At 64.2% G+C, this 113,984-nt stretch carries 100 protein-coding genes, 1 tRNA gene and 1 pseudogene (2 of these 102 running past the window's edge); 63 read left to right on the plus strand and 39 right to left on the minus strand.

The genetic code is table 11. From position 1 onward, the window contains the following. On the minus strand, positions 1-698 hold the start of the coding sequence (locus BM171_RS08870) for a valine--tRNA ligase (RefSeq protein WP_093010747.1). Its footprint begins 2,383 nt before the window's first position; only the first 698 of its 3,081 coding nucleotides appear in the window; its start codon is at positions 696-698; its stop codon lies beyond the left edge, outside the window. Positions 699-1,328: 630 nt separating this feature from the next. After that, positions 1,329-1,538 (minus strand): DUF1127 domain-containing protein, encoded by a 210-nt coding sequence (locus BM171_RS08875; protein ID WP_093010749.1) that lies wholly within the window; start codon positions 1,536-1,538, stop codon positions 1,329-1,331. Positions 1,539-2,528: 990 nt separating this feature from the next. On the opposite strand from BM171_RS08875, the gene mraZ reads away from it, so the two are divergent. The 7 genes from mraZ (at position 2,529) to mraY (ending at position 10,316) form a co-directional block, all read left to right on the plus strand. Further along, on the plus strand, positions 2,529-3,050 hold the full coding sequence (gene mraZ / locus BM171_RS08880) for a division/cell wall cluster transcriptional repressor MraZ (RefSeq protein WP_093010751.1): 522 nt from the start codon (positions 2,529-2,531) through the stop codon (positions 3,048-3,050). Positions 3,051-3,053: 3 nt separating this feature from the next. Further along, a complete protein-coding gene (rsmH, locus tag BM171_RS08885) occupies positions 3,054-4,049 on the plus strand; it encodes a 16S rRNA (cytosine(1402)-N(4))-methyltransferase RsmH (RefSeq protein ID WP_093010753.1) in 996 nt (331 codons plus the stop codon). After that, the gene (gene ftsL, locus BM171_RS08890) at positions 4,049-4,396 is read left to right on the plus strand and encodes a cell division protein FtsL (protein WP_093010755.1); all 348 of its coding nucleotides are present in this window, start codon (positions 4,049-4,051) and stop codon (positions 4,394-4,396) included. The genes rsmH and ftsL overlap by 1 nt, the downstream gene beginning before the upstream one ends. Continuing rightward, complete coding sequence (locus BM171_RS08895; RefSeq protein WP_093010757.1) at positions 4,393-6,174, plus strand: peptidoglycan D,D-transpeptidase FtsI family protein; 1,782 nt, start codon at positions 4,393-4,395, stop codon at positions 6,172-6,174. Before ftsL ends, BM171_RS08895 begins: the two co-directional genes overlap by 4 nt. 103 nt (positions 6,175-6,277) lie before the next feature. Beyond that, positions 6,278-7,762 (plus strand): UDP-N-acetylmuramoyl-L-alanyl-D-glutamate--2,6-diaminopimelate ligase, encoded by a 1,485-nt coding sequence (locus BM171_RS08900; protein ID WP_093011090.1) that lies wholly within the window; start codon positions 6,278-6,280, stop codon positions 7,760-7,762. Further along, positions 7,759-9,189 (plus strand): UDP-N-acetylmuramoyl-tripeptide--D-alanyl-D-alanine ligase, encoded by a 1,431-nt coding sequence (locus BM171_RS08905; protein WP_093010759.1) that lies wholly within the window; start codon positions 7,759-7,761, stop codon positions 9,187-9,189. The genes BM171_RS08900 and BM171_RS08905 overlap by 4 nt, the downstream gene beginning before the upstream one ends. 44 nt (positions 9,190-9,233) lie before the next feature. Next, positions 9,234-10,316 carry a phospho-N-acetylmuramoyl-pentapeptide-transferase gene (gene mraY, locus BM171_RS08910; protein ID WP_093010761.1) on the plus strand — a complete coding sequence of 361 codons (1,083 nt, stop codon included), beginning with the start codon at positions 9,234-9,236 and terminating at the stop codon, positions 10,314-10,316. 13 nt (positions 10,317-10,329) lie between these two features. Here mraY and mnmA read toward each other — a convergent pair whose 3' ends face one another. Beyond that, positions 10,330-11,472, minus strand: coding sequence for a tRNA 2-thiouridine(34) synthase MnmA (mnmA, locus tag BM171_RS08915; RefSeq protein WP_093010763.1), 1,143 nt, complete (start codon positions 11,470-11,472; stop codon positions 10,330-10,332). Between the two features lie 132 nt (positions 11,473-11,604). Between mnmA and sciP the strand changes: the two genes are divergently transcribed. The 4 genes from sciP (at position 11,605) to recG (ending at position 17,006) form a co-directional block, all read left to right on the plus strand. After that, a complete protein-coding gene (gene sciP, locus BM171_RS08920) occupies positions 11,605-11,883 on the plus strand; it encodes a CtrA inhibitor SciP (RefSeq protein WP_093010765.1) in 279 nt (92 codons plus the stop codon). A 94-nt stretch (positions 11,884-11,977) separates the two neighbouring features. After that, the gene (gene ctrA, locus BM171_RS08925) at positions 11,978-12,691 is read left to right on the plus strand and encodes a response regulator transcription factor CtrA (protein ID WP_093010767.1); all 714 of its coding nucleotides are present in this window, start codon (positions 11,978-11,980) and stop codon (positions 12,689-12,691) included. Positions 12,692-12,783: 92 nt separating this feature from the next. Next, positions 12,784-14,919, plus strand: coding sequence for an NAD-dependent DNA ligase LigA (gene ligA / locus BM171_RS08930; RefSeq protein ID WP_245760218.1), 2,136 nt, complete (start codon positions 12,784-12,786; stop codon positions 14,917-14,919). Continuing rightward, positions 14,916-17,006: an ATP-dependent DNA helicase RecG gene (recG, locus tag BM171_RS08935; protein ID WP_093010771.1), complete on the plus strand. Its 2,091-nt coding sequence runs from the start codon at positions 14,916-14,918 to the stop codon at positions 17,004-17,006. Before ligA ends, recG begins: the two co-directional genes overlap by 4 nt. A 513-nt stretch (positions 17,007-17,519) precedes the next feature. On the opposite strand, the gene BM171_RS08940 is transcribed toward recG, so the two are convergent. After that, complete coding sequence (locus BM171_RS08940; RefSeq protein ID WP_093010773.1) at positions 17,520-17,972, minus strand: iron-sulfur cluster assembly scaffold protein; 453 nt, start codon at positions 17,970-17,972, stop codon at positions 17,520-17,522. 68 nt (positions 17,973-18,040) lie between these two features. On the opposite strand from BM171_RS08940, the gene hisI reads away from it, so the two are divergent. Beyond that, complete coding sequence (gene hisI / locus BM171_RS08945; protein WP_093010775.1) at positions 18,041-18,403, plus strand: phosphoribosyl-AMP cyclohydrolase; 363 nt, start codon at positions 18,041-18,043, stop codon at positions 18,401-18,403. Between the two features lie 10 nt (positions 18,404-18,413). Here hisI and gluQRS read toward each other — a convergent pair whose 3' ends face one another. The 4 genes from gluQRS to BM171_RS08965 are packed head-to-tail and all read right to left on the minus strand — an operon-like array spanning position 18,414 to position 21,680. After that, positions 18,414-19,301, minus strand: a complete 888-nt coding sequence (gluQRS, locus tag BM171_RS08950) for a tRNA glutamyl-Q(34) synthetase GluQRS (RefSeq protein WP_093010777.1) — start codon at positions 19,299-19,301, stop codon at positions 18,414-18,416. Continuing rightward, a complete protein-coding gene (locus BM171_RS08955; protein ID WP_093010779.1) occupies positions 19,285-19,494 on the minus strand; it encodes a hypothetical protein in 210 nt (69 codons plus the stop codon). Before BM171_RS08955 ends, gluQRS begins: the two co-directional genes overlap by 17 nt. 4 nt (positions 19,495-19,498) lie before the next feature. Next, the gene (gene trmFO / locus BM171_RS08960) at positions 19,499-20,860 is read right to left on the minus strand and encodes a methylenetetrahydrofolate--tRNA-(uracil(54)-C(5))-methyltransferase (FADH(2)-oxidizing) TrmFO (RefSeq protein ID WP_093010781.1); all 1,362 of its coding nucleotides are present in this window, start codon (positions 20,858-20,860) and stop codon (positions 19,499-19,501) included. A 31-nt stretch (positions 20,861-20,891) separates the two neighbouring features. Continuing rightward, positions 20,892-21,680 (minus strand): enoyl-CoA hydratase, encoded by a 789-nt coding sequence (locus BM171_RS08965; protein WP_093010783.1) that lies wholly within the window; start codon positions 21,678-21,680, stop codon positions 20,892-20,894. 74 nt (positions 21,681-21,754) lie between these two features. Between BM171_RS08965 and BM171_RS08970 the strand changes: the two genes are divergently transcribed. Beyond that, positions 21,755-22,177, plus strand: a complete 423-nt coding sequence (locus BM171_RS08970) for a PaaI family thioesterase (protein WP_093010785.1) — start codon at positions 21,755-21,757, stop codon at positions 22,175-22,177. 179 nt (positions 22,178-22,356) lie between these two features. Here the strand turns inward: BM171_RS08970 and BM171_RS08975 are convergent, their stop codons facing one another. After that, the gene (locus tag BM171_RS08975) at positions 22,357-23,262 is read right to left on the minus strand and encodes a LysR family transcriptional regulator (protein ID WP_093010787.1); all 906 of its coding nucleotides are present in this window, start codon (positions 23,260-23,262) and stop codon (positions 22,357-22,359) included. A 165-nt stretch (positions 23,263-23,427) separates the two neighbouring features. On the opposite strand from BM171_RS08975, the gene BM171_RS08980 reads away from it, so the two are divergent. The 4 genes from BM171_RS08980 (at position 23,428) to argC (ending at position 29,793) form a co-directional block, all read left to right on the plus strand. Continuing rightward, positions 23,428-26,850, plus strand: a complete 3,423-nt coding sequence (locus BM171_RS08980; RefSeq protein ID WP_093010789.1) for an indolepyruvate ferredoxin oxidoreductase family protein — start codon at positions 23,428-23,430, stop codon at positions 26,848-26,850. Positions 26,851-26,969: 119 nt separating this feature from the next. Further along, positions 26,970-27,878 carry a lysophospholipid acyltransferase family protein gene (locus tag BM171_RS08985; protein ID WP_425438941.1) on the plus strand — a complete coding sequence of 303 codons (909 nt, stop codon included), beginning with the start codon at positions 26,970-26,972 and terminating at the stop codon, positions 27,876-27,878. Between the two features lie 36 nt (positions 27,879-27,914). Continuing rightward, positions 27,915-28,727, plus strand: a complete 813-nt coding sequence (locus BM171_RS08990; RefSeq protein ID WP_093010791.1) for a glutamate racemase — start codon at positions 27,915-27,917, stop codon at positions 28,725-28,727. A 37-nt stretch (positions 28,728-28,764) separates the two neighbouring features. Further along, positions 28,765-29,793 (plus strand): N-acetyl-gamma-glutamyl-phosphate reductase, encoded by a 1,029-nt coding sequence (argC, locus tag BM171_RS08995; RefSeq protein WP_093010793.1) that lies wholly within the window; start codon positions 28,765-28,767, stop codon positions 29,791-29,793. A 96-nt stretch (positions 29,794-29,889) separates the two neighbouring features. Here argC and BM171_RS09000 read toward each other — a convergent pair whose 3' ends face one another. Then, positions 29,890-30,513 (minus strand): thiamine phosphate synthase, encoded by a 624-nt coding sequence (locus BM171_RS09000; protein WP_093010795.1) that lies wholly within the window; start codon positions 30,511-30,513, stop codon positions 29,890-29,892. 110 nt (positions 30,514-30,623) lie between these two features. Between BM171_RS09000 and BM171_RS09005 the strand changes: the two genes are divergently transcribed. The 3 genes from BM171_RS09005 to BM171_RS09015 are packed head-to-tail and all read left to right on the plus strand — an operon-like array spanning position 30,624 to position 34,059. After that, on the plus strand, positions 30,624-31,370 hold the full coding sequence (locus BM171_RS09005; protein WP_093010797.1) for an RNA methyltransferase: 747 nt from the start codon (positions 30,624-30,626) through the stop codon (positions 31,368-31,370). A gap of 59 nt (positions 31,371-31,429) precedes the next feature. Then, positions 31,430-32,575 carry a heme A synthase gene (gene ctaA / locus BM171_RS09010; RefSeq protein ID WP_093010799.1) on the plus strand — a complete coding sequence of 382 codons (1,146 nt, stop codon included), beginning with the start codon at positions 31,430-31,432 and terminating at the stop codon, positions 32,573-32,575. Further along, a complete protein-coding gene (locus BM171_RS09015; RefSeq protein ID WP_093010801.1) occupies positions 32,572-34,059 on the plus strand; it encodes a carboxypeptidase M32 in 1,488 nt (495 codons plus the stop codon). Before ctaA ends, BM171_RS09015 begins: the two co-directional genes overlap by 4 nt. 237 nt (positions 34,060-34,296) lie before the next feature. Here the strand turns inward: BM171_RS09015 and BM171_RS09020 are convergent, their stop codons facing one another. Continuing rightward, positions 34,297-35,160 (minus strand): LysR family transcriptional regulator, encoded by an 864-nt coding sequence (locus BM171_RS09020; RefSeq protein WP_093010804.1) that lies wholly within the window; start codon positions 35,158-35,160, stop codon positions 34,297-34,299. A gap of 154 nt (positions 35,161-35,314) precedes the next feature. Next, positions 35,315-38,077 carry a DNA gyrase subunit A gene (gene gyrA / locus BM171_RS09025; protein ID WP_093010806.1) on the minus strand — a complete coding sequence of 921 codons (2,763 nt, stop codon included), beginning with the start codon at positions 38,075-38,077 and terminating at the stop codon, positions 35,315-35,317. A gap of 195 nt (positions 38,078-38,272) precedes the next feature. Here gyrA and BM171_RS09030 point away from each other — a divergent pair, with 195 nt between their 5' ends. Next, a complete protein-coding gene (locus BM171_RS09030; RefSeq protein ID WP_093010808.1) occupies positions 38,273-38,542 on the plus strand; it encodes an usg protein in 270 nt (89 codons plus the stop codon). Between the two features lie 3 nt (positions 38,543-38,545). Here BM171_RS09030 and BM171_RS09035 read toward each other — a convergent pair whose 3' ends face one another. Together BM171_RS09035 and BM171_RS09040 are read right to left on the minus strand one after the other, a co-directional pair. Further along, on the minus strand, positions 38,546-39,733 hold the full coding sequence (locus tag BM171_RS09035; RefSeq protein ID WP_093010810.1) for a UbiH/UbiF family hydroxylase: 1,188 nt from the start codon (positions 39,731-39,733) through the stop codon (positions 38,546-38,548). A gap of 70 nt (positions 39,734-39,803) precedes the next feature. Further along, positions 39,804-40,445 (minus strand): pyrimidine 5'-nucleotidase, encoded by a 642-nt coding sequence (locus BM171_RS09040; protein WP_093010812.1) that lies wholly within the window; start codon positions 40,443-40,445, stop codon positions 39,804-39,806. Between the two features lie 114 nt (positions 40,446-40,559). Between BM171_RS09040 and BM171_RS09045 the strand changes: the two genes are divergently transcribed. Further along, positions 40,560-41,204, plus strand: a complete 645-nt coding sequence (locus BM171_RS09045) for a GntR family transcriptional regulator (RefSeq protein ID WP_093010814.1) — start codon at positions 40,560-40,562, stop codon at positions 41,202-41,204. On the opposite strand, the gene BM171_RS09050 is transcribed toward BM171_RS09045, so the two are convergent. Beyond that, positions 41,176-43,074, minus strand: a complete 1,899-nt coding sequence (locus BM171_RS09050) for a glycosyltransferase (RefSeq protein ID WP_093010816.1) — start codon at positions 43,072-43,074, stop codon at positions 41,176-41,178. The genes BM171_RS09045 and BM171_RS09050 overlap by 29 nt on opposite strands. Positions 43,075-43,160: 86 nt before the next feature. Then, complete coding sequence (gene carA / locus BM171_RS09055) at positions 43,161-44,321, minus strand: glutamine-hydrolyzing carbamoyl-phosphate synthase small subunit (protein ID WP_093010817.1); 1,161 nt, start codon at positions 44,319-44,321, stop codon at positions 43,161-43,163. 178 nt (positions 44,322-44,499) lie between these two features. Here carA and BM171_RS09060 point away from each other — a divergent pair, with 178 nt between their 5' ends. Further along, positions 44,500-44,961 carry a GatB/YqeY domain-containing protein gene (locus BM171_RS09060; RefSeq protein ID WP_093010819.1) on the plus strand — a complete coding sequence of 154 codons (462 nt, stop codon included), beginning with the start codon at positions 44,500-44,502 and terminating at the stop codon, positions 44,959-44,961. On the opposite strand, the gene BM171_RS09065 is transcribed toward BM171_RS09060, so the two are convergent. The 6 genes and pseudogenes from BM171_RS09065 to lipB all read right to left on the minus strand — a co-directional run. Then, positions 44,958-45,866 (minus strand): hypothetical protein, encoded by a 909-nt coding sequence (locus tag BM171_RS09065; protein WP_093010821.1) that lies wholly within the window; start codon positions 45,864-45,866, stop codon positions 44,958-44,960. The genes BM171_RS09060 and BM171_RS09065 overlap by 4 nt on opposite strands. Further along, entirely contained in the window at positions 45,866-46,366 is a 501-nt protein-coding gene (locus BM171_RS09070; protein WP_093010823.1) for a DUF2244 domain-containing protein, read from the minus strand. Before BM171_RS09070 ends, BM171_RS09065 begins: the two co-directional genes overlap by 1 nt. A 109-nt stretch (positions 46,367-46,475) precedes the next feature. Next, on the minus strand, positions 46,476-48,149 hold the full coding sequence (ctaD, locus tag BM171_RS09075; RefSeq protein WP_093010825.1) for a cytochrome c oxidase subunit I: 1,674 nt from the start codon (positions 48,147-48,149) through the stop codon (positions 46,476-46,478). A gap of 188 nt (positions 48,150-48,337) precedes the next feature. Further along, entirely contained in the window at positions 48,338-49,897 is a 1,560-nt protein-coding gene (locus BM171_RS09080; protein ID WP_093010827.1) for an alpha-amylase family glycosyl hydrolase, read from the minus strand. Positions 49,898-50,021: 124 nt separating this feature from the next. Next, on the minus strand, positions 50,022-51,077 hold the full coding sequence (locus BM171_RS09085; RefSeq protein ID WP_093010829.1) for an endonuclease/exonuclease/phosphatase family protein: 1,056 nt from the start codon (positions 51,075-51,077) through the stop codon (positions 50,022-50,024). An 84-nt stretch (positions 51,078-51,161) separates the two neighbouring features. Then, positions 51,162-51,824, minus strand: a pseudogene (gene lipB, locus BM171_RS09090) (lipoyl(octanoyl) transferase LipB); the annotation flags it as partial. Between the two features lie 102 nt (positions 51,825-51,926). On the opposite strand from lipB, the gene BM171_RS09095 reads away from it, so the two are divergent. From BM171_RS09095 to ptsP, 10 genes are all read left to right on the plus strand, one after another. After that, entirely contained in the window at positions 51,927-52,886 is a 960-nt protein-coding gene (locus BM171_RS09095) for a diacylglycerol/lipid kinase family protein (protein ID WP_093010833.1), read from the plus strand. After that, the gene (locus BM171_RS09100; protein ID WP_093010835.1) at positions 52,883-53,677 is read left to right on the plus strand and encodes a metallophosphoesterase family protein; all 795 of its coding nucleotides are present in this window, start codon (positions 52,883-52,885) and stop codon (positions 53,675-53,677) included. The genes BM171_RS09095 and BM171_RS09100 overlap by 4 nt, the downstream gene beginning before the upstream one ends. Before the next feature lie 95 nt (positions 53,678-53,772). Then, positions 53,773-53,859: transfer RNA gene (locus tag BM171_RS09105), tRNA-Leu, on the plus strand. Positions 53,860-53,963: 104 nt separating this feature from the next. Continuing rightward, positions 53,964-55,100 carry a glycosyltransferase gene (locus tag BM171_RS09110; protein WP_093010837.1) on the plus strand — a complete coding sequence of 379 codons (1,137 nt, stop codon included), beginning with the start codon at positions 53,964-53,966 and terminating at the stop codon, positions 55,098-55,100. Between the two features lie 42 nt (positions 55,101-55,142). Then, positions 55,143-56,351, plus strand: a complete 1,209-nt coding sequence (locus BM171_RS09115; RefSeq protein WP_093010839.1) for a 3-deoxy-D-manno-octulosonic acid transferase — start codon at positions 55,143-55,145, stop codon at positions 56,349-56,351. A 116-nt stretch (positions 56,352-56,467) separates the two neighbouring features. Next, a complete protein-coding gene (locus BM171_RS09120; RefSeq protein ID WP_093010841.1) occupies positions 56,468-56,890 on the plus strand; it encodes a DUF1178 family protein in 423 nt (140 codons plus the stop codon). Positions 56,891-56,897: 7 nt separating this feature from the next. Next, positions 56,898-57,545: an SDR family oxidoreductase gene (locus BM171_RS09125; RefSeq protein WP_093010843.1), complete on the plus strand. Its 648-nt coding sequence runs from the start codon at positions 56,898-56,900 to the stop codon at positions 57,543-57,545. Next, positions 57,542-57,997: an SgcJ/EcaC family oxidoreductase gene (locus BM171_RS09130; RefSeq protein ID WP_093010845.1), complete on the plus strand. Its 456-nt coding sequence runs from the start codon at positions 57,542-57,544 to the stop codon at positions 57,995-57,997. The genes BM171_RS09125 and BM171_RS09130 overlap by 4 nt, the downstream gene beginning before the upstream one ends. A gap of 97 nt (positions 57,998-58,094) precedes the next feature. Continuing rightward, a complete protein-coding gene (locus BM171_RS09135) occupies positions 58,095-59,354 on the plus strand; it encodes an aspartate kinase (protein WP_093010847.1) in 1,260 nt (419 codons plus the stop codon). Between the two features lie 282 nt (positions 59,355-59,636). Further along, a complete protein-coding gene (gene ptsP / locus BM171_RS09140) occupies positions 59,637-61,874 on the plus strand; it encodes a phosphoenolpyruvate--protein phosphotransferase (protein WP_093010849.1) in 2,238 nt (745 codons plus the stop codon). Between the two features lie 148 nt (positions 61,875-62,022). On the opposite strand, the gene BM171_RS09145 is transcribed toward ptsP, so the two are convergent. Together BM171_RS09145 and BM171_RS09150 are read right to left on the minus strand one after the other, a co-directional pair. Then, positions 62,023-62,670 (minus strand): CatB-related O-acetyltransferase, encoded by a 648-nt coding sequence (locus BM171_RS09145; protein WP_093010851.1) that lies wholly within the window; start codon positions 62,668-62,670, stop codon positions 62,023-62,025. A gap of 160 nt (positions 62,671-62,830) precedes the next feature. Continuing rightward, on the minus strand, positions 62,831-63,436 hold the full coding sequence (locus BM171_RS09150) for a flavin reductase family protein (protein WP_172975005.1): 606 nt from the start codon (positions 63,434-63,436) through the stop codon (positions 62,831-62,833). Positions 63,437-63,581: 145 nt separating this feature from the next. Here BM171_RS09150 and BM171_RS09155 point away from each other — a divergent pair, with 145 nt between their 5' ends. The 7 genes from BM171_RS09155 (at position 63,582) to BM171_RS09185 (ending at position 70,223) form a co-directional block, all read left to right on the plus strand. Further along, a complete protein-coding gene (locus tag BM171_RS09155) occupies positions 63,582-64,067 on the plus strand; it encodes a GNAT family N-acetyltransferase (protein ID WP_093010855.1) in 486 nt (161 codons plus the stop codon). Positions 64,068-64,098: 31 nt separating this feature from the next. Further along, positions 64,099-64,851, plus strand: a complete 753-nt coding sequence (locus BM171_RS09160; protein WP_093010858.1) for an EcsC family protein — start codon at positions 64,099-64,101, stop codon at positions 64,849-64,851. A gap of 253 nt (positions 64,852-65,104) precedes the next feature. Then, complete coding sequence (locus BM171_RS09165; protein ID WP_093010861.1) at positions 65,105-65,974, plus strand: S-methyl-5'-thioadenosine phosphorylase; 870 nt, start codon at positions 65,105-65,107, stop codon at positions 65,972-65,974. Between the two features lie 28 nt (positions 65,975-66,002). Then, the gene (locus tag BM171_RS09170) at positions 66,003-66,533 is read left to right on the plus strand and encodes an adenine phosphoribosyltransferase (protein WP_093010864.1); all 531 of its coding nucleotides are present in this window, start codon (positions 66,003-66,005) and stop codon (positions 66,531-66,533) included. A gap of 133 nt (positions 66,534-66,666) precedes the next feature. After that, a complete protein-coding gene (locus BM171_RS09175) occupies positions 66,667-68,808 on the plus strand; it encodes a malate synthase G (RefSeq protein WP_093010866.1) in 2,142 nt (713 codons plus the stop codon). Positions 68,809-68,944: 136 nt separating this feature from the next. Then, the gene (locus tag BM171_RS09180) at positions 68,945-69,373 is read left to right on the plus strand and encodes a GlcG/HbpS family heme-binding protein (RefSeq protein ID WP_093010868.1); all 429 of its coding nucleotides are present in this window, start codon (positions 68,945-68,947) and stop codon (positions 69,371-69,373) included. 67 nt (positions 69,374-69,440) lie between these two features. Then, entirely contained in the window at positions 69,441-70,223 is a 783-nt protein-coding gene (locus BM171_RS09185) for a gamma-glutamyl-gamma-aminobutyrate hydrolase family protein (protein ID WP_093010871.1), read from the plus strand. 3 nt (positions 70,224-70,226) lie between these two features. Here BM171_RS09185 and BM171_RS19340 read toward each other — a convergent pair whose 3' ends face one another. Both BM171_RS19340 and BM171_RS09195 read right to left on the minus strand, forming a co-directional pair. Continuing rightward, positions 70,227-72,878, minus strand: a complete 2,652-nt coding sequence (locus BM171_RS19340) for a Hint domain-containing protein (RefSeq protein ID WP_093010873.1) — start codon at positions 72,876-72,878, stop codon at positions 70,227-70,229. A 278-nt stretch (positions 72,879-73,156) separates the two neighbouring features. Beyond that, a complete protein-coding gene (locus tag BM171_RS09195) occupies positions 73,157-73,909 on the minus strand; it encodes an SDR family NAD(P)-dependent oxidoreductase (RefSeq protein ID WP_093010876.1) in 753 nt (250 codons plus the stop codon). A 123-nt stretch (positions 73,910-74,032) separates the two neighbouring features. Between BM171_RS09195 and BM171_RS09200 the strand changes: the two genes are divergently transcribed. The 4 genes from BM171_RS09200 to BM171_RS09215 all read left to right on the plus strand — a co-directional run bounded on the left by BM171_RS09200 (position 74,033) and on the right by BM171_RS09215 (position 79,128). Next, the gene (locus BM171_RS09200) at positions 74,033-74,464 is read left to right on the plus strand and encodes a methyltransferase family protein (protein ID WP_093010879.1); all 432 of its coding nucleotides are present in this window, start codon (positions 74,033-74,035) and stop codon (positions 74,462-74,464) included. Positions 74,465-74,589: 125 nt separating this feature from the next. Further along, positions 74,590-76,164, plus strand: coding sequence for a Re/Si-specific NAD(P)(+) transhydrogenase subunit alpha (locus tag BM171_RS09205; RefSeq protein ID WP_093010882.1), 1,575 nt, complete (start codon positions 74,590-74,592; stop codon positions 76,162-76,164). Positions 76,165-76,179: 15 nt separating this feature from the next. Then, complete coding sequence (locus BM171_RS09210; RefSeq protein WP_093010885.1) at positions 76,180-77,616, plus strand: NAD(P)(+) transhydrogenase (Re/Si-specific) subunit beta; 1,437 nt, start codon at positions 76,180-76,182, stop codon at positions 77,614-77,616. Positions 77,617-77,829: 213 nt separating this feature from the next. Continuing rightward, complete coding sequence (locus BM171_RS09215) at positions 77,830-79,128, plus strand: DUF3422 family protein (RefSeq protein ID WP_093010888.1); 1,299 nt, start codon at positions 77,830-77,832, stop codon at positions 79,126-79,128. A gap of 89 nt (positions 79,129-79,217) precedes the next feature. On the opposite strand, the gene BM171_RS09220 is transcribed toward BM171_RS09215, so the two are convergent. The 3 genes from BM171_RS09220 to BM171_RS09230 all read right to left on the minus strand — a co-directional run bounded on the left by BM171_RS09220 (position 79,218) and on the right by BM171_RS09230 (position 83,034). Further along, positions 79,218-80,198, minus strand: a complete 981-nt coding sequence (locus BM171_RS09220; protein WP_093010891.1) for an ABC transporter permease — start codon at positions 80,196-80,198, stop codon at positions 79,218-79,220. Further along, positions 80,191-81,228: an ABC transporter permease gene (locus BM171_RS09225; protein WP_093010894.1), complete on the minus strand. Its 1,038-nt coding sequence runs from the start codon at positions 81,226-81,228 to the stop codon at positions 80,191-80,193. Before BM171_RS09225 ends, BM171_RS09220 begins: the two co-directional genes overlap by 8 nt. Before the next feature lie 99 nt (positions 81,229-81,327). After that, the gene (locus tag BM171_RS09230) at positions 81,328-83,034 is read right to left on the minus strand and encodes a peptide ABC transporter substrate-binding protein (protein WP_093010897.1); all 1,707 of its coding nucleotides are present in this window, start codon (positions 83,032-83,034) and stop codon (positions 81,328-81,330) included. Positions 83,035-83,249: 215 nt separating this feature from the next. Between BM171_RS09230 and BM171_RS09235 the strand changes: the two genes are divergently transcribed. The 6 genes from BM171_RS09235 (at position 83,250) to BM171_RS09260 (ending at position 91,456) form a co-directional block, all read left to right on the plus strand. Next, positions 83,250-85,076 carry an ABC transporter ATP-binding protein gene (locus BM171_RS09235; RefSeq protein WP_093010900.1) on the plus strand — a complete coding sequence of 609 codons (1,827 nt, stop codon included), beginning with the start codon at positions 83,250-83,252 and terminating at the stop codon, positions 85,074-85,076. A 188-nt stretch (positions 85,077-85,264) separates the two neighbouring features. Then, positions 85,265-86,740 carry a TIR domain-containing anti-phage reverse transcriptase gene (locus BM171_RS09240; protein ID WP_175497521.1) on the plus strand — a complete coding sequence of 492 codons (1,476 nt, stop codon included), beginning with the start codon at positions 85,265-85,267 and terminating at the stop codon, positions 86,738-86,740. Between the two features lie 79 nt (positions 86,741-86,819). Next, a complete protein-coding gene (locus BM171_RS09245) occupies positions 86,820-87,617 on the plus strand; it encodes a glycosyl transferase (RefSeq protein WP_093010906.1) in 798 nt (265 codons plus the stop codon). A 72-nt stretch (positions 87,618-87,689) separates the two neighbouring features. After that, on the plus strand, positions 87,690-88,949 hold the full coding sequence (gene fabF, locus BM171_RS09250) for a beta-ketoacyl-ACP synthase II (RefSeq protein ID WP_093010909.1): 1,260 nt from the start codon (positions 87,690-87,692) through the stop codon (positions 88,947-88,949). A 113-nt stretch (positions 88,950-89,062) separates the two neighbouring features. Beyond that, on the plus strand, positions 89,063-90,220 hold the full coding sequence (mltG, locus tag BM171_RS09255) for an endolytic transglycosylase MltG (RefSeq protein WP_093010912.1): 1,158 nt from the start codon (positions 89,063-89,065) through the stop codon (positions 90,218-90,220). A 123-nt stretch (positions 90,221-90,343) separates the two neighbouring features. Further along, positions 90,344-91,456: a PAS domain-containing protein gene (locus tag BM171_RS09260; RefSeq protein ID WP_093010915.1), complete on the plus strand. Its 1,113-nt coding sequence runs from the start codon at positions 90,344-90,346 to the stop codon at positions 91,454-91,456. 12 nt (positions 91,457-91,468) lie between these two features. Here BM171_RS09260 and BM171_RS09265 read toward each other — a convergent pair whose 3' ends face one another. Continuing rightward, positions 91,469-92,209 carry a YebC/PmpR family DNA-binding transcriptional regulator gene (locus BM171_RS09265; RefSeq protein ID WP_093010918.1) on the minus strand — a complete coding sequence of 247 codons (741 nt, stop codon included), beginning with the start codon at positions 92,207-92,209 and terminating at the stop codon, positions 91,469-91,471. A 116-nt stretch (positions 92,210-92,325) separates the two neighbouring features. On the opposite strand from BM171_RS09265, the gene BM171_RS09270 reads away from it, so the two are divergent. From BM171_RS09270 to BM171_RS09300, 7 genes are all read left to right on the plus strand, one after another. Next, complete coding sequence (locus tag BM171_RS09270) at positions 92,326-92,916, plus strand: LysE/ArgO family amino acid transporter (RefSeq protein WP_093010921.1); 591 nt, start codon at positions 92,326-92,328, stop codon at positions 92,914-92,916. A gap of 48 nt (positions 92,917-92,964) precedes the next feature. After that, on the plus strand, positions 92,965-93,867 hold the full coding sequence (locus BM171_RS09275; protein WP_245760219.1) for a DMT family transporter: 903 nt from the start codon (positions 92,965-92,967) through the stop codon (positions 93,865-93,867). A gap of 129 nt (positions 93,868-93,996) precedes the next feature. Further along, positions 93,997-94,194 carry a hypothetical protein gene (locus tag BM171_RS09280; protein WP_093010927.1) on the plus strand — a complete coding sequence of 66 codons (198 nt, stop codon included), beginning with the start codon at positions 93,997-93,999 and terminating at the stop codon, positions 94,192-94,194. A 152-nt stretch (positions 94,195-94,346) separates the two neighbouring features. After that, positions 94,347-95,855 (plus strand): choline-sulfatase, encoded by a 1,509-nt coding sequence (gene betC, locus BM171_RS09285; protein ID WP_093010930.1) that lies wholly within the window; start codon positions 94,347-94,349, stop codon positions 95,853-95,855. 3 nt (positions 95,856-95,858) lie between these two features. Beyond that, the gene (gene betB, locus BM171_RS09290) at positions 95,859-97,325 is read left to right on the plus strand and encodes a betaine-aldehyde dehydrogenase (RefSeq protein WP_425438942.1); all 1,467 of its coding nucleotides are present in this window, start codon (positions 95,859-95,861) and stop codon (positions 97,323-97,325) included. A gap of 72 nt (positions 97,326-97,397) precedes the next feature. Next, complete coding sequence (betA, locus tag BM171_RS09295) at positions 97,398-99,038, plus strand: choline dehydrogenase (protein WP_093010933.1); 1,641 nt, start codon at positions 97,398-97,400, stop codon at positions 99,036-99,038. A gap of 73 nt (positions 99,039-99,111) precedes the next feature. Next, positions 99,112-99,360, plus strand: coding sequence for an HP1242/YdcH family protein (locus BM171_RS09300; protein WP_093010936.1), 249 nt, complete (start codon positions 99,112-99,114; stop codon positions 99,358-99,360). On the opposite strand, the gene BM171_RS09305 is transcribed toward BM171_RS09300, so the two are convergent. After that, on the minus strand, positions 99,338-99,865 hold the full coding sequence (locus BM171_RS09305; protein WP_093010939.1) for a glutathione peroxidase: 528 nt from the start codon (positions 99,863-99,865) through the stop codon (positions 99,338-99,340). The genes BM171_RS09300 and BM171_RS09305 overlap by 23 nt on opposite strands. A 110-nt stretch (positions 99,866-99,975) precedes the next feature. On the opposite strand from BM171_RS09305, the gene BM171_RS09310 reads away from it, so the two are divergent. Beyond that, positions 99,976-100,245, plus strand: a complete 270-nt coding sequence (locus tag BM171_RS09310) for a DksA/TraR family C4-type zinc finger protein (RefSeq protein ID WP_093010942.1) — start codon at positions 99,976-99,978, stop codon at positions 100,243-100,245. A gap of 4 nt (positions 100,246-100,249) precedes the next feature. Here BM171_RS09310 and BM171_RS09315 read toward each other — a convergent pair whose 3' ends face one another. The 6 genes from BM171_RS09315 to BM171_RS09340 form a co-directional block, all read right to left on the minus strand. Next, positions 100,250-100,606: a YigZ family protein gene (locus BM171_RS09315; protein WP_093010945.1), complete on the minus strand. Its 357-nt coding sequence runs from the start codon at positions 100,604-100,606 to the stop codon at positions 100,250-100,252. Between the two features lie 3 nt (positions 100,607-100,609). Further along, positions 100,610-102,424 carry a M3 family oligoendopeptidase gene (locus BM171_RS09320; RefSeq protein ID WP_093010949.1) on the minus strand — a complete coding sequence of 605 codons (1,815 nt, stop codon included), beginning with the start codon at positions 102,422-102,424 and terminating at the stop codon, positions 100,610-100,612. 68 nt (positions 102,425-102,492) lie between these two features. Beyond that, positions 102,493-104,091, minus strand: a complete 1,599-nt coding sequence (locus BM171_RS09325; RefSeq protein ID WP_093010952.1) for an ATP-dependent DNA ligase — start codon at positions 104,089-104,091, stop codon at positions 102,493-102,495. Further along, positions 104,088-105,107, minus strand: coding sequence for a ligase-associated DNA damage response exonuclease (locus BM171_RS09330; RefSeq protein WP_093010956.1), 1,020 nt, complete (start codon positions 105,105-105,107; stop codon positions 104,088-104,090). The genes BM171_RS09325 and BM171_RS09330 overlap by 4 nt, the downstream gene beginning before the upstream one ends. 39 nt (positions 105,108-105,146) lie before the next feature. Next, a complete protein-coding gene (locus BM171_RS09335) occupies positions 105,147-106,109 on the minus strand; it encodes an alpha/beta fold hydrolase (RefSeq protein WP_093010959.1) in 963 nt (320 codons plus the stop codon). Beyond that, complete coding sequence (locus tag BM171_RS09340) at positions 106,109-106,399, minus strand: SCP2 sterol-binding domain-containing protein (protein WP_093010962.1); 291 nt, start codon at positions 106,397-106,399, stop codon at positions 106,109-106,111. The genes BM171_RS09335 and BM171_RS09340 overlap by 1 nt, the downstream gene beginning before the upstream one ends. A gap of 70 nt (positions 106,400-106,469) precedes the next feature. On the opposite strand from BM171_RS09340, the gene BM171_RS09345 reads away from it, so the two are divergent. From BM171_RS09345 to BM171_RS09365, 5 genes are all read left to right on the plus strand, one after another. Further along, positions 106,470-107,045 (plus strand): tetratricopeptide repeat protein, encoded by a 576-nt coding sequence (locus BM171_RS09345; protein ID WP_093010965.1) that lies wholly within the window; start codon positions 106,470-106,472, stop codon positions 107,043-107,045. Positions 107,046-107,062: 17 nt separating this feature from the next. Further along, complete coding sequence (locus tag BM171_RS09350; protein WP_093010968.1) at positions 107,063-109,984, plus strand: helicase-related protein; 2,922 nt, start codon at positions 107,063-107,065, stop codon at positions 109,982-109,984. Positions 109,985-110,066: 82 nt separating this feature from the next. Beyond that, on the plus strand, positions 110,067-110,480 hold the full coding sequence (locus BM171_RS09355; RefSeq protein ID WP_175497522.1) for an RNA-binding S4 domain-containing protein: 414 nt from the start codon (positions 110,067-110,069) through the stop codon (positions 110,478-110,480). 50 nt (positions 110,481-110,530) lie between these two features. Next, positions 110,531-110,869 (plus strand): ferredoxin FdxA, encoded by a 339-nt coding sequence (gene fdxA / locus BM171_RS09360; RefSeq protein WP_093010971.1) that lies wholly within the window; start codon positions 110,531-110,533, stop codon positions 110,867-110,869. A 282-nt stretch (positions 110,870-111,151) separates the two neighbouring features. Next, positions 111,152-111,661, plus strand: a complete 510-nt coding sequence (locus BM171_RS09365) for a CarD family transcriptional regulator (RefSeq protein WP_093010974.1) — start codon at positions 111,152-111,154, stop codon at positions 111,659-111,661. A gap of 64 nt (positions 111,662-111,725) precedes the next feature. Here BM171_RS09365 and BM171_RS09370 read toward each other — a convergent pair whose 3' ends face one another. Together BM171_RS09370 and BM171_RS09375 are read right to left on the minus strand one after the other, a co-directional pair. After that, positions 111,726-113,612, minus strand: coding sequence for a monovalent cation:proton antiporter-2 (CPA2) family protein (locus BM171_RS09370; protein WP_093010977.1), 1,887 nt, complete (start codon positions 113,610-113,612; stop codon positions 111,726-111,728). 90 nt (positions 113,613-113,702) lie between these two features. Continuing rightward, positions 113,703-113,984, minus strand: the 3' portion of a protein-coding gene (locus tag BM171_RS09375; RefSeq protein ID WP_093010980.1) for an Lrp/AsnC family transcriptional regulator. 192 nt of this gene lie beyond the right edge of the window; the window shows 282 of its 474 coding nt (coding positions 193-474); the start codon falls outside the window, past its right edge; the stop codon is at positions 113,703-113,705.

A 113,984-nucleotide genomic window follows, 5' to 3' on the forward strand; every position in this document is an offset into this window, starting at 1 on the left:
CCGTCCTCGTCCTTCTCGACATACGTGTAGGTGCGTCCGCCCGCGAGCGGATACTTGAAGTGCCACATATGGCCGTTCGTCTCGACGTTCTCGACTTCGAGATCGGAAATCGCGGTCTCGAAATGCGGATCCCAGTTCACGAGACGTTTGCCGCGGTAGATCAGGCCCTTGTCGTACATGTCGACGAAGACTCGGATGACCGCGTCGTGGAAGTTGCCGTCCTCGCCCTCGGGGGCGTTCGGGGCACCCGACATGGTGAAGGCCTCGCGCGACCAGTCGCAGGAAGCACCCAGGCGCTTGAGCTGTCCGATGATCGTGCCGCGCGACTTGATCTTCTGTTGCCAGACGCGCTCGAGGAAGGCGTCGCGGCCCATGTCGCGGCGCGACGGCTCGCCATTGGCGGCCATTTCGCGCTCCGTGACCATCTGGGTTGCGATGCCCGCATGATCGGTGCCGGGCTGCCAGAGCGTGTCGTGCCCGCGCATCCGGTGCCAGCGCACGAGGATGTCCTGCAGCGTGTTGTTGAAGGCATGCCCCATATGCAGGGAACCGGTGACGTTCGGCGGCGGGATCACGACCGAGAAGGACTCTGCATTGGGTTTGGCATTCGCGCCTGCGCGGAACGCGCCCGAGGTCTCCCAGGCGTCGTAAATGCGGGTTTCAGCGGATTTCGCGTCGAACGTCTTGTCCATCGCCATCGGTCTCGCGGCTCCTTCGTCGTGCGCTGCCGCTGTAGCGCGGGCAGGCGGGGAGGAAAAGCGCGAAGCTGGGAATTCCGGCTATGCAATGAAATGCGGCGGTGTCCCAGAGAGGAGGAGAGAGACACCGCCGCTTATCACAAAGGTCAGGGAGGAGGAGAGACCTTTGTGTTCCGGTCGGGCCTGCCGGCCCGGAATGTCGGTGGCGGCGATCCCCCAGGGAGGAGGAGAGGAGGATCACCGCCTGATCCGAAGACCCCAAGGGAGGAGGAGAAGGGCCTTCAGCTCGGGTGCGGACGTGGCGCTTGGGCCGGTCCGCGAATTTCGGTGGCGACGACCCCCTAGGGAGGAGGAGAAGAGAGCCGCCGCCTGATCCGAAGGCCCCAAGGGAGGAGGAGAAGGACCTTCAGCTCGGTTGGAGAGGGGGCACTTGGCCCGATCTCCGGTATGTCGTGCGGCGACACCAGGGAGGAGGAGGGTGTCGCCGCGGTCGAATGAGGGCCCTAAAGGGAGGAGGAAGGCCCTCAAAGCTTTCGGGGAACGAGAGCCCCCCGTATTGGTTCCGCCAGTCTAGTCACGGACTGGCGTGTGTTGCGTGCCGGCACCGGGTTTGCGTCCGGTGCCAGGGCGTCAGCGCTCCTGCGCGGCCTGCCAGGCGATCGTGCGGATCATCGAGCGGTTCAGCCCGAGATCGGCCAGTTCGCGGTTGCTGAGCTGCGACAGCTCGGACACCGTCTGGTTGAAGACCCGGCGCCGCTCCATGCGGGCACGGAGATCTTCGGAGATCGTTGCGAGAAGGCCGGAGAAGCGGCTTTGCGTCTGTGTGTTCGTGTAGGCCATGGCTCAGCTTTCCATCGGCTTGAGTGCGTTGTTGACCTCAAGATGGCCTCGATGCTGCAGTTGCACAATGGACTTATCGGCAACGCTGCTATGCATCTTTCGCATGGATAAAGGGGCCTATAAACAGTAGCTTACCTGATTGTCATTTTGGTTCCACCCCCTTTACCACACGTCTGATCTACTTAATCGGGAGCGCTAACATACCTTCGGACGCCTCAGATTGTGCCGCGGCGCGGCATTGGCGTGTGGGTGTTCGATGAGCGCTCGCCGCGCACTTTCTCGCGCGCGAGGGCGTACGTGGTCCGTATTAATATGTGCAAAGTTTGGAGCGGCCGGACGTGCTCGCGCGCAGTCTTGGGATTTCATGGGCGCCCGCGTGGGAAAGCATGGGCGCGAGGCAGCGAGAGGCGAGTCGGGCGTAGCGCGGGCAGTCTTGCCGGGCGATTCCTCGCATTTCGGAATGGCAGCCGAGACACACCGTGCGGGATTTCCGAGATTTCGGGCTGCGTGCAGAACATTTTTGGGATTTCGTGGGGCGCATCCGGCGTGCCGCTTGATACGCTACATGTAGTTATTTTTGGCGCAGTTCCGCCGATATAAGCTAAAATTTTCGTGATTCTGCGCCACTACATTTATTTTTCCACAGGGGTTGTGGACAATATTCGGTACTGCAATGCGAAAAAAGTTATTGCGTTCCATAAAATCCCATGTAATCCATTGTTCATCGACGAGGGCAGGAAGACAGCGGATAAAAAAATCAACCGCGACACACTTCCCCGAAAAAACAAAACAGAGCGGGTTTCATACAGGCACCTCGCTCTCGTCGACCAAAACGGAATTCCGGCGTGCGGGCGAGCAGACATCCCCCCAGGTGGCGCGCGCGATCGGGATCCTCCCGCCCAAGCGGGACCAGGGCGGCGGGTTGATCGATGGCAGCGGATCAACTCGCCGTTTCTCTTTTCGGGGGTCGGACAGTGAAAGGGCCGGGCAGTGGGCCGCAGGCTGAGGTTCAGAGGATCGGGCCACCAGAAGGTGGACAAGAAGGGGCGGGTGTCTATCCCAGCCTCTTTTCGCCGTGTCCTCGAGGCGGGCGATCCCGCCTGGGAGCCCGGCCAGAACCCCGAATTCGTCATCGTTTACGGCGATCACCGGCGCAATTTCCTCGAATGTTACACGATGGTCGCGATCGAGGAGGTCGAGGACCAGATCGATGACATGCCGCGCGGCTCGCCCGAGCGTCGCATCCTCGAGAACATCTTCACCGGCCTGAGCGTGACCGCGACGGTTGACGAGACGGGGCGCATCGTCCTGACGCAGCTTTTGCGCGACAAGATCGGCGTACCGCTTGATTCCGAGGCATTCTTCATCGCCTCCGGCGACACGTTCCAAGTCTGGAATCCCGAGACCTACAACGAGGTCGAGCGCGCCCGTGTCGACGAATATCTCGATGCGCTGCCCGCCGATGTCGATCCGCTGACCCTCTTGCCCGAAAAGCGAAAGCGGGAGGAATAAGCGATGAGCCAGGGCGATGCTGCCACGCCTGAAAGCCCGCATGTTCCGGTTCTGCTTGCGCCTATTCTCAAGGCTGCCGCGCCCGTATCGGGCCGTTGGATCGATGGAACCTTCGGCGCGGGTGGCTATGCAAAGGGGCTCGTCGCGGCTGGAGCGGATGAGGTCATCGGGATCGATCGCGATCCTCTCGCCCATGAGCTCGCCGAAGGCTGGGTGCCTGATTACAAGGGTAAAATCCGGCTGGAGCGCGCGAATTTCGCTCAGATGGACGAGGTCGCGCAGGATGTCGACGGGGTCGTTCTGGATCTTGGCGTTTCGTCCATGCAGCTCGATCGCGCCGAGCGCGGCTTTTCCTTCATGAAGGACGGGCCGCTCGACATGCGGATGTCACAGGACGGGCCTTCAGCCGCCGATATCGTCAACGAGGCGGGCGAGGCGGAGCTCGCCGAGATCCTCTTTGTCTTTGGCGAAGAGCGCGCCTCGCGCCGCATCGCGCGGGCGATCCTGCGCGAGCGCGCCGAAGAGCCGATCACCACGACCGGCCGGCTCGCCGGCATTGTCGAAGGCTGCCTGCCGCGCGCCAAGCCCGGCCAGTCCCATCCCGCGACGCGCTCTTTCCAGGCGCTTCGGATCGCGGTGAACAACGAATACGAGGCGCTTTACGAGGGGCTCATGGCCGCCGAGCGCGCGCTCGCGCCGGGCGGTCTTCTGGCGGTCGTCACGTTTCACTCGGTGGAAGACCGGATGGTGAAGCGGTTCCTGCAGATGCGAGCGGGACAAACCGGCCGTGCCAACCGCTTCCAGCCGCTTGTCGAAGAGCCCGATCCGCAATTCACACTTGTCTCCAAGAAGGCCATCGGCCCCGATGCGGCAGAGCTCGAGGCCAACCCGCGGGCGCGCTCGGCCAAGCTGCGCCTTGCGCGCCGCACCGAAGCCCCATCGGGCGAGATAGACGCGAAATCCCTGGCCATGCCGGAACTCAGGAAAGGCGGACGCTGATGCGCACGTTTCTCTATATTCTGACCTTCATGTCCGTGATCGGGCTCGCCTTCTGGGCCTATCGCGAGAATTACCGCACGCAGGAAGCGCTGTCCGAGGTGCAACAGCTGCGCGGCGCCATCGGGGCCAACCGGGAACGGCTCTCGGTCCTGAAGGCCGAATGGGCCTATCTCAACCGGCCCGACCGGCTTGCCGATCTCGCCCAGGTCAATTTCGAACGCCTCGGCCTTCTGGAGTTTCGTCCCGAGCAGTTCGGCCGCGTCGACCAGATTGTCTATCCCGCGCCGCCGATCATGGAGCTGAGCGATCCGGTGGAGCTGTCCAGCGATGGAGGGCAAGAGCCATGATCCGCACGCCCCTGCGCCCGCTCGCCCGCATTCTCGAAGCCCGCCAGAAAGGCGAGAATCCCGATGCCATCGAGCGCGAGAACCTGCGTATCCGCCACGAGCAGATGCGCGACCAGGCCCGCACCCGCGCCGAGGGCCGCCTGCTTGTCCTCGGCGTCGCCTTCTTCTGCGTCTTTGCCGTCACTGGTGCGCGCATGGCGATGCTGGCCGCCTCCGAGCCGGCAGAGCCGCGCGCCTATACGCAAGGGGCCTCGATCGTCTCGCAGCGCGCGGACATCGTCGACCGGCGCGGACGGATCCTCGCGACCAACATGGAGACGCATTCCCTCTACGCGCATCCGCAGCAGATGATCGAGCCCGAGCGCGCTGCCAAGGAGCTGGCCGCTATCTTCCCAGAACTCAAAGAAGAGCGTCTTCTCAAGGACTTCACCGGTAAGCGGAAATTCGTCTGGGTCCGCAAGAAGCTCAGCCCTGAGCAGAAGCAGGCGGTGCATGATATCGGCGAGCCCGGCCTTCTTTTCGGCCCGCGCGAGATGCGGCTTTATCCCAACGGCACGCTTGCCGCGCATGTCCTGGGCGGCGCGCGCTTCGGGCAGGAAGGGGTGCATTCCGCCGAGGTCGTGGGAACGGCAGGGATCGAGCGCTTCTTCGACAAGGAACTCCGCGATCCCGCGCGCAAGGGCGCGCCTCTGGAGCTGTCGATCGACCTGACCGTTCAGGCCGCGATGGAGCGCGTTCTGTCGGGCGGCATGATGCTGATGAACGCCAAGGGCGCGGCGGCGGTGCTGATGGATGTGCATACCGGCGAAGTGGTCTCCATCGCCTCGCTTCCGAGCTTCGATCCGAACGACCGGCCGATGCCGCCGACGGAGGGCTCCCCGGCGGACAGCCCGCTCTTCAACCGCTCCGTGCAGGGGGTCTACGAGCTTGGCTCGACCTTCAAGATTTTCGCGGCGGCGCAGGCGATGGAGCTTGGCCTCGTCGCGCCGGACACGATGATCGATACCAAGCCGCCCATGCGGGTTGGCGGTCACCGGATCGGCGAATTCCAGGGCAAGAATTACGGCGATCTGACGGTTTCGGACGTCATCGTGAAGAGCTCCAACCGGGGCACCGCGAAGATGGCGCTGCAGATCGGCATCGATCGCCAGCAGGAGTTCCTGAAGTCGCTCGGTTTCTTCGATCCGGCGCCGCTTGAGATCGCGGAGGCGGAGGGCGGCAAACCGCTCCTGCCGTCAAAATGGACTGATCTTTCGAGCGTGACGATTTCCTATGGTCATGGCCTCTCGGCCTCGCCGTTGCATCTGGCTGCCGGTTACTCGGCCATCGCGAATGGCGGATTTGCCGTGAAGCCGACGCTGCTGAAGCAAGCGGGCCCCAAATACGGGCCGCGCGTCATGTCGGACCGCTCGGCCGAGCGCTCGCGCGCCATGCTCCGCGCTGTCGTGACCGAAGGCACGGCAAGCTTCGGCGAAGTGCCGGGCTATCACGTCGGCGGCAAGACGGGCACGGCCGACAAGCCGAAGGAGCGCGGGGGCGGCTACTATGATGACAAGGTCATCGCGACATTTGCGACGATGTTCCCGGCCCATGCGCCCGAATACGTGCTGATCGTGACGCTCGACGAGCCGGTGGAGACGATGGGCGAAAAACCTCGGCGCACCGCTGGCTGGACCGCCGTGCCGGTCGCCGCCGAGATGATCGGCAGGATTGCGCCGCTTCTCGGGCTTCGGCCCGACTACGATGAGCCGGATCTGCTGCAATTGACGGCCAACTGACGTAAGCGGCCCCTTGAACAGGGGCGGCGTTCCGGGCCAACAACATCGCGGGGGCAACAGCCCCTTGTATCGGCCATCGCGTCCGCAGGAGGGAGATTTGTCCGTGAGCGAGACCACCAAGACGCTCGGCGAGCTCGGGCTGACGGCCCGGTCGGGGCGCGATGCGAAAATCACCGGGCTGGCGGTGGACAGCCGCGAGGTGCGCGACGGCTACCTTTTCGCGGCACTCCCCGGCACGCGGGTGCATGGCGCGGACTTCATCCAATACGCCCTGAGGCAGGGCGCGGGCGCGATCCTGACCGATGCCGAGGGTGCGGAGATCGCGAGCACGGAGCTGTCAGCCTCAGATGCCGCGCTCGTCGTCGCCGCCGATCCTCGCCAAGCGCTGTCCTACAGTGCAGCGCTCTGGTTCGGCGCGCAGCCCGAGACGATGGTCGCGGTGACCGGGACCAATGGCAAGACTTCGGTCGCGGCGTTCACCCGGATGATCTGGCAAGAGCTCGGGCACCGCGCGATCAACCTCGGCACGACCGGGGTCGAGGGCGACTGGCATGCGCCGCTCAAGCACACGACGCCCGAACCCATCACGCTGCATCGCGCGCTTGCCGAGGCCGCGGCCTCCGGCGTCGATTTCGCGGCGATGGAAGCCTCCTCGCACGGGCTCGAGCAGCGCCGGCTCGACGGCGTGCAGCTGCGCGCGGCAGGCTTCACCAATTTCAGCCAGGACCACCTCGATTATCACAAGAGCTTCGACGATTACTTCGCGGCCAAGGCGGGGCTTTTCGCCCGTGTCCTGCCCGAAGAAGGCACTGCCGTCATAAACATCGAGGACGCGCGCGGGGTCGACATGGCGGCCATCGCCCATGCGCGCGGTCAGGATCTTATCACGGTCGGTCGCGCCGAGGGCGCCGATCTGTGCATGATGGCGCAGCGGTTCAACGCCACCGGACAGGATGTGCGCCTGCGCTATCGCGGCGCGATCAAACAGCTCGAGCTCAGCCTCATCGGCGGGTTCCAGGCCGAGAATGCGCTTGTCGCCGCCGGTCTCGTCATCGCATGCGGAGAGGATGCCGAGGCGGTTCTGGATACCTTGCCGCGCCTCTCTACGGTGCGCGGGCGGATGCAGCTTGCGGCCAAGCGCGAGAACGGCGCGGCGGTCTTCGTCGATTACGCCCATACGCCCGGCGCCGTCGAAACCGCGATCCAGGCGCTGCGCCCGCACGTGATGGGCCGGCTCGTCGCAATTGTTGGCGCGGGCGGGGATCGCGACGCCGGGAAACGGCCGCTGATGGGGCAGGCGGCGGCGGATCACGCGGATCTCGTGATCGTCACCGATGACAACCCACGCTCCGAAGATCCGGCGGCGATCCGCGCTGCCGTGATGGCCGGCGCGCCCGAGGCGATCGAGATCGGCGACAGGGCCGAGGCGATCCTGCGCGGCGTTGATGCGCTCGGGCCGGGGGATGCGCTTCTGATCTGCGGCAAGGGCCACGAGACGGGTCAGATCGTCGGCGACACCGTCTACCCTTTCGATGACGCCGAGCAGGCGAGCGTCGCCGTGACCGCGCTTGACGGAGGGCAGCCGTGAGTCTCTGGACCAGCGCCGAAGCGGTGGTCGCCACAGGCGGGCGGACCACTGCGAACTGGGAGGCACGCGGCGTCTCCATCGATACTCGGACGCTGAAGTCCGGCGATCTTTTCGTCGCCTTGGAAGCGGCGCGCGACGGGCATGATTTTGTGGCAGATGCGTTGGCAAAAGGCGCGGCGGCGGCGCTCGTGAGCCGGGTGCCCGAGGGCCTGCCTGAAGATGCGCCGCTCCTGATCGTCGAGGATGTGCAGGCGGGCCTCGAGGCGCTGGGGCATGCGGGACGGGCGCGCACGAAAGCCAAGGTCGTCTCGGTCACGGGCTCGGTCGGTAAGACCTCCACCAAGGAAATGCTGCGCCAGGTTTTGGGCGGACAAGGCAAGACCCATGCAGCCGAGGCCTCCTACAACAACCATTGGGGTGTGCCGCTGACGCTGGCGCGGATGCCGCGAGATGCCGATTTCGCGGTGATCGAGATCGGCATGAACCATCCCGGAGAGATCGCGCCCCTGGCCCGCATGGCGCGCCCGCATGTAGCGATGGTCACCATCGTCGCCCCCGCCCACCTCGAGGCGTTCGAGAGCATCGAGGGCATCGCGCGCGAAAAAGCGTCAATCTTCGAAGGGCTTGAGCCGCGCGGGACCGCGATCTACAACGGCGATCTTCCGACCTCTCCGATCCTCTCCGAGACAGCGGCGCGCTACGCAAAACGCAGCATCAGTTTCGGGGAGGCGGCGCCAAACCATCACCGCGTCACCGACGTTCAGGTCAAGGATGCTGCGACCGTCGCGCATCTGCGTGCCTGGCGGCAGCCTGTCCTTTACAAGGTCGCCGTGCCGGGCCGGCACTTCGCGGTCAATGCCGCGGCGGTGCTGGCCACGGTTTGGGCACTTGGTCTCGACCGCGCCCGGGCGCTGTGCGATCTGGGAGCCTGGTCCCCCGGCGCAGGCCGCGGCCACCGCGAGCGGATCTCGCTCGATATCGCGCAGACCGATGCCTGGATCGAGCTGATCGACGACAGCTACAACGCCAACCCAGCCTCGATGGGTGCGGCGCTCGAAGTTCTCGCCGGGGCCGAGCCGCGCCATGACGTCGGCCGTGTCGGCAAGGGTCGCCGGATCGCCTATCTTGGCGACATGAAAGAGCTCGGACCCACGGCCCGGGCGCTCCATGCCGGACTGGCGGATCTGCCCGCGATGGCGCGGATCGACCGCGTTCATTGCGTCGGGCCGCTCATGCACGCGCTCTGGAAGGCGTTGCCGCGGGAAAAACAGGGACATTGGGCCGAGGACGTGCAGTCGATGCAAGCGCGGCTCGCCCGCGATCTCGACGCCGGCGACGTGGTGCTGGTGAAAGGATCGCTTTCGATGGGTCTGGGCCGTCTGGTTGACGCGATACGCAAAATGCGCCAAGGCACCGACCCATCCTGACAGTGCTGCGCTGACCCCGTGATCGCGGAGAAAGGAACCCTTTCATGCTCTACTGGCTGGCCGAATTGTCGGACGGGGGCGGTGCCTTCAACCTCTTTCGCTACATCACCTTCCGCGCGGGCGGCGCGTTCCTGACGGCGCTTGTCTTCGGCTTCCTGTTCGGACGGCCGCTGATCGATGTCTTGCGCCGCACGCAAGGCAAGGGGCAGCCGATCCGCAGCGATGGGCCGGAAGGACATCTCACCAAGGCCGGAACGCCGACGATGGGCGGGCTCTTGATCGTCGGCGCGCTTCTGACTTCCACGCTGCTCTGGGCGCGGCTCGACAATCCATTCGTGTGGATGGTGCTCTTCGTGACCATGTCCTACGCGGCCATCGGCTTTGCCGACGATTATTCAAAGGTCCGCAAGCAGACCTCGGCGGGGGTGCCCGGAAAGGTGCGGCTTCTGCTCGGGTTCATCATTGCGGGCGTCGCGGGCACTTGGGCCGCGCTCTACCACCCCGAAGCGCTGACGGGGCAGCTGGCCTTTCCGTTTTTCAAGAACCTGCTTCTCGATATGGGCCTGTTCTTCGTGCCGTTCGCGATCATCGTGATCGTGGGTGCGGCGAATGCCGTGAACCTGACGGACGGGCTCGACGGGCTCGCGATCATGCCGGTAATGATTGCCGCCGGAACGCTCGGTATCATCGCCTACGCGGTCGGCCGCGTCGACGTGACCGAGTATCTCGACGTGCACTACGTTCCGGGAACGGGCGAGCTTCTGATCTTTACCGCCGGCATCTTTGGCGGCGGGCTCGGGTTCCTGTGGTACAACGCGCCGCCTGCGGCGGTCTTCATGGGAGATACCGGCTCGCTCGCGCTTGGCGGCGCACTTGGGGCGATCGCGGTTGCCACCAAGCACGAGCTGGTTCTCGCCATTGTCGGCGGACTGTTCGTGGTGGAGGCGCTCTCGGTGATCGTGCAGGTGCTCTACTTCAAGCGCACCGGCAAAAGGGTGTTCCTGATGGCACCGATCCACCACCATTACGAGAAGAAGGGCTGGGCCGAGCCGCAGATCGTGATCCGGTTCTGGATCATCTCGCTGATCCTGGCGCTGATCGGCCTCGCCACGCTGAAGGTGCGCTGAGCGGCGCGGGGGGTCAGTACCCGCGCCAGATCCAGCCACCGCCAAGTATGCGGCTGCCGCCGGTTTCGTAGAAAACGCACGCCTGACCGGGCGAGACGCCTTCCTCGGGCGTCAGCAACTCAACCTCGGCTTCGGTCTCGGAAATCGGCCGGATCACGGCCTCGCGCGGCGGCCGGGTGGAGCGCACCTTAACCGAAACATGCCATTCCTCGGCGCCGGTGAAAGGCCCATCGCCCAGCCAGTTGATCTCGCGGACGGGAATGGTGCGGGTCGCCAGCAGCTCTTTCGAGCCGACGACGACGCGCTTGTTCTCGACATCGAGTTTCACGACGTAAAGCGGCTCGTCGAGACCGCCGATCCCAAGCCCGCGCCGCTGCCCGATCGTGTAATGGATCACGCCCCGATGTGTTTCAAGCACCCTGCCATCCGCATGCACGATCTCTCCGGGCTCTGCTGCGCCGGGGCGCAATTTCTCGATCACGCTCGCATAATTGCCGTCGGGCACGAAGCATATGTCCTGGCTGTCGGGCTTGTCGGCAACGACAAGACCATACCGCTGCGCGAGCGCGCGGGTCGCGTCCTTCGAGGGCAGGTGCCCCAGCGGAAAGCGTAGGAAGTCGAGCTGCTCGGGCGTCGTGGAGAACAGGAAATAGCTCTGATCGCGGTTCGCATCCGTGGCGCAGTGCAGCTCCGCCCCGTTCGGTCCGTCCTTACGCTGAATGTAGTGACCCGTTGCCATGCAATCGGCATCGAGATCCTTCGCGGTTTCCAGCAGGTCTTTGAACTTGACGCGTTCGTTGCACCGGATGCAGGGCACAGGCGTCGCGCCGCCAAGATAGCTGTCGGCGAACTCGTCGATGACCGCGTCGCGGAAGATGTTCTCGTAATCGAGAACATAATGGGGAAAGCCCATTTCCTCAGCCACCCGGCGCGCATCGTGAATGTCGATACCGGCGCAGCACGCGCCCTTCTTGGCGAGTGCCGCACCGTGATCGTAAAGCTGCAGCGTCACGCCCACGACGTCGTAACCCTCTTCCGCAAGCTTCGCCGCCACGACCGAGCTGTCTACGCCGCCCGACATCGCAACGACGACGCGGGTTTCGGCGGGCGGTTTGGCAAAGCCAAGCGAATTCAGCTTGGAGGCATCGAGGGGCATGGTCGCTCCGAGGAAAGGGTGAGTCCGGACCGGCGGAATATAAGAAAATCCGCTCTATTCTCAAGGCCGCGTTTCATCCGCCATTAAGGGCGTCGGCGCATGGTCCCTCCGAGTATTTCGACGGAGAGGGCAATGTACCTCAAGAAAATCGACGGGCCGCGTGCGGTGCGGCTGCCCGACGGCACGATGATGACGCGTGCCGACCTGCCGCCTGCAGAGACAGAACGCTGGGTCGCCTCGCGCAAACTGGCGGTGGTGCGCGGCGTCCGATTCGGCCTGATCACCGAGGCACAGGCGATTGAGCTCTACGGTCTTTCGGAGGAGGAACTCGCCGAATGGATGAGCGCTGCTAAGACTTTCGGGAAAAACGGCCTGAAAGCAACGCACGTTCAATCGAGACGACAACTATAGGTTGCGCGAATCGTTTAACGCAGTACATTTAACACACGTTAAGGTTTTTGAATGAGGCTTGAGTTCACCTCTCAATCCGCACCGGAGACACCTCATGCGTGTATTGCTCGTAGAAGACGACCCGACGACCTCCAAAAGCATCGAAATGATGCTCACCCACGCGAACCTCAATGTTTATGCGACCGATCTTGGGGAAGAGGGCGTCGATCTGGCGAAGCTCTACGACTACGATCTGATCCTGCTCGACATCAATTTGCCCGACATGAACGGGCATGATGTGCTGCGGCAGCTGCGGATGGCGCGGATCGACACGCCGATCCTGGTCCTGTCAGGGGATCTCGATACGGAAAGCAAGCTCAAATCCTTCGGCTTCGGGGCCGACGATTACATGACCAAACCTTTCCATCGTGATGAACTGGTCGCCCGGATTCACGCGATCATCCGCCGCTCGAAAGGGCATGCCCAGTCGATCATCCGGACGGGCCGGATCGACGTCAATCTCGACGCAAAGACCGTCGAGGTCGCGGGGCGCCAGGTGCATCTGACGGGTAAGGAATACCAGATGCTTGAATTCTTAAGTCTCAGGAAGGGCACAACCCTGACGAAAGAGATGTTCTTGAACCACCTTTACGGCGGCATGGACGAGCCCGAACTCAAGATCATCGATGTTTTCATCTGCAAGTTGCGTAAGAAACTGTCCCAGGCGACCGGTGAGCCAAGCTACATCGAAACGGTCTGGGGGCGTGGCTACGTCCTGCGCGATCCGGTTGCGGAACCTGCCGGCCAAAAGGTCGCGGCCCGCGCCTGACCTGATCCTCCGTCTGCCCGCGAGACTCCCGCTGGACCCTGCGCGATCAGCGACCTATCACTTGGGCGCGCAGGATGTCAGCGGAGAGGCGCATGAACGGGCAGACGGACCATGCCGAAGTTGCGGTCGCCGATCTCGACCGAGCCGCCGCGGAGGCGGAATTGGCGCGCCTTGCCGAGCTACTCGCCGAAGCGAATACCGCCTATCACCGCGATGACGCGCCAGAGCTGACAGACGCCGAATACGATCGGATCAAGCGGCGCAACCGCGAGATCGAGGATCGTTTCCCCGATCTCAAGCGCGCGGACTCGCCGTCCGAGCAAGTCGGCGCCGCGCCCGCGGAGGGTTTCGACAAGGTCACGCACAGTCAGCGCATGATGTCGCTTGGCAATGCTTTCGAGGATCAGGAGATCTTCGAGTTCGATACGCGCATCCGCCGCTATCTGGGTCTGGCCGCCGATGCGCCTCTCGCATACACCGCCGAGCCCAAGATCGACGGTCTTTCCCTCGCACTTCGCTACGAAGGCGGGGTTCTCGTTCAGGCGGCCACACGCGGCGACGGTGCAGTCGGTGAGAACGTCACCCAGAATGCCCGCACGATCGAGACGATCCCCGAGCGCCTGACGGGCGCGCCGGACATCCTCGAGGTGCGTGGCGAAGTTTATATGAGCCATGACGATTTCGCGGCGCTGAACGCCCGGCAGGAAAGCCGCGGTGGCAAGACCTTCGCCAATCCGCGCAATGCTGCGGCGGGCAGCTTGCGCCAGCTCGACGCGTCGATCACCCGGGACCGGCCTTTACGCTTTTTTGCCTATGGATGGGGTGAGCTGTCGGAGGCTCTGGCGGAAACGCAAGGCGGTGCGATCGATCGACTTGCCGCTCTGGGCTTTCAGACCAATCCATTGACCGCGATCTGCACCGGTCCCGAAGAGATGCTCGCGCATTATGCCCGCATCGAGGAACAGCGCGCGACGCTCGGCTATGACATCGACGGTGTCGTCTACAAGGTCGACGATCTGGCCTTGCAGGCGCGTCTTGGCTTCCGCTCGACCACGCCACGTTGGGCAATTGCCCATAAGTTTCCCGCTGAACTCGCCTGGACCCGGCTTGAGAAGATCGAGATCCAGGTCGGGCGCACCGGCGCCTTGTCACCGGTCGCGCGGCTGGCCCCGGTCACGGTCGGCGGTGTCGTTGTGTCGAACGCGACGCTTCACAACGAAGATTACATTGCCGGGCGGGACGCGAATGGCGCGCCCATCCGCGACGGCAAGGACATTCGCGAAGGGGACTGGGTCCAGGTCTACCGCGCCGGCGACGTGATCCCGAAAGTCGCAGATGTCGACCTCGGCAAGCGCCCGAAAGACAGCCAGCCCTTTGCATTCCCGCAAGAATGCCCGCGCTGCGGCTCTGCCGCGATCCGCGAAGAGGGCGACGCCGTCCGGCGCTGCACCGGCGGGCTGATCTGCCCCGCGCAGGCGGTGGAGCGGCTCAAGCATTTCGTCTCCCGTGCCGCTTTCGACATCGAGGGGCTCGGCTCGAAGCAGGTCGAGCAATTCTATGTCGACGGGTGGATCAAGGAGCCCGCGGATATCTTCACCCTGTCGGACCGCTATGGCAGCGGCATGCAGCAGTTGAAAAATCGCGAAGGGTGGGGCGAAAAATCGGCGCAGAACCTCTTCGATGCGATCGAAGCGCGGCGGCGCATTCCGCTCGGTCGGCTGATCTTCGGTCTCGGCATCCGGCATGTGGGCGAGGTCGCCTCGAACACTCTGGCGCGGCATTACGGTGACTGGCCAACCTTCGAGACCGCGATGGACGAAGCAGCGGATCTCGAAGGTTCAGCCTGGGATGACCTGATCGGCATTGACGGGGTCGGCCAGGTGCTGGCCCGCTCGCTTGTCACAACGATGAGCCAGGAGGCGGAGCGCGCCTCGATCGACCGGCTCGTAAGCCACCTGTCCGTCGAAAGCGCTGCCAAACCCGCAACCGAGGGCAGCCCCGTTGCGGGCCAGACGATCGTCTTCACCGGCAGCCTCGAGAAGATGACACGCGCAGAAGCGAAGGCGCGGGCCGAGGCGCTTGGCGCAAAGGTGTCCGGGTCTGTCTCGGCCAAGACCGATCTCGTGGTCGCGGGCCCCGGCGCAGGCTCCAAGGAAAAGAAGGCCCGCGAGCTTGGCGTCGATATCCTCGATGAGGACGGCTGGCTTGCGCTCATCGGTCAGGCATGACTGGTCGGCCCGAGGCCCTGTTTCCGATCTTCGCCGAGCTCACGACTTTGCCGGGCGTCGGGCCGAAGATCGCGCAACAACTTGAAGGCCTCGACATCGAGGCGCCGCGAGATCTTCTGTTCCTGCTCCCGTATTCCGGCATCGATCGGCAGGTTCGCGACAGCGTGCAGGGCGCGGAGCTGCCGCAAACGCTGACGGTGCCGGTCACGATCGGCGCGCACCGGCCCTCGCGCACCCGGACGGGCGCCTACCGGATCGAAGTCTCCGATAACCGGCTCGAGTTCGAGTTGGTTTATTTCCGGGGCCGCTCGGATTACCTGCAGAAACTTCTGCCGACCGGGCAGCGCCGTCTTGTCTCGGGCCGAGTCGAACTTTTCGACGGGCGCGCGCAGATGGTTCATCCCGACCACGTTCTGACCGAGGCTGAGGCCGACGCCCTGCCGGCATTCGAGCCGACCTATCCCTTGACGGGCGGCGTCACGCAGCGCGCCATGAGCCGCGCGGTCCAGGCCGCGCTCGAACGTGCGCCGGACTTGGCGGAATGGATCGATCCGGCGCAAAAGTCTCAGGCAGGCTGGCCAGGCTGGCGCGAGGCCCTGATCGCGGCGCATGCGCCCGCTTCGGTGGCGGACCTGCTTCCCGACGCGCCGGCGCGGGCGCGGCTCGCTTTTGACGAGCTTTTCGCGCACCAGCTGACGCTCGGCCTGGCGCGTGCCGCGCGCCGGCGCAGACCGGGTGCGGTCAGCCGCGGCGACGGGACGCTGCGCGCGCGGGTTCTTGAGGCATTGCCCTATGCGCCGACGGGCGCGCAGAGCCGCGCCATCGACGAGATCGCGGCCGATATGGCCGATGGCACCCGAATGAACCGGCTTTTGCAGGGCGATGTCGGGTCGGGCAAGACACTGGTGGCGCTCATGGCGCTGCTTGTCGCCGTCGAAGCGGGCGGGCAGGGCGTGATGATGGCCCCGACCGAGATCCTGGCGCGGCAGCACCTCGAAGGTCTGGCACCGTTGGCCGAGGCGGCGGGTGTCCGCCTTCAGCTTCTGACCGGCCGCGACAAGGGGCGAGAGCGCGCGGAAAAGCTCGAAGCGCTGGAACGCGGCGAGATCGACATCCTCGTCGGAACGCATGCCGTCTTCCAGAAAGACGTGCGGTTTCGCGACCTTCGCCTTGCGGTCGTCGATGAGCAGCATCGTTTCGGCGTAGCGCAACGGCTCGAGCTGGGCGCGAAAGGTCCGATGGCGGATATCCTGGTGATGACCGCGACACCGATTCCCCGGTCGCTGTCGCTCGCGCAATTCGGGGACATGGATGTCTCGATCCTCGATGAGAAGCCGCCGGGGCGGAAGCCGATCCGGACGGCGCTCGTTTCGTCAGAACGGATGGACGAAGTGGTCGCCCATCTCAGAGGCGCGATCGAGGACGGACGGCAAGCCTATTGGGTTTGCCCGCTGGTCGATGAAAGCGAGGCGATCGACCTCGCCGCGGCCGAGGATCGGTTCAGGCATCTGCGTGCCGTTCTCGGAGAGGGCCGTGTCGGGCTCGTTCACGGACAGATGCTGCCTTCCGAGAAAGACGCGGCGATGGCCCGCTTCGTGGCGGGCGAGACGCAGGTCCTTGTCGCGACGACAGTGATCGAGGTTGGGGTCAACGTGCCCAATGCCACGATCATGGTGATCGAGCGCGCCGAATGGTTTGGCCTCGCGCAGTTGCACCAGCTGCGGGGCCGCGTCGGGCGGGGCGAGGCCGCATCAACCTGCCTATTGATGTATCGCCCGCCCTTGGGCGAGGCAGCAGAGCGCCGCCTGACGACCCTCCGCGAGACCGAGGACGGCTTTCGGATCGCCGAGGTCGACCTCGAGATGCGCGGTGCCGGAGACCTTATCGGAACCGCGCAATCCGGTCTGCCGCGCTTTCGTATCGCCGATCTCGAACGGCAGGCAGGGTTGATGAAGGTCGCCCAAAGCGATGCGCGGCATCTCTTGTCGAGCGATCCGGCTCTCGAAAGCGAACGTGGAAAGGCCGCGCGCCTGCTTCTCTGGCTCATGCGGCAGGACCGGGCGATCCGGCTAATCTCTGTCGGATGATCGCGGAAAGTTCCGATCCGTTCTCTCGTGTTCTCAAATGTTCTTAAAAAGTTCTTTACTCCGAGCGCTAAATATGAGAACAAAAGGTTAACACGGAGTTGGAGGTACAGATGCTCGACCAGATCAAGACCACGATCCACCGTTCGCAGAACACGCTTTTGACCGATGCTCTCGGGGCGCTGTCGCTGGTTCTGATGCTCGTCGCCGGTTTGCACCTCTGATCCGTTTTCGCTTTCTGCCTGCGTTGCTTGTGCCGGACGTAATTCCGCATCCTTTGTCCCGGATGCCTCGCGACTGACACTGCCTGTCCCCCTCGTGCGCGACCCTGCGTGCCCGGATCTCACAAGACACGCTACTTGCCGCCATGCGCCCCAACGCATGGCGGCTTTTTCTTTGGGTCATGCGGTGAGGTGAGCTGATGCGGCGCCGGTGGCCCAACCGAAAGTCTCATCTCATCCTCGCACCGAAGCTGTCTATACAAGGACAGGCTGCGCGCGAGAGACGAAGATTTCCTTAAGCGGATTGGTGGTGCGTCGCGTGTTCCATCGCTTCGGACGCCGCATCGAGCGCCAGAAGGATCGAGGCGTGGCGGTTCTTGTAGGCCGCGGCGGGGCGCAGCACCTCAAGCCCGTCAAAGGGGGCAGGCGGTGTCGGTCCGTCCGTTTTCAGCATTGCCTTGAGCGCGTCCCTTGCCGCCGTGACCTCGACCTCGCTGCGCCCGATGATCGCATCGCCAACGACTGCGGCGGCCGCCTGACCGAGCGCGCAGGCCTTCACATCCTGGGCGTAGTCAACGACCCGGCCGTCCTCGACCTTGAGATCCACCGTCACCGTCGATCCGCACAGGGGCGATCGCTTTTTCACAGTCGCATCCGGCGCGTCGAGCCGGCCCGTCCGCGGGATATCGGCGGCGAGCGCAAGAATGCGATCGGAATAGAGTTTGATAAGATCCTGTTCGGCCGACATGGCTTTCCCTTTCACGCTTGTCCTCATAGATAGGGGCGGCAACGGCTGCTGCAAAAGGGTTTTTTCCCATGTCCTTCGATCCTCAGACCTTGGTCTATGATGCAAACGGTCTCGTGCCGGCGATCGCGCAGGATGCAGCGACCGAGGAAGTGCTCATGATGGCGTGGATGAACGCGGAGGCCGTGGCGAAAACGCTTGAAAGCGGGCGTGTAACCTATTGGTCTCGTTCAAGGAAATCTTTTTGGGTCAAAGGCGAAAGCTCCGGCCACGTGCAAGAGCTGGTCGAGATGCGCGTCGATTGCGACCGTGACTGCATTCTGGTGCGGGTGCGACAAACCGGCCCGGCCTGTCACACCAACCGCCGAAGCTGCTTTTACACGGCGATCCGCGATGGCGACGAGGTCGAGATCATGGAGCCGATGGTCCCGTGACTCTAGGAGCTTACAGGCCTAACTTCGCGCGAATATCCTGGGGGCTGAGTCCGCTGTCGCGGTAGGTGCGGATCGCGCGAGCATCGTCGCGTTTGGCGAGGCGCTTGCCGGTGTCGTCGCGGATCAGCCGGTGATGCAGGTATCTTGGCGAGGCAAGTCCGAGAAGGCGTTGAAGAACAACATGAATCCGGGTTGCCTCGAACAGATCTCGTCCACGCACGACGTCGGTCACACCTTGCGCTGCGTCGTCGAGCACCACGGACAGATGATAGGACGTGCCCATGTCGCGTCTTGCGAGAACGACATCGCCGATCTCCGAGACAAGAGCTTCGGGCGAAATCCCGATCTCGCCGGTTTCATCGCCGGGGCTTCCGCCGCACTCGACAAATGAAAGCCGTTCTGGGCCAATGCGTTGCATCGCACGCCGCATGTCGAGGCGGAGCGCGGTCTCGCGGGGTCTAACGCCTGTCGGCAGCTCGCCCGGCCGGCAGGTTCCCGGATAGACGAGCCCGTCCGGCCCCAAGCGCGGCACGCCTTCCTGCGGTGCGGAGGCTGCCTCCTGGATGTCGCGGCGCGAGCAGGAGCAGGGATAGAGAAGGCCCATGTCCCAGAGCCTGTCGAGCGCCGCTTCATAGGCAGGTTGGCGATCCGACTGCCGCATCACGGGCTCGGGCCAAGTCAGTCCCAACCAGTTCAGATCCTCATAAATCTGCGCTTCCCATTCGGGCCGGGCGCGTTGCCGGTCGATATCCTCGATCCGGATGAGGAAGGTGCCGCCCTGCTTGCGCGCCAGATCGAACGCAAGACAGGCAGAGTAGGCGTGGCCGAGATGCAGCGGCCCCGTGGGCGACGGCGCGAAGCGGGTGATCAGACCCGCGCGCTCACTCCTCGCGGCCATAGCGGCGCGCGCGGCGCTCTTCGCCCGACTGGTAGATCAGGATCCATGCGAGCAGGATGAACATCGGATGCGTCAGGCCGCCGGAGAACAGGATCGCGGGAATCCAGATCACGAAAACGATGATCGACGTGAAAATCCGACCCGTCAGCAGGATCGAAAGAGGCGGTAGAAAAAGGGCGAGCACGTAGTTCATCGGGTCACTCCGCCGCAGTCGCTATGGTCTGGGTGCCGAGCCAGCCCTGCCAGGCTTCCTTTGCCCGGTCGGTATAGGCCTTGTAGCGGTCGCGCCGTCCGCGCCGCCCGCCCTTGACGCCCTCAAGCGGGCGGAAAAGGCCAAAGTTCACGTTCATCGGCTGGAACGTCTTGGCCTCTGCACCGCCGGTGATGTGGTGAACGAGTGCACCATGCGCGCTGTCTTGGGGCACGCTCGGCAGCTCTTGCCCGAGGATCTCAGCCGCAGCCATACGGCCCGCGAGAAGACCCATTGCGGCGGATTCCACGTAGCCCTCGACCCCGGTGATTTGCCCGGCGAAACGGATATTCGGCTGTGTTCTGAGGCGCATCCGCTCGTCGAGCAGCGTCGGCGAGTTGAGGAAGGTGTTCCGGTGGATCCCGCCGAGCCGCGCGAAAGACGCGTTCTCGAGGCCGGGGATCATCCGCAACACCTCTTTCTGCGCGCCGTATTTCATCTTGGTCTGGAAGCCGACGATATTGAAGAGCGTTCCCAGGGCGTTGTCCCGGCGAAGCTGCACGACGGCCCAGGGTTTCACGTCCGGCTCGTGCGGGTTGGTCAGCCCGACAGGCTTCATCGGGCCGTGGCGCAACGTCTCCCGTCCCCGTTCTGCCATGACCTCGATCGGCAGGCAGCCGTCGAAATAGCCGGCAGTCTCACCTTCGTGGAACTCCGTCTTGTCGGCGGCCAGAAGCGCGTCGATGAAGGCCTCGTAGGTCTCTTTGTCCATAGGGCAGTTGAGATAGGCGCGCTGTTCTTCCTCGGTCTCGCCCTTGTCGTAGCGCGACTGCATCCAGGCCTTCGACATGTCGATCGTATCGGCATAGACGATGGGCGCGATGGCGTCGAAGAAAGCGAGGCTTTCGGTGCCGGTGGCGCGCGCGATCGCCTGGCCGAGCCCGTCCGAGGTCAAGGGGCCGGTCGCCATGATCCACTGCCCGTCCTGCGGCAGCTCGGAGATTTCCTCGTAGCTCACTTCGATATTGGGATGGGCGTTCAGTTGCGCGGTGATCTCTTCGGAGAACGGCTCGCGGTCGACCGCCAGCGCGCCGCCAGCCGGCAGGCGGTGGCGATAGGCGGTGGAGATCACGAGGCCGCCCGCTTCCTTCATCTCCCAGTGGAGAAGGCCCACGGCATTCTGTTCATGATCGTCCGAGCGGAAGGAATTGGAGCAGACCATCTCGCCGAGCTTGCCCGTCTTGTGGGCAAAGGTCTCCACCTTGGGGCGCATCTCGTGGATCACCACCGAGACGCCCATATTCGCCGCCTGCCATGCGGCCTCGGACCCGGCCATGCCGCCGCCCACGATATGCAACTTATCCGTCATGCCGCCCAGATAGGGATTCGATCCGCGTTTGTCACTCCTGCGACCAGGCGGGCGTGCGCTTTTCGAGAAAGGCTTTGATGCCTTCCTCGGTATCGCGGTCGAGCATGTTTTCGACCATCACCGCGCCCGTATATTCGTAAGCCTCCGCGAGCGGCAGCTCGATCTGGCGATAGAACGCCTCTTTGCCGGTTCGAACCGCCGAGCCGAGCTTGGCGGCCACTGTCTGCGCGAGCTCGTCCGTCGTCTCGGAGAGCGCGTTCGCGGGCGCGACACGGTTGATAAGCCCAAGCTCCTGCGCGCGCGCCGCTTCGACGAACGCGCCGGTCGTCAGCATCTCGAAGGCGTGCTTCCGCGGGATGTTGCGCGAGAGAGCCACCATCGGGGTGGAGCAGAAAAGCCCTATATTCACGCCGTTGACGCCGAATTTCGTGCCTTCGGCGGCAACCGCCATGTCGCAACTTGCCACGAGCTGACAGCCCGCTGCGGCCGCAAGTCCGTGCACCTCGGCGATGACCGGCTGGGGCAGGTGGATCACCTTCTGCATCATCTCGGCGCAGCGATCGAAGAGATCCTTAAACGCGGCGCGTCCCTTGTCTTGAGTCTCGCGCGCGGCGGTCATCTCTTTAAGGTCATGCCCCGCGCAGAACGCCCGGCCCGCGCCTTTCAGCACGACGACGCGCACGCTTCGATCATTGGCGATGCGATCGAACTCTTCCACAAGAGCTGCGATCATCGCGTCCGAGAGCGGGTTCAATCGCTCGGGTGCGTTCAGCGTCAGATGTGCAACCGCGCCTTTGTCGTCACGTAACAGATGCGACATGCTTGCCCTCCTCATTCCCGCGCGTCAGCCTACGCGCGAGTGGAGCGGAAGAAAACGGGGGAGACGACACTCCGATGACGATCAAGGTGACAGCGGAAGAGATGGGCCCCTTCCTCGACGAGGTCTTCCCGCAAGTCAGAGGCATGTTCGGGATCGACCGCCTCGACGAGGATCTTCTCGTGATGCGGCTTTTCGCCAATGAACGGCATCTGCGTCCCGGCGGGACGGTTTCGGGCCCGGCGATGTTCGGTCTGGCCGATGTCGCAGCCTATGTGGCGACGATGGCGCGGATCGGGAAGGAGGCGCTGGCGGTCACGACCAATTGCTCCATCGATTTCATGCGAAAGCCCGAAGCCGGCCGGGACGTGCTGGCTGAATGCCGTGTTCTGAAGCTTGGCCGGGTGCTCAGCGTCTGTGATGTGCTGCTTTATTCCGAGGGTGCGCCGGAGCCGGTCGCGCGGGCGAATCTGACCTATTCCCTGCCGCCGAAGCCCTGAGCCAAAAAAAAGGCCGAGCACAAAGCTCGGCCGAAGTCCAACAGGGAGGTATGAAGATGATGCGCGTCTGACCGCGCCATCGACATACTGGGCAATTAATGAGCAGTTTTGAGTCGTTCAAGCCAGATTGTGCCGCACCTGCAACATGGCCGTTATGCGCTTTTCACATAGCGGGCCGGTCAGCCGGTGCCCATCTGCTGCCGCGTCTTGCGATGGGCGAAAATCTCGTCCTGAACGAAATCGCGGAAGGCTTCTATCCTCTTGGAATGGCGCAGTTCCTCGGGATAGGCGAGGAAAACCGGCACATCGTTTGACTCCACGTCAGGCAGGACTCGGACGATGGAGGGGAAATCCTCTATGATGTAATCCGGCAACACCCCGATCCCGAGGTTGGAGATGACCGCCTGTAGAACGCCGAAGTAATTGTTCACCGAAAGCGTGGTTCTGATGTCGTAGGTCAAGAGCTCCTGCACGAGGTTCAGGCCCGCCGAAACCTGCGCCGAGCGGGTGTTCTGGCAGATGAGCCGATGCTGGCTCATGTCCTCCAGCGTCTCGGGCGTGCCATTGGCGGCGAGATAATCGGGCGATGCGTAGAGCCGCATCCGGATGTTCATCAGCCGCTTGCGAATGAGGTCTGCCTGCGAGGGCTCTTTCATGCGGATCGCAACATCGGCCTCGCGCATGGGCAGGTCGAGCACGCGTTCCTCCAGCATGAGGTCGATATTGAGCTCGGGATACTTGTCATAAAGCTTCGACAGGCGCGGTGCGAGCCAGAGCGAGCCGAAACCCGTCGTGGTCGTCACGCGCAATTCGCCGAAGACCTCTTCCTCGCTGTCGCGGATACGCGCGGTGGCCGCGTCGATCCGTTTGACCATCGCGACCGTCGCATCGAAGAGCAATTCGCCCTGTTCGGTGAGAATCAGTCCACGCGCATGTCGGTGAAACAAGGTCGTATCGAGCGCCTCTTCGAGCCCGCGGATCTGCCGCGACACGGCCGATTGCGACAGGTGAAGCGCATCGCCCGCATGCGTGAGGCTGCCAGCGTCGGCAACGGCGTGAAAGATTCTGAGTTTATCCCAATCCATGGCGGTCTCTTTCTTCCCTGTCCAAGCACCTACGCAAAACTATGTGAAAGGTTAAGCATCTTGCTGCCCAAGCTCCGGATAAATCCGCAATTTGCCTATGCAGGTCAGCTCATTTGACCTAAAATTCAAGTATTGGCGGCAGCATTTAGCGACGGGAGGCGCAAAATGTCGAAGCAGGAAATTTCCCTCGACGACCGGTTCGACCTCGAAAAGAACCAGGTTCTCTTGAATGGCACGCAGGCGCTGGTTCGGCTGATGCTGACGCAATCGGCGCGTGATCGCGCGGCAGGTCTGAATACCGCAGGCTACGTCACCGGCTATCGCGGCTCGCCGCTCGGTGCGGTCGATTTGCAGATGAACCGCGCCGCAAAGCACCTTGCCGGGGCGAACGTCTTGTTCCGCGAGGGCCTCAACGAGGATCTCGCCGCCACGCAACTCTGGGGCAGCCAGCAGGCCGAGCTTCGGGGTGAGGGCAAGTATGACGGGGTTTTCGGCCTCTGGTACGGCAAGGGGCCGGGCGTCGACCGATCGGGCGACGTAATGCGCCACGCGAACATGGCGGGTACCTCGAAACATGGCGGCGTCCTCATGGCGATGGGGGACGACCACACCGGCGAATCCTCGACCGTTCTGCATCAGTCCGAATGGGCGCTCGTCGATGCCTACATGCCGGTCGTGTCGCCCGCGGGCGTGCAGGAAATTCTCGACTACGGCATCTACGGCTATGCGCTGTCGCGCTTTTCGGGTCTGTGGGTCGGGCTCAAGACGATGAAGGACACCGTGGAGGCGACGGCGGTCGTCGATGGGCGCCCGGACCGAATGCAGCTCGCGCTTCCGGGCGATTTCGACATGCCTGAAGGCGGCCTCAACATCCGCCTTGGCGATACGCCGCACCTGCAAGAGGCGCGGATGATCGATTTCAAGCGCTATGCCGCCGAGGCGTTCAGCCACGCCAACCGCATGGACAAGCGCGTCTGGGGCAAGCCCGGAGCCAAGATCGGCCTTGTCGCCGCCGGCAAGAACTGGCTCGATCTGACCCACGCCCTGACGCTTCTCGGGATCGATGAGGCGGAGGCAGAGCGGCTCGGCATCACCACCTACAAGGTCGGCCAGACCTTCCCGCTGGACATGAAGGGCTTTCACGATTGGGCCGAGGATCTCGAGCTCATCGTCATCGTGGAGGAGAAGCGCAAGCTCATCGAGGTTCAGGTCAAGGAGGCGATTTTCGACGATCGCCGGGGCCGCCGTGTCTATGGCTGGTACAAGGGCGGCGCGGGCGGGATGCACCGAGAAGAGCTGTTCCCGACCCGAGGCGCGCTCGATCCTGTCTGGATCGCGGAGAAGCTGGGCGGCATCCTGATCGAGGAAGGGCGCGGCACGGACGCGGTGAAGGCAGGGCTGTCGAAACTCGACGAGGCCCGCCGCGCCGACAATGCCGAGGAGATCGCGGCGCGGCTGCCTTATTATTGCTCGGGCTGTCCGCACAACACTTCGACCAAGGTGCCCGACGGCAGCCGCGGCTATGCCGGGATCGGCTGTCATTACATGGTCCAGTGGATGGACCGGAATACCGAAGGCTTCACCCATATGGGGGCGGAAGGCGCGAACTGGATCGGCGAGGCACCGTTCTCCAAGACGGAACACGTCTTCCAGAATCTCGGCGACGGCACGTACAACCATTCGGGCGTGCAGGCGATCCGCGCCGCGCTCGCGGCCGGCACCAACATCACCTACAAGATCCTTTACAACGACGCCGTCGCCATGACGGGCGGGCAGAAGAACGAGGGTGGGCTGACACCCGACCGCATCGCCCGCGAACTCGAGGCAATGGGCGTGCCGCGGATCGAGGTCGTGTTCGACGAGAAGGAAGAACCCCGGCGCGAGGACTTCCCCGGTTCCGTCGGCTGGCATCCCCGCCGCGATCTTGACGCGGTGCAGAAGGAACTCCGCGACGTGGCGGGCGTCTCCGCCATCATCTACGTGCAGACCTGTGCCGCCGAGAAACGCCGCCGCCGCAAGCGCGGCCTCTTTCCCGATCCCGATACCCGCGTTTTCATCAACACCGATGTCTGCGAAGGCTGCGGCGATTGCGGCGTGCAGTCGAACTGCGTCTCCATCGTCCCGAAAGAGACGGAGTTCGGGCGCAAACGCGCGATCGACCAGTCGTCCTGCAACAAGGATTATTCCTGCCTGCGCGGCTTCTGCCCGTCTTTCGTGACGCTGACCGGTGCAGAGCCCAAGGTGGGCGGCGGCACCGGGATCGACCTGCCGGACCTGCCCGAGCCGCAAATCCCCGAGATCGACAAGACGTGGAACATGGTCATCACCGGCGTCGGCGGCACCGGCGTCGTGACGGTCGGCGCGGTGCTCGCCCAGGCCGCGCAGATCGCAGGCAAGGGCGCGGGCATGATGGAGATGGCGGGCCTCGCCCAGAAGGGCGGGGCGGTGCACATCCACTTGCGGATCGCCGAGAGACCGGACGATATCTCCGCGATCCGCGTTGCGACCGGCGAAGCCGACGCGCTGATCGGCGGCGACCTTGTCGTGAGTGCCGGTTCGAAGACGCTCGGCCTCACGCGCACGGGCCGTACCGGCGCCATCGTGAACAGCCATGAAATCATCACCGGCGACTTCACCCGCGATACCGAGTTCGCGCTGCCCGCCGACAGGCTACGCCTTGCGCTCGAGCGGCGCATGAAAGAGCGGGCGGTCTTCTTCGATGCGACCGATCTCGCCCGCGTCGTTATGGGCGATTCGATCTTCTCGAACACGATGATCCTCGGGGCGGCCTGGCAGATGGGCCTCGTGCCGCTGCCGCATGATGCGATCGAACAGGCGATGCGGCTGAACGGAGCGGCGGTCGAAAAGAACCTGCGCGCTTTCGAGATCGGTCGCTGGGCCGCTTTGCACCCCGAGGAGGCGGCGAACATGGTCGCTCCCAAGGTCTTGCAGAAGCCGAAGACGCTCGATGAACGGATCGAGGCGCGCGCCGAGCACTTGACTGCCTACCAGTCCAAGCGTCTCGCCCGGCGCTACCGCAACCTCGTGGACAGCGTCGAGGATCCGGGTCTCAAGGAAGCCGTCGCCAAGGGCTATCACAAGGTCCTCTCCTACAAGGACGAATACGAGGTCGCGCGCCTTCACCTTGCCACCCGCGAGAAAGCCCGCGAGGAATTCGGTGGCGATTTCAAGATGACCTTCCATCTCGCTCCGCCGCTTTTGTCGAAGGAAGGCTCGGACGGCCGCCCGCGCAAGAAATCCTTCGGCGAGGGGCTGACCCGCGCCTTCGGCCCCCTTGCGCGGCTCAAGTTCCTTCGCGGCACGCCGTTCGATCCCTTCGGCCGCTCCGAAGAACGCCGCTCCGAGCGCGCGCTCATCCGCCAATACGAGGCCGACATGGCCGAATGGCTGCCCAAGGCCACGCCCGAACGGAAGGACGCGCTGAGCGCGCTCGCAGAGCTTCCCCTCTCGGTGCGCGGCTTCGGCCCTGTGAAGGCGGCGAACCTCGCCAAGGCCGAAAAGCGCCGCGAGGAGATCCTCGCCTCGCTGAGATCGGGTGGCGAGGGCTTGCGAAAGGCCGCCGAATAAGCGCCCTGCTGTCGCGGCGGGACCATCCGCCGCGGCAGCGTGTCGCCTTCGGGGCAGCGCTTTTGTCATCTCCTCGTTACATATCCGTTGCATGAGAACGCCCACCACCGGGCCCGGGCATGAAGGACGGACCGACCGTGAAGGCCGAAAGACAGGTCGCGCGCGACATCAGCTATTCCTATTCCGCGCAAAGCCGCCCCGGCCGCGCGCTCATTCGCCTGATGGAGAACGCCACAGGCCGGGTGCGCCTCATCAAGCGTGTGCGCGGCTATGAAGGCGATGTCGCGAACGGCGCGGATTTCTGGCAGGTGATGGTCGACCGCTACGGTCTGAAGCTCGATATCGTCGGCGGCACTCTCGAGAATATCCCCGCCTCAGGGCCGCTCGTCGTCGTGGCGAACCATCCCTACGGCATCCTCGACGGGCTCATCCTTGGCCATCTTCTCTCGTTGCGGCGCGGCGATTTCCGCATCCTCGCCCACAAGGTCTTCCGCAAGGCGTCCGATCTCGACCGGGTGATCCTGCCGGTCAATTTCGACGAGACGAAAGAGGCAGTCGCGGAGAATGTCTCCGTCCGCAAGGAAGCCTTGCGCTATCTTGGCCAGGGCGGCGCGATCGGCATCTTTCCGGGCGGCACCGTCTCTACCAGCCTCACGCCGTTCGCGCGGCCGATGGATCCCGGCTGGCGCAGCTTCACCGCCCGGATGATCGCCAAGTCCGGCGCGACCGTCGTTCCGGTCTATTTCGATGGCGCGAACTCGCGCCTCTTCCAGCTTGCGAGCCATCTTCACACCACGCTGCGGATGGGCCTTCTGATCCGGGAATTCCGCCGCCGGGTCGATAAACCCGTGCGGATCGTGATCGGCGCTCCGATCCCGGCAAGCGAGATTGCCGCCCGCGCCTCGGATGCGCGCGGGATGATGGATTTCCTTCGCAAATCCACCTATGAGCTGTCCCCGACACCGCTCGTTCCCGATTTGCCGGGCTACGAGTTCGAGGAAAAACACCGCGCACGGACCCGCCACTAGGCCGGTATCGTCGCGGATGAGGGCAGGGAGCGGCCGATGGCCATAGGCGTCTTCGATTCGGGGCTGGGCGGCCTCACCGTGCTCGACGCGCTGCAAAAGCGTCTGCCCGACCAGCCCTTCGTCTATCTCGGCGACAATGCCAACGCGCCTTACGGCGTGCGCGACGCCGGCGCGATCTACGATCTGACGACGCGCGGGGTCGAGCGGCTCTGGGCGGAAGGGTGCGATCTGGTCATCCTGGCCTGTAACACCGCCTCTGCCGCGGCGTTGCGGCGGATGCAGGAGACGTGGATTCCACGCGACAAGCGGGTGCTCGGCGTCTTCGTGCCGCTGATCGAGGCTCTGACAGAACGGCAATGGGGCGACAATTCTCCGCCGCGCGAAGTCGCCATCAATTCCGTCGCGCTCTTTGCGACGCCGGCCACCGTCCGGAGCCGTGCCTTCCAGCGCGAATTGAGCTTCCGCGCAGTGGGCGTCGACGTCGAGGCGCAGGCTTGCGGCGGGCTGGTCGATGCGATCGAGGAAGGCGACATGATCCTCGCCGAGGCGCTGGTGCGTAGTCATGTCGATGCGCTCAAGCGCAAGATGCCCGAACCCGACGCCGCGATTCTCGGCTGCACGCATTACCCGCTCATGGAAGAGATCTTCCGTGAGGCGCTGGGTCCGGACGTGTCGGTCTATTCCCAACCGTCGGTCGTCTCCGAAAGCCTTGCGGACTATCTCGCCCGGCACCCCGAGATGACCGGACCGGGCACCGCCTCGCGCTTCTTCACCACGGGCGATCCCGCGCGCGTCTCGGGCCAGGTGACGCAGTTTCTCCGACGATCGATCGCCTTCGAGCCCGCCTGATCCAACGACCTCCGCCCCCACGAAAGGGAGCCCCGCCATGACCAAGAATATCGCCATCATCGGAGCCTCGGGCTATACCGGCGCCGAACTGATCCGCCTCATCGCCACACATCCAGACCTCGAGATCGCCGCCCTGGCCGCCAATTCCAAGGCGGGCCAGGAGATGGCGCAAGTCTTCCCGCATCTGCGGCATCTGGAGCTGCCCCGCCTCGTCACCTGGGAAGAGATCGACTTTTCCGGCATCGACCTATGCTTCTGCGCGCTGCCGCACAAAACGAGCCAAGAAGTCATCTCGCAGCTGCCCGGCCATCTGAAGATCGTTGATCTGTCGGCCGATTTCAGGCTCCGCGATCCGGCGGAATACAAGCGCTGGTACGGCAACGATCACGCCGCGCCCGAGCTTCAGAAAGAGGCGGTCTACGGTCTGACCGAGTTTTACCGCCGCGAGATCGCGAAGGCGCGCATCGTCGCCGGGACGGGCTGCAATGCGGCGACCGGCCAGTACGTCCTGCGCCCCCTGATCTCGGCCTCGGTGATCGGGCTCGACGATATCATCCTCGATCTGCAATGCGGTGTGTCGGGGGCCGGGCGCTCGCTCAAGGAGAACCTCCTCCATGCCGAGCTCTCCGAAAGCACGAATGCCTACGGGGTCGGCGGCACCCATCGGCATCTGGGCGAGTTCGACCAGGAGTTCTCGCAGCTCGCGGGCCGCGAGGTCCGAATCCAATTCACTCCGCATCTCGCGCCCATGAACCGCGGCATTCTCGCCACCGCGTACCTTTCAGGCGATCCCGCCGCGATCCACGACGCACTGGCGACTGCATATGCGGACGAGCCGTTCCTCGAAGTCCTACCGATGGGCGAGACGCCCTCGACCCATCACGTGCGGGGCTCGAATTTCTGCCATATCGGTGTTGTCGCGGACCGCATCCCGGGCCGCGCAATCGTTGTGGCGGCGCTCGATAACCTGACCAAGGGGTCCTCGGGGCAGGCTCTCCAGAACGCGAACCTGATGCTCGATCTTCCCGAGTCGACGGGCCTCATGCTCGCGCCCTGCTTCCCCTGAGGCGCGCGCCCCTGTCTTTGGGTTGGCGAAAATACCGGCGGGGGTGAATTCGGGGCCAAAGGCCCCGAAGAGGGGGCAGCAAGCCCCCTTCGCGCGCTATCCTTCCAGCGCGGCGACGATCCCGGCGAGGGCCGTTCCCGGATCGTCGGTGCGCCAGATCTCCTCGCCGACCGAGACGAAATCGACGACCGGCGCGAGATCGCGCGCGACCTCGGCGGTGATGCCGCCTTCGGCCACGACCGGCACCTCGATCATCTCGGACCACCAGGCGAAAAGATCGCGCTCCGCAAGCGATCCGTCGCCAAGCGCGCCGCCCGAGACCGGGCCGAAGCTCACGTAATCGGCCCCGCCTTCGCCCGCGTTCATGCCGTCATGGCGCGACGTGCCGCAGAACGCGCCAACGATGGCGTCCAGCCCCAGCTCCTTGCGCGCCGCGCGCACCGATCGCGCGCCGTCGGTCAGGTGCACCCCGTCAAGGCCGAGCCGGTCGGCCAGAACGACATGCGTGTCGATCACGAGCGCTACGTCGAACGCGTGAGCGATCTCGCGGATGGCGTCGGCCGCGCGCATCAGCACGTCCTCGTCGCGCGTTGCAAGCGACAGGCGCAGACAGGCGATCTCTTGCGCCTCGAGCACCGCGGACAGCGTCTCGGGAAAGCGCATGAGGTCGATTTCGGGCGGGGTGACGAGGTAGATTTGCGGGCGGTCGCTCTCGGCCATTTCGCGCGCTCCTTCAGGATGTTGGGGCCTCATACAGAATGCTGCGGCAAAGGACCAGACGGTCTCGCGCGCGCTTGCGGGCCAAGGGCCGAGGGCGTAAGTCCCGTCCCATGTCCAGTGACCTGCCGCAGCCCGCCTATGTCCTTGTCTCGCCCCAGATGGGTGAGAATATCGGCGCGGCCGCGCGCGCGATGTGGAATTTCGGGCTCGACCGCATGCGCCTTGTCGCCCCGCGCGACGGCTGGCCGAACCCGAAGGCCGTCGCGATGGCCAGCGGGGCAGGCCGGCTTCTCGATGACGCGCAACTCTTCGGCGCCACGCAGGACGCGGTCGCCGATGCCGATTTCGTTCTGGCAACGACGGCGCGCCCGCGCGGGCTGACGAAACCCGTCTACTCGCCCGAGGCGGCGATGCGCGAGCTTGCAGAGCGCAGCGCGCAAGGTCAGAAGGTCGCGGTGCTGTTCGGGCCCGAGCGCGCCGGGCTCGAGAATGACGATATCGCCATTGCGAACGGCATCATCTCCGTCCCGGTGAACCCCGATTTCCCCTCGCTCAACCTGGCCCAGTGTGTCCTGCTGACCGCCTATGAATGGCGGCGTGCCTCTGCGGAGGTGACAGAGCTGACCACGGCGATGGGCGGCACGGAATGGGCCAACCAGGCGGAGGTCGCCGCGTTGTCGCGTCATTACGAAGAGCGCATGGAAGAGGCGGGCTTCTTCTTCCCGGACCACAAGGCCGAAGGCATGAAGCGCAACCTGAGGAATCTCTGGTCGCGGATGCCGCTCACGCGCTCCGACGTGCAGACCTTCCACGGCATCCTGCGGCAAATGGTGCGCTGGAAAGACCGGGGCGGCTGACTTGAAGCGGGACTGCCCCGCGCATACTGTCCCGGCACCAATTCCCAAGGTTCCAAGGCATGAGCAAACAGCGAAAATTGTTCGAGGAAGTCGGCGCCGACAGCGCTCCGAGGCAGGCCGCCGAGACCGGCGTCATCGACAAGGGACGGCGCGGTGCACGAGCCGCGGTGCGTCTGTGGCTTATGCTGCTCTTTGCGCTCGTGCTCGCGATGATCGTCGTGGGCGGGCTCACGAGGCTGACCGATAGCGGCCTGTCGATCACCGAATGGGCGCCGGTCTCGGGGGCGCTGCCGCCAATGAATGCCGAAGCCTGGCAGCGCGAGTTCGACGCCTACCGCCAGATCCCCGAATACCGGCTGCAGAATGTCGGGATGAGCCTTGAGGAGTTCAAGTTCATTTACTGGTGGGAATGGGGCCATCGGCAGCTTGGCCGGTTCGTCGGCCTTGTCTGGGCGCTCGGGTTCGTCGGCTTCCTCGCCACGCGCAATATCCCGCCCGGCTGGACCGGCCGGCTTCTGGGGCTTGGCGCTCTTGGCGGGTTGCAAGGGGCGATCGGCTGGTGGATGGTCTCCTCCGGTCTCTCGGGCGACCGGATCGACGTGGCCAGCTACCGTCTCGCGACGCATCTGGGCCTCGCCTTCGTGATCCTTGGCCTCATCGCGTGGTACACGTTTCAGCTTGGCCAGCCCGAGCGTGACCTCATCCAGCGGCGGCGGATGCGCGAGGCCAAGCTCTTCTCGATGGGCACGGGCCTCATGCATTTCGCATTTCTGCAGATCCTGCTCGGCGCGCTCGTCGCGGGCATCGACGCGGGGCGCAACTACACCGACTGGCCCCTGATGGCCGGCGGGATCTTCCCGCCGACGCCGTTCGAGATCGAGCCTGTCTGGCGCAATTTCTTCGAGAATGCGGGCCTTGTGCAGTTCATGCACCGTCTGGCGGGGTACCTGCTCTTTGTCTTCGGCATCGTGGTGTGGCTTCGCGCGCGCCGCTCGCCCAACGCCGATACGTGCTTCCGTTTCAACGCCGTGATGGCGATGATGCTCCTGCAGATGGTGCTGGGCGTCGTCACGGTGCTCTACGGCGCACCGCTCGAGATCGCCATCGTGCACCAGCTTGGGGCGGTGATCCTCTGGGTGCTGATCCTTCGCGCGCGCTTCGGCGCGGGCTATCCCAAACCGCAATCCCTGAGAGGCCATGCATGACCGACGCCTATTCCGACCTGATGGCATTCCAGCGGGAGACCGAGGCACTCGGCCAGGTCGCCGGACGACTTGGCTGGGACCAGGAAACCGTCATGCCGCGCGGCGCGACCCAGCAGCGCAGCGAGGAGATGGCGGCGATGGAATCCGTCCTTCATGCCCGCCGTAGCGATCCCCGCGTCGGCGACTGGCTGGCGGAGATAGACGATACCGCGCTAGGCGAGGTCGAGCGCGCGCAGATGCGCCACATCCGCCGCAGCTTCGACCGCACGAGCCGGATGCCCGCCAAGCTCGCCTCCGAGCTCGCGCGCGTCATGTCCGTCGCGCAAGGCGTCTGGGCCGAGGCTCGTGCCAAGGACGACTTCCAGGCCTTCGCGCCCACTCTCAAAGAGGTGCTGGCCCTCAAGCGCGAAGAGGGCGCGGCCCTGAGCGATGGCGGCGATGTCTATAACGCCCTTCTCGACGATTACGAGCCCGGTGCGACGGCCGAGAGCCTCGATGCGATGTTCGGTGCGCTGCGGCCGAGGCTCGTCGCGCTACGCGAGAAGGTGCTGGGCGCCGAAGCGCCGGCCGGGCTGTCGGGCAGCTTCGACGAGGGCGCGCAGATGCGCCTGGCCCGGCATATTGCCAAGACCTTCGGCTATGACATGAGCCGGGGCCGGGTCGACAAGGCGGTGCATCCGTTCTCTTCCGGCTCGGGCACCGATGTTCGGATCACGACCCGCACCGCCGAGGACGATCCGTTTAACTGCCTCTATTCGACGATCCACGAGGTCGGTCATGCGAGCTACGAGCAGAACGTCGATCCGGCCTACCTGCTGACACCTTTGGGGCAGGGTGTGTCGATGGGCGTTCACGAAAGCCAAAGCCGGATTTACGAGAACCAGCTCGGGCGCTCCGAAGCCTTCACCCACTGGCTTTTCGGTCAAATGGGCGAAGCCTTCGGCGACATCGGCATCACCTCGCCCGACGGGTTCTACCGCGCCGTGAACAACGTGCGGAACGGCTACATCCGCACCGAGGCGGACGAGGTGCAGTACAACCTGCACGTGCTTCTTCGTTATGACCTCGAACGGGCGCTTATCGCGCGGGATCTCGAGGTCGACGATCTCGAGGCGGCCTGGAACGAGAGGTTCGAGGCCGATTTCGGCTACAAGGTCGACCGCGCATCCAACGGCGTTCTGCAGGACGTGCACTGGTCCGTGGGCCTCTTCGGCTATTTCCCGACCTACACGCTGGGCAATGTCTATGCCGGCTGCCTCAACGAGGCGCTGCGGCAGGCAAGACCGAACCTCGATGCCGAACTCGCGGCCGGTGATCTGTCGGGGGCGACAGGCTGGCTGCGGGACAATGTCCAGGTGCATGGTGGCCGCTACCGGCCGCGCGAGGTCATCGGACAAGCGACCGGGGCTGAGCCAACGGAGGAGCCGCTCTTGAGCTATCTCGAGGCCAAGTTTATGCAGCTCTACGGGCTCCGCGCGGCATGAAAAAAGCGCGGCCCGAAGGCCGCGCCAGTGCTACGGTGTGCAAGTGGTGTGGTGCGAAAGCACCGTGTAACCCCACTGAGAGACCGATTGGCATGGTCCGTTCCCTGAATGTCAGGGGCGGGATGCCGCTCGAAAAACTCAGCTACGAATACATGTACAAGTTAAACACTCTATCAGAACGTGTTGCCTGCCAAGTGCCGATTTCTCAAACCTGAGATTGCAAAGACGGCCGGCGACTCAACCGCTCTCTAGATGCCGGCGCTGGACTTCGTCGAGTTTCACGAAGGCGTCCATGATCCAGTCGACAACCCTGCGGATCACCGGGTCGGAGCGCCGCGTTTCATGGAACATGATCCAGAATTCCGCCTCGAACGGCTCCGTGCCGGGTTTCGAATATTCGAGCTCGCTCGATGCCGCCGCCATGATTTCGGGCAGGGGGCCGTGCATGCCCGTGACATGGATCAGGCTGAAGATCGCCGCGAAATTTTCAACGCGCACTGCCGGTTGAGTGTCGAACATGTCGCGCCCCATCGTCATGACCGGAGCCTGGTCGAACATTTCTGACAGACCGATCCAGCGATTGGTTTCGGCGCTGCTGCCACGCTTGGTGAACATGTTGAACAGGATGCTGCCTGCCTTGCGCGTCACCACGCGCCCGCTATCGGGCGTGCCCAGCTGAACGACGATGTCATGCTCGCCTAGACCCTCGCGGAGGAGCCGATCGTTGAAGGTCAGCCCGATGCCGGACAGCGTCTCCGTCTCGGTGCTCATGTTCGGGATCAGGACCTGGGAGGTCACGAATGGAGGACACCCAATATTCACCGGCACTTGCTGCGAACCTTCAGACGGCTCTCGGGAGTTGAGCGCGGTCTGCAGCTCTCCGTCGAAGGTCTGCGCGAGGTCGATCAACCGCGCAACGGAGGTGGACGGCTTCCACCCGTGCGCGGTCTTCACGAATGCCGGCTCGCCAAGGGTTTCGGACAGCCGTTCGATCCGGCGCGACACGGTCGCGGTATTGGTCCCCAGCATCTTGGCTGCGGCTGTCATGGTTCCGGTTCGCGAGAGCGCGACGAGGAACCTCAGATCATCCCAGTTGTCCATTGAGCGTGCTACCTGCGATTGAAGCGAGTGAAGATGTGCGCCTAACACAACATACAACGCGGGACACGACCGCTTTGCCCCACGTCACCTCGGGTAATGTGGCTCATTTGCGGAAATCCGCCATTGCATTTTGCGTGTGTGAGCGGATTCACACCTATTCTTCTGTGTTTTCCGTCTCGGGGCCGTCGTCTTCCGCCTGCTCTGCGATCCAGGCGACCGACACGACGGTCTCACCTTTGCCCGTGTTGAACACTTTCACACCTCCCGCAGAGCGGGAGCGGAAGGAAATGCCGTCGACCGGCACACGGATCGATTGGCCCTTGGAGGTGGCGAGCATGATCTGGTCGTCGATCTCCACAGGGAAGGACGCGACGATCGGTCCGCCGCGCATGGTTTTCTCCCATGCCGTGACACCCATGCCGCCCCTGCCACGCACCGGATAGTCGTGGCTCGACGTGAGCTTGCCGAGACCGCCCGCGGTGATCGTGAGAATCAGGTTTTCTGCGGCCGACATCTCCGCATAGCGCTCGGGCGCGAGGGGAGCGTTGGCATTGCCATCCTCTTCCTCGCCGTCGGAGACCTCCGCGTCGTCAGCAAGACCAGCCATCGCGCGGCGCATCTTGAGATAGGAGGCGCGCTCATCGGACTCCGCCGAGAAACTGCGGATCACGGACATCGAGACGACCTCGTCGCCGTTCGACAGCTTGATGCCGCGCACCCCGGTGGAATTGCGCGAGTTGAAGACGCGCACATCCGGCACGCGGAAGCGGATCGCGCGGCCTGAATCCGTTACCAGCATCACATCGTCCTCTTCGGAGCAGATGCGCGCGTTGATAAGGCGGGTATTCTCGTCCTCGCCCTCGAATTTCATCGCGATCTTGCCGTTACGCATGACGTTGGTGAAATCGGACAGCCGGTTGCGGCGGACGGAGCCCTTGGACGTGGCGAACACGATCTGCAGCTCGTCCCAATCTGCCTCGTCGCGGTCGACCGGCATGATCGCGGCGATGGAAACGCCCGTCGGAATGGGCAGGATGTTGACGATCGCCTTGCCCTTGGAGGTCCGCCCGCCCAGCGGCAGGCGCCAGGTCTTGAGCTTGTAGACCATCCCGTCGGTCGTGAAGAACAGAAGCTGCGTGTGGGTGTTGGCGACGAAGAGCGTCGTGACCGCGTCATCTTCTTTTAGCTGACCGCCGGAAAGCCCCTTGCCGCCGCGCTTCTGGCTTCTGAAATCGGCCAGCGGCGTGCGCTTGATGTAGCCACCTTGCGTGACGGTGACGACCATGTCCTCGCGTTCGATCAGGTCCTCGTCGTCCATGTCGCCGGCCCAATCGGCGATCTCGGTGCGGCGCGGCACGGCGAAAAGCTCGCGCACCTCGCGCAGCTCGTCGGCGATGATGCCCATGATCCGCTCGCGGCTTCCGAGGATCTCCAGGTATTCCTTGATCTTGCCGGCCAGCTCTTCGAGCTCGTCGGTGACTTCCTTCACGCCGAGCTGGGTCAGGCGCTGGAGGCGTAGCTCAAGGATCGCGCGGGCCTGCGCCTCGGACAGGTTATATGTCCCGTCCTCGTTCATCTTGTGCGTCGGATCGTCGATGAGCCGGATATACGGCGCGATCTCTTCGGCCGGCCAGCGGCGCGTCATCAGCTTCTCGCGCGCTTCGGACGCATCGGCGGAGGCCCGGATCGTGGCAACGACCTCGTCCACGTTGGACACCGCGACCGCGAGACCGCACAGGATGTGACTGCGCTCGCGCGCTTTGCGAAGAAGATAGGCGGTGCGCCGGGCGACGACGTCTTCGCGGAAGTCGATGAAGGCGGTCAGGAACTTTCGCAGCGTCAGCTGTTCAGGCTTGCCGCCGTTCAGCGCCAGCATGTTGCAGCCGAACGAAGTCTGCATCGGGGTGAACCGGAAAAGCTGGTTAAGCACCACGTCCGGGGTCGCGTCGCGCTTGAGTTCGACCACGACGCGGACGCCCGAGCGGTCGCTCTCGTCCTGCACATGGGCGATGCCCTCGATCTTCTTGTCGCGCGCCGCCTCGGCGATCTTCTCGATCATCGAGGCCTTGTTCACCTGGTAGGGGATCTCGTCGACGACGATGGCGTAACGGTCCTTCCGCAGCTCCTCGACGCGGGTCTTGGCGCGGATGATGACCGAGCCGCGTCCTTCGAGATACGCCTTCCGCGCGCCCGAACGGCCAAGCATCAGTCCCCCGGTGGGGAAATCCGGCCCCGGCACGTATTCGATGAGCTGCTCGGATGTGAGATCCGGCTCGTCGATCAGCGCGAGCGTCGCGTCCACCACTTCGCCCAGGTTGTGCGGGGGGATGTTCGTGGCCATGCCGACCGCGATACCGCCCGCGCCATTGACGAGCATGTTCGGGAAGCGCGCGGGCAGGACGGTCGGTTCTCGGTCCTTGCCGTCGTAATTGTCCTGGAAGTCGACCGTATCCTTGTCGATATCGGCCAGAAGATAGCCCGCGGGCTTGTCCATCCGCACTTCGGTGTAGCGCATCGCGGCCGGGTTGTCCCCGTCCATCGAGCCGAAATTGCCCTGACCATCGAGAAGCGGCAGCGACATGGAGAAATCCTGCGCCATCCGGACCAGCGCATCGTAGATCGCGCTGTCGCCGTGCGGGTGATAGCGACCCATGACGTCGCCCACCGGGCGCGCGGACTTTCGATACGACTTGTCGTGCGTGTTCCCGGTCTCGTGCATCGCGTAAAGGATGCGCCGGTGCACAGGTTTCAGGCCGTCGCGCAGATCGGGAATCGCCCGGCTCACGATCACGCTCATCGCGTAATCGAGGTAGGAGGATTTCATCTCGTCGACTATGGAAATCGAAGGCCCCGACGGAGCTGCCGGCTCGGGCGGGGTTTGTCCTTCGTTTTCAGGGGGTTCCGGCGTATCGGTCACGTGTCGCGCTGGCCTGTGCTATTTCTATATCTTGTTGTCCTTCTTATAGCAGACCCCAAGAGAAAGGTGCAACTCCACGCCGCTGCAAAGCGTTTTTGGCAGCATGCAGACAGCTGTGCTAACAACTTGTTTTTGTTGATTTTTGAGAGGAGCTCGGCAAGCATTTCTTCCTACGAGGTCATCGAGGAGAAAAAAATGGAGATGAGCGAGACCGAATTGATGCTGAAAGGCTACGGCCTGACCACCGCCGAGATCTTTTATCGGATGCCAGACTACCGACATGTGCTGAACAGTTTCGTCTGGCAGGACTACGATCTTGCCCCCGATCATCCCAAGTTGTTCGAGTTCATCGAGTTCTGGCAGGACGAGATCGAAGGGCCGCTGCATTCCGTGCGCTTTGCCCATCGCAAGATGATCGCGCCCGGCGAATGGCGCAACGTCGTGGGCGAGCTCAAGTATCACTGAGCTTCAGCGGCTGCGCGCTCCGAGGCCGAGCTCCATCAAGGCGCGGCGCACCGGCGCGGCGTCATGCAGAAGGCCAAGACCCTTCGCCCGCGCAGCCTGCAACAGCGGCAGGCCTTGCTGCGAAGCGCGATTGAGCGCGGCGATCCCGCTTAGCCTGAGACGGATGTCGGGCATGCGGGCGCGGGCATAGCTTTCCAGCATCTTGCTGTCGCCAAGCTCATTCGGGCGCGCCTCGGCCAGCTCGAGAAGCGCGCTGAGATCCTTCAGAGACATGTTGAGACCCTGCGCGCCGATCGGCGGCATCACATGCGCGGCCTCCGCGACGAGGGCCAGCCGCTCCGAGGTCAGTCGCTCCGCCGCTTGTGTCACGATGGGCCATGTCGGCCGGCGCGAGGCGAGGCTCAACGTTCCGTATAGCCCGCCGGAGCGAACGTTCATCTCCGTCTCGAAGGCGTCGGTGTCCAGCGCCGCCAAGCGGTCTGCTTCGGCCGCATCGCACATCCAGACAATGGCAGACGATGGTTTGCCCTCGTGATCGGGCAGGGGCACCAGCGTGAAGGGGCCGCCCTCCCTATGGATCTCGGTCGAGACGTTGTCGTGGGGACGCTTATGGGTCACCGCGAAGGCAAGCGCTTTCTGACCGAACCGCATGGTGTGCACGCCGATTCCGGCGGCCTCTCGCATCGGCGAGCCGCGTCCGTCCGCCGCGATCACGAGCCGCGTCTTCACCTGGCTGCCATCCGACAGACTGACGCGGGCTTCCCTCGTGCGCGTGAAGAGCGAGGTCGTCGCTGTGCCGGGCCGATAATCGACGTTCGGCAACTCTTCGAGGGCCGCGGACATCTCGCGGCGCAAAAGCCAGTTGGGCAGGTTCCATCCGAAGGGCGCGTCGGAGATATCGATCGCGTCAAACTCGCGGATGACGGGAGGATCCTGGCTGATATCGGCGATCCGCATCACCTGCAGCGGGGTCGCGTGGTCCGCAAGACGCGCCCAGAGACCGGCGCGGTCCAGAAAGTCGCGCGCCGGTTGCAGAAATGCCGTGGTGCGCAGGTCGGCCCCTTCCGCATCCCGGCTCGTCACCGGAGGGGCGGGATCGACGATGAGAACGGAGAACCCCGCGCGGCCGAATGCCGAAGCCGCGGTAAGACCGGCGATGCCGCCGCCCGAGATCAGAATATCGCAATCCATCGCAGAACCTCCGTATCAGTGAGCTAGTCTTGCCGCGCCTCGAATGCCAGCCGCGCTTTGTCGCGGGCCTTCAGACGAGGCGAGACAGGAACTCCGTGAGATCGTCGGTATGATGGTGGATATGCGGCTGCGGCTCGGGCTCGGGCGCGACATGCACCGTCCGCATTCCCATCGCGTGCGGTGCGGCGAGGTTGCGCGGATCGTCCTCGAACATCGCGGCGCGGGCCGGGTCGATCTCGCCCAAGGCAAGGATCGTCTCGAAGGCACGGCGCTCGGGTTTGGGCCGGAACTCGGCATGTTCGACGCCGTAGACCGCGTCGAACAGCCCATCGAGCCCGCGCGCTTGCAGCACCCGTTCGGCATACGGGGCCGAGCCGTTGGTATAGACGATGCGCCGACCCGGCAGCGCCGCGACATGCGCGCCGAGCGCGGCATCCGGCGTCAGCACATCAAAGGAGATGTCGTGGACCTCGTGCAAGTAGCCATGCGGATCAACGCCATGCACCTCCATGAGCCCGGCAAGCGTCGTGCCATATTCGGCCCAGTAGGCATGGCGCAGGCGGTCCGCCTCCGCGCGCTCGACGCCAAGCTCGCGCATGACCCAGTCTGTCATCCGCACCTCGATCTGATCGAAGAGCCGCATCTTTGGCGGGTAGAGCGTGTTGTCGAGGTCGAAGATCCAGGTCTCGACATGGGAAAACTGCGGTTTCATCCCCCTGAGCTAGGGCTGAAACCTTCCGCGCGCAATGGCTTAGGGACAGGCAGCTTGCCTCTCGGGGCGGGCCGCGCCTATCGTCGCGGGATCGGGGCGAGGGAGAGAGGCGCGATGCGCGAGAAGACCACACCGCAGAGGGACGCATATTCGCTGATCCTCGAGGCGATCGATACCGGCACCTATCGGCCGGGCGACCGCCTTGTCGAAAGCGATCTGGCTGAACGGTTCGGCGTCTCGCGCACGCCGATTCGGGAAGCGCTGCAACGACTTGAGACGCAATCGCTGCTGACACGCGACGGGCGCTCGCTCATCGTGGCATCGCTCGACCACAACCAGATGGCCGAGCTCTATGCCGTTCGCACGGAGCTTGAGGGGCTCGCGGCCCGGCTCGCCGCACGTCACGCGACCGAAGAGGAGATCGAGGTTCTCGCGGACATGATCGAGGAAGACCGCGCGCGGCTCACCGATCCGTCCGCGCTGGCCCGAGCGAACCGGCGGTTTCACAAGCAGATCCACCTTGCCTCGCATAACCGTTTTCTGGTTCAGCAGCTCGACCTCGTGCATCGATCGATGGCGCTGATGGCGACGACCTCGCTTGCGGCCGAGGGGCGGGGCGAGCGTGCGCTCGGCGAGCATCAGGCGATCGTCGATGCTATCGGGCGCCGCGACGAGGAGGCCGCCTACCAGGCCTTGCGGGACCATATCTCCGTCGCCTTCGTCACGCGCCTCAAGCTCGACGCGGCGGGAGAGCGTTGACACCCTCGTCGCTGCTTACAAGGTCTGCGCCCGGCCCGTCGGGGGCAGATTTTCCGTGTTGGGTCTTGTCCCAGTAGAAGGGTTTCGTGACCACCTCCCAGATCGCCTTCCAGGCGGCGAGCGTGCCGAGCGGATAATAGAAGATCAGGCTCGGCACCCAGGGCATCAGCCCGATATGCGGTGAGCGCGCGACCGCGATGAGACCAGACAGGATCGAGACGGCTTCGGCGGTCACGTAGGTGGCGAAGAGCGCGTGAAGAGCGGGGGCCGACAGAACGGCCTCGGCCGGGTGCGGCACATTGGCGAGGATCAGCCAGAATGACCAGAGCGCCGGGGCCAGGAGGAACTGCGCCAAGGCGCCAAGAAACATGATCTGAAAGCCGAGCGCACGCCAAATACCGAGATCCCGCACGAGGCCGGCAGGTCGGCGGCTGTGGACCGCCCACGTCATCGCGTAGCCTTTCAGCCAGCGCGAGCGCTGCTTGATCCACGGAAGGGCGCGATTGTTGGCCTCCTCGCGTGTCACCGTCGGCACGAGTTCGGTCCGGTAGCCGCGCCGCGCCAGACGGATGCCGAGATCGGCATCCTCGGTCACATTATGCGCGTCCCATCCGCCCACCTCGTCGAGCACGTCGCGGCGGAAATAGACCGTCGTCCCTCCCAGCGGCACCGGCAGGCCGAGCCTTGCAATGCCCGGCAGCTGCAAGCGGAACCAGCTCGCATACTCTATCGCGAAACATCGGGAGAGCCAGTTGGCCTTGGGATTGTAGAAGTCGAGAATGCCTTGCAGGCAGGCGACGTCCCGTCCGCGATTGCGAAAGCGCGCCACGATCCGTCGGATCTGATCGGGGGCGGGCGCATCTTCTGCATCAAGAACGCCGATGATCTCGCCTCGGGCGAAGCGCATCGCATAGTTGAGCGCGCGCGGCTTCGTTCTGAGCGTGCCTTCGGGCACCACGACCGTCTGGCACCAGCCGGGCAGGCGCGTGCGGGCCAGGACCTGCTCGGTCTCCTCGTCGCAATCCTCGAGCACCAGGAGAACCTGGAGAAGCGCGCGCGGATAATCGAGCCGCCCGATCCGTTCCGTAAGGGCCGTGGCGATCTCGGCCTCGCGGAACAGCGGCACCATGATCGTGACCGGGGGCAACGGCGCCTGAGGTTCGGGATCCTCCGGTGCGCGGGTCCGGCTCGCCAGCATCGCCGCGAGTTTCAGCGCCTGGCTTACCACGAGCGACAGGGTCGCGAGCGCGAGGATCGCCGTGAAGAAGGTCAGCGGCGCGGCCCAGAGGGTTGCGGCCGCGGCCGCGGCGATCGTCAAGGCAACCAAGGTTCGCAGCGGCCCCGCGCGGCCCATATCGCGGCAGGAGTCTTCCGCCGTGACAAGGCTCTCGGCCTCCGCGACAAGCTGCGCGCCGTGATGCGCCCCGATCTCCGCATGGATCACGCTTTCGCTGGCAAGAAGCATGACCGCATCGCGCCCTTGCGCCTTCAAAAGCGTGCGTCCGGCCTCGAACCCTTCGGGCGAGGCTGCCGCAAGCTGCACCTCTTGGCCAACCAACCGCCACGGCAAGACGCCATGCGCGAGACATTCATCGGCGAAAAGAAGGTTCGTGACCTCGGGGTCGGGCGGATACTCGTCGCGGTCGAGAAGCGATACCCCGTCGCCCAAGGCACGCGCTAGAATATCCGCGCCAACCATGTCCCGCGATTGCAGCACGCGGTGCAGCGGCGTTGCGGTAAGGTGCGCCTCGCCCATCGCTTCGACCAAGTCTGGCACCGGGACCGCGCCTGCCTCGAGGAGGCGGGCCGAAAGCGGCCGCCGCGACGCGGCGCTGCCTGTGTCGATATCGGTCTGTAATGGCGCGGACATGTGCAAGGCCTCCGAAATAACTCGGAAAGCCTTTTGGCGCGCGCATGGTTAAGCGCTGATTAACGATACCCGGTCGGGAGACGTTTTCAGGCGTGCGCGGTCTTCTTCTCGCTCATGAAGTTCGCGAACCGCTCGAACAGATAGAAGCTGTCCTGCGGACCGGGGCTGGCCTCGGGGTGATGCTGGACCGAGAAAATCGGCTTATCGGCGACCCGGATGCCGCAATTCGATCCGTCGAACAGGGAGACATGCGTTTCCAGAACACCTGTCGGCAAGCTTTGCGAGTCGACAGCGAAGCCATGGTTCATCGAGGTGATCTCGACCTTGCCGGTCTCGTGATCCTTGACCGGATGGTTCGCGCCGTGATGACCGTGGTTCATTTTCACGGTCTTGGCGCCGAGTGCGAGCGCCAGCATCTGGTGGCCGAGGCAGATCCCGAAAACGGGAATCTCCTTTTCCATGACGCCCTGAATCATCGGAACGGCATAGGCACCCGTTGCCGCCGGATCGCCGGGGCCGTTCGAGAGGAACACACCATCGGGCTCGAGCGCGAGCACATCCTCTGCGGTCGCCGTCGCGGGCAGAACCGTCACGTCACAACCCGCCGAGGCGAGGCAGCGCAGGATATTGCGCTTGGCGCCATAATCGATGGCGACGACCTTGTGCTTTGGCGCGGTCTGGCGCGTGTAGCCGTCAGGCCAGGCCCAGGTCATCTCGTCCCAGCGATAGCTCTGGGCGCAAGTCACGTCCTTGGCAAGGTCGACGCCTTCGAGCCCCGCGAAACCCCGCGCCTTGGCGACCAGCGCGTCGGTGTCGAAATTACCGTCGGGATCGTGAGCGAGCGCCACGTGCGGCGCGCCAAGCTGACGGATCGCGCGTGTCAGTCGCCGCGTATCGACGCCGCCGATCGCGATCCTGCCGCGTGCGGCGAGCCAGTCGCCCAGCTCCTGCGCGGCGCGCCAGTTCGAGCTTTGCGTCGGCATCCACTTGACGACCATGCCCGCGGCGACCGGATCCTGCGTCTCGTCGTCGTCCGGGTTCACACCGACATTGCCGATATGGGGAAAGGTGAAGGTGACGATCTGCCCGGCATAGGACGGATCGGTCATGATTTCCTGGTAGCCGGTCATCGCCGTGTTGAAGCAAAGCTCGGCAACGGTATCGCCCGTCGCGCCGAAACCCTGTCCAAAGAACAGCGTTCCATCGGCAAGGGCGAGGCAAGCGGTCGGTGTGGACATGGGCAGCATCCTCGGGACGATCAAATCCTGACCTACCTAAGGAGGCTCCGACCCAGCGTCAAGAGCGGCCAAAATAGTGAAAATACATCGATTTCAATTACTTAACCTCGCGTCGCGCGATGTTGCGTGTCGGAAAGGTTGCGGGTAGGGTCGAGCGCTGGCACCACAGTCTCAGACGAGGACAGGCATGGACCTGCGAACCCGCATCAACACAGCAACGAAGAAGGCGATGAAGGAGAAGGATGCCGATCGGCTGTCCACGCTCCGGCTCATCAACGCGGCCATCAAGGACCGCGACATCGCCGCCCGTGGGGAGGGCCGCGAAGACGGCGTCTCGGACGAGGAGGTGCTGTCGATCCTGTCCAAAATGGTCAAACAGCGCCGCGAAAGCGTGAAGACCTATGAAGAGGGCGGACGTCTCGATCTTGCTGCGCGGGAAGAGGGCGAGATCACGGTGATCGAGGAGTTCCTGCCGCGCCGTCTCTCGGATGCCGAGGTCGACCAGGCCATCGACAAGGCGGTCGCAGATGTCGGCGCAAGCTCCATCCGGGACATGGGCCGGGTCATGGGCGAGCTGAAATCGCGCTATTCGGGCCAGATGGATTTCGGCGCGGCCGGTGCGCGCGTGAAGACGCGGCTCTCGAGCTAGAGGTCTGCGAAATGCCGCGCGACGCTGCCCAATGTCGCGCGATCTTCTATCTCGAACCGCTCCACGAAGCGGGTCTTGAAGGACACCCGTCCGCGCCGCGCTCCGAAATTCTCACCGTGATTGAGCTCGTAGAGCACTGCAGGCTCCGGCAACGGCTGCAGCGGCGCGCCCGCGAGCGCGGCGAGATAGGGGAACATCCGGTGTTCGTGCTGCCACATCGCACCGAGGAATGCCGCACTCTCGGGCAGGTTCGGATCATGCGGTAGCGCGGCGCAGGAGCCGCAGAGCTTCCAGAACGCCCGCTGGCGCGGCGCGGCCAGGCTTGGCGGGCGGGCAAGAGCGATGCGCCGTGCCGCGACATCGCGCACGTAGCCGGTCTCTACCAGCCAGCCGGGGCCCTGGCCGCGCAACATCCAGCCGACCGCACCCGGGTGCAGAAGATCATCGGCATCGAAACTCATGGCATAGGAGGCAGGGCCGGCATCTTCGGCAAGTGCCCGCGCCAGCGCGTCAAGCTTGCGCCATTTGTCATTGCCGGGCTCGGCATCCTCGAACGGCAGGTGACGGATGCGGGAATCGTCCGGAAGCGGCGGCGCGTCCTGGCAGCAGATCACCGCCTCCCAGCGCGGATCGCTCTGTGCCTGGAAACTGGCAAGCGTGCGCGTAAGCCGGGCGGTGACCGCGTCCCAGTCGCCCACATGCGCGCGGGAGACGAGGGGGATCAGGAAGACGACGCGCTCGGCGTCGCGCGAGGGCGCATCGGCGCGCGCAAGGCGCAGCTTAAGGGCCGCGCGCTCCGACTGCTGAAGATCCTCTTGCGCGAGAAGACGCTCCGGACCGAAAGCGCGCGCCTCGAAGAGACGCTGCCAGCGCCGCGCCTTGGGCGTTGCGGGAACCTGCGCCATCAGGCGGCCGGACCGATATGGCGGAGCCGATCCGACAGGTCCGAGTAAAGCGCCTTGCGCTCGTCCTCGGACAGGAACGCCCCGATTTCGACCTCCCGGCCCGCGCCCGCGAGGGTGACGTAGTTCGGCACGGGGCCGCCTTTCTGATGAAGTGCCACCCGCGCCCAGTAGGGATTGCAGTGCCAGTCGAGCGCGTCGCCCTTCGGATTGACGCGGGTCAGATGCATGTCTTCGGGCGTGATCTTGAGGATCTCCACGATCTGCCGGTCCGCTTCGTTTCGCCGGAGCGCGTAGTAGAGCCCTGCGAGCGCGATCAGCAGGAAAGGCAGAAGCCCCCAGAGGAGAGTTGTGCCCAGAAGGCCGTAAAGCGGCAGGGTCGCCATCCCGAAGGTCGCAAGGATGAAGGCGGCGAAGCCTTTCGGCGGCAGGGAGTTGTGCGGCCAGAGCTTCAGTTCCTGCTCGGGACGCTGGGGGTCTTGCGATGTCCAGGCATAGGGCATGGCGCGTGTCTCTGTTCGGCGGAAAGAAGCGACGGATGTATCGCCCCTCTGACGGAAAAGGCCCCGCGCATCTGGCGGGGCCTTTGTCGGTTTCGGTCTCAGGCCCGGATCAATGCGCCGGGTTCTTGTCCCAGTCTTCCCGCTTCGGAAGCTGCTCGAACGTGTGTTCGGGCGGCGGGGAGGGCAGGGTCCATTCCAGCGTGTCCGCGTATTCGTTCCACGGGTTCGCCGCGGTCTCTTTCCGGCCCTTGAACAGCGAGTAGAAGATCACGCCGAAGAAGAACAGGAAGGAGGCGAAGGACAGGAAGGCGCCCCAGCTCGACACGTAGTTCCAGAGCGCATAGGCCTCGGGATAATCGATGTAGCGGCGCGGCATGCCCTGGCGGCCCAGGAAGTGCTGCGGGAAGAACGTGATGTTCGTGCCGATGAAGAAGGTCCAAAAGTGCAGCTTGCCTGCCCATTCGGGATACATCCGGCCGGTCATCTTGGGGAAGTAGAAGTAGATCCCCGCGAAGATGGCGAACACGGCACCCAGAGACATCACGTAGTGGAAGTGCGCCACGACGTAGTAGGTGTCATGGTAGGCGCGGTCCACGGCGGCCTGGCTGAGCACGATGCCCGTCACGCCGCCCAGCGTGAAGAGGAACAGGAAACCGAACGCCCAGAGCATCGGCGTCTTGAACTCGATCGAGCCGCCCCACATCGTCGCGATCCAGCTGAACACCTTCACGCCCGTCGGCACCGCGATCACCATCGTCGCCAGCATGAAGTAGCTCTGCTGGGTCAGCGACATGCCCACGGTGTACATGTGGTGTGCCCACACGACGAAGCCGAGCGCGCCGATCGCGATGATCGCCCAGACCATCGGCAGGTAGCCGAAGATCGGCTTGCGGCTGAAGGTTGCGATGACGTGGCTGATGATGCCGAAGCCCGGCAGGATCACGATGTAGACCTCGGGATGCCCGAAGAACCACAAGATGTGCTGGTAGAGCACCGGATCGCCGCCGCCTGCGGGATCGAAGAAGGTCGTCCCGAAGTTACGGTCGGTCAGCAGCATGGTGATCGCGCCCGCGAGAACCGGCAGGGCCAGAAGGATCAGCCATGCGGTGACGAACACGGACCATGCAAACAGCGGCACCTTGAAGAGCGACATGCCCGGCGCGCGCATGTTGAGGAACGTGGTGATCACGTTGATCGCGCCAAGGATGGAGGAGGCACCGGAGACGTGGACCGCGAAGATCGCAAGGTCCATCGACCAGCCGCCCTCACGCACCGACAGGGGCGGGTAGAGAACCCAGCCGACGCCGGAGCCCGCCTGACCATTGCCGCCCGGCGCGAAGACCGAGCAGACGGCCAGCGTCGTGCCGGCGACGTAGAGCCAGTAGGAGAGGTTGTTCAGACGCGGGAACGCCATGTCCGGCGCGCCGATCTGGAGCGGCATGAAGTAGTTGCCGAAGCCCCCGAAGAGCGCGGGAATGACCACGAAGAACATCATCAGGATGCCGTGCGCGGTGATCAGCACGTTCCACAGGTGCCCGTTCGGCGTACATTCCGCCGTCGCGGCGGGCAGGAGGCGCGCGCCTTCCTGGCACATGTACTGCACGCCGGGCTCCATCAGCTCCATCCGCATGTAAACGGTGAAGGCGACCGAGATGAACCCCGCGAGAGCCGCGGTGATCAGGTAAAGGATCCCGATATCCTTGTGGTTGGTGGACATGAACCACCGGGTGAAGAAGCCCCGGTTGTCTTCGTGCTCATGGCCGTGAATGGCGGCGTCTGCCATGAAAGCCTCCTCAAGTGACAGAAAGGGGGAGAGATGCACGCACCTCTCCCGGCTTTGAGGGGCGTTTTAGGCAAAGCGCCCGCCCGCGGCAATGACCGCTTTCGTCGCACGGGGAGTATTTTTGTCGCAGATCAAGGACAGTTGCCGAATCTGTCATTCAGACTGGACAGATTCGGCCTCGCCCAGTGTCACTCCGCGCGGATGATGCGCCCTTCGCCAGGGGCAAGCGGGTCTTCCGCCCCAGTTGAGTCGCCCGAGGTCGACAGGATCAGGGCGCCTTCCGGCCGAAGCATCGCCTCCTCCGTGCCGATATTGAGAAGAACCTCGATCCGCGATCCATCGAGAACTCGCGCGTATCGCAGGACATCGCCTTCGGCGCGCACGTCCTCGAGCGTGCCGCGCCGTAGCTCCGGCATCTCGCGGCGCAGCTTGAGGAGCGCGCGCGTGAAGGCCAGCATCGAGCCTTCCGACGCGATCTGCCGCGCCACCACGCGTTCTGGGCCGAGATCCATCGGTAGCCAGGGATCGACGGTCGAGAATCCGCCGAAAGGACCGTCCTCCCAGGCGATGGGCGTGCGCACGGGGTCGCGGCCAAGGCCCTGACCTGGAACGTTTTTCTCCCACGGATCTTGCACGCGGTCGGGTGGGATCGCGACATTCTCCATCCCGAGCTCGTCGCCCTGGTAGATCGTCGGCGTGCCCCGGATCGTCAACAGGAGCATCATCGCGTTGCGCGCCTGCGCGGGACCGACGCGGCTCGCGATCCGGGCGCGGTCGTGGTTGCCGAGAACCCAGTTGGGCCAGGCCCCCTCGGGCAAAGCGGCCTCATATTCGGTTATGAGCCCCACGAGGTTGCCTGCGTCCCACTCCGCCTCGATCAGAAGGAAGTTGAACGGCTGCTGGAAGGCGTCGAGCGCGTCGCCGTAATACTTCATCACCTGCGGGATCTCGCCGTAGGCCTCGCCGACCAGAAGGCGCGGGGGATCGTATTCCTCGGCCACGGCACGCATCTCGCGGGCGATGTCGAAAATGACCGGCTGGTGCTTTGTGTTGGTGCCGAGATGCGAGCGCGCGGGCCCCATACTTTCGACCCAGTCGGGATTGGGCGGATTGTCCCCGGCTTCGGGGTCGGGGCCCATATTCTCCACCGCATCGACGCGGAAGCCGTCGACGCCGCGATCGAACCAGGTTCGCATCACGTCGTACATCGCCTCGCGCAGCTCGCGATTGTGCCAGTTGAGCGAGGGCTGCTCGCGCAGGAAAACGTGCAGGTAATATTGCCCCGTCGCCTCGTCGAGCGTCCAGGCTGGCCCCGCGAATTCGCTGATCCAGTTGGTCGGTGGGCCGCCATCGGGCGCGGGATCGCGCCAGACATACCAGTCACGCTTCGGGCTGTCCTTCGATGCGCGGGCCTCCTCGAACCACGGATGCCGGTCGGAGGTATGGCTCGGCACGAAATCGAGAAGCACCTTCATCCCGCGCGCATGGGCATCCGCGACAAGAGCCTCGAAATCCTCGAGCGTGCCGAAGGTGGGGTCGATCCCGGTATAGTCCGAGACGTCGTAGCCCGCATCTTTCATCGGCGAGGGGAAGATCGGGGAGATCCAGATCGCATCGATCCCGAGATCCTCCAGATACCCGAGCCGGGACGTGATCCCCTTGAGATCGCCGATCCCGTTGCCGGTCGTGTCCTGGAAGGAGCGCGGATAGATCTGGTAGATCACGCCGTCTTTCCACCATTCGCTCATCTGTCGGCTCCTTTCCGGGTAAGTCCTGGTCTTGGGCCAACCTGCGCGGCCTGTAGCGGACTTCAAGAGGCGCAAGGCCCGAATGGCGAGTGACCCGGCCCTGATGCCTGAAGTTTCGGCAGGCTCACGCCTCGCTTTTCAGCTCGAAAATCGCGCGGACCGGGGCGTGGTCGGAGGTTTCCTTGCTGTCGCTCTCGGGATCCCAGTGATGGGAATTGAAGACGTCATAGGTGATGTCGGCGACAGGCCCGCGCGGATTGCGGCGGTTGAGCCCGTTCGAGACGAGCACGTAGTCGAGGACCGAGGCGTGCATCCAGCCGACATGCGTCGGCGTCAGGCCCAGACCCTGCGGCGCGCCGAGCCCGGAGGTCGAATAAAGCTGCCAGGTGTAGCGGTTCGATTTCTCGGAGTTGTCGAGCGCCTGGTATCGCGTTCCGGCGATATAGGGCACGTCCTCGTTCTGGGTGAGGATACGCAAGGTGAAGCTGCCGGGCTCGTCGTTGAGATCTCCGAGCACCGCGAGCGGCAGATCGCGATCCGTCGCCATTCGCTTCATCGCCGCCTCATAGAGCATGATCGCCTCGCCGGCACGGCGGATCACCTGGCTCGCATCGGCCTGCGCGCGTTGAGAGAGGTGATCGCGAAACCGTTCGGACCATCCACCGAAGGCCGCGACGCGATCCCTGTCGACGAAGGCCCCTTGGGATTTGAGATGCGCGCAATAGACGACGAGCGGTTGCGCGAGACCCGGCACCTCGATCTCCGCTTCGATGATCTGGCGGCGGAAGTCGAAGTCGGGCGCAAGAAGACCATCGGGCTCGACCGAGGGATCGGCGGCCAGCGGGCCCGCGCTCAGGATCGGAAACCGCGAGGCAAGCGCGACGACCGGCCCCTGCCAGACGACGGTGCCGTCCTCCTCCGTCTCGAAGGCGGGATCGCCTCCGAAGACGACGTTGGGATAGCCCGCTGCGGTCGCGAGCGCCCGGAACTCTTCCCTCGAGAAGACCTCTTGGAACCCCACTATATCGGCATCGAGATCGGCGAGGGTCCGAAGGATGAAGTCCTGCTTCAGGGCCCACTTGGCCTCGGAGTTGGAATTGCCGCTTTCGCGATCATACCAGTAGGTGCCGGGTGCGGCGTATTGGTAGAGGTTGAAAGTGGCGAGGCTGAATTGGGCCATGAATGCGTTCCTGTATCTCTTGGATCAAATGCCACAACCTTAGCGTGACTTTGTGACGTTTTGAACGCGCATCTCCGCCGGGGATTACAGCGGGCCGAACACCTCCTCGAAGCTTTTCCGCAGGGCCACGTCAACGTCCGGCATGGTGACTGGCAGTCCGAGATCGACGAAACTGGTCACGCCGTAATCGGTGATGCCGCAGGGAACGATCCCGGAGAAATGCTCAAGCTCGGGTTCGACATTGATCGACACGCCGTGGAAGCTGACCCAGCGGCGCAGGCGGATGCCGATGGCGGCGATCTTGTCCTCGGCTGTGCTGCCATCGGGCAGAAGCGGCTTCTCGGGCCTTTCGATCCAGACCCCGACCCGGCCATCGCGAATATGGCCGGTGAGGCCGAACTCGGCCAGAGCCGCGATCACCCACGCCTCGAGATCCGCCACGAACCGGCGCACGTCGCGGCCGCGCCGGCCGACATCGAGCATCGTGTACGCGACGCGCTGGCCCGGCCCGTGATAGGTGTACTGCCCGCCGCGTTTCGTGGTGAAGACCGGAAAGCGATCCGGCTCGCGCAGATCCTCGGTGCGGGCGGACGTGCCGGCGGTATAAAGCGGCGGATGCTCCACCAGCCAGACGAGTTCCTCGGCGTCGCCCGCCGCGATTGCCTCGGCGCGCGCCTCCATGACCTCGACGGCCTCGTCATAGCCGGTCAGGCCCTCGCTGATGCGCCACTCGACCATCGCTTTCTCGGCCTCCGTGTTCGGTTGGCTGTTCCTCTACCGCTTTGCCGGCGCGGACGGAACCCGCCACCGTGTCATCCGGTTTATCCCGGTACCAGGCAGGGACCGGCCATGAGCGAGCAAAAGACAGACAATTCGAACCGCATTGCGGTCCTGCTGAACCGGGCCTCCGGGGCGGACGACAAGGATGGCGTCGCCGACCGCCTCAAGGCCGCCTTCGCCGAACACGGCGACCGGTTCGAGCTATTCGCCTTCGAGAAGGGGGACCGGCTGATCCCCGAATGCCGCCGCGCGATGAAAGCCGGATACGGCACCATCGTCGCAGCGGGAGGCGATGGCACGATCTCGGGCGTCGCGCAGGAGCTGGCAGGCAGCGGGCACCGCATGGGCATCATCCCGCAAGGTACGTTCAACTTCGTGGCGCGCGGGCTCGGCATTCCCGAGGATCCGGAAGAAGCGGTCGCGCTTCTTGCCTCGGGCGAGGCGCGTCCCTTTCCGCTTGGCGAGGTCAACGGCTATGTCTTCGTGAACAACGCCTCGCTCGGGGTCTATCCGCAAGTCTTGAAAGAACGCGAGGGCACCTACAAGCGCTGGGGCCGCTCGCGGTTGGCCGCGCATTGGTCGGTGATCGTCACGTTCCTTACCTTTCGGCGACCGGTGCAGATGAAGGTCCGCGTCGGAGGGCGGGAGGTACGGCGGAAGACGCCGCTTGCCTTCATCGGCCGCTCTGCCTTCCAACTCGAACATTATGGTCTCGAAGGCGCCGATGCCGTCCGGGACGGGGCCTTCGCGCTTTACCTGTCCCCGGAAGCCAGCCGTTGGGAGCTTTTGATGCGCGCGCTCAAGCTCGCCTCGAAAGGCATGGTCCTGAACCGGGACTTCGAGCTCTTTACGGGCACCGACATCGTCATCGAGACAAGCCGCAAGAGCCAATCGGTCGCGATGGACGGGGAGCGCCGCCGCATCGAAGGACCGTTTCGCTTCCGGATGTTGAACGATGCGCTTGATGTGGTAGCGCCTTCCGCCGCAGGCCCGAAGAACAGCGAGGCCGGGGACGAACGCGAGGCATGACCCGGATCGTCCATATCTCCGATCTGCATTTCGGCCGTGATCGCCCCGAACTCTTGCGTCCGCTGCGCGAGGCGATCGACCTTGCCGAGCCCGACCTCATCTGCGTCTCCGGCGATCTGACCCAGCGAGCCCGCCCTGGGCAGTTCCGCGCTGCGCGAAAGTTTCTTGACCTCCTGTCCGCGCCCTGGATCGCGGTTCCAGGCAATCACGACACCCCGCTCGACAATCTATTCGTGCGCTTCGCAAGGCCCTGGAAGCGCTGGCGGCGTTATGTCTCGCCTGAGCTTGAACCGGTCTGGGATGGGCCTGATTGCGCGGTGGTGGGGCTGAATACGGCCGATCCACTGGCCTGGCAGCGAGGCCGGCTTCGGCCGCGCGGCCTGTCGCGGATCAAGGGGCGGCTCGGCGAAGCCGCCAAAGCGGGGCATACGGCCATCGTGATGATGCATCACCCGCCCGAACAGCTCGAGGCCGACGAGAAACAGCCCATGCGCGGTGCCTCGCACGGTCTGCACCGTCTCTCCGAGATGAGCGCGGATATCGTCCTCTGCGGGCACCTGCATGTCTGGCGCGCGCGGCCCGTCTTCCAGAGCGAGGGCATCTTGCTGTTGCAGGTCGGCACGGGCTTGTCGACGCGCGGACGCGGCGAGCCCAACGATTTCAACGTCATGACATTGGAGAATAGCGGGTTGGCGCTCGACCGCTACGGTGCGGGGGCGCGCGAGACGGGCTTCACGCGCTTGTCGAGCCACCGTTTCGAGAAGCAGAACGGGCGCTGGCAGGAGCTGTGAATGCCGCTGCGGCAAGGCCCGCAAAAAATCGCGAAAATCCCCTTCACATCCCCAAACCGCTCGTCTATACGCCCGCTCACCAAGTCACAGGCAGTGCGGTCGTGGCGGAATTGGTAGACGCGCAGCGTTGAGGTCGCTGTGGGGTAACTCCCGTGGAAGTTCGAGTCTTCTCGACCGCACCATTTATCTCCGAAATTGCGGATGCGCCGAACGGGCGGGCTCTTGCCCGGTCGAAGCTGCCTTGCTACGCGCAAGCTTGGCCGGCTGTTCCGGCAGGGAGACCGCGATGCGGACGGCTATCGGCACGAGCGACTACCACGTTCCCGGCGAGACCTTCATCAATCGGCACATCGCGCATCTCTTTGGCGGCGATACGGTGGTCGTGGCCGGCCGGTCGAACGGCGAGAATCCCTATAGCAAGGACGTGTTCGAGCGGCGCGCATCGCTCGGGGCAGGGGACATGCTGCAGATGCCGGTCTGGAGCGCCTGGAACCGCTGGCGTCACAAGACGACGCGGCTGCCCTTCGGCAGTCAGAAGAGGGCTCTCGCCACATTTCTCCGCGAGGGGAAGGTCGAGCTGATCCTCTCGGAGTTCGGTACGCAGGCGCTGGCGCTCGCGCCTCTCGCCAACGAGCTCGAGATCCCCATTTTCACGTATTTTCGCGGCACGGACGCCTCGAAGAGCCTGCGCCCGCCACGGATGCAGGCGGCCTACCGGCTGATGATGCCGCGCCTTTCGGGCGTCGTCGCGGTGAGCCAGTTCCTTCTCGACAACCTCGCGGCGCATGGCGTCACGCATCCCAACGCGCATGTGATCCCCTCGGGCGTCGACGTGCGCCGCTTTGTTCCGGGTGAAAAGCGGCCGCTTTCCTGCCTTGCGGTGGGCCGCTTCGTGGAGAAAAAGGCCCCGCTCATCACGCTCACGTCCTTTGCGGAAGCGACGCGCGATCTGCCGGACGCACGGCTCGACTTTGTCGGCGATGGCCCGCTCCTCAACGCGGCGCGCGTGGCGGCGGACGGTCTCGATGTCGCGGACAAGGTCACCTTCCACGGCGCGCAGCCCCATGATTTCGTGCGTCAGAAACTGTCGGAAACGGAGTTCTTCCTCCAGCATTCCGTCACCGCGAAGGACGGCAATACCGAAGGACTGCCGACCGCCATTCAGGAGGCGATGGCCTCGGGCTGCATCACGGTCTCGACCCGCCACGCGGGCATTCCCGAAGCCATCGATCAGGGCGAGACGGGATTTCTCGTCGATGAGCATGATGCGCGAGGGTTCACCGGCGCCATCGAGAAAGCGATGACGTCGGACGACCGGGGCGCTATGGCGGCCCGCGCGCGAAAAGTGGCCGAAACCCGCTTCGACAACGACGCGCTCCTCCACCGGCTCGAGGATGTGATCCGCGAGACGCTCCGCCACTGAGGCGCTTTCCCTCGATGCGCGGCTCGGGATAGGAGGGAGGTCATGCTGCTCTACCGCATTCTTGTTTCCGTCTTCGCAGTCGTCGTCCTGACGCGCGCTTTCGCGCGGCAGGGACGCGCGGCGCTGCGCGAGCGGCTCGGGTGGGGCGGTCCGAAGGATGGCAAAGCGCGGATCTGGCTGCACGCGGCCTCTAACGGAGAGCTGTCCTCGGTGCGGCCCGTAATCCGGGCGCTGGCGGAGGCACGTCCCGACCTGTCGCTCGTCGTCACCTGCAATTCCGAAAGCGGCGTCGCTCTCGCGCGCGAGATGGGCCTCGATGCGTGCCTCGCCCCGGTCGATTTGTCTTGGATCGTGCGGCGTTTCGTGCGCGATTGGAGCGTTGCCGCGCATGTCGCGGTCGAATCCGAGCTGTGGCCGAACAGGCTCTTCGCGGTGCCGGGGCCGGTGATCGTCCTCGGCGGACGGATTAGCGCGAAGAGCGCGCGCAACTGGGCCCGGTTGCCGGATCTGGCGGCGCGGCTTCTGGGCAGGGTCGATCTCCTGATCCCACAAGATGCCGCCTCGCGCGAAAGGTTCCTGTCGCTGGGGCTTCCCGGCGCGGCGGCGGGCCCGGTGACGGAACTCAAGTCACTTTACGCGCCGCCGGCCGATCTGACATCGGACCACGTATTCGCGGACGCCTATCCGCGCGAGACGACCTGGCTGGCCGCCTCTACCCACAAGGGCGAGGAGGAGATCGTCATCGCCGCGCATCTCGAGGCGAAAGCGCGTGAGCCGGATCTTCGCCTGATCCTCGCCCTGAGACACCCGCATCGCGCTGCCGAGGTTGCCGCGCTTTTGCGCGAGGCGGGGCTCGACTACGCGTTGCGCTCCCGCGGGGACGCGCCGCGAGAGGTACTTCTGGCCGATACGCTCGGAGAGATGGCGCGCTGGTATTCGCAGGCGGGGCGGGTCTTCATCGGCGGCACGTTGACAGATCGCGGCGGGCATACCCCGTTCGAGCCGGCGCATTTCGGTGCGGCGATCCTGCACGGGCCGGATGTTGCGAATTTCGCCCGGCCATTTGCGCGGCTCCTGTCCGAAAATGCGGCGATCGAGGTCGAGACCGCGAGCGATCTTGCCGAAGGACTTGCTCACCTCTCCGATCCGGCCAGTCAGGCGCTTGCGGGTGACAGGGCGCGGGCCGCTCTCGGTGCAGAGACCGATCTTGCCGACCTGATGGCCTTGGTCCTGCCGCTCCTGCCGGAGTGACGCGCCGATCGTCCGCTGTTGCCAAGGCTCCCCAACCGTGCTCTCGCGGAGGTGAGCGCTTCTTGATGAAATCCTTGGAACGTTTATTTTCGCTCGGCACTTAAGCGGTCAGAGCCATGATCAGTTTTACCTTGAAATGCGCCGACGGGCATAGCTTCGACAGCTGGTTCGCATCGGCTTCAGCCTTCGATGCGCTCAAAGCGCGTGGACATGTCGCCTGCGCGATCTGCGGCTCGACCGATGTCGAGAAGGCGCTCATGGCACCGGCTGTCTCGAAAGGACGGGATTCGCCGAAAGAAAGGCTTTCCGGCCCCAAGAGCCCCGCAGAGCAAGCGCTCGCACGCCTCAAGGCGCATGTGGAGACATCCGCCGATTATGTTGGCCGCGATTTCGCACGCGAGGCCCGCGCCATCCATGATGGCAGCGCGCCCGAGCGGCCCATCTGGGGCGAGGCGCGGGCCGACGAAGCCCGCAAGCTCATCGAAGAAGGCGTTAAAGTCGCGCCGTTGCCTTTCACACCCACCCGAAAAAGCAATTGAGGCCCCTATGTCCCGCATCCTGATAACCGGCGCCAATCGAGGCATCGGCGCCGAGCTTACCCGTGAATTCAGATCGCGCGGCTCGGAAGTTCTGGCCACGGCGCGCGGCTCGGGCGGCGAGATCGCACTCGACGTCTCGGACCCCGCCTCGATCACTGACCTTGCGGAACGCATGGCGGATGTCGAACTCGATACGCTCGTTTGCAATGCGGGACTCTATCCCGACAAGGGGCACGATCTTGCGGACGGCTTTCCGTCCGATATGTGGGCGGAGGCTTTCGCCGTTAACGTGACCGGCGTCTTTTTGACCGTGCAGGCTTTCCTGCCACTCTTGCGCCGCGCCAATCTGGGGCGGGTCGCGATCATCTCGTCGCAGATGGGCTCGTCGACACGCGCGCCTGGCGGCAGCTATATCTACCGGTCCTCCAAGGCGGCGGCGGTCAATCTGGGCCGCAACCTCGCAGTCGATCTGAAGCCCGAGGGCATCGCCGTCGGCATCTACCATCCGGGCTGGGTCCGCACCGATATGGGCGGGCAGACGGCAGAGATTTCGGTTGAGGAAAGCGCCAAGGGTCTCGTCGATCGGATCGAAGGTCTGAGCCTCGAGAATACGGGCCGGTTCGAGACCTGGGACGGGCGGGAGCATCCTTTTTGAGCCTCCCCACCGCTCCGGAGGACTTCCCGTGCGCCTTCGCCGAGGCTTGGGCGAGCCGCGATGGTCATGCCATCGGCGCATTATTCCGGGACGACGCGGATTTCGTGAATGTCGTCGGTCTCTGGTGGCACGATCGCGGTGCGATCTCGAAGGCGCATGACATCGCTCTCAAGAGCTTCTTCGCAAAGACGAGCCTGACGCCTGGCGCGACGCGGACACGGAGGCTCGGCGCGGATCACGCCCTGGTGCAGTGCCGCTTCACCCTGACCGGCCAGACAGCCCCCGATGGCCGCGCGGCGGACCCGCGACGGACGATCTTCAGCTTCGTTCTCGAACGCACGGAGACGGGTTGGATCGGCGTTGCCGCGCAGAACACCGACCTCGTCGATGGCGCGGAGACACATGTGAACACGAACGGGCTCTCTCCTGCGGATTATCGCGGCACGCGGTAGCCGCGCCATTGCCGTCAGGCCCCGTCGCGCGGGTCTCTTGCGCGGAACACACCCCGCGATTACACCGCCGAACGATTCGACAACCGGGAGCCCCGTGATGCCCGTTCTCGTGATGAAGTTCGGCGGAACCTCCGTCGCCACGCTCGACCGTATCCGCCGGGCGGCCAAGCGCGTGGGCGTCGAGGTATCCAAGGGCTACGACGTCATCGTCATCGTCTCGGCCATGTCCGGCGAGACCAACAAGCTCGTGGGCTTCGTCAACGAGACCTCGCCCTTCTACGACGCGCGCGAATACGACGCTGTCGTCTCCTCGGGGGAGAACGTCACCGCCGGGCTTATGGCGCTGACCTTGCAGGAAATGGACGTGCCCGCCCGCTCCTGGCAGGGCTGGCAGGTGCCGCTCATCACCACCTCGGCGCATGGCGCGGCCCGGATCGAGGAAATCCCCACCGACAATATCAATGCCAAGTTCGGTGAGGGGATGCGCGTTGCGGTCATCGCGGGATTCCAGGGGATCAGCCCCGAGGGCCGCATCACAACCCTTGGTCGCGGCGGATCTGATACGAGCGCCGTCGCTTTCGCCGCCGCCTTCGGCGCGGAACGCTGCGACATCTACACTGACGTGGACGGCGTCTACACGACCGACCCGCGAATCTGCGAGAAGGCCCGCAAGCTCGACCGGATCGCTTTCGAGGAGATGCTGGAGCTTGCCTCTCTCGGTGCGAAGGTGCTGCAAACCCGTTCGGTCGAGCTGGCCATGCGCTACAATGTGAAGCTGCGCGTTCTGTCGAGCTTCGAGGAACAATCCGACGAGGCTGGAACGCTCGTCTGTTCGGAGGAACTGATCATGGAAAGCAAGGTCGTCTCGGGTGTCGCCTTTTCCCGCGAGGAGGCGAAGGTCACGCTCGTCACCATCGAGGATCGACCCGGCATCGCCGCTTCGATCTTCGGCACGCTGTCCGAAGCCGGGGTCAACGTGGACATGATCGTCCAGAACATCTCCGAGACGGGCTATGAGGGCCACAAGGACGGCGTGACCGACATGACCTTCTCCTGCCCGAACGATCAGCTTGCCCGTGCCGAGAAGGCGCTCGTGGCCGCGCGCGAGGAAGGCAAGCTGGGATTCGACCGGCTGGAGACGGAAACCGAGGTCGCCAAGGTCTCCGTCGTCGGGATCGGGATGCGGAGCCATGCAGGCGTCGCCGCGAAGATGTTCAAGACGCTCGCGCAGGAAGGCATCAACATCAAGGTGATCGCCACCTCGGAGATCAAGATCTCGGTGCTGGTCGAGCGCAAGTACATGGAACTTGCCGTGCAGGCCCTGCACGACGCGTTCGAGCTGGACCGCGCCGCCTGATTGATCCTGCACGCTTCGCGGCGGGGAAAGGCTGTCGCGCCGCATTGATGCCGGCGGCAACGACACGGATCGCACGTCGGCGCGGGGGTCTCCGAAATTTCGCTGTCCATGTGCGCCTTGCACTGAACCCTGAGCAGGTATGACGCGTTAGCAGGCGGATTGTCCGGTTCGGGCGCCCGAACGGCATATGCCGGGATGCTACGTCATTCCATTCCCGGCTGGGTTGTGATCTAAAGTGTCGCCGGAGGCTTCTACGCCTCCCAAGCCGAGGAACGGGGCAGAATGCCGGATGGTCTAGAAAGCGAGAGCCGCAAGCTCCTCCGCCGACTGCGCGACACGATGGCCGAGGATGCGGCCGGTCAGGCGCGGCTCGACAAGATCACCCATCTGACGGCGGATTCGATGGGCACCGAAGTGTGCTCCATCTATCTCTTTCGCGACGACAACACCCTCGAGCTGTGCGCGACCGAGGGTCTGAAAGCCGAAGCCGTCCACAAGACCCGTATGAAACTCGGTGAGGGCCTCGTGGGCCGCGTCGCCCGCACCGGCCGGATCATCAACGCCGCGGATGCGCCGTCCTCCGCGGGGTTCCGCTACATGCCCGAGACCGGGGAGGAGATCTATTCCTCCTTTCTCGGCATTCCGATCCAGCGACTCGGTGAAAAGCTCGGCGTTCTGGTCGTGCAGTCGCGCCAGGCGCGTGAATTCACCTCGGACGAGGTCTACGCGCTCGAGGTTGTGGCGATGGTCCTCGCCGAGATGGCGGAGCTGGGCGCGTTCGTCGGCGAGGGTGCGGCACTGGCGGCCCGCCATACCGAGCCGCGGCTTCTGCGCGGAACGATGGGGCAGGAAGGCGCCGCGGAAGGCCATGTGTGGCTGCATGAGCCGCGCGTCGTCGTCACCAACCTCGTGGCCGACGATCCGGCCCGCGAGAAAGAACGGCTCGACGAGGCAGTGCAGTCCTTGCAGGTCTCGGTCGATGATCTTCTGGCCTCTGCGCAGGATCCCGAGCAGCGCGCGGTTCTCGAAGCCTATCGCATGTTCGCGTCCTCCAAGGGCTGGCTGCGGCGCATGGAAGAGGACATCGAGCGCGGTCTCTCAGCGGAATCCGCCGTGGAGAAGCAGCAATCGCTCGCCCGTGCGCGCATGTCCCAGGCGACGGATGCCTACCTGCGAGAACGGCTTCAGGATCTCGACGATCTGTCGAATCGTCTTTTGCGACTTCTGACGGGGCAGGGCAACGAGACCGGCGCCGAGATGCCGCCCGATCCCATTCTCGTTGCGCGCAATATCGGGCCCGGCGAGCTTCTGGATTACGGTCGCTCGCTCAAGGGCATCGTCCTCGAGGAAGGCTCTGTCGGAAGCCACGCGGCCATCGTCGCGCGGGCGCTGGCCATCCCGCTCGTGATCCATGCCAGCGGGATCACCACCGAGGCGCTCAACGGCGATCATATCATGGTCGACGGCGATCAGGGCGTTGTGCATCTGCGTCCCGACGAGACAGTCGTCGGCGCGTTCCGCGACAAGATGGCGATGCAGACCAAGGCGCTCGAGCGCTACGCCTCGATCCGCGAGACCGCGTGCGTGACCGCCTGCGGCAGTCGCATCCACCTCAACATGAATGCCGGGCTCATGGCCGATCTGCCGAGCCTTGAAAGCTCGGGCGCAGAAGGCGTGGGCCTGTTCCGGACGGAGTTGCAATTCCTCGTCCGCAACCAGATGCCCAAGCGCACGGAACTGGCGGCACTCTATGCCCGCGTGCTCGATGCCGCGCATGGCAAGCGGGTGAATTTCCGCACGCTCGACATCGGCTCGGACAAGGTGCTTCCCTACATGAAGCCCAATGACGAACCGAACCCGGCGCTCGGCTGGCGCGCCATCCGCGTAGGGCTCGACCGACCAGGCGTTATGCGGATGCAACTCCAGGCGCTGCTCCGCGCGGCGCAAGGGCGGCCGCTGACGGTGATGTTCCCCTTCATCGCCCAGCTCGACGAGTTTTACGCAGCGCGCGCAGAGATGGACAAGACCATCGCCCGCGAGCGCCGTCTCGGCCATCCCGTGCCCGAGAAGATCGAAATCGGCGCGATGCTCGAGACACCAAGCCTTGCTTACGCGCCGCGCCGGTTCTTCGAGGAGGTCGATTTCCTCTCTATCGGTGGCAACGATCTCAAGCAGTTCTTCTATGCTGCCGACCGTGAGAACGAACGGGTGCGTCGCCGCTACGACACGCTGAATTGCTGCTTCCTGACCTTCGTGGAAGAGATCGTGACGCGCTGCGCGCAGACCGACACCCCCTTGTCCTTCTGCGGCGAGGATGCGGGCCGCCCGATCGAGGCGCTCTGCCTTGCCGCGATCGGGCTCAGGACCCTGTCCATGCGGCCCGCCTCTATCGGGCCGGTGAAACACCTGATGATGCGGGTCGATCTCGCGGATCTGAAAGCGGTGATCGACGCGGCTCGCGACGAGGGGGCGCAAAGCGCCCGTCCTGCGGTCATCGAATACCTGCGCGGGCTCGACTGACGACGCTTTTCCCGAACCGAGCGCAATGAGCTTGGCCCCGGACGCGGAGGCGCTCATCCAAGGTCATGCCATCTGGCGCGTGCCGCAGCCGGCAATGCCGCGCGTCACGCCCGAGAATATTATCTAATATTCTCGGGCGCCCGCCATCTCAGTCGACGGCGTCCAACGCCGCGACGTCGCCCGCCTCCAGGGCCGGTACCGCCCGCGCGACGCGTTCGGGCGACCAATCCCACCAGGCAAGCGCGTTCAGCCGCGCGATCTCGCTCTCCGAAAAGCGCATTCGTGTGACGCGCGCCGGGTTTCCGGTGACGACCGCGTAATCGGGGATCTCACCCCGCACCACGCTGCCAGCGCCGACGAACACGCCATTGCCGATGCGCGCGCCGGGACAGAGGAGCGCGCCGTAGCCGAGCCAGACATCGTTCCCGACGATCGTATCACGAGTGTCTGACGCATATCCGTGCATCCGGGTTGGATCGAAGACCTGGAAGGGAAAGCTCGTGAGCGCGCGGGTCTCGTGGTTCGCCGCCGATCCGATGAAACGCACCCCGTGGGCGATCTGGCAGTAGCGCCCGATCACGAGGCGCTCTTCGGCAAAATCGAAGAGATACGGTGCGAGACGTGCCGCCCAGCCGTCCGGAGGAGGAGGGGCGAAATCGGAAGCGTAGGTAAAGTCGCCGATCTCCATCCGGGGATGGTCGATCACGGCGCTCAGGTTGACGGTGCCTTCGTGCAACGTGCCATCGGGCAGGGTGATGGGATGCGCGAGGCGCGGGTCGAGCGTATGGACAGGCATGGTATGCCTCCTTTGACGGAACAGGTCAGTTGGGTTCGGTCAAAGGTGCTGGTCCATCGCTCCCTCCATCGGTGCTGGCTCAGTTCTACCGCGACACGCGCAAAAGATCAAAGCCCACCCGGTGCCAGAGAATTTTAGATAAAATTCTCTGGCTGGCCCTTCAATCGCCTGGCCGTTTGAGCGCGAACTTCTCGCGCACCACGGTGTAGTCGCGATAGCCCATCCGCGAGAGAGGGTTGAAGGTCAGCACGTCGAAGATCCCGTCGACGATGCAGGCATCGCGCATGTGCACGCCGGTCACCTCGCCGAAGACGGCGAAATTCGACTCGCCCTCGAGCTTGACGATTTGCGTGAGGCGGCATTCGAGGTTGGCGGGCGCGGCGGCGACGCGAGAACAGGCGATCGTCTCGCACTCTGCCTTCTCCAGTTCCGCGAGTTCGAACTCGTCGGTCTCCTTGTCCCACGGCCCCGAGGTTTGGTTCATGGCGTCCCGCAGCGCGTATTCGACGATATTGACGCAAAAGACGCCTGTCTCGCGGATATTGGCGACGCTGTCCTTGGTGTCGCCGCGATCTTCCTTGGCCGAGGTCGAGGCGAACATCACCTGCGGCGGCGTGTAGGCCACGGCGTTGAAGAAGGAATAGGGCGCAAGGTTCTCGCGGCCATCCGCGCCGCGGCTCGATATCCAGCCGATGGGCCGGGGCGTAACGATCGCGTTGAAGGGATTGTGCGGCAGGCCGTGGCCATCCTCGGGGCGGTAGAACATGGGCTGTCTCCTCGGCATCGGTGTCCGGTGTGCTTGGTCGAACGTAGAGCGCGCCCGGCCGCCGGCCGCAAGCCCCGGCCCGTTTGCCGAGCCGTGAGCGTCATGCTAGGCCCGGCGAACGTTTGAGGGCAGGCGGGCGGCACGGGTGTATACGCTCAGACAGGAACAGCCGGGCGACTGGTGGGAAATCGAGGCGCTCTACGACCTGAGCTTCGCGCCGGGGCGGACGGCGCTCTCGTCCTATCGGCTCCGCGAGGACGTGGCCCCGGTGGCCGCGCTCTGCCGGGTCGCGGTCTGGGAAGACGGCGGGGCGATCGGAGGGGCGATCCGCTACTGGCCGGTGCGCGTCGGCGGGTCGGAGGCGCTGCTCCTCGGTCCGGTCGCGGTGCATCCGACCGCGCAGGGCGAAGGGGTGGGCGGCGCGCTCATCCGCGACAGTCTCGAGCGGGCGCGGCCCATCTGTCCGCGTGTCCTGCTTGTCGGCGATGCGCCTTATTACTCACGCTTCGGCTTTACCCGCGCGGAGGGTGTAGAGATGCCCCCTCCGACAAACCCGGACCGCGTGCTGGCGCTCGCGCTCGAGGAGGGCGCGTGGTCGGAAATCCGCGGAGAGGTGTCTCGCGCCGCTTGAAAGCCGCGTCCAGCGCGCCGATCTTTCTGTCATGACGACGACCGATCTTGTCCCGCGCGCCTATGACGCGCAACTCACGGCCTTGGCCCGCCGCCACGAACGCGCGGGCGGCGTTGGCCTGCAGGTTCTGAACATCCTCGGCAGCCAGGCGGAAAACCTTCTCGAGCGATTGCCCGACCGGGTCAAGGACCGGCTCGAGAGCGCGACGACCCGTGCGCTCGAGATCGCGATGCGCGCCGCCAGTTCGTCGCGCAGGTCGGTGCCGGACCAGCAAGGCTGGCTCAATACCGCGCTGACGACCGCGATGGGCGCGGCGGGCGGTGCGGGCGGCTTGCCGACCGCGATGGCAGAACTGCCGGTCACGACGACCGTGCTGTTGCGCGCGATCCAGGGCATCGCGGCGGAACACGGATACGATGCGTCCGATCCGGAGATCGCGAAGGAATGCCTCCTGGTCTTCGGCTCTGCCGGCCCGCTCGAAGCCGATGATGGCGCGGACATGGCCTTTCTTTCGGCGCGGGTGACGCTGACCGGGGCGACGGTGCATGGGATCATCGGGCGCGTCGCGCCGCGTCTTGCCACCGTGCTCGGCCAGAAGCTTGCCGCCCAGACGGTTCCGATCCTGGGCGCCGCGGCCGGAGCGGCCACGAATTACGCCTATACCAGCTACTACCAGGAGATGGCGCAGGTGCATTTCGGCCTGAAACGTCTGGCCGAAGACAGCGGCCAGAGCCGGGACGCGCTGGTGACCGCGCTCCGCGCCAAGATCGCCGAGCGGCCTTAACATTTCGGCAAGGTTAATGTGCGAAGACCAGGTGCGGCTGGAAATTCGGCCCATGCGCGGCCGGCGCGGGTCAGAATGGCCCGGCCCGGAGATCGGTCAGAACGGCTTCTGCGCGATGATATAATACTCGATGCCCGGCCGTGCCTGAATGGCGGCCGGGCTTTTTTGTCTGCCAGACCGACCCCTGGGCCGCGCCGCATTGCCAAGCGTCATCCGACCTGATTGTCTTGGCCCGAACGGTGCGGGGACAGGCATGAGCACACGGCTAGGGATCATCGGCGGCTCGGGCATCTACGACATGGACGGGCTCGAGGATGCGGACTGGGTGCAGGTGGACACGCCCTGGGGGCCGACCTCCGACCGCATCCTTACCGGCACGCTCGATGGGCAGCCGATGGCCTTCCTGCCGCGCCACGGACGCGGACACGTCCATGCGCCGACCGATGTGCCCTACCGCGCGAATATCGATGCGCTGAAGAGGCTCGGTGTGACCGACGTCATCTCGGTCTCGGCTTGCGGGTCGTTCCGCGAAGAGATGGTGCCGGGCGATTTCGTCATCGTCGAGCAGTTCATCGACCGCACCTTCGCGCGCCAGACCTCGTTCTTCGGCTCGGGCTGCGTCGCGCATATCTCCTTCGCGCATCCGACTTGCGCGCGGCTTTCGAAGGCCGCCGCCGAGGCGGGCCGTGCAGCGGGCGTCACGGTGCATGAAGGCGGCACCTACCTTGCGATGGAAGGGCCGCAATTCTCCACCTATGCCGAAAGCCGCCTTTACCGCGAGGCGTTTGGCGCGGATGTCATCGGGATGACGAACCTGCCCGAGGCCAAGCTCGCGCGCGAGGCCGAGCTTTGTTATGCGACGGTCGCGATGGTCACGGATTACGATTGCTGGCATCCGGGCCATGACGCAGTCACCGTCGCGGACGTTGTGCGCGTTCTGACCTCCAATGCCGAGAATGCCCGCGCGCTGGTCCGCCGCTTGCCGGATCTGTTGGGCACGCGGCCCGAGATCTGCCCAGAAGGCTGCGACCGCGCGCTCGATCACGCCATCCTAACCGCACCGGCTGCGCGCGATCCCGCGCTTCTCGCACGGCTCGATGCTGTGGCGGGCCGGGTTCTCTGACCGAATACCTGCGAAAAAGGCCAAGACGATGACAAAGGTCGAAGACCATATCCGCACGATCGCGGATTTTCCGCATGAAGGCATCATGTTCCGCGATGTCACCACGCTCTTCGCCGATCCGCGGGGGTTTCGGATGGCGATCGACCAGCTTCTGCATCCTTATGCGGGCCTGAGATTCGACAAGGTTGTGGGCCTCGAGGCGCGGGGCTTCATCCTAGGCGGCGCGGTCGCGCATCAGCTCTCGGCGGGCTTCGTGCCGGTTCGCAAGAAGGGCAAGCTGCCCGGTCGGGTGATCTCGGAAAGCTATACGCTCGAATACGGCGAGGCTGTGGTCGAGGTGCATGACGATGCGCTGCAGCCGGGCGAGAAAGTGCTGATCGTCGACGATCTTCTCGCCACCGGCGGCACTGCCGAGGCTGGTATCAAGCTGTGCGAGCGGCTCGGGGCCGAGATTATCGGCTGTGCCTTCATCGTCGATCTGCCAGACCTTGGCGGACGCAAGCGGCTCGAGGCGCTGGGCATGGAGGTCCATGCGCTGTGCGCCTATGGCGGTGCGTGAGCCGCACTCTCGAAGAAGAGTGCGGGGCCGATTGCGAGTGCGAAATCGGCGGTGCGCCCGGACGTCCGCGAGTTGCCTATCGGAAACACGGCGCTTATGTCTCGGCGACTGAGAGAACAAACGGGAGGACAGCATGGTCGAGCGCGTGATCCGCGAAGGATTGAAGGTCGAAGCAGGGCTCGCCGAGTTCCTTGAAAAGCGCGCCCTGCCTGGCACGGGCGTCGCGGCGGATGCCTTCTGGAAAGGCTTCTCCGAACTCGTTGCCGAAATGACGCCCGAGAACCGCGCCCATCTCGCCACGCGCGAGGAGATGCAGTCCAAGATCGACCTTTGGCATCGCGACAATCCCGGCAAGATTTCGGACATGCAGACCTATCGCGCCTTTCTCGAGGATTTGGGCTATCTCTTGCCGGAAGGGGGCGATTTCGAGATCGAGACGAGCAATGTCGATCCCGCCATCGCGAAGATCGCCGGCCCGCAGCTCGTCGTGCCCATCACCAATGCGCGCTTCGCGCTCAACGCCGCGAATGCGCGCTGGGGCTCGCTCTATGACGCGCTTTACGGCACCGATGCGCTGGGCGATCTGCCCGAAGGCAAGGGCTACGATCCCGAACGCGGGGCACGGGTCATCGCCTGGGCGAAGGAGTTTCTGGACAAGGCGGTGCCGCTCGCCTCGGGCTCGCACAAGGACGTCTCGGCTTATTCCGTAGAAGGCGGCGCGCTCGTCACCGATACCGGCCCGCTTGCCGATCCGGCGCAGTTCAAGGGCTGGCGCAATGAAGACGGCGCGACGCGGTATCTTCTGGAGAATAACGGCCTGAAGATCGAGCTTGTCGTCGATCCCTCCCATGCCATCGGCAAGACCGATCCTGCGAACCTCGCGGATGTGGAGCTCGAGAGCGCGGTATCCGCGATCATGGATTGCGAGGATTCGGTCGCCTGCGTCGACGGGCCGGACAAGACACTCGCCTATTCCAATTGGCTCGGCCTGATGCAGCGTGATCTCGAAGAGAGTTTCGAGAAGGGTGGAGAGACAGTGACGCGCCGGCTGAACCCTGACCGCGTCTACGAGACACCCGATGGCGCCGGGCTCACGCTGCCCGGCCGCGCGCTCATGCTCGTGCGCAATGTCGGCCACTTGATGACGAATCCCGCGATGCTCGATGCGGAAGACAACGAAGTCTTCGAGGGGCTGATGGACGCGATGATCACGACGCTGATCGCGATGCACGATCTCAAGGAAGAAGCTGCCGGAAATTCCCGCGCCGGTTCTGTCTACGTGGTCAAACCGAAGATGCATGGACCCGCCGAGGTCGCTTTCGCAGACCGGATCTTCCTCAAGGTCGAGGCGGTTCTGGGGCTCAAGCAATACACCGTGAAGCTCGGCATCATGGATGAAGAGCGGCGCACCTCGGCGAACCTCAAGGAGTGTATCCGGGCCGCGAAACACCGGGTGGCCTTCATCAATACCGGCTTTCTCGACCGGACGGGTGACGAGATTCACACCGCGATGGAAGCTGGCCCGATGGTGCCCAAGGGCGAGATGAAGGGGAGCGAGTGGATCGCTGCCTACGAGGATCGCAATGTCGATATCGGTCTTGCCTGCGGACTGAAGGGCCGGGCGCAGATCGGCAAGGGGATGTGGGCCATGCCCGATCGGATGGCGGCGATGCTGGAGGCGAAGATCGGCCATCCAAAATCCGGCGCGACTTGCGCCTGGGTGCCGTCGCCGACTGCGGCGACCCTGCACGCGACGCATTACCACGAGGTCGATGTCGCCGCCCGGCAGGACGCGCTTGCCAAGGGCGGGCCGCGTTCGGGTCTCGACGCGCTTTTGACGATCCCGGTGGCCGAGGGCCGCAACTGGGAGAAGGACGTGGTGCGCCGCGAGATCGAGAACAACGCGCAAGGCATCCTGGGTTACGTGGTGCGCTGGGTCGATCAGGGCATCGGCTGCTCCAAGGTGCCCGATATCGACGATGTCGGGCTCATGGAGGATCGCGCGACCTGCCGCATCTCCGCGCAGCATATCGCGAACTGGCTGCATCACGGTGTCGTCTCTCGGGACGAGGTGATGGAGACGTTGCAGCGCATGGCCGAGGTGGTGGACAAGCAGAACGCCTCCGATCCGGGCTACCGGCCGATGGCGCCGGGCTTTGACGGGATCGCGTTCCAGGCGGCCTGTGATCTGGTCTTCAAGGGCCGCGCGCAGCCCTCGGGCTATACCGAGCCGGTGCTGCATCGCCGGCGTCTTGAATTGAAGGCGGCGGGGTGAGACCGGCGGATCCGGTCGGCGGGGCCGACCGGATCCGGGTGGGGCTCTGCCCCACACCCCGTGGTATTTTCGCCAACCCAAATGGGGGGGCGCGGGCAGGGTCCACATGTCCCTGCTGCGTTGAAAAGGAGACGACATGGCCGAGATCTCGTTGCGCCGGGCGCGCACCATCATTCGCAAGACGCTGGATCATGGAAAGGCGGCCGGGATGAAGCCGCTGTCGGTGATCGTGCTCGATAGCGGCGGTAACCCGATCGCGTTCGAACGCTCGGACGGGGCAAGCCCGGGGCGGTACCAGATCGCGCATGGCAAGGCCTATGGCGCGGTGATGCTCGGCATGCCGGGCTCGGCGCAGATGAAGCGCGCGGAGGATCAGGCTTACTTCATCGCCTGCGCCAATGGCGCGCTCGGCGGGGCGCTCGTGCCGGTTCCGGGCGGCGTTCTGGTGCGTGACGGCAAGGGCCGGCTTCTCGGCGCGGTCGGGGTGACGGGAGATACGTCCGACAACGACGCGGCTGCCGCCAAAGCGGGCATCGAGGCCGCCGGGCTCGAGGCGGAGGTCTGAGGGGCTTCACCTCGCGGGGGCTCTCGATTACATATGACGGGTTCCATTTCGCAAGAAAGAGGCCGTCATGACCCGTCCGGTCATCGGGATCATCACCAATCATCACCTGATCAACGATCAGTATCCGGCCCATGCGGGCGGAACGATGAACTCCGAGGCGGTGGCGCTCGTCTCGGAGGGGCTGCCGCTTCTGATCCCGGCCGATCCGCGCGTGGTCTCGGTGGCCGAGCTTCTCGAAGCCTGTGACGGGTTTCTTCTGACCGGGGGGCGGCCCAACGTGCATCCCGAGGAATACGGCGAGGAAGCAACCGAGGCGCATGGCGCTTTCGACCGTGACCGCGATGCCATCGCCCTGCCGCTGGTTCGGGCCTGCGTCGAGCGCGGACAGCCGGTCTTTGGCGTCTGCCGCGGCTTCCAGGAAGTGAATGTCGCGATGGGAGGCACGCTCTATCCCGAGATCCGCGATCTGCCAGGCCGGATGAACCACCGGATGCCGCCTGATGGGACGCTGGAAGAGAAATTCGCGCTGCGCCACAAGGTCAGCTTTACCGAGAACGGCCCGTACCACCGTATTCTCGGCGCACGGGAAGTGATGACGAACACGCTTCACGGGCAGGGGATCAAGAGCGCGGGCGCGCGGGTCGTGATCGACGGACATGCGCCGGACGGCACACCCGAGGCGACCTATATCGATGACGCGCCGGGCTTCACGCTCGCGGTGCAATGGCACCCCGAATGGGATGCGGCGAACGATCCGGTGTCGCGTCCGCTGTTCCAGGCGTTCGGTGCCGCGGCGAGGGAATGGGCCGAGCGCAAGCAGCCGAAGCGCGCCGACCAGATCAGCGCCTGAAGGTCAGGCGCTGACTTTCGTCTCGCGCGTGGGTGGGGCGTAAAGCTCGAGCGGTGCGATCCGGTCGAGCAGCGCCTTGGCCTCGAATGCCTTGAGACAGAGCCGCGCGGTCTGCCCATAGGCGTCCTCGCTCCGCTCTACATGCGGGAAGGCCGCCCAAAGCCGCGCAAGGTTGATCTTCGAGATCCCCTCGAGGCCGCTTTTGCCGACGAAGAAGCTTTCGGTCTCCGCCCCTTCGGCGAAGATGACTTCGTGACGTGCCAGCGCGAGGTGGTAATACTCGACTGCGGGGGCCGGATCGCGTCGGATGCCATGCCATCCGACGAGGTGGATCGCCGCAACGAAGACCTCGTCCACTCCGAACAGCATCTCGGCGGCGGGGCCGCGCATCAGGATACGGTGCTGCGGTGAGACCTTCAGATCGCCGAACTGGCCGGGCAGTGTGCCTGCGGGGATCAGCACGGGCGCGAAGTCTCCATCGCCCTGAACCCGGTCCGAGGCGATCCAGCGCAGGGGGCTGAGGCCCGACTCCTGCGTCGCGATCAGATCGCCGGTCTCAAGCGTCTCGACCGCGCGCCAGCCTGCCGCGGTGCGGATCCGCGTGCCGGGCGTGAAGCAGATGATCTGGTCGATATTCGAGAAGGTGACGATCGAGCCGTCGAAGAGCTGAACGGTGCCGAAACTCTCGCCGGTGATCGGGTCGGTGGTGAAGGAGAGCGTGCCGCGGTCGGCAGCGCCCGTCAGGTCGAGAATGTCGCCGCCGGTCTGGTCCCCGGTGCCGCCGTCGATGCTGATGCCGTCGGTGCCGGGCTCGCCGAGATCGGTCAGCAGGAACAGGTCGTCGCCGTCGCCGCCGAAGACCACGTCGCCCTGGGCCACTTCGATCGTGTCGTTGCCCGCGCCGCCATCTAGCGTATCGGCGCCAGTGCCGCCGATGATGGAATCGTCGCCTTCCTCACCGAAGAGCCTGTCCGCGCCGCCCGCACCGTCCAGCGTGTCGTTGCCGAGGCCGCCATAGAATTCATTCGTGAAATCAGGGCCTTCCTGGTCGTAGCCGGTCAGGCTGTCGGCAAAATCCGAGCCGATGATCCCGTCGATCCCGCCTTCGCTGACATCGCCCGTCGCGTGGCCGCCCGAGAAGGTGTTGTTGGCCAGGTTGATCGTGACACCGGCATCGGACGAGGCGTAGGAGGCGAAGTCCATGCCCGCTCCGGCCGAAAGCGTGTCAGCGCCCTCGCCACCTTCGAGCGTGTCGTCGCCATCTCCGCCGACAAGGGAATCGTCGCCGCGTCCGCCCGAGAGCGAGTCCGCGCCGGCGTCGCCGGTGATGGTGTCGTCTCCGCCTTCACCGAAAATCGTGTCGTTGCCCGCGCCGCCCGAGATGACATCGTCCTGGTTCTCGGACGGGACCACGTCGTATCTCATATCCGTGACCCAGATCCCCTGGGTGCCGGATTGCTGGTTGGCATACGAGATCGACACAGAGGAGACCGGACCCGCGATCTCGACCAGAACGGCGCCACCGGCCTGGGCCGCCGTGTTTGCGTTCGTGGAGGCGGTGACCGTATTGCCGCTGACCGTATCGGCGCCATAGGGCGACAGGGTGACCGTGACGGGATCGCCGTTGATATCGACCGCGTTGACCGTGACGACGTCGGTATGGTTGCCGCTGCCCCAGTCGACGTCGTTGATGATGAAGGTCAGGTTCTCGACATGGTCTTCGTAATCGGCGTTCGCGCCGTCGAAATCGATCGTCGTGACCGAGGTCTGTCCGTCACCGTTTCCGAAAAGATAGAGCGAGGAGTTCGGGTTGAACCCTTCCGCGCCGACATATTGCGGATCGTCGGTGTCGATCTGGAAGGTCGTGTTGTTGTTGCCGGTATTGGCGAAGGAGACGGTCACATCGACGCCACCGGTATTCTGGGTGATACCTCCGGCGACGTTCGTTCCGTTGCCTCCGACCGCGTTCCAGCGGAACGTCTCGCTGAGGTCGGGTCCGGGACCGGTCAGCGTGTCGTTGCCGCCATAGATTAGATCGTCGCCGTCGCCGCCCTCGATCGTATCCGAGCCAAAGCCGCCATAGACCGTGTCGTTGCCCGCGCCCGCGACGATCGTGTCGCCGAGCGAGGCGGTATCGTCGTCGATGCCTTCGCCTTCGCCGTCGGTATAGGCGTAGTCTATGAGATCGCCGCCGGACGTGCCGTCGACATAGCCGACCGCGTAGTCCTCGTAAGAGAAGACGGGATCACCGGCCGCGCCATTTGGTGTCGTATCGACCTGGTTGATCGTGTAGCTGCGGCCCGCAACGAGCGTTTCCTCGGACAGCGTGTAAAAGCCGGTTGCGGGGCCAGAATCGACGCGCAGGGTCGCTACCTGGAACGTCTCGCCGCTGACGGTATCGGTGACGGTCCAGACCTCTTCAGCGTAGACCACCGCGTTGGTGGAGGTGCCGCCCGGTGTCGTGACTGTCGCGGTCGCGGTCTCGCCCGCGCCCAGATCCTCGAGCCTAAGACCTCCGGCACCGGACTGGTTGTCGGTGATCACGGCCGTCCCGTTCGGCGTCGCCGCTCCGTTCCAGGTGCGGGTCGCACCCGCGCTCGAGCCGAATTGGCCCAACGGGTCGGTCAGATAGATATCGAACGTGTAAGTCGGCATGGGACTGCTCTGCACTTCTGTGCCGCTGTCCTTCTGACGAGACGTCGCGGCCGGTTAGAATGCTCCGGCCGGGCCGCAGCGTTGTTAACCAGAACTAGCCGCGGGCGATGTCGAAATTTGGCGAGGAATCTGTCTAAACTTGGAAAAGTCCATGGTCGCGAAACGATGAAACGCCCCCTATGAGGGAGCGTTTCGCAAGATCGCTGGCAGGGGCGCGGAAGATGTGGCGAGAAAGCGGCGGAAGAGGATGGCTCGCCTGCGCTCCGCCGCGCACGATTTTACAATTCGCCGCCTGCGATCTGGATCGCCTGACCGTTCATGCTGCCCGAATTCTCGCCGCAGAGAAACAGCGCGGCCTCGGCCACCTCCTCGGAGGTGACAAGGCGTCCATGCGGGTTCACGCCGACCATGACCTTCTGCGCTTCGGCCTCCGACATGCCAGTGCGCTCCATGATCTTCTCGACATTCGAGGACACGATGTCGGTGTCGACATAGGCGGGGCAGAGCGCGTTGAACGTGTAGGGCTTGCCCGCGTAATCGGCGGCGAGCCCACGCATCAACCCTATCATGCCGTGTTTGGAGGCCGAGTAGGCCGGTGCGCCCTTCAGGCCCTTCAGACCCGCGATGGAGGAGACGGCGATCACGCGGCCCCAATCTGTCTGCCGCATCGACGCGAGGCAGGCGCGTATCGTCAGGAAGCAGCCGTCGAGATTGATGCCCATCATCTGCCGCCAGAACTCGAGGTCGGTCTTGTGGATTGCGCGGCCCTCGGCGATGCCGGCATTGGCGACGCAGATCTGCACGGGTCCGCGCGCCGTGACCGCGGCGGCGACACCGTCTTCGACCGAGGTCTCGTCCGAGACGTCCATGACGATGCCGTGGATCCGGTCAGTCTCGGCGGCCCGCAGGCGGTCCTCGCGCCGCCCGGTGATCGTCACTTGGGCCCCTTGCGCTGCGAGCGCCTGCGCTATGGCCAGGCCGATCCCGGTTCCGCCGCCTGTGACGAGCGCGTGTTTGCCGTCGAGATGCATGATGGTCCTCCTTTGGTAGTGCGCGAAGCCTAGAAGCCGCGATGCTTCGGCCACAAGGGCGCTTGCCGCCGCTGCATGGCTGGCGCAGGCTGGACGTCGCGTCAGGATGCGGAGGGACCGAGGATGCGCTGGATCGACATGCCGCCCGTATGGCTGGCGGGCCTGCTGCTGCTGTCCTGGCTCTTTCGTGGTGTCGGCCCTGACTTCGCGCTGGAGAGTGTCGGAGCCCTCATCGTGCTCGCTGGAGCCTGCGTGATCGCGCTCGCAGCGCGCGAGTTCCGCCGTCACCGCACCAGCATCATTCCCGGCGACGCGCCAAGTGCCCTTGTCACAACGGGGATTTATCGGTTCAGCCGCAATCCGATCTACCTGGCCGATGTCGCGATATTGCTCGGCGCATCGCTCTACTGGGGCTCGCTGCCCGGTCTGATCCTTGTGCCGGTCCTTGCCATGATCCTTCAGCTCCGCTTCATCCTTCCCGAAGAGCAGCGCATCCAGGCTACATTTCTTTCCGAATTCGACGCATACGCGCAACAAACGAATAGGTGGCTTTAACTCCGCCGGAACCTATGCTCTAGGTTCGAGCAATCCGGCGTGCGCGGGCGAGGGGTATGGCTTCCAGCCATCGCCGCGCTCTACGTTGGCACCAAGACCGATGGACCGAAAAGGGGACGAGATCCGTGAAGATTGGAACACCCAAAGAGGTGATGGAGGGCGAAGCGCGCGTCGCGATGACGCCCGACAGCGCCAAGATGCTTCAGAAACTCGGCTACGATTGCGCGATCGAGACGGGCGCGGGCGACAAGGCCGGCTTCCCCGATGCCGCCTATGAGGAGGCCGGCGTCGAGATCATCAAGACCGCGGCGGCGCTCTACAAGGAGGCCGATGTCATCGCCAAGGTGCAGCCGCCGACCGATACCGAGGTCAAGCGGCTGTCCGAGAAGAAGCTTCTGATCTCCTTCTTCTGGCCCGGCCAGAACGAAGACCTGATGAAGGCCGCAGCCGACAAGGGCGCCAGCGTCATCGCGATGGACATGGTGCCGCGGATTTCCCGCGCGCAGAAGATGGACGCGCTGTCCTCGATGGCGAATATCGCGGGCTACCGCGCCGTGATCGAGGCGGGCAACAATTTCGGCCGCTTCTTCACCGGGCAGGTGACGGCGGCGGGCAAGGTTCCCCCGGCAAAGGTTCTGATCGTCGGCGCGGGCGTGGCGGGCCTTGCCGCCATCGGCACGTCGACCTCGCTCGGCGCGATCACGCTGGCCTTCGACGTGCGTCCCGAGGTCGCCGAACAGGTGGAATCGATGGGCGCCGAATTCGTCTATCTCGATTTCGAGGAAGACCAGGAGGACGGATCGGAATCGGGCGGCTACGCCAAGCCCTCCTCGCCTGAATTCCGGGAGGCGCAGCTTGCCAAGTTCCGCGAGCTCGCGCCCGACGTCGACATCGTCATCACCACGGCGCTCATCCCGAACCGCGAAGCGCCGGAGCTCTGGACCGAGGACATGGTCAAGGCGATGAAGCCGGGCTCGGTGATCGTCGACCTTGCCGCCGAGAAGGGCGGCAATTGCAAGCTCACGCAGAAGGACAAGAAGATCGTCACCGACAATGGCGTGACGATCATCGGCTATACCGACTTCCCCAGCCGGATGGCCAAGCAATCCTCGCTGCTCTACGCCACGAACATCCGTCACCTGATGACCGACCTGACCCCCGAGAAGGACGGGCAGGTCAATCACAACATGGAAGACGATGTCATCCGCGGCGCGACCGTCGCGCATGAGAAAGAGGTGACCTTCCCGCCACCACCGCCAAAGACAAAGGCGATTGCGGCGCAGAAGCCCAAGCCCAAGGAAAAGGAAAAGACCCCCGAGGAGAAGCGCGCCGAAGAGATGGCCGCATTCCAGAAGCAGACCCAGCAGCAGGTCGCGCTACTGGGCGTCGGGGCTGTGCTGATCCTCGCGGTGGGCCTTATCGCGCCCGCAAGCTTCATGCAGCACTTCATCGTCTTCGTCCTGTCGGTCTTTGTCGGCTTCCAGGTGATCTGGGGCGTCAGCCATTCGCTGCACACGCCGCTGATGGCGGTCACGAACGCGATCTCGTCGATCATCATCCTGGGCGCGCTCATGCAGATCGGATCGAGCTCGTTCCTGGTGATCCTGCTCGCCGCGGTGTCGGTCTTCATGGCCGGTATCAACATCGTCGGCGGCTTCATGGTGACACGGCGCATGCTCGCCATGTTCCAGAAATCGTAAGCGGGAGGCAGGATTATGGATTTCGGATTCACGACGGCGGCCTATGTGGTCGCGGCAGTTCTCTTCATCCTCTCGCTCGGTGGCCTGAGCGGGCAGGAAAGCGCGAAACGCGCGATCTGGTACGGCATCGTCGGCATGGCCATCGCGACCGTGGCGACGCTCATCGGGCCGGGATCGGGGCTTTGGTTCGTCTCGATCGTGCTGGTCGCGCTGGGCGGCGCGATCGGCTGGCAGCTCGCCAACAAGGTGCAGATGACCCAGATGCCCGAGCTTGTGGCGGCCATGCACAGCCTTGTCGGCCTCGCTGCGGTCTTCGTGGGCTTCAACGCCGACATCACCATCAACATGGTCGAAGCGGCGAAAGCCGCCGGCGAGAGTGTCGAGGGCAACTTCGCAGAGCTCGTCGCCAAGAAGACGCCGGTGGAGATCGGCATCCTGATGGTTGAGCTCAGCCTCGGCATCTGGATCGGCGCGGTCACCTTCACCGGCTCGATCATTGCCTACGGCAAGCTTGCCGGTAAGGTCGACACCTCGGCCAAGCAGCTGCCGGGCGGGCATATGCTCAACCTCGCGGCCGTGCTCGGCTCGCTCCTGATGCTGGTGCTCTATCTCGGCGGATCGGGGTCCTGGACGCTCATCCTGATGGCGCTTCTGGCCTTCTTCATCGGCTATCACCTGATCATGGGGATCGGCGGCGCGGACATGCCGGTCGTCGTGTCGATGCTGAACTCCTATTCGGGCTGGGCCGCGGCGGCGATCGGCTTCTCGCTCGGCAACGATCTTCTGATCGTGGTCGGCGCGCTGGTCGGCTCTTCGGGCGCGATCCTGTCCTACATCATGTGCAAGGGCATGAACCGCAGCTTCGTCTCGGTGATCCTGGGCGGTTGGGGCGGCAGCTCCGGCGGCGCACAGGCCGAGGTCGAGGGCGAACAGGTGGCCATCGATGCCGATGGCGTGGCCTCCGCGCTCGAGGAAGCGGACAGCGTCGTGATCGTGCCGGGCTACGGCATGGCCGTGGCACAGGCGCAGGGCGCGGTGTCGGACCTGACATCGAAACTGCGCGGCAAGGGCAAGACGGTCCGCTTTGCGATCCACCCGGTCGCAGGCCGCCTTCCGGGCCACATGAACGTGCTTCTGGCCGAGGCGAAGGTGCCCTACGACATCGTGCTCGAGATGGAGGAGATCAACGACGACTTCCCCGATACCGATGTCGTCATCATCATCGGCTCCAATGACATCGTGAACCCGGCGGCGCAGGACGATCCCAACTCGCCTATCGCCGGGATGCCGGTTCTGGAAGTCTGGAAGGCCAAGAACGTCTTCGTCTGCAAGCGCGGTCAGGGCACGGGCTATTCCGGCATCGAGAACCCGCTGTTCTTCAAGGACAACACGCGGATGTTCTACGGCGACGCGAAAGCCACGATCACGGAGCTGCTGAGCAAGATCAGCTAAGCACTCCGAACGCTACTGGGAAAATGGGCATCGCATCGCGCGGTGCCCGTTTTTTTGCGCTCCACCGCCCCGATGGACGAAACTCAAGGAGGCGTGCGCCTCAATAGGCGCAGTATACCGTTGTACGCGCATAACTCATTGGATCGAAAGATATTTTCTGTTTCCCTATCTGAGTTGGCAGGCTACGTTGCCGCTAAGTCAAGGAGTGCGGACATGCCGCCGATTCAGGATCATCCCCTGCGATACAGCCTCGCGAACGAGCTGCATGCGCGGCCGTTTCCCGCGCTCAAGACGCCGTGCCGCGCAGTGTTCCTGGCGATCAAGAAGGCCAAGGGCGCGGCCTCGCGCGACAAGTCGCTCGATCTGCGGCACCTGACGGACTTGCTCGATCGCTACGGCGCGCCGCATCCGCAGCCGGGCGCCACGCATTTCCAGGGCGCGATCGGGCGGCATATGCTGAAATGGGAGCAGCATACCGAGTTCGTCACCTATACCGTTTTCCTCGAAGGGCTGGGCGAGCGCCCCTATGACGCCGCGGATTTCGAGGTCTTTCCCAGCGAATGGCTCGACGACGCGCCGGGCGTGCGGGTGACCTCTTGCCTCATCCGGTGCGAGATCCGGCCCGAGGGAGATGCCATCTCCGATCCTCTGGACGATTGGTTCGTGCCCGAAAGCCTCGCGGTCTCGTCGGTGATCGACGACGAGGCGGTGATCGCGGGCGATTTCCGCATCGATCCGGCCGGGCATACCCGCTTTGCCGTCTTCACCCGGCAGGGCGTCGGGCAGCGGCGCGTGGGGCGGATCGTGCAGCGGCTCACCGAGATCGAGACCTACAAGGCAATGTCGATGCTCGGCTTTACCCGCGTGAAGGCGATCAGCCCGCGTATGGGGGAGATCGACAGCGAGCTTACGCGCCTCATGGAGGTGATGACGCAAGGCGAGGCACCGGCAGAGGAGACGCTGAAGGCGCTGCTCGCGGTCTCGGCCGAGCTTGAAGCTCTTTCCGCGCAGACATCCTTCCGGCTGGGCGCGACCGGAGCCTACGAGGCCATCGTCGAGCAGCGCATCGACGTGCTGCGCGAGGAGCGCTGGGACGGGCGGCAGACCTTCCGTGAATTCATGACGCGGCGCTACGATCCGGCGATGCGAACTGTGAAATCCGCCGAGCGGCGGCTCGGCACGATGGCCGAACGGGCGATGCGGGCGGGCGATCTCTTGCGGACGCGCGTGGAGGTCGAGCGCTCAGCGCAGAACCAGCAGCTTCTGGAAAGCATGAACCAGCGGGCCGATATGCAGCTGCGCCTGCAGAAGACTGTCGAAGGCTTGTCGGTGGTTGCGATCAGCTATTACGCGGTCTCGCTTGCTGCCTATCTGCTCTATCCGCTGGCCGAAGCTGTGGGATTGTCGCGGGGGATGCTGACCGCTGGTGTGGTTTTGCCGGTCGTGCTCGCGGTCTGGTGGATGATCCGGCGCATCCGCATCCAGATGGAGAAGCAGGGCCCCACGCTCTGAGCGGCGCTTCGGCGGCACGCGCTGGGGGCTTTGCGCCCCCAGACCCCCGCACGGTATTTTCGCCAACCCAAACGGGCAGGGGCGGCGCGTCAGCGTCCCCGGATGCGCGGGTCGAGCGCGTCGCGCAGGCCGTCGCCGAGATAGTTCACCGAGAGCACGGTCAGCGAGATCGCGATCCCCGGCAGCATGACGCGTTCGGGAAAATCGACCATGCGCGGCACCGCGTCGGCCAGCATCTTGCCCCAGGTCGGGTAATCGGAAGGGAAGCCCACGCCGAGGAAGGACAGCGCGCTTTCGGTGATGATCGCGGTGGCAAGGCCGAGCGTTGCCGAGACCATGATCGGCGAGAGAACGTTCGGCAGAAGGTGGCGGCGGATGATCTTGCCGCTCGTGGTGCCGATGGAGCGCGCGGCGAGGATGAACTCGCGTTCCTTGAGCGCGAGGATATCGCCGCGCACGATCCGTGCCGTAGGCATCCAGGATGTCAGGCCGATCACCGTCACGATCAGGATGAACATGCCCCCCTCGGGGCCGAAATTGGCGCGCAGCGGCTGACGGAAGAGCGTCACCGCCACGAGAAGGAGCGGCAGGATCGGCAGCGACAGGAACAAGTCCGTAAGGCGCATGAGGATGCCGTCGAGGCGTTTGAAATAGCCCGCGACAACACCCACCGCCGTGCCGATCAGCAAGGACAGCACCATCGCCGCCCAGCCGACCGCCATCGAGGCGCGCCCTCCCGCGATCATCTGCGCGAGTTGATCGCGGCCAAGATTGTCCGTGCCGAACGGGTGCGCCCAGGACACCTTAGCGCTGCCATCCCAGATGATCGTATAGATCGGGCGCAGATCCTTGTTGCGAATATCGAGGGTTTGCGGATCGAGCGTCAAGATCCACGGGCCGACCAGCACCGCGAGCGTGATGAACACGAGGAAAGCCCCGCCCATCATCGCGCCCTTGTGCCGGGTGAATTGCTGCCAGACATCGACCCATTGGCTGCGGGGCGGCTCGAGCGGGCCTTCGTCGGCCAGCGCGTCGATCGCGACGGGGGAGGCGGGGACAGGCTCAGTCATAGCGGATCCTGGGGTCGAGCACGCCGTAGAGCACATCTGCGATGAGATTGAACATCACGATGAGGAAGGCGAAGATGAATGTCAGCGTCATCACCATCGGCAGATCGTTGGCGAAGAGCGCGGTGATAAGAAGCTGGCCGATCCCGTTCACCTTGAAGACGTTTTCGGTGATGATCGCGCCGCCGAAGATCGCGGGCACGCCGAGCGCGATCACGGTGACGACGGGGATCATTGAATTGCGCAGGACGTGGATCGTAACCACCACCGCTTCGGAAAGGCCCTTGGCGCGCGCCGTGCGCACGTAATCGGCGCCGAGATTGTCGAGCATCGAGGCGCGCATGTAGCGCGAGATCTGCGCGGTCGTCTGCAGCGCCAGCACCATGACCGGCATGACCATCTGCTGAAGCTGGACCTTGAAGCTCGCCCAGTCGTTCACGACATGGGTCGTGTCGTAGATCGAGGGGAACCAGCCGAGGCTCACCGAGAAGATCACGATCAGGAGCGGTCCGGTGAAGAATGGCGGGATCGAGAAGCCGATCATTGTGACGAACGTGCCCGCCTGGTCGAACACCGAGTATTGCCGGTAGGCTGAATAGACGCCGATCGGCAGCGCGATCAGCACGCCCACGACGTAGGCGAGGCCCACGACCCACATGGTCTGCGGCAGGCGCTGGATCACGATGTCCATCACCGGAGAGCGCGTCTGCCAGGAGATCACCCTGAGCTCGTTCTGATACAGCTGCGTGTCGGGCAGCCAGCCCAGAAGCCAGGACTCGCGTGTCACCCAGTCGATGAAGACCTGAGGCTCGATCCAGAAGACCTGCACCAGCCATTTCCAGTATTGCACGAGCGGCGGCTCACCGAGGCCGAGCGCCTCGCGCATCTGCTGTTTCACCTCGGGCGGGACGGTCAGCGGCACCTGCGCCATCGGATCGCCGGGCGCGAGCTGCAAAAGCATGAAGATGGCGAAGCTGATGAAGAGCAGCGTCGGCACCGCGAGGACAAGTCGTCGGATCGTATAGGTCAGCATGGGGTGTCGGCCGTTCTTGGAGGCGGTGAGGGGCTGGGCTGGGCGTCACCCGACGCGGAGGTTCGGGGCGCGCGTTGCTCGCGCGCCCCGACGTGAGGATCACTCCTCGATGCGGTACCAGTCGGCCGCGTTCCAGAGCTCGCTGTCCCAGGTGTTGAGGACAACGCCGCCCAGCGTGTTGGAGCGCGCCGAGACCCGGCCGCGATCCACCAGGGGAACGATAGTCATCGTTTCCTTGGTGATGATTTCGTTGAGGCGCTTGGCGATCTCGCCGCGCTTCTCGAGCTCGCCGGTCTGGGCCAGCTCATCGAGGAGCGCATCGTATTCCTCGTTGCAGAAGCGGTTGATGTTCTCGCCCTGCCATTGCGAGGACGGCTTCGGCTCGTTGCCGCAGCGATACATGGCGAGGTAGGATTGCGGATCCGTGCCGTCGAAGTTGTTCGCGTACATTTCCACGTCCGCGTAGAACTTCTGGAACGTGTCCGGGCTGCCCGGATCGCCGCCGAAGAAGACCGAGGCATCGATGTTGCGCAGCTCGGTCTCGACGCCGATCTCGGTCCACCATTGCTTGATCAGCGCCTGGAAGTCCTGGCGCACGGCGTTGGTCGAGGTCTGGTAGACGAGGCTGAGATCCATGCCGTCCTTCTCGCGGATGCCGTCGCCGTTCCCGTCGGTCCAGCCGGCTTCCTCCAGCAGAGCCTTGGCGCCCTCGATATCCTGCGTCAGGCATTCGGTGTTGTCGGAGGCGTAAAGCTCGGGCGCGGGCACGAGATTGCAGGTGGCGCGGCCGGCCTGGCCATATCCGACCTCGACCAGAAGTTCGCGGTCGATCGCCATGGACAGCGCGCGGCGGACCCGCTCATCAGACAGGATCGGGTGCGGATGCGCGACCGTGGAGCGCTCGCCTTCGGGCAGGTCGGGCGAGGGATCGGTGAGGTTCATCTCGATCCGCTCGACCAGCGTGCCGAAGGCGGCGATGGGTTCGCCCTGGCCGGCGGCGGCCATCTGCTCGAGCACGTCGGGCGCCAGCTGCAGGTTCCAGGCGTAGTCGTATTCGCCGGTCTCGAGCACCGCGCGTGCGGCGGCCACGGCGTCACCGCCGCCCTTGAAGTTCACCGATGCGAAGGCGGGCTTCTCCGGATCGCGGTAATTCTCGTTGGCCTCGAGCGAGATCACGTCGTTCGGGCGGAAATCCGTGACGACAAAGGGGCCGGTGCCGATCGGGTTGAAGTTCTCTTCGGTGCAGGAGGAGGCGTTCGCACCGAGGCAGTTCTCGAACTGCGCTTTCTGGATGATGGGGGATTGCCCGCCCATGAAGGGGCCATAGGGGTTGGGCTTGGGGCTCTCGAATGTGACCTGCACCGTGCGCTCGTCGAGGGCCTCGACCGAGGAGACGCCGTCGAACTTGGCACGCTGGGCGCAGCCGCCCTCGGGGGCCATGCAGTACTCGGCGGTGAACACGACGTCCTCGGCGGTCACGGGGCTGCCATCGGACCACAGAAGGCCCTCTTTCAGCGTCCAGGTGATCTGGGTCAGGTCCTCCGAGACGCCACCATTCTCGACGGTGGGGATGTCTTCGGCGAGGTAGGGCACGAGCGCGCCGGTCTCGTCATACCGGCCGAGCGGTTCGATCACGAGGCTCGCGGCCTCGATGTCCTTGGTGCCGCCCGACAGGTAGGGGTTCATGATCGAGGGGGCCTGCCAGTAGATGATATTCACCTGGCCGTCCGAGCCGCGCTCGGCGAACGCCGCCGGCGCGAAGGCGGTCGTTGCCACCGCTCCGAGGAGCATGGTCTTGAGTTTCATGGATATCTCTCCCGTGTTGGACCCGACCTTTTTGGCCGGGTTTTCTTGTCTGCCTCTTGTCGGGCCGGAAGCGCCGAGGGTGGGCAATGGCTTTATCGAAAGCAGAGTTTCGGAAGATTGCAAGCTTTGAGACGCCGCACCGATGGCAAGGTTTGACAGTTTGACGACACTGCCTCTAGCGTCAGCGGACCAGATCGCCAGACGGAGCCGGAGCCATGCTCGACACCCCCATCGCACGGATCGAGAACCTGCGCGTCCAGTTCGAGACGAAGTCCGGCACGGTGGTCGGGGTCAAGGACGTGTCCTTCTCCATCGCACCGGGCGAGACGGTCTGCGTCGTCGGCGAGTCGGGCTCCGGCAAGTCGGTCTCCTCGCTCTCGCTGATGCGGCTGATCGAGTTCTCGGGCGGCGACATCGCGGGTGGCAAGCTCGTCTTCGACCGCAAGGAAGGCGGCGAGATCGACCTTGCCACGACGCATCAGGACCTGATGCGGACGATCCGGGGCAACGAGATCGGCATGATCTTCCAGGAGCCGATGACGGCCCTGAACCCCGTCTTCACGGTCGGACGCCAGCTCACCGAGGGCCTCCGCGTCCATCGCGGCATGTCGCGGAGCGCGGCGGAGGCGCGGGCGCTCGAGCTGTTACGCGAGGTCCGCATTCCCGAACCCGAACGCCGGCTCAAGCAATATCCGCACGAGCTGTCGGGGGGGATGCGCCAGCGTGTCGTGATCGCGATGGCGCTCGCCTGCAAGCCGCGCCTTCTGATCGCGGACGAGCCGACCACCGCGCTCGACGTGACGATCCAGGCGGAGATCCTGGCGCTGATCGACCGGCTGAAACGCGAGACCGGCACCGCGGTGATGTTCATCACCCATGACATGGCCGTGGTCGCGCAGATGGCCGACCGCGTCATCGTGATGTTCCGCGGGGAGAAAGTGGAGGAGGGGCCGGTCGCGGAGATCTTCGCGCATCCCCAGCACCCTTACACGCAAGCGCTGCTCGCCGCAGTGCCGCGCCTTGGGGAGATGTCGGGTACCGACGCGCCCGCGCCGATGAAGCTCGTGGGCCGCGAGGATCAGACCCTCGATCCGATCCCCGGCACGGAGGAGCCGCTCTTGCGCGTCGAGAACCTGACGACCCGGTTCGCGGTGCAGGGGGGCTTCTTCCGGCGCACGGTCGCGAACGTGCACGCGGTGGAGGATCTGTCCTTCACCATCAACAAGGGCCAGACGCTGAGCCTCGTGGGCGAGTCGGGCTGCGGCAAGTCGACCGCCGGGCGCTCCATCCTGCGGCTGGTGGAGCCGCTTTCGGGCAAGATCGATCTCGGCGGCACGGACATCATGGCGCTGAACGACCGCGATCTGCGTAAAGCGCGGCGCGACATGCAGATGATCTTCCAGGATCCCTTCGCCTCGCTCAATCCGCAGATGCAGCTTGCCGACCAGGTGGCCGAGCCCCTCCACAATTTCGGCGGGATGGGTCTCGACAAGGCCGGGATCGCCCGGAAGGTGGAGGATCTTTTCGACCGGGTGGAGCTGCCGCGCAGCTTCATGCGCCGCTATCCGCACGAGCTGTCGGGCGGGCAGCGCCAGCGCATCGCCATCGCGCGGGCGCTCTCGCTCAATCCCAAGCTCATCGTCGCGGACGAGGCGGTCTCCGCGCTCGACGTCTCGGTGCAGGCGCAGGTGGTGAACCTGATGATGGAGCTGCAGGCGGAGCTCGGCCTCTCCTACCTCTTCATCAGCCACGACATGGCGGTGGTGGAGCGCGTCTCGCACCATGTGGGCGTGATGTATCTCGGCCGGATCGTGGAGATCGGCCCCCGCCGCGCGGTCTTCGAGAACCCCCAGCACGCCTATACGCAGGCGCTGATGAAGGCGGTGCCCATCGCCGACCCCGAGAGGCGCAAGTCCGAGCGGGATCTGAACTTCAAGCCGATCCCGTCACCGATACATCCGGTGGGGTATGAGCCTGTGGCGAACGAGTACCGGGAGGTCGGACCGGGGCACCGGGTGCTGGTGAGTGAGAGTGGGTATTGAGGGGACGAAACATTTCTTGCTTCACAGTAAGTATGGCTTGAGTTATCAAGAATTAGCTCGGCCCTCTACTTGGGGCTGTAGAATCCACGGCTGCTTATTGAAATGTCTATACATAATCGCGCGGCCGGTCGGTGTGATTCAGCCGGATGCGTGTGGATAAGGTAAAGAGCGAGGGTCGAGCTGATACCGTGAAGTCCGAAGCTGAGGTTCTATTTAGTCTTCAGACTGCCCATTCTGTAAAAGACGTTGCTTACGCGCTTGGACTTGATCCAGAGAAGTTCTTTTACGTTGTGCAGCGAGCTGATGATGGGCATTATTATGATACTTTCAAGATTCCTAAAAAGAGTGGTGGCGAGAGGGATATCGCTAAGCCGAAAAAAGGTCTAGCGCTAGCACAGGCTAGACTCGTGCCAATTCTAAGTTTTGTGTATTCTCCTGGTGAATGTGTAAAGGGTTTCGTCAAAGGCTCATCCTTTCTTGACAATGCACATTATCACCATGCCCAGAGGTGGGTTTTAAATATTGATCTTTTGGATTTCTTTCCGTCGGTTACGTTCGCGCGTGTCCGCGGTCTTTTTATGTCATCACTTTTCTCATTTAACCCTCGAGTTGCAACTATACTAGCGCGGATTTGCACGTTTCAGGGTGGTCTCCCTCAGGGAGCGACTACTTCTCCTATTTTGGCAAACTTGATAGCAAAGTCTCTTGATAAGCGGCTGACAGGCTTAGCGCGAACTCACCGTTTGAAGTATAGTAGGTATTCTGACGACATCACACTATCTTGCAGTAAGGCGTATGTGCCGAAGTCTATTGTCTCTGAAATAATTGAAATTGATAGTGCTTGGGAAGTGCAGCTTGGGTCGGAGCTAAAGGATATTATAAGGCATTCAGGTTTTCGAGTGAATGATAAAAAGACTAGACTTATGCGCCGAAACAATCGCCAAGAGGTGACCGGTCTTGTTGTAAACGAAAAGGCGAATATAAGAAGGGCGGATATTCAAAGACTGCGAATGAAGATATACTCTACAAGAAAGTATGGTCAGGCTGAGGCATCGCTGCTATGGCTAGGAGACTCTAGCAAAAGTATAAGCATGCACCTTGTTGGATGGTTAGCATACATTAGACAAGTGCGCGGTCAATCAGATCCAGTGCTTGCAAAGCTATGCCAGCAAGTGGTTGCGGCAGGTATCTCAGATATTGAATGGATAGTAAGGTTGGCGGATATGACGAAAGAGTTCGATGTATTTTTGTCTCACGCATCAGATGATAAGAGTAAGGTTAGGCCATTATATGAATCTTTGAATAGTGCTGGCGTCAAAGTATTCTTTGATGAAAGTTCTATTAAATGGGGTGACTCAATCGTTGAGCGTGTCAATCATGGCCTGCTTAAGTCAAGGTTTTTTGTTCCAGTCTTGAGTTCAACTTTTTCGAGAAAGGGTTGGACAAATAAAGAGTCAAATTCCGCGATTGCAATGAATATCTCCCGAAAGGGGCGAATTCTTCCTATTAAATTCTCAGAATTTGATCTGGATGGTAGATACCCTACGCTAAATGACACTCTTTACAAAACTTGGCCTGAAGATTCGGGCAAAGAGGATGATTTTATCAGGGAAGTTACTGATGATTTGATCGCGCTAGTTGAGCAAGACAAGCAACTCGGTTAAATTTATGTGTTTGGTGTCGGAGGCGGAGTTTTTGCCGCTCCCTTCCCCCCACCTCCCACCTCCGCTACACCCCCTCCCCATGACCCACGTCACAGCGATCTGCATCAAGTGGGGGACGCTCTTCGGTCCCGAATATGTCAACCGGCTCTATTCGGGGGTCCGGCGGCATCTCACGTCGCCCGTGCGCTTCCTCTGCATGACCGAACACAGGGATGGCCTGCACCCCGAGATCGAGACGCTCGATCTGCCCGAAGAGCCGTTCCGGCCCGAGATGGACGCCGCGCTCGCGGTCGCGAACCGGCAGGGGGCGATGCGGAAGGTCTCGCTTTTCCGCGAGGGGCTGATCCCCGATCTCGAAGGGCCGGTCCTCGGCTTCGATCTCGACGTGGTCATCACCGGGAACCTCGATCCGTTCTTCGAGCTTGCGCCCGAGAAGGTCGCGATGCGCCATGACTGGACCGAGAAGCGTAAAGGGCGCCCGACCGGGCACGGCTCCGTCTTCCGGTTCGATCCGGCGCGGCACGGCTTTCTCTATGACGATCTCGCCGCGAACCCTTATGCCGAGGTCGAGAAGGCGCGCGGCTCCGAGCAGCGCTACACGTCCCACAAGGCGATGGACAAGGATGCCTTCGCCTACCTGCCGCAAGAGTGGGTCGTGTCCTTCAAATACGATTGCAACCCGTTCCCGAGGAACTGGGTGCGCGGGCCCGAGCTGCCCCCCGATGCCCGCGTCGTCTGCTTTCACGGCCATCCCAAGATGGACGAGGCGGTGGAGGGCTATTCCGGCTCGCTCATCCGCCGCTCGGCCCCGTGCGAGTGGCTGCGCGATCACTGGATCACACGCGCGGCGGCGGATCTCGGCCCGGACTGGGCCTGACCGCCCCTTGCTCCTGAAATAGCTGCGCGGTAAAGCCGAACCCGGGCAAAGAATTATCGAGAAGGGCATCTCATGCGTCGTGTCGTCGTCACCGGACTGGGCCTTGTCACTCCGCTCGCCTCGGGCGTCGAGGAAACCTGGTCGCGGCTTCTGGCCGGCAAGTCGGGCGCGGGCACGATCACCAAGTTCGATGCCAGCCACCTTGCCACCACCTATGCCTGCGAAGTGCCCTATGGCGACGGCTCGGACGGCACCTTCGACCCCGACGCCTATCTCGACAAGAAAGAGCAGCGGAAGGTCGACGATTTCATACTCTACGGCATGGCCGCCGCCAAGCAGGCCGTCGAGGATGCCGGCTGGACCCCCGAGGACGAAGAGGATCGCCTCCGCACCGGCGTGATGATCGGCTCCGGCATCGGCGGGCTCAATTCCATCGCCGAGACCGCGTATCTCATCCGCGACAAGGGCCCGCGCCGGGTCTCGCCCTTCTTCATTCCGGGCGCGCTCATCAACCTCATCTCTGGCAACGTGTCGATCAAGTACGGCTTCAAGGGTCCGAACCACGCGCCCGTGACCGCCTGTTCGACCGGCGCGCATGCCATCGGAGACGCCTCGCGGCTCATCATGTTCGGCGATGCGGACGTGATGATCGCCGGCGGGGCCGAGGCCGCGATCTCCGAGATCGGGATCGCCGGGTTCAACGCCTGCAAGGCCCTGTCGACGAAGCGCGGTGACGATCCGCAGGCGGCGAGCCGCCCCTATGATGCCGACCGCGACGGGTTCGTGATGGGCGAGGGCGCGGGCGTCGTCGTTCTGGAGGAATACGAACACGCGGTTGCGCGCGGCGCGCATATCTACGCCGAGGTGAAGGGCTATGGCCTCTCGGGCGACGCCTACCACATCACCGCGCCCTCCGAGGACGGCGAGGGCGGCGAGCGCTCCATGCGCGCGGCGCTGAAGAATGCGGGCCTCGAGCCGGCCGATATCGACTACATCAACGCCCACGGCACCTCGACGATGGCCGACGTGATCGAGCTTGGCGCGGTCGAGCGGATGCTCGGCGATGCGGCGGGCAAGGCCACGATGTCCTCGACCAAATCCGCGACGGGGCATCTTCTGGGCGCGGCGGGCGCGATCGAGGCGATCTTCTCCATCCTCGCGATCCGCGACCAGATCGCGCCACCGACGATCAACCTCGACACGCCGGCGGTCGAGACGAAGCTCAATCTCGCGCCGAACGCCAAGCATGACCGCGAGATCACCCACGCGCTGTCGAACTCCTTCGGCTTCGGCGGCACCAATGCGAGCGTGATCTTCGGCAAGATGAGCTGAATTTCGCGCGAGCCGGGGCAGGCGGGGCTTCCCGTTGCGCCCTGGCTCGGCGATACTGACTTCAGGCGGCCCCCGCGGGCTGCGAGCGACAAACAAGAGCAGGCACCGGACCCATGTGGCGCAATATCGCCTCCAACGCGCTGACCTTCCTGGTCGTCGCCGTCTTTCTGGCAGGCGGCGTCCTGATCTGGGCGCAATCGGAATACGAGAACGCCGGTCCGCTGCCTGAGCCGATCTGCCTCGAAGTGCCGCGCGGCTCGAACATGTCCCGCGTCTCCGAGGATCTGGTCAGCCAGGGCGCGGTGAGCTCGGGCACGCTGTTCCGGCTCGGCGCAGATTATTCCGAGAAGACGCAGGATCTCAAAGCGGGCAGTTTCCTTGTCCCCGAAGGCGCGTCCATGCGCGAGATCACCGACATCATCACGCGCGGCGGGGCGTCGACCTGCGGCACCGAGGTCGTGTACCGGATCGGTGTGAACTCCGCCGAGGTCGAAGTCCGCTCGCTCGACCCGGCGACGGGCCGTTTCGTGGAGCTGGCGGAATTCGACCCCGCCGCGGACGAGCCCGCGCCCGAAGCCTTCACCGAAGTGCGCGGCCGCGCCGATACCCGCTACCGGATCGCGCTCGCCGAGGGCGTGACCAGCTGGCAGGTGGTCGAGGAGCTGAGATCGGTCGACGTGCTTGACGGTGAGGTCGAGGTGCCGCCTGAAGGCTCCCTCGCGCCCGACAGCTACGAGGTTGCCGAAGGCGACACCCGCGCGAGCCTCATCGAGCGGATGCGCCGGGCACAGGACATCATCCTGCAGGAGGAGTGGGCCAATCGCGCGGACGATCTGCCGATCGAAAGCCCCGAGGAAGCGCTCATCCTCGCCTCCATCGTCGAGAAGGAAACCGGCGTCGCCGAAGAGCGTCCGCAGGTCGCCTCGGTCTTCGTGAACCGGCTTCGCGACGGGATGCGGCTGCAAACGGACCCCACGGTGATCTATGGCATCACCAACGGGCAAGGCGTATTGGGCCGGGGTATTCGCCAGTCCGAACTGCGCGCCGAGACGCCCTACAACACGTATGTCATCGACGGGCTTCCGCCGACACCGATCGCCAATCCCGGCCGCGCGTCGCTCCGGGCGGCGCTCAATCCGGCGGAGACGGATTACGTCTTTTTCGTCGCCGATGGCACGGGCGGTCACGCCTTCGCCGAAACGCTGGCAGAGCATAACGAAAACGTCGCGCGCTGGCGCGAGATCGAGGCGGAGCAGGCCCAGCAGAACTGAGCCCAAGCCGCCTCGCGAACCCCGCTGTTGAAATCCTGTATTCCTGCCTTAGGTCTCCGGGGCAGGTAATTAAGCTTATTTTTCGCATGGCGCGGGACGTGCGAACTTGGATCGAGGGAATGCATGACCGGACTTTCGCAGGAAAGCCCCGAGTCCATCGTGGGCACGGCGGTGAAGTTTTCACCGCTGTCGATAGTGCTTACCGATCCAAGGATCGAAGATGAGCCCATCACTTATGTGAATGACGCGTTCGTCCGCACGACGCAGTATTCCCGACAATCGGCCGTGGGCCGCAATTGCCGCTTCCTGCAGGGCGAGGATACCGACCCAGACGACGTAAGACGTTTGCGGGAAGGTCTGAAATCGGGCGAGCAGTTCGAGGTGACCCTCCTTAACTACAAGGCAGACGGCACGCCGTTCATGAACCAGCTTCTGATCTCGCCCGTGCACGACGAGAGCGGCGCGATGATCGCGCGGTTCGGACTTCAGCGCGAGGTCGACCGCGACTTGGCCCGCGCCGCCTCCGAGAACACGGTCCGGCATCGCGACAGCGCGGTGTCGATGCTGCGCGAATTGCAGCACCGGGTGAAGAACCACCTGGCGATGGTGGTCAGCATGATCCGCATGCAGGCACGCCGCGAGGTGACGACGGACAGCTTCCAAGCGCTGTCGCGCCGGATCGAGGCACTGGCGCTCCTTTACGACGAGCTTTTCAAGCTCAACGTCAACGTGGAGCGGGACAGCCGCATCCAGGTCGACGGGTATCTCAAGCGGATCAGCGAGGTTCTGTCTGGCATCGACGGGCGCGGGACCGTCAAGGTTCGCGTGACCAGCGATCCCATCGTGATGTCCGTCGATCAGGCGGCGCGGGTCGGGTTGTTGCTGTCTGAATTGGTGACGAACGCGATGGAGCACGCCTTCGAGGCGCGCGATTCCGGCTCCATCCATGTCTCGCTGGAAGATCTCGGAGAGGATCGCCTGCGGCTTGAAGTGACCGACGATGGCATCGGCCTGCCCGAGGGTAGCAACTGGCCTCACGGCGCGGATTCGCTCGCCAAGCAGCGGCGCAAGGCGGAAGGGGATAACGGCAAGCTCGATACGACCGGGGCAAATCACCAGCCGGGCGTCGGCGGCAGTATCGTCGTCTCGCTGGCACGCTCGCTCGATGCCGAGCTTGCCATCAACAGCACGGGCGAGGGCACGCGGGTGTCGCTCGATTTCACCCGCGAGACCTGAGCGGCGCAGCGATCAGAGCTGCGCCATCACCTCGTCGGAGGCTTCGAAATTGGTCGTGACTCGCTGAACGTCGTCGTCATCCTCGAGCGCATCGACCAGCTTCATCAGCGATTGCATGCCCTCGAGGTCCAGCTCGGTCGTGTTGACCGGCTTCCAGACCAGGCGCGTCGTCTCGGATTCGCCAAGAGCTTCCTCAAGAGCGGTCGCGACCTCGTTGAGATCGGTATCGGCGCACCAGACGATGTGCCCCTCCTCCGAGCTTTCGACGTCCTCCGCGCCGGCCATGATCGCCGCTTCCAGCACCTCTTCGGCGGAGCCGACGGAGGCCGCGTAGACGACTTCCCCCTTGCGCTCGAACATGAAGCCGACAGAGCCCGTCTCGCCCATGTTGCCGCCGTTCTTCGAGAAGGTGGAGCGCACGTTGGAGGCTGTGCGGTTGCGGTTGTCGGTCATCGCCTCGACGATCACCGCGACGCCGTTCGGGCCGTATCCCTCGTACCGGATCTCCTCATAGGCATCGCCATCGCCGCCCGTCGCCTTCTTGATCGCGCGCTCGATATTGTCCTTGGGCATGGACTGGCCCTTGGCCTCTTTCACGGCCATACGCAGGCGCGGGTTCTTTTCGGGATCGGGATCGCCCATTTTCGCGGCGACGGTGATCTCCTTGGAGAGCTTGGAGAACAGCTTCGAGCGGGCCGCGTCCTGGCGTCCCTTGCGATGCTGGATATTCGCCCACTTTGAATGGCCGGCCATGTCTGCCTCTTCACGTCCTGTCTGAAAATCGTGTGTCATATACGGGAGGTTCGGGGCAGGGGGCAAGGGGCCGGACACGCTTGCCCTTGCGCAGGACGCGTGCCAACAGACGCGCCATGCAAGCCTACCTTGCCGGCTTCGGGCTCGGCTTCTCGCTTATCCTTGCCATCGGCGCGCAGAACGCCTTCGTTTTGCGCCAGGGTCTCATGCGTCAGCACGTCCTGCCCGTGGTGCTGACCTGCGCGATTTCGGATGCGCTGCTGGTGAGCCTCGGAGTGGCGGGGTTCGGCGCGCTTACGGCGCGTCTGCCCTGGCTCGAGACGGTGATGCGCTGGGGCGGCGCGGCCTTCCTGACGTGGTATGGGCTGAGGGCCCTGCGTTCGGCCGTCGCGGGCGGTGCGGCGCTCGAGGCGGGCGCATCGGCGCCGAGCCTCAAGGCCTCGCTCCTGACCTGTCTCGCGCTGACCTGGCTCAATCCTCACGTCTATCTCGACACGGTCGTGCTTTTGGGCGCGCTCTCGGCGCAATATGGTGCGCCGGTCCTCTTCGGGGCGGGGGCGGTCACGGCCTCCTTCGCGTTCTTTTTCGCGCTGGGATACGGCGCTCGGGCGCTTGCGCCGATCTTTGCGCGGCCGCGCGCCTGGCGCGTCCTCGATGCTTTGGTCGGATGCACCATGCTTGCAATCGCGGCTTCGCTTTTATTGTAGTCCCGAGCCGCCTTGCAATCCGGTGCGCCGGGGCGCTTGATGCAGCGCATGGACGAAAGACCCCAATCCCCGCTTCGCGGTATCCTGTGGATGGTCGTCACCGGGTTCTGTTTCGTGATGGTAACGGCGCTGGTGAAGATGCTGGGCGGGCGTATTCCTGCCACGGAAAGCGCCTTTCTGCGCTATCTTCTCGGCCTCGTGTTCCTGCTGCCGCTCTGGCGCTCGCTCTCCGCCACCCGGCTCACGCGCAGACAGTGGGGGCTCTTCACGCTACGCGGGGCGTGTCACACGATTGGCGTCGGGTGCTGGTTCTTCGCGATGACCCGTATCCCGATCGCCGAGGTCACGGCGATGAATTACCTGAACCCGATCGGGGTCAGCATCCTTGCCGTGATCTTCCTTGGGGAACGCATGGCGATGCGCCGCATCCTCGCGATCTGCGCGGCGCTGGCCGGTGCGGTCATCATCCTGCGTCCGGGCTTCCGGGAGCTCGATCCGGGTCATTTCGCGATGCTGGTCACGGCGGGGACGTTCTCGTGCAGCTACCTCGTGGCGAAGATCCTCTCCGACGAGACCGACGCGACGGTCGTCGTGGCGCTTCTGTCGGTGATGGTCACGATCGGACTTGCGCCCTTCGCCATGCTCAACTGGGTCTGGCCCAATCTTTACGAGCTTGGCGTTCTCGCCTGTGTCGCGCTTTTCGCGACGGCTGGGCATTACACGATGACGCTGGCCTTCGCCTCGGCGCCGGTGACGGTGACCCAGCCTGTCACGTTCCTGCAGCTAGTCTGGTCGGTGATCGTGGGGGCCGCCTTCTTCGCCGAGCCACCCGATCCGTTCGTGATCGCGGGCGGTGCGATCATCATCGCGGCGGTCAGTTTCATCACCTGGCGCGAGGCGCAGCTGAAGAAGCAGGGCGTAACGCCGCCGATCCACGCAACAAAGCAATAGGAAAACCTTAACTGTTTCGCTTCCAGAAATGATCACGCCGATGTCCCGGTCTTGCCGCAATCGCGCGCAAATTTCGGTCCCATCGGGCGAGCAAGACCCGGCCCTTGTGATCTACGGAGAGTGACACCCATGTTTGCTGAAAACAGACTGACAGAGAATTTTGACGAAATCCGCCACTTTGCGCTGAAGGAACGGTCCAAGGTCGTCTCCGATGCCGAATGGCGCTTCCGCATGCGCGGCTATGGCTACAACCTGCGGCCAACCGAAGCGGGATACGAGGTAGCGCGGCTGCCCCATATGAGCGTTATCGGCCATATCGACGCCTGATACGCACCATGACAAATCAGATCTAGAGCCCGGCCGCTGCGCGCGTCCGGGCTTTTTCATGCCTGGCCTCCAGTGGCTTTCGGATGATTGATTGACGAGTCAATCAGATCGCCTTACCTTCTCGGGTGCAATGCTCACCCTCGAGAGGTTTCATGTCGCGCCCGAACATCCTTGTCCTGATGGTCGACCAACTGAACGGAACCCTGTTTCCCAATGGCCCCGCCGATTGGCTGCACACGCCGAACCTGCGAAAGCTGGCCGAGCGGTCGACGCGGTTCCGCAACGCCTACACGGCCTCGCCGCTCTGCGCGCCGGGGCGGGCGTCCTTCATGTCGGGCCAGTTGCCCTCCGATACCGGCGTCTATGACAATGCGGCGGAGTTCACGTCTTCAATTCCGACCTACGCGCACCACTTGCGCCGCGCGGGCTATCAGACCTGCCTCTCGGGTAAGATGCATTTCGTCGGCCCCGACCAGCTCCACGGGTTCGAAGAGCGCCTGACGACCGACATCTACCCGGCCGATTTCGGCTGGACGCCCGATTACCGCAAGCCCGGCGAACGGATCGACTGGTGGTATCACAATCTCGGCTCGGTCACGGGCGCGGGTGTCGCCGAGATCTCCAACCAGATGGAATACGACGATGCGGTCGCCTTCGAGGCGGAACAGAAGCTCTACGACCTGGCGCGCGGGCACGATCCACGCCCCTGGATGCTGACCGCGAGTTTCACGCATCCGCACGACCCTTACGTTGCGCGGCGCAAATACTGGGATCTCTACGAGGATTGCGCGCATCTGCAGCCCGAAGTTCCGGCGCTTGCCTACGAGGACCACGATCCGCATTCGCAACGCATCTTCGATGCCAACGACTGGCGCAATTTCGAGATCACGGACGAGGATATCCGACGCTCGCGCCGCGCCTATTTCGCGAATATCTCCTATCTCGACGAGAAGATCGGCGGCATCCTCGACGTGCTGGAGCGCACGCGGCAGGAGGCGATCATCGTTTTCGTCTCCGATCACGGCGACATGCTCGGCGAGCGTGGCTTGTGGTTCAAGATGAGCTTCTACGAAGGCTCGGCCCGTGTGCCGCTCTTGGTTTCGGCCCCCGACATGCAGCCGGGCCTTGTCGAAAGCCCGGTATCAACCATCGATCTCTGCCCCACGCTTTGCGATCTTGCAGGTGTGTCGATGCAGGAGGTGATGCCCTGGACCACCGGCGAAAGCCTGAAGCCCTTGGGGCAGGGGGCGAGCCGCAAGAGCCCTGTCGTGATGGAATACGCCGCCGAAGCGTCCTATTCGCCGCTGATCGCGCTGCGCCAAGGGCGCTGGAAATACACCAATTGCGCGCTCGACCCCGAACAGCTCTTCGATCTCGAGGCTGACCCGCATGAGCGCGTGAACCTCGCAGAGGACCCGGCCCATGAGGTCACTCTCGAGACCTTCCGCCGCGAGGCTGCGATGCGCTGGGATCTGGAAGAGTTCGACGCCGATGTCCGACAGAGCCAGGCCAAGCGCTGGGTCGTCTACGAGGCGCTCAAGCAGGGCGGCTATTACCCGTGGGATTACCAGCCGCTTCGCGATGCCTCCGACCGCTACATGCGCAACCACATGGACCTTAACGAGGTCGAGGAAAATCAACGCTTTCCAAGGGGTGAATGAGTCATGGACGATCTGATCTACGACACCCAGCCGCAAGCCAGCCATTTCGTCGACGGCGCCTATCTCGAAGATACGGACGGCATTCCGATCGACGTGATCTATCCCGCCACGGGCGAGGTCATTGGCCGCGTGCACGCGGCAACGGATGAAGTGATCGACAAGGCGATCGAAAGCGGTCGTCGCGCGCAAGCCGAATGGGCGGCGATGAGCCCGCGCGAGCGCGGCCGCGTTTTGACCCGTGCCGCCCAGATCATGCGCGAGCGCAATCGCCCGCTGTCGATCCTGGAGACGCAGGATACCGGCAAACCCTTGCAGGAAACGCTGGTCGCCGACGCCACGTCCGGTGCCGATGCGCTGGAATATTTCGGCGGCATCGCGGCGGGCCTGACCGGAGAGCATATCCCGCTCGGCGCCGATTGGGCTTACACGATCCGCGAGCCGCTTGGCCTGTGTGTTGGCATCGGCGCGTGGAACTACCCCACGCAGATCGCATGTTGGAAAGCCGCACCCGCGCTCGCCTGCGGCAACGCGATGATCTTCAAGCCGTCCGAGACGACGCCGCTCTCCGCGCTCAAGGTGGCCGAGATCCTGCATGAGGCAGGTCTGCCCTCGGGGCTGTTCAACGTGGTTCAGGGCGCGGGCGAGGTTGGCGGCCGGCTGACCACAGACCCCCGTGTCGACAAGGTCTCGCTCACGGGGTCGGTGCCGACGGGCCGAAAGGTCTATGCGGCCGCGGCGGATGGCCTCAAGCACGTCACGATGGAACTTGGCGGCAAGTCCCCGATCCTGATCTTCGACGACGCCGATCTCGAGGACGCGGTCGGTGGCGCCATCATGGGGAATTTCTACTCGTCCGGCCAGATCTGCTCCAACGGGACGCGGGTCTTCGTGCAAAAGGGGCTGAAGGACCGCTTCGTCGCCCGCATGGAAGAGCGCCTGAAGGGTGCGGTGATCGGCGATCCGCTTAACGAGGCGACGAATTTCGGCCCGCTCGTCAGCGCGCGCCAGATGGAGATCGTGGAGGGCTACCTCAAGGCAGGCGTGGCCGAAGGGGCGCGGCTCGTCACTGGCGGAGAGCGCCTCGACCGCGACGGCTTCTGGATCACGCCCGCGCTCTTCGACGGTGTGACCGACGAGATGAGCATCGCGCGCGAGGAGATCTTCGGGCCCGTGCTGTCGGTTCTCGAGTTCGAGACCGAGGAAGAGGGCATCGCGCGGGCGAACGCCACCGAATACGGTCTCTCCGCGGGTGTCTTCACGCGGGATATTTCCCGCGCGCACCGGGTGATCGGGAAGCTGGAAGCAGGCACCTGCTTCATCAACTCCTACAATGACGCGCCGGTCGAAATGCCGTTCGGGGGCGTGAAGATGTCGGGTGTGGGCCGCGAGAACGCGAAAGCCGCGCTCGAACATTATTCGCAACTGAAATCCGTCTACGTGCGGATGGGACGCGTGGAAGCGCCGTTCTAGGCGCGTCTCCTCCGCTCTGTCGAGCGTCCTCGACACAGCCCGAACGGGCACAACCAACCAGGGACCAGATCCATGATCGCCGATTACGTCATCGTAGGAGCCGGCAGCGCCGGATGCGCCATGGCCTATCGCCTCGCGGAGGCGGGCCGGTCGGTCATCGTCATCGAACATGGCGGCTGGGATGGCGGCCCGTTCATCCAGATGCCGGGCGCGCTGTCCTACCCGATGAACATGCCGCTCTATGATTGGGGCTACCAGACCGAGCCTGAGCCCCATCTCGGCGGTCGCCGGCTCGCCTGTCCGCGCGGCAAGGTGATCGGCGGCTCCTCCTCGATCAACGGCATGGTCTATGTGCGCGGCCATGCGCGCGACTTCGACCATTGGCGCGATCAGGGCGCGGATGGCTGGGGCTATGCGGATGTTCTGCCGTATTACAAGCGGATGGAGACGTCGCATGGCGGTCAGCCCGGCTGGCGCGGCACGGACGGCCCTTTGCATGTGAGCCGTGGTCCTCGGGACAACCCGCTCGTCCAAGCCTTTACGGAGGCGGGCGTGCAGGCCGGCTACGAAGCGACCGCCGATTACAACGGCGAGAAGCAGGAAGGGTTCGGGCCGATGGAGGCCACGATCCACAAGGGCACCCGCTGGTCCGCTGCCAATGCCTATCTTCGGCCTGCCCAGAAGATGGGGGTGGAGATCGTGCGCGGTCTCGCGCGCCGTGTCGTCATCGAGGATGGCCGGGCCACCGGCGTCAACTTCGCTCGCGGCGATACGCGGGAGACCATTCGCGCGCGGCGCGAGGTGATCCTCGCGGCCTCGTCGCTCAACTCGCCGAAGCTCCTGATGCTCTCGGGGATCGGCCCCGCGGCGCATCTTGCCGAGCACGGCATCGAGCCCGTGGCCGACCGTCCCGGCGTCGGACAGAACCTTCAGGATCATCTCGAGCTCTACATCCAGATGGCCTCCAAACAGCCGGTCAGCCTTTTCCGGTACTGGAACCTCTTCGGGAAGGCCTATGTCGGGCTGCGCTGGCTTTTGAACCGCAGCGGGCCGGGCGCGTCGAACCAGTTCGAAAGCGCAGCCTTTATCCGCTCCGAGGCAGGTGTCGATTACCCGGACATCCAGTATCACTTCCTGCCGCTCGCGGTACGCTACGACGGCAAGGCAGCCGCCGAGGGCCATGGGTTCCAGGCGCATGTCGGGCCGATGCGGTCTCCGTCTCGGGGGGAGGTGACACTGACCTCGCGCGACCCCGAGTCCGCGCCCAGCATCCGCTTCAACTACATGTCGGACGAGAAGGACTGGGACGATTTCCGGCGAGCGATCCGGCTCACCCGCGAGATCTTCGCGCAGGAGGCATTCGCGCCTTACGCCGATTTCGAGATCCAGCCCGGCGCCGAGGTGCAGAGCGACGACGAGCTGGACGATTTCATCCGCGCCCATGTCGAAAGCGCGTACCACCCGTGCGGCACCTGCCGGATGGGTCGGCGGGACGATCCCGGAGCCGTGGTCGATCCCGAAGGCCGGGTGATCGGCGTCGATGGGCTTCGCGTCGCCGACAGTTCGATCTTCCCGCGCATCACGAACGGCAACCTCAACGCGCCCTCGATCATGGTCGGGGAGAAGATCGCGGATCATGTGCTCGGTCGCCATCTTCCGCCGGAGAATGCGGAGCCCTGGATTCATCCGAACTGGCAGGAGGCGCAGCGGTAGTGCAATTGATCCCTGTCAAAGACCTAGGCACCCGCACGTGGTGTCATCGGCGTAACCAATGAAGGAGGCCCCGATGACCCACGTTCCCCACAAGCTGCCCGAGGATTTTCCCGAACATCGCGCGCGGATCGCGACCCTGCGGCAGACCGACCTTTATTTCGCGCGGCTTGCCGATCGCTACGATGCGCTCAACGCCGAAGTGCACCTGGCGGAGACCAACGTGGTGCCGATCGACGATCTTGCAGCGCTGGAGATCCGGCGCGAGCGCGCGGCCTTGAAGGACGAAGTCTACAGGATTCTCAGCCGCGAGCCTGCGGAATAAGGGCTTCGATCTCGCGCGTGATCGCGGGCGACATCGGGCGGGCGGTCGACCCCCAGGTGGCGGTGACGCGGCCGTCGGGGTCAATGAGAACCTTGTTGAAGTTCCAGGCCGGCTCGAAGCCCGCAGTTTCGCGGAGCCATGCATAGAACGGATGCGCCTCGCCGCCGCGTACGGCGGTGATGGTCGTCATGGGCATGTCGATCCCGAAATTCAGCTCGCAGAAGTCCTTGACCGCCTCGTCCGAGCCAAGCTCCTGCTTGAAGTCGTTGGACGGGACCGCAAGCACGACGAGACCGTCGGTCCGGTAGCGGTCATAGAGCTCTTGCAGCGCATCATATTGCCCGGTGAAGGCGCAGCGCGAGGCCGTGTTCACCACGAGCACAGGCTGGCCTGCCCAATCCCGCATGTCGATCTCGCCGCCATCTATGGAGGGGAAGCGGAAATCGAGAGCCGCGGCTTGGCTGGCCGTCAGGATCAGCGCGAAAACTGCAAGTAAATGTCGCATGGGTCACCTTCGGAAACTGGGACGCGAGATAGTCCGCGCCGCGACTTTTCCAACCGCGACCATAGGCACGGCGGCGCAAGCGCATTAGTTTCATAACGAGGAGGTGCATCATGGCCGGTGGATGGACACGCGACGGCGCGGTGAGCGAACAGATCGAAGCGTCGATCTCGGACGAGCTGGCGCGCATGAAGGCGCGGCGCATGCCATCGGGCGAAAGCCTGACCCATTGCGCTGAATGTGAAGAGCCGATCCCCGAGAAGCGCCGCGTGGCCTTACCGGGCGTCAAACTCTGTATCGACTGCCAGCAGGAGCGGGACGGGGCTGCCCCGTCGCGCGGCGGGATCAACCGGCGCGGCTCAAAGGACAGCCAGCTCAAATAATCGCTCAGTCTGCCCCGATCTCGTCGAGATAGGCGCGCACGCAGGTCTGGACGTGCCGGAAGCGGTCACCGCCCAGATGCTTGCCGCCGAACCAGCGCGTGACGACGACGAGGTGCTCGGAAACCCCATCCCGTTCGAGCATGCGCAGGATGACGTTGCCAGCGCCTGCCTCGCCGTCGTCGTTCTTGACGGGCGCATCGGGAAGCAGCACGGCCCAGCTATTATGCGTGGCCTTGGCGAATTTCTTGTGGCGCTTGAGGTCTTTCACCAGCGCCTTTGCCTCGTCCTCGGAAGCGCAGGGCGCGCCGGCGACCGCGTATTTCGACCCGCGGTCGCTGAGCACGTTTTCGAGCACGAGCAGGGCTCAGTCCTCCATCGCCTCGAGCTCGTCGATCAGGCCCGAGATCATTGACAGACCCTTGTCCCAGAACGCCGGGTCGGTCGCGTCGAGGCCGAACGGCGCGAGCAGATCGGTGTGATGCTTCGAGCCGCCCGCCTTCAGCATGTCGAAATACTTCTCCTGGAAGCCGTCGGGCGCTTCTTCGTAATTCGCGTAGAGCGCGTTCACGAGACCGTCTCCGAAAGCATAGGCGTAGACGTAGAACGGCGAGTGCACGAAATGCGGGATATAGGCCCAGAAGGTCTCGTAGCCGTCCATGAAATCGAAGGCGGGCCCGAGGCTCTCGGCCTGGACCGACATCCAGAGCGCGTTGATATCGTCCGGTGTCAGTTCGCCGCTGCGTCTCGCCTCGTGCAGCTTGCACTCGAAATCGTAGAACGCGATCTGGCGCACGACCGTGTTGATCATGTCCTCGACCTTGCCGGCGAGCAGAACCTTGCGCTCGGCATCGTCCTTGGCGTTTCGCAGCATCCGGCGGAAGGTCAGCATCTCGCCGAAGACCGACGCGGTCTCGGCCAAGGTGAGCGGGGTGGAGGACAGCATCTCGCCTTGGCCCGCCGCGAGAACCTGGTGAACCCCGTGGCCAAGCTCATGGGCGAGCGTCATCACGTCGCGCGGCTTACCGAGGTAGTTGAGCAGAACGTACGGATGCACGTTCGTGACCGTCGGGTGCGCGAAGGCGCCGGGCGCTTTGCCCGGCGTCACGGCTGCGTCGATCCAACCTTTGCTAAAGAACGGCTCGGCGATCTCGGCCATTTTCGGATCGAACTCCGAATAGGCGTTCATCACCGTCTCGCGTGCCTCGTCCCAATCGACTGTGCGGGTCGTTTCCATGGGCAGGGGCGCGTTGCGGTCCCAGACCTGCATCCGCTCAAGCCCGAGCCACTTGCGCTTGAGCTCGTAATAGCGGTGCGAGAGCTTGGGATAGGCGGCGACAACGGCGTCGCGCAAGGCCTCGACGACCTCGGGCTCGACGTCATTGGCAAGGTGTCGTCCGGTCTGCGGGGTCGGCATGCCGCGCCAGCGGTCCATGACCTCTTTTTCCTTGGTCTGCGTGTTGTGCACGCGCGCGAAGGTTCGGATGTTGCCCGCGAAGACCCGCGCAAGCTCTCGCGCGGCGGCTTCACGCTTTGCGCGGTCCTGTTCGGTCAGGCAGTTGAGCGTGCCCTCGATGCCCATGACTTCGCCATCGACCTCGAATTCGAGGCCCGAGATCGTCTCGTCGAAGAGCCGCTCCCAGGCATCGCCGACGACGCCCATGTCGTGCAGGAACTTCTCCATCTCGTCGGAGAGCTGGTAGGGTTTCATCGCGCGGATGCGGTCGAAGGCAGGCTTGTATCGGGCGAGATCGGCATCGGCGTCAAAGAGATCAGCATAAGCTGCGTCCTCGAGGCGATTGATCTCAAGAGAGAAAAAGACGAGCGGCGTCGTGTAGACCGTGATCTTCTCCTGCGCGTCCGAGAGGAACTTCGCGCGATCCGGATCGGTCGTGTTCTGGTAGTAGCGCAAGCCGGCGAAGGACATGATGCGTCCTGCGATATTCTCGATCTTCTCGTGGCGTTCGACCATCTCGAGAAAACCGCGCGCATCGAGCCCAGCGATCTTACCCTCGTAATCCGAAGCGAAGCTTTTGCAGGACGCCTCCAGCCAATCGAGATCGCGCTTGAGCTCGGGCGCGTCCGGGGCAGCGTAGAGGTCCGTCAGATCCCATTCGGGCAGGTTGCCCAGATTGCCGCCACCGGCGGAGGCATTGGCGTCGAGGACGGGACGGACATTCATGGGCTGGCTCCTTTTGGCTTTGTCAGGAACGTGGCGTGGTGCCGCGCGAGGTTCAAGGGGCGATTCCCTCAACCGTAGGCGGCCAGCATCGCCTTCAAATCGTCCAGCGTGTTTGCCTCCGCCACGCGCTTGTCATGCCGCCAGCGGCTCATCCGGGGGAAGCGCAGCGCGACACCGGATTTGTGGCGCGGGCTTTCGTGGATCCCCTCGAAGGCGATCTCGAAGACATGCTCGGGCGTGACCTGACGCACCGGGCCGTAGCGTTCCAGCGTGTTTTTCCGCACCCAGGCGGTGATCTTGCGGAACTCGGCGTCGGTCAGACCGGAATAGGCCTTGGTGAAGGGTACCAACGCCTCGCCGTCGCGCACGGCAAAGGTGAAGTCGGTAAAGAGGTTCGCGCGCCGCCCGTGGCCCTGCTGGGCATAGATCATCACAGCGTCGATGGTGAGCGGGTCGAGCTTCCACTTCCACCAGTCCCCCTTCTTGCGCCCCGACAGATAGGGGCTGTCCAGGCGTTTGAGCATGACCCCCTCGGCGCGGAAATCGCGGGCCTTGGCGCGTTCCTTCGCGAGCGCCTCCCAAGTGTCGAAAGCGATGAGCCGGGACGCCCGGATCGGGGCTTCGGGCGGCAGATCTGCGATCAGCGCATCGAGCGCCGCGCGCCGCTCGGCCATCGGATGCGCTCGGATGTCTGTGCCATCATGTTCCAGAAGATCATAAGCCAGTAGGATCACGGGCGCTTCGCGCAAAAGCTTTTTCGGCACGGTCTTGCGCCCGATCCGCGCCTGCAACGTGTTGAACGGCAGGGGCATTTCATTCTCGAAGTCCCAGGCGACGATCTCGGCGTCCAGCGCCGTGCCGTCGGGCAGGAAGTCGCGGGCGGGCGCAAGCTCGGGAAAACGGTCGGTCATCAGCTCCTCGCCGCGCGACCAGACGTGATGCTCGGCCCCGCGCACCAGAAGCTGGCCGCGAATGCCATCCCATTTCCATTCCGCCTGCCAATCCTCGGGCGGGCCGATGTCTACCGGCCCGTCATCGAGCTGATACGCGAGATAAAATGGGTAGGGGCGGGAAGCGTCGGCGGCAGGATCTTCCGCCTCAATGAGCGCGTGGTAGGACGTCGCATCGGGGGTCCACTTGCCCATGAGCTTGTGCGCGAGCACCGCCTCGTCCTGACCCGTCGCCTGGGCGAGCGCGCGTGTCATGAGCTTCTGGCTGACGCCGATGCGGAAGCCGCCCGTGATGAGCTTGTTGAACAGAAAGCGCTCCGTCTCGTCGAGCTGTCTCCAGGCGGCGACGATCCGGTCGTGACGCGCATCGATATCGACCTGGCCGAGCGCCTTCAGCTCGCCGATCCAGTGCGAGAGCGGCTTGTCGCTGACCTCGGGCGCGGGCGGCAGGACCAGCGCCAGCGTCTCCGCCAGATCGCCGACGATTGGATAGCTTTCCTCCAGAAGCCAAAGCGGGATGCCGGCTTCCTCGGCTGCCCATTCGCGAAGCTGGGTCGTGTTGACGGCCCGTTTCGGACGGCGGCCCGAAAAGAGCGCGATGGTCCAGAGCTTGTCCTCGTCCGAGGCCTCCGCGAAGAACCGCGCAAGCGCCTTCGTCTTGCGCGTGGTCTTGGTGGTCTGATCGACTTCCGTGAAAAGCGCGGCAAAATCCTTCATGCCGGCTCTTCCTCCGTGACCTCGTCGGCATCCTCGCTGCCGAACTCGGTCTTCAAGACATGCGCGTCATAGCCTTCAGACTTCAGCCAGCGCGCGAAGATATCGGTGTAACCATGCGTAACGAATAATTTTTCCGCGCCCGTCTCCTTGATCGCGGCAAGCAAGCCGTCCCAATCCGCGTGGTCCGAGACAACGAAACCCCGGTCCATCGCGCGCCGCCGGCGCACGCCCCGGAGCGCCATCCAGCCGCTCGCGAAAGCTTGGCTCGACGGACCGAAGCGGCGCATCCATGGCGTGCCGAGCGCCGAGGGCGGCGCAATGACGAGCGGACCGGTCATGTTCTTCGGATTGGCGTCTGCGGAAACCTGCGTCGTTGCTGGCAGCGGCAGGCCCTGTTCGCGCAGGATCGCATTTGTCGCCTCGACCGCGCCATGCGTAAGGATCGGGCCGATCTCGGGATCGACCAGCGACAGGACGCGCTGCGCCTTGCCGAGCGAATAGGAGCCGAGAACCGAGGTGATGCCTTCGGCGGCATTCGACGCCCACCAGGCGTTGATCTCCGCGGCAACCTCCGCTTCGGGCCGCCATTTGAAGACGGGCAGGCCGAAGGTGCATTCGGAGATGAAGGCGTGGCATCGGATGGGCTCGAATGGCTCGGAGAGCTTGTCAGGCTCGGTCTTGTAGTCACCCGAGACGACCCAGACCTCGCCGCCGACCTCGATGCGGATCTGGGCCGAACCCGGTATATGCCCTGCGGGATGGAAGGAGACTGACGCGCCGCCGATCTGCCGGACCTCTCCGAAGCGGATCGTGTCGAGCGCGATGTCGCCGAGGCGATAGCGCATGACCGGCGCGGCGGTCTCTGTCGCGAGATAGGATTTATGCCCCCATCGCGCATGGTCCGCATGGCCGTGGGTGATGAGCGCCTTGTCCACCGGTCGCCAGGGATCGATGAAGAAATCGCCTGCGGGGCAGTAGATGCCGCGTTCTGTGAATGTGAGGACCGGATCCGCCATGACCCGGAAGGATAGGGCGGGCGCAGGCCGCCGCCAATGTCAGGCGGAGGCCGCTTTCGGCGCGCGGCTTTCGGCTGCGTCGTAATGCGCGATGATCGCCGGGATGACTTCGCCACGCACCTCGGGGCTCTCCATCAGAACCTCATGTTCGCCGCCGGGAATCTTGACCAGTTTTCCGCCCGGCCAGGAGGCCATGCGCGCCTTGATACGCGGGATGTCGACGATCCGCTCATTGGTGCCGACGAAGGTCAGGCAGGGGTAATCGGGGGCGGGCATCCGCGCGAGCGCGCGGCATTCCACGAGCGCCTCGTTCAGCCAGCGCAAGGAAGGGCCACCCAATTGCAAGCCCGGTTCGGCCAGAACCTGCGCGCGCATGTAGTCGTACATCTCACGGTCGCGGGTCAGCAGATTGCCCTCGAACGTCTCCGAGACGACATAGCTTTCGGGGTTCGTGCCGGGCGCGATGTTGTGGCCTAGGCCGAAGCGCGAGGCCCCGAGCGACAGGGTCCAGGCGACGGGGCGCATCATCGGCGCGATGCGGATACCCCACATCGGACCCGTGAAGACGGCGCCTGCAACGTCGATGCCGTTCACGAGCGAGCGCAGGCCGATGCAGCCGCCCATCGAATGCCCGAGTAGGTGGAAAGGACGCGGCAATCCTTCCGCCTCGGCCCAGGCGATCATCGCGTCGGCGTCTTTCTGGTAATCGTGAAAGAGATCGACATGCCCCGTCCGCACATCCGGCAAAAGCCGATCCGAGAGGCCCTGACCGCGCCAGTCTATGGCGAGCGTGTGATACCCGGCCTTTGCAAAATCGGCCGCAAGGCGACCGTATTTCTCAATGTATTCGGTGCGCCCGGGGTAGAGCAGCACGGTCCCTGTCTCTCCGCCAGGATAATGCCCAAGACGAATTCGCTTGCCGTCCACGGCCTGAACCCAGACGGCGCGTGCGCCGTCCGGGCCCTGGGCCAGATCGGTGAGAAAAGGGGCCGTTTCGGTCATCAGCCGAGAACGCCTGCGAGCTTCATCGCGAGGCCCATATCGCCGTCGATGGAGAGCTTGCCGGACATGAAGGCCGCTGTCGGGTTCATCTCGCCTTCGAGGATCTGGCGGAAGGTATCGGCATCGGCGGTCATCGTGACATCGGCTTCCTCGTCGCCGGCGCGCGCGCCATTGTCGTCCATCATGATCGCGCCTTCGCCTTCGATGTCGAACTTTGCGGTGCCGCCGATTTCCTCGCCGGCCAGCTTCTCGTTCAGGGCGGTGACGGCTTCGTTGATCGTGTCGCTCATAATCTGTCTTCCCAACTGTGATCTCTCGCGGGTTTCAATTCGCGATCCATGCGCTAATCTTGGACTCACCATGCTCAGGACCTTGCGAAAATTCAAATCTGTCGTCGCGGCATTTTCCGTTGCGGTCGCGTTTTTCGTGCCGGGTTCCGCGCTTGCGGAGGCTGGCTCCGACCGTTCGGCCGAATTGATGCGCGAACTCGCCGCCGCGACGAGCCCGGAGGAGGCCCGGTCCCTCGAGCGGGAGATCGTGTTGGAATGGTCGAAATCCGGCTCTGCTGCGATGGATCTTCTGCTGAAACGCGGGCGCGACGCGATGGAGGTCGAGGATGCCGAACGCGCGGCCGAACACCTCCGCGCGCTGACCGATCACGCGCCGGATTTCGCCGAAGGCTGGTACGAGCTTGCCCAAGTTTATTATGCGCAAGAGCGGCTTGGCCTTGCGGTCGACAGTCTCGAGCGCACGCTTGCGATCAATCCCAATCATTTCGGCGCCCTCCAGGGTCTCGGCGCGATCTTCGAACAACTGGGTGACGCGACGCTTGCCTATCGTGCCTATGCACAGGCGGATGCATTGCGTCCCTTCGACGAACGTGTGACCAACGCGATGACACGGCTCGACATCCTTGCGAACGGGATCCGCCTCTAACTTCTCAAGGACATCTCATGGAGATGACATCGCGGGTCGCGGCCGTTCTCGGCCCGACCAATACCGGCAAGACGCATTACGCGATCGAGCGTATGCTGGGCTATCGCACGGGCATGATCGGCCTGCCGCTCCGGCTTCTGGCGCGCGAGGTCTATGACAAGATCGTCGCGGCGCGCGGGCCGTCGGTCGTCGCGCTCGTCACCGGGGAAGAGCGGATCGTGCCGCCGCGCGCGGCCTATTGGGTTTGCACGGTCGAGGCGATGCCCGAGGGAATGGGCACCGATTTCGTCGCTATCGACGAGATCCAGCTTTGCGCCGATCCCGAACGCGGCCACGTCTTCACCGACCGCCTTTTGCGGATGCGCGGCACCCACGAGACCCTGTTCATGGGCGCGGACACGATGCGCGGACCCATCGCGGCCCTTGTGCCCGGCTGTGAATTCCTGCGCCGTGAGCGTATGAGCCAATTGGCGTATTCAGGTTCGAAAAAGATAAGTAGACTGCAGTCGCGCTCCGCGATCGTGGGTTTTTCGGTTGAGAATGTATATGCGATCGCCGAGCTTCTGCGCCGACAAAAGGGCGGTGCAGCGGTGGTCATGGGTGCGCTCAGCCCCCGGACCCGCAACGCGCAGGTGGAGCTCTATCAGAACGGCGAGGTCGATTACCTGGTGGCGACGGACGCGATCGGCATGGGGCTCAATCTCGATATAGATCACGTCGCGTTTTCGTCGCTCACGAAGTTCGACGGGCGACGGATGCGCCCGCTCGCGCCCAATGAGCTTGCACAGATCGCGGGCCGCGCCGGGCGCGGTATGAGCCACGGGACGTTCGGCGTCACGGGTGAGGCGCCTCCGCTAGAAGAGGAGGTCGCCGAGGCGATCTGCAATCACCGCTTCACGCCGATCCGTAAACTGCAATGGCGCAACTCCAAACTCGCCTTCGGCAGCCCGGACTCGCTGATCGCCTCGCTGGAAGCGAGCACGGATGACGAGATTCTCGTGAAAGCGCGCGAGGCGGACGATCTGAAGGCGCTGAAGGAATTGTCCTCTCGCGCGGAGGTGCGCGCGCGGGCGTCCGATGCCCGCTCGGTGCAGCTTCTTTGGGATGTCTGCCGGATCCCCGACTTCCGCGGCATATCCCACGCGGAACATGCTGGCCTTCTCGACGTTATATTCGGGCATTTGCACGAGCGTGGAACCGTTCCCGATGACTTTCTGGCCCGACAGGTCCACCGGATCGACCGAACCGACGGCGACATCGACACATTGTCGAAACGGTTGGCGTATATCCGCACATGGACCTACGTGGCGCAGCGCAAAGGCTGGACCCACGATGAAGAGCATTGGCGCGACCGCACGCGGGCGGTAGAAGATCGGGTATCGGACGCCCTGCACGAGCGTTTGACCCAAAGATTTGTAGACCGGCGGACGAGTGTCCTTCTTCGCCGGTTGAAACAGAAGGAGGCCCTCTTGGCCGAAGTGAACGACAAAGGTGAAGTGACCGTCGAAGGCGAATTCGTCGGTCAGCTTGAAGGGTTCCGGTTCCGCCAGGACAAGGATGCCAAGGGCGAGGAGGCGAAGACGCTGAAGTCCGCCTCTCTGCAAGCGCTCGCGCCGCATTTCCATCTGCGCGCCGACAGGTTCTACAACGCGCCCGATACCGAGATCGACTTCACCGAGCAGGGCGGCCTCATGTGGGGCGACCAGGCGGTCGGCAAGCTCGAGAAGGGCGACGATCCCTTGAAGCCGCGCGTCGTGGCCTTCGTCGATGACGAGGCGGGCCCCGATGTGCGCCAGAAGGTGGAGCGGCGCCTGCAGCACTTCATCGACCGCAAGATCGCGAGCCTCTTCGAGCCCTTGATGAACCTGCAGCGCGACGAGACGCTCTCGGGCCTCGCCAAGGGCTTCGCCTTCCGCATGATCGAGGCGATGGGCATCCTGCCGCGGGCCGAGGTCGCGGGCGAGGTCAAGTCGCTCGACCAGGACGCGCGGGGCGCCTTGCGCAAGCACGGGATGCGGTTCGGTCAGTTCACCATCTTCATGCCGCTCCTGCTGAAGCCCGCGCCGACGCGGCTGCGCCTGGTGCTCTGGAGTCTCGCGCAGGGCCGCGACATCTTCCCCGAAGCGCCGCCGCCGGGCCTTGTCACCGTTCCGGCGGAGGCCGGAACGAGCGCTGCCGATTTCGCGGCGATGGGCTATCGGAAGGCCGGTGCGCGGGCGATCCGAATCGACATGCTCGAACGGCTCGCGGATCTTCTGCGGCCCGAGGACAGCCGTGGTGGTTTCGAGGCCAAGGCGGACATGTTGTCGATCACCGGCCTGACGCTGGAGCAATTCGCCGATCTCATGGATGGGCTCGGCTATCGCGCGGAGAAGGGCGAGCGGGTGAAGCAGAAGGCGGTCGATCAGACCGTGCCGACCGATGAGGGTGTCGCCCATCAGGACACGGTGCCACCCGAAGAGCCGGGGGCAGAGAATGCAGATGCCCCGGTCTTCGACGCAGGCCAGCCGGACGCGGTCGAGCCTGGCGCCATCACCGAGCAGGCCGAACCCGTCACCGAAGAGACCCCGGTAGAAGAGATCACCGATCACGGTGAAGCTCCAATCGCCGCTGAGCCCGCGCAGCCGCAGGACGAAGTGCCCGTGGACAAGGTCTCGGACGAGGAAGTGCCGGTTGGCACGGCCCCCGACGAGGAACTGGCCGGGCCTGAGCTGGAGGTTTTCTATACGTTCACCTGGGCCGGAAATCGCGGCAATCAGCGTGGTGGCAAGCCCCAGGGCAAGGGCCGTGGCGGTCCGCCGAAAGGCAAGGGCAAGGGCAAGCGCCCGCCACAGGGGCAAAAGGCGCAGAACTACACTGCCAAGCCTGAGCGCAAGGAACGGATCGATCCCGACAACCCCTTTGCCGCGGCACTTTCGGGGTTCAAGAGCAAGTCGTGACGCGGGCGCACGCGTTTTGTCGCAAAACGCGGCCGGTTTCAGACGCTGAAACCGGCGCAGCGCCGCGGCATTCCGCGTCGGAATGCCGGCGATCTTTCCGGGAAAGATCGCTGTGACAGACCGCATCCGCATCGATAAATGGCTCTGGCAGGCACGCTTCTTCAAGACGCGCAGCCTTGCGGCGAAGATCGTGGCCTCAGGCAGGGTGCGTGTGAATTCCCAGCCCATCGCCAAGCCGGCTCATGCCGTCGGCCCGGACGACGTGCTGACCTTTCCGCAGGCGCATGAGATCCGCGTCGTGCGGGTCATAGCACCCGGAGAGCGGCGCGGACCGGCCTCGGAGGCGCGGCTCCTCTACGACGATCTCGACCCGCCGCGCCCGAAATCCGAGCGCGAGCCGCAGCCGCACGTGCCCAAATACGAGCGTGGCGGACGGCCCACCAAGAAGGATCGTCGCGCCCTCGATCAAAGTCGCCGTGAGGCGCTTGAAGAATAACGGCACTTGGTCTAGCTCACGGGGCGACCAGATAAACGGACATCCCCCTCATGACTTATATCGTCAACGATGCCTGCATTGCCTGCAAATATACCGACTGCGTCGAGGTATGCCCGGTCGACTGCTTCTACGAGGGTGAGAACATGCTGGTGATCCATCCCGACGAATGCATCGATTGCGGCGTCTGCGAGCCCGAATGCCCGGCAGACGCGATCCGCCCTGATACCGAGCCGGAGGCAGAGAAATGGGTCGAGTTCAATCGCAAGTATTCCGAGATGTGGCCCGTCATCATCACCAAGAAGGACCCCCTTCCGGACGCTGAGAAGCATGACGGGGAAGAGGGCAAGCTTGAGAAATACTTCTCCGAGCAGCCGGGCGAGGGCGGCTGATCTCCGAATCGGCTCCGCGTTGCGCGCGCTGTGCGCTACTTGAGAATTCAGCGCCAAGCCGCTGATTCTCAACGTGGAACGGCGAGAAACTGCGCTCTGTTCAGGGCGCGGATTTTATGGTAGTATTTCTGTCACAAATGAAAGCGATGTGTGCATATCGCGCGTGGTTCGACTGCCCCGCGTCATAATACCGAAATCCTTAAAAGTGATCGGAAGCCCAAGGCTGTCCGCTCGCTTTTTTCGCGTCGGATCACGCATCGCCGAGCTGCCTGAGGACCAAGAATGACCAAAACAAAACAGTCTGAGTTCCACCCGAACGATTACGTGGTCTACCCCGCCCACGGTGTCGGTCAGATCATGTCCATTGAAGAGCAGGAGATCGCGGGCATCAAGCTCGAATTGTTCGTCATCTCCTTCGAGAAGGACAAGATGACCCTGCGCGTTCCGACCCACAAGGCGAGCGAAGTGGGCATGCGGACGCTGTCGTCCCCGGATGTGGTGAACCAGGCGATGAAAACGCTCAAGGGCAAGGCCAAGGTCAAGAAGGCCATGTGGTCGCGCCGGGCGCAGGAATACGAGCAGAAGATCAATTCCGGCGATCTCATCGCCATCGCCGAGGTCGTGCGCGATCTGCACCGTGCGGACGACCAGCGCGAGCAGAGCTATTCCGAGCGTCAGCTCTATGAAGCTGCGCTCGAGCGCCTGACCCGCGAAATCGCCGCCGTCAGCGGCGACGACGAGGTTGCCGCGGCGAAGCAGGTCGACGAGGTTCTGATCGGCCGCGCCGCGTAAGCGTCGCATCCTGACAAGAGATTGGCCGCGTTGCCCCACCCGGGCAGCGCGGCTTTTTCATGCGCTAGTCATCGGTCCCGGTGCGCCCCGTCGAATCGAGTGCGGAGAGAAGCGCGGTCTCCAGCTCCTTCTCGAGCTCCCGCGCCCGCGCGATGTATTCGGGATTGTCCGCCGCCGCGACACCCGGTTTCCAGTGCTTGGCAAGCTCCCGCACCGTCATGCGGTCGTGGTGGAAAAAGGTCTTCTCGGCTTCGGAGGCTTCGTATTCCGTAAGTCCGATATTCTCCAGCACGTAGCGGCCCGCGCGGAGCGAGCTGTCGAAAGTCTCGCGCACGATATCGTTCGCGCCGGCCTGATACAGCTCGTAGACATGCGTCCGGTCGCGGGCGCGGGCGACGATGTGCAGATCGTCTCCGCGCAGGCGGCGCGCATAGGCGACCAGCGTGTTCGTGCTTTTGCGGTCGTCGAGCGCGACGCAAAGGACGCGCGCCGTCTCGATCCCGGCTGCATGCAGAAGATCGGGCCGTGTCGGATCGCCGAAGAAACCCTTGAAACCGAACCGCCGCATGAGCTGGATCGTCTCCATGTCGTGGTCGATCACGACGGTCTTGAAGCCGGTCGATTGCAGCATCCGGTTCACGATCTGGCCGAAGCGCCCGACGCCCGCGATGATGACCGGGCCGGTCTCGTCGATCTCGTCGTCGTCGGGCCGCGTGCTTTCGCCCTGAAGGCGCGGCGCGAGATATTCGTAGAGCATGAAGACGAGGGGCGTGAACAGCATCGAGAGTGCGATGACGAGCAGGATCCGCTCGCCGAGCGCGCCGGTCAGAACGTTCTGCTGAAGCGAGAAAGAGACCAGCACGAAACCGAACTCTCCCGCCTGTGCCAGCCCAAGCGTGAAGAGCCAGCGATCGGAATGGCTGAGACCGAAGGCGCGGGCGAGACCATAAAGAATGACGCCCTTCAGCGCCATCATCCCGAAGGTCAGGCCAAGGATCACGAAGGGCGCGGCAAGGAAGGTCGTGAAGCTGATGCCCGCACCGACCGTGATGAAGAAAAGCCCCAGAAGCAGCCCCTTGAACGGCTCGATATCCGATTCAAGCTCGTGCCGGAACTCCGAGTTCGCCAGAACCACGCCCGCAAGGAAGGTGCCGAGGGCCGGGGAAAGGCCCACGAGGATCATCAAGAACGCGATGCCGAGCACGATCAGAAGCGCGAAGGCCGTGTACATCTCGCGCAGGCGGGCCTGATGAATGAACCGGAAGAGCGGCCCGGTCAGGTACAAGCCGACGACGATGATCGCCGCGATCGCGCCAAGCGTGACAAGCGCCACACCCCATCCGGGCAAACCTTCGACGAGGCTCATGGAATGATGTGCCGCGTCGTCCGCATGAGTGCGGTCTATGGAGCCGTCCGCCGACAGGCTCGCTCCGCCGCCGCCGCCGACTGCCAGAAGCGGCAGCAACACCAGCATCGGGATCACCGCGATGTCCTGCGTGAGCAGCACCGAGAAGATGGAGCGCCCGCCCGAGGTCTGGATTAGCCGCTTTTCCGTGAGCGTCTGCAGCACGATCGCCGTCGAGGAGAGCGCGAAGATGAGACCCACCGCCAGCGCGGGCTGCCAGGCGAGGCCCAAAGCCATTGCCGCGACCATCACCGCGAGCGTCGTGACGCTGATCTGCAGCCCGCCCAGCCCGATAAGCTTGTGCCGCATGTCCCAAAGCGCGCGCGGTTCCAGCTCGAGCCCGATCAGGAACAGCATCATGACGACGCCGAACTCTGCAAAATGCTGAAGGTCGCCGGTTTCGTGAACGAGGCCGAGGATCGGACCGATCACCAGGCCCGCGGCGAGGTAGCCCAACACCGATCCAAACCCGAGCCGGGAGGCGATAGGCACGGCGATCACGGCGGCCAGAAGATAGATCGAGGCCTGAAGCAGAAAGGTATCCATGGGCGAGGGGCTCCCGTTCGTTCCGCTCCATCATGCAGGCCGGAGGCGCGGGCGCAACACGACGCAGCGCGACCCGTGGCCGGGTGCGGCTCAAAGCGGCAGGGGTGCATCCGCCTTGAGCTGATCCATGACGATCTGGCTTTGCACGCGCGCGACGGTCGGGTGTGAAAGCAGCACTTCGTGAATGAGCGTGTGCAGCGCACGGAGTCCCGTCGTATAGGCACGGAGCAGGTAATCGGCGTCGCCCGTCAGCGTCCATGCCGACACGATCTCGGGCCGGGTCTCGACCATGCGCGAAAAACTCTTCGCCTGTTCGGGACCGTGCCGTTCGAGAGTGACCTGGATGAAGGCTTGCACGGCAAGTCCCAGCCC

The organism is Roseivivax halotolerans, from assembly GCF_900115815.1.
GTDB classification, from domain to species: domain Bacteria; phylum Pseudomonadota; class Alphaproteobacteria; order Rhodobacterales; family Rhodobacteraceae; genus Roseivivax; species Roseivivax halotolerans.

What these genes read in the sequence shown, in the direction of transcription:
- BM171_RS08875 (WP_093010749.1), bottom strand. Translation starts at nt 1,538, where the DNA reads ATGGCCTACACGAACACACAGACGCAAAGCCGCTTCTCCGGCCTTCTC.
- rsmH (WP_093010753.1), top strand. Translation starts at nt 3,054, where the DNA reads ATGAGCCAGGGCGATGCTGCCACGCCTGAAAGCCCGCATGTTCCGGTT.
- ftsL (WP_093010755.1), top strand. Translation starts at nt 4,049, where the DNA reads ATGCGCACGTTTCTCTATATTCTGACCTTCATGTCCGTGATCGGGCTC.
- BM171_RS08895 (WP_093010757.1), top strand. Translation starts at nt 4,393, where the DNA reads ATGATCCGCACGCCCCTGCGCCCGCTCGCCCGCATTCTCGAAGCCCGC.
- mraY (WP_093010761.1), top strand. Translation starts at nt 9,234, where the DNA reads ATGCTCTACTGGCTGGCCGAATTGTCGGACGGGGGCGGTGCCTTCAAC.
- mnmA (WP_093010763.1), bottom strand. Translation starts at nt 11,472, where the DNA reads ATGCCCCTCGATGCCTCCAAGCTGAATTCGCTTGGCTTTGCCAAACCG.
- sciP (WP_093010765.1), top strand. Translation starts at nt 11,605, where the DNA reads ATGTACCTCAAGAAAATCGACGGGCCGCGTGCGGTGCGGCTGCCCGAC.
- ctrA (WP_093010767.1), top strand. Translation starts at nt 11,978, where the DNA reads ATGCGTGTATTGCTCGTAGAAGACGACCCGACGACCTCCAAAAGCATC.
- ligA (WP_245760218.1), top strand. Translation starts at nt 12,784, where the DNA reads ATGAACGGGCAGACGGACCATGCCGAAGTTGCGGTCGCCGATCTCGAC.
- recG (WP_093010771.1), top strand. Translation starts at nt 14,916, where the DNA reads ATGACTGGTCGGCCCGAGGCCCTGTTTCCGATCTTCGCCGAGCTCACG.
- BM171_RS08940 (WP_093010773.1), bottom strand. Translation starts at nt 17,972, where the DNA reads ATGTCGGCCGAACAGGATCTTATCAAACTCTATTCCGATCGCATTCTT.
- hisI (WP_093010775.1), top strand. Translation starts at nt 18,041, where the DNA reads ATGTCCTTCGATCCTCAGACCTTGGTCTATGATGCAAACGGTCTCGTG.
- gluQRS (WP_093010777.1), bottom strand. Translation starts at nt 19,301, where the DNA reads ATGGCCGCGAGGAGTGAGCGCGCGGGTCTGATCACCCGCTTCGCGCCG.
- BM171_RS08955 (WP_093010779.1), bottom strand. Translation starts at nt 19,494, where the DNA reads ATGAACTACGTGCTCGCCCTTTTTCTACCGCCTCTTTCGATCCTGCTG.
- trmFO (WP_093010781.1), bottom strand. Translation starts at nt 20,860, where the DNA reads ATGACGGATAAGTTGCATATCGTGGGCGGCGGCATGGCCGGGTCCGAG.
- BM171_RS08965 (WP_093010783.1), bottom strand. Translation starts at nt 21,680, where the DNA reads ATGTCGCATCTGTTACGTGACGACAAAGGCGCGGTTGCACATCTGACG.
- BM171_RS08970 (WP_093010785.1), top strand. Translation starts at nt 21,755, where the DNA reads ATGACGATCAAGGTGACAGCGGAAGAGATGGGCCCCTTCCTCGACGAG.
- BM171_RS08975 (WP_093010787.1), bottom strand. Translation starts at nt 23,262, where the DNA reads ATGGATTGGGATAAACTCAGAATCTTTCACGCCGTTGCCGACGCTGGC.
- BM171_RS08980 (WP_093010789.1), top strand. Translation starts at nt 23,428, where the DNA reads ATGTCGAAGCAGGAAATTTCCCTCGACGACCGGTTCGACCTCGAAAAG.
- BM171_RS08985 (WP_425438941.1), top strand. Translation starts at nt 26,970, where the DNA reads ATGAAGGACGGACCGACCGTGAAGGCCGAAAGACAGGTCGCGCGCGAC.
- BM171_RS08990 (WP_093010791.1), top strand. Translation starts at nt 27,915, where the DNA reads ATGGCCATAGGCGTCTTCGATTCGGGGCTGGGCGGCCTCACCGTGCTC.
- argC (WP_093010793.1), top strand. Translation starts at nt 28,765, where the DNA reads ATGACCAAGAATATCGCCATCATCGGAGCCTCGGGCTATACCGGCGCC.
- BM171_RS09000 (WP_093010795.1), bottom strand. Translation starts at nt 30,513, where the DNA reads ATGGCCGAGAGCGACCGCCCGCAAATCTACCTCGTCACCCCGCCCGAA.
- BM171_RS09005 (WP_093010797.1), top strand. Translation starts at nt 30,624, where the DNA reads ATGTCCAGTGACCTGCCGCAGCCCGCCTATGTCCTTGTCTCGCCCCAG.
- ctaA (WP_093010799.1), top strand. Translation starts at nt 31,430, where the DNA reads ATGAGCAAACAGCGAAAATTGTTCGAGGAAGTCGGCGCCGACAGCGCT.
- BM171_RS09015 (WP_093010801.1), top strand. Translation starts at nt 32,572, where the DNA reads ATGACCGACGCCTATTCCGACCTGATGGCATTCCAGCGGGAGACCGAG.
- BM171_RS09020 (WP_093010804.1), bottom strand. Translation starts at nt 35,160, where the DNA reads ATGGACAACTGGGATGATCTGAGGTTCCTCGTCGCGCTCTCGCGAACC.
- BM171_RS09030 (WP_093010808.1), top strand. Translation starts at nt 38,273, where the DNA reads ATGGAGATGAGCGAGACCGAATTGATGCTGAAAGGCTACGGCCTGACC.
- BM171_RS09035 (WP_093010810.1), bottom strand. Translation starts at nt 39,733, where the DNA reads ATGGATTGCGATATTCTGATCTCGGGCGGCGGCATCGCCGGTCTTACC.
- BM171_RS09040 (WP_093010812.1), bottom strand. Translation starts at nt 40,445, where the DNA reads ATGAAACCGCAGTTTTCCCATGTCGAGACCTGGATCTTCGACCTCGAC.
- BM171_RS09045 (WP_093010814.1), top strand. Translation starts at nt 40,560, where the DNA reads ATGCGCGAGAAGACCACACCGCAGAGGGACGCATATTCGCTGATCCTC.
- BM171_RS09050 (WP_093010816.1), bottom strand. Translation starts at nt 43,074, where the DNA reads ATGTCCGCGCCATTACAGACCGATATCGACACAGGCAGCGCCGCGTCG.
- carA (WP_093010817.1), bottom strand. Translation starts at nt 44,321, where the DNA reads ATGCTGCCCATGTCCACACCGACCGCTTGCCTCGCCCTTGCCGATGGA.
- BM171_RS09060 (WP_093010819.1), top strand. Translation starts at nt 44,500, where the DNA reads ATGGACCTGCGAACCCGCATCAACACAGCAACGAAGAAGGCGATGAAG.
- BM171_RS09065 (WP_093010821.1), bottom strand. Translation starts at nt 45,866, where the DNA reads ATGGCGCAGGTTCCCGCAACGCCCAAGGCGCGGCGCTGGCAGCGTCTC.
- BM171_RS09070 (WP_093010823.1), bottom strand. Translation starts at nt 46,366, where the DNA reads ATGCCCTATGCCTGGACATCGCAAGACCCCCAGCGTCCCGAGCAGGAA.
- ctaD (WP_093010825.1), bottom strand. Translation starts at nt 48,149, where the DNA reads ATGGCAGACGCCGCCATTCACGGCCATGAGCACGAAGACAACCGGGGC.
- BM171_RS09080 (WP_093010827.1), bottom strand. Translation starts at nt 49,897, where the DNA reads ATGAGCGAATGGTGGAAAGACGGCGTGATCTACCAGATCTATCCGCGC.
- BM171_RS09085 (WP_093010829.1), bottom strand. Translation starts at nt 51,077, where the DNA reads ATGGCCCAATTCAGCCTCGCCACTTTCAACCTCTACCAATACGCCGCA.
- BM171_RS09095 (WP_093010833.1), top strand. Translation starts at nt 51,927, where the DNA reads ATGAGCGAGCAAAAGACAGACAATTCGAACCGCATTGCGGTCCTGCTG.
- BM171_RS09100 (WP_093010835.1), top strand. Translation starts at nt 52,883, where the DNA reads ATGACCCGGATCGTCCATATCTCCGATCTGCATTTCGGCCGTGATCGC.
- BM171_RS09110 (WP_093010837.1), top strand. Translation starts at nt 53,964, where the DNA reads ATGCGGACGGCTATCGGCACGAGCGACTACCACGTTCCCGGCGAGACC.
- BM171_RS09115 (WP_093010839.1), top strand. Translation starts at nt 55,143, where the DNA reads ATGCTGCTCTACCGCATTCTTGTTTCCGTCTTCGCAGTCGTCGTCCTG.
- BM171_RS09120 (WP_093010841.1), top strand. Translation starts at nt 56,468, where the DNA reads ATGATCAGTTTTACCTTGAAATGCGCCGACGGGCATAGCTTCGACAGC.
- BM171_RS09125 (WP_093010843.1), top strand. Translation starts at nt 56,898, where the DNA reads ATGTCCCGCATCCTGATAACCGGCGCCAATCGAGGCATCGGCGCCGAG.
- BM171_RS09135 (WP_093010847.1), top strand. Translation starts at nt 58,095, where the DNA reads ATGCCCGTTCTCGTGATGAAGTTCGGCGGAACCTCCGTCGCCACGCTC.
- ptsP (WP_093010849.1), top strand. Translation starts at nt 59,637, where the DNA reads ATGCCGGATGGTCTAGAAAGCGAGAGCCGCAAGCTCCTCCGCCGACTG.
- BM171_RS09145 (WP_093010851.1), bottom strand. Translation starts at nt 62,670, where the DNA reads ATGCCTGTCCATACGCTCGACCCGCGCCTCGCGCATCCCATCACCCTG.
- BM171_RS09150 (WP_172975005.1), bottom strand. Translation starts at nt 63,436, where the DNA reads ATGTTCTACCGCCCCGAGGATGGCCACGGCCTGCCGCACAATCCCTTC.
- BM171_RS09160 (WP_093010858.1), top strand. Translation starts at nt 64,099, where the DNA reads ATGACGACGACCGATCTTGTCCCGCGCGCCTATGACGCGCAACTCACG.
- BM171_RS09165 (WP_093010861.1), top strand. Translation starts at nt 65,105, where the DNA reads ATGAGCACACGGCTAGGGATCATCGGCGGCTCGGGCATCTACGACATG.
- BM171_RS09170 (WP_093010864.1), top strand. Translation starts at nt 66,003, where the DNA reads ATGACAAAGGTCGAAGACCATATCCGCACGATCGCGGATTTTCCGCAT.
- BM171_RS09175 (WP_093010866.1), top strand. Translation starts at nt 66,667, where the DNA reads ATGGTCGAGCGCGTGATCCGCGAAGGATTGAAGGTCGAAGCAGGGCTC.
- BM171_RS09180 (WP_093010868.1), top strand. Translation starts at nt 68,945, where the DNA reads ATGGCCGAGATCTCGTTGCGCCGGGCGCGCACCATCATTCGCAAGACG.
- BM171_RS09185 (WP_093010871.1), top strand. Translation starts at nt 69,441, where the DNA reads ATGACCCGTCCGGTCATCGGGATCATCACCAATCATCACCTGATCAAC.
- BM171_RS19340 (WP_093010873.1), bottom strand. Translation starts at nt 72,878, where the DNA reads ATGCCGACTTACACGTTCGATATCTATCTGACCGACCCGTTGGGCCAA.
- BM171_RS09195 (WP_093010876.1), bottom strand. Translation starts at nt 73,909, where the DNA reads ATGCATCTCGACGGCAAACACGCGCTCGTCACAGGCGGCGGAACCGGG.
- BM171_RS09200 (WP_093010879.1), top strand. Translation starts at nt 74,033, where the DNA reads ATGCGCTGGATCGACATGCCGCCCGTATGGCTGGCGGGCCTGCTGCTG.
- BM171_RS09210 (WP_093010885.1), top strand. Translation starts at nt 76,180, where the DNA reads ATGGATTTCGGATTCACGACGGCGGCCTATGTGGTCGCGGCAGTTCTC.
- BM171_RS09215 (WP_093010888.1), top strand. Translation starts at nt 77,830, where the DNA reads ATGCCGCCGATTCAGGATCATCCCCTGCGATACAGCCTCGCGAACGAG.
- BM171_RS09220 (WP_093010891.1), bottom strand. Translation starts at nt 80,198, where the DNA reads ATGACTGAGCCTGTCCCCGCCTCCCCCGTCGCGATCGACGCGCTGGCC.
- BM171_RS09225 (WP_093010894.1), bottom strand. Translation starts at nt 81,228, where the DNA reads ATGCTGACCTATACGATCCGACGACTTGTCCTCGCGGTGCCGACGCTG.
- BM171_RS09230 (WP_093010897.1), bottom strand. Translation starts at nt 83,034, where the DNA reads ATGAAACTCAAGACCATGCTCCTCGGAGCGGTGGCAACGACCGCCTTC.
- BM171_RS09235 (WP_093010900.1), top strand. Translation starts at nt 83,250, where the DNA reads ATGCTCGACACCCCCATCGCACGGATCGAGAACCTGCGCGTCCAGTTC.
- BM171_RS09245 (WP_093010906.1), top strand. Translation starts at nt 86,820, where the DNA reads ATGACCCACGTCACAGCGATCTGCATCAAGTGGGGGACGCTCTTCGGT.
- fabF (WP_093010909.1), top strand. Translation starts at nt 87,690, where the DNA reads ATGCGTCGTGTCGTCGTCACCGGACTGGGCCTTGTCACTCCGCTCGCC.
- mltG (WP_093010912.1), top strand. Translation starts at nt 89,063, where the DNA reads ATGTGGCGCAATATCGCCTCCAACGCGCTGACCTTCCTGGTCGTCGCC.
- BM171_RS09260 (WP_093010915.1), top strand. Translation starts at nt 90,344, where the DNA reads ATGACCGGACTTTCGCAGGAAAGCCCCGAGTCCATCGTGGGCACGGCG.
- BM171_RS09265 (WP_093010918.1), bottom strand. Translation starts at nt 92,209, where the DNA reads ATGGCCGGCCATTCAAAGTGGGCGAATATCCAGCATCGCAAGGGACGC.
- BM171_RS09270 (WP_093010921.1), top strand. Translation starts at nt 92,326, where the DNA reads ATGCAAGCCTACCTTGCCGGCTTCGGGCTCGGCTTCTCGCTTATCCTT.
- BM171_RS09275 (WP_245760219.1), top strand. Translation starts at nt 92,965, where the DNA reads ATGGACGAAAGACCCCAATCCCCGCTTCGCGGTATCCTGTGGATGGTC.
- BM171_RS09280 (WP_093010927.1), top strand. Translation starts at nt 93,997, where the DNA reads ATGTTTGCTGAAAACAGACTGACAGAGAATTTTGACGAAATCCGCCAC.
- betC (WP_093010930.1), top strand. Translation starts at nt 94,347, where the DNA reads ATGTCGCGCCCGAACATCCTTGTCCTGATGGTCGACCAACTGAACGGA.
- betB (WP_425438942.1), top strand. Translation starts at nt 95,859, where the DNA reads ATGGACGATCTGATCTACGACACCCAGCCGCAAGCCAGCCATTTCGTC.
- betA (WP_093010933.1), top strand. Translation starts at nt 97,398, where the DNA reads ATGATCGCCGATTACGTCATCGTAGGAGCCGGCAGCGCCGGATGCGCC.
- BM171_RS09300 (WP_093010936.1), top strand. Translation starts at nt 99,112, where the DNA reads ATGACCCACGTTCCCCACAAGCTGCCCGAGGATTTTCCCGAACATCGC.
- BM171_RS09305 (WP_093010939.1), bottom strand. Translation starts at nt 99,865, where the DNA reads ATGCGACATTTACTTGCAGTTTTCGCGCTGATCCTGACGGCCAGCCAA.
- BM171_RS09310 (WP_093010942.1), top strand. Translation starts at nt 99,976, where the DNA reads ATGGCCGGTGGATGGACACGCGACGGCGCGGTGAGCGAACAGATCGAA.
- BM171_RS09320 (WP_093010949.1), bottom strand. Translation starts at nt 102,424, where the DNA reads ATGAATGTCCGTCCCGTCCTCGACGCCAATGCCTCCGCCGGTGGCGGC.
- BM171_RS09325 (WP_093010952.1), bottom strand. Translation starts at nt 104,091, where the DNA reads ATGAAGGATTTTGCCGCGCTTTTCACGGAAGTCGATCAGACCACCAAG.
- BM171_RS09330 (WP_093010956.1), bottom strand. Translation starts at nt 105,107, where the DNA reads ATGGCGGATCCGGTCCTCACATTCACAGAACGCGGCATCTACTGCCCC.
- BM171_RS09335 (WP_093010959.1), bottom strand. Translation starts at nt 106,109, where the DNA reads ATGACCGAAACGGCCCCTTTTCTCACCGATCTGGCCCAGGGCCCGGAC.
- BM171_RS09340 (WP_093010962.1), bottom strand. Translation starts at nt 106,399, where the DNA reads ATGAGCGACACGATCAACGAAGCCGTCACCGCCCTGAACGAGAAGCTG.
- BM171_RS09345 (WP_093010965.1), top strand. Translation starts at nt 106,470, where the DNA reads ATGCTCAGGACCTTGCGAAAATTCAAATCTGTCGTCGCGGCATTTTCC.
- BM171_RS09350 (WP_093010968.1), top strand. Translation starts at nt 107,063, where the DNA reads ATGGAGATGACATCGCGGGTCGCGGCCGTTCTCGGCCCGACCAATACC.
- BM171_RS09355 (WP_175497522.1), top strand. Translation starts at nt 110,067, where the DNA reads ATGCCGGCGATCTTTCCGGGAAAGATCGCTGTGACAGACCGCATCCGC.
- fdxA (WP_093010971.1), top strand. Translation starts at nt 110,531, where the DNA reads ATGACTTATATCGTCAACGATGCCTGCATTGCCTGCAAATATACCGAC.
- BM171_RS09365 (WP_093010974.1), top strand. Translation starts at nt 111,152, where the DNA reads ATGACCAAAACAAAACAGTCTGAGTTCCACCCGAACGATTACGTGGTC.
- BM171_RS09370 (WP_093010977.1), bottom strand. Translation starts at nt 113,612, where the DNA reads ATGGATACCTTTCTGCTTCAGGCCTCGATCTATCTTCTGGCCGCCGTG.